Here is a 114,081-nt window from a genome sequence, read left to right as displayed (position 1 = left end):
TCCGCTTCGGGGTGGTGGAGATGATCGGCGGCGGCTAGCGTCCCGGCTCATATCCGTCATCATCGGCGACCGGTGATTCTGCGCGATCGTGCTGGTGGCGGGTGGTCTGATGGTCGTTCGTGGGCTGTCCTCCATCGGCCCGTTGCGGGTCGTTCATATAACGCACGGCGGTACGGGCGGGATGGGTGACCATCCCGCCCGTACCGTCTGCCCACCCCGGGCCGGACGGATGAAAAGGGTCCCGCATGCTGGCGTGCGTGATCGACCTTCGATAGCGTCCGCTCGTTCCGCAACCATTCTTGCCTTCCCTACCCCCCGGGGGATCGATGACAGCGTTCCACCGCTCGGCTCTGGCCCGCGCCGGCGTTGTGGCCCTGCTCGCGGCCGGTGGCCTGGCCACCGTGGCCGCCCCGGCGCAGGCCGCCGACCAGGCCGATCTGGCTCTGACGCCGCTCAGCTTCGAGCTGGCCAAGGGCGTCAAGGCGGCCAAGGCCAAGCCGTTCAAGTTCCTGGTCGACAACACCCGGAGCACGGTCGCCGCCAAGGGCGTCAGCTACACCGTGGACACCAGCAGGTTGCTGAAGAGCGTGGTCGGGGTCGTCGTGCCCAAGGATTGCCAGGTGAAGGGCAAGACGTTCACCTGCCCGCTCGGCGACGTGCCGGCCGGCACCAGCGAGGACTTCGGTATTCCGCTGTTCTCCACGGGTGCGCGCGGCGAGGCCGGCACGCTGGTGGTCACCATCACCTCGGCCACCGCCGACCCCAAGAAGAAGGACAACAGGGTCGAGCACGACATCATCGTCGGCAAGCGCGGCTACGACCTGACCAGCTGGGTGCAGGACGTCTACGCGAACGTCGTGGTGAACGGCGTCCAGGGCGACGACCCCAACCTCCGGCCGGTCAAGCGCGGCGAGACGGTGCCGCTGGACTGGGCGGTCTACAACGACGGCAGCCGCAAGGCCACCGGCCTGTCCTACGTGCTCACGCTCCCGGTCGGGGTCACCTTCGCCACGCTTCCGGACACCTGCGTGTCGCAGACCTTCGCCAACGTCGCCCAGGCGCTCTGTCAGGACGACGGCGCGGTGATCAAGCCCGGTGAGTACTACACGGCGGACGTCAAGGTGACGGTCGGCGCGAACGTCACCGAGCCGGTGCTGCGGGTCGGTGAGCTCGTCGCGCAGGGTCTCGACGCCGCGACGGGTCAGGCCGAGGAGCAGCCCGAGGTGGCGACCAGCGCCCAGCGGAAGGCCTTCACCGAGGTCGACGAGAGCGACAACCAGGCGATCTTCGATGTCTTCGTCGACCTGAGTGCCCAGCCGACCCCGAGCCCCACCGTCACCCCGACGCCCACGGCCACGGCCACGCCGACCCCGGGTGGGACGGCCACCCCGACGCCGAGCGGCACGCCCACCCCGGGCGGTACGACGACGCCGGGCACGACCACGTCGCCGACCGCCGGTGGTGGCTCCGGTGGTGGCGGACTGCCGGTCACCGGTGTGCAGGTCGGCCTGATCGGCGGCATCGGTGGTCTCATCCTGCTGGTGGGCGGTGCGCTGCTGGTGCTCTCCCGTCGGCGCAAGGTCGTCCTGGTCGCCCCGAGCGACGAGAAGTCGACCGACTGACAGGTGACACGCTGACGAGGCGTTCGCGACAACCGGTACGACGTGCGGGCGGGGTGGGTCACCACCCCGCCCGATCGCGTCACCCCATGAGTGCCGGTTTGCGGGCGGCTGGCAGAGTGGAGGGGGTGAGCCGTTCCCCGCAGGGCCAGCGCGCCAGTCTGGACAAGCAGCCGCACGAGGTCGCCGCGATGTTCGATGGCGTGGCGGAGCGCTACGACCTGACCAACACCGTGATCTCCTTCGGCCAGGACCGGTCCTGGCGTCGGGCCACCCGGTCGGCGCTCGGGCTGCGGCCGGGCGAGCGGGTGCTGGACGTGGGCGCGGGCACCGGCATCTCGACCCGGGAGCTGGCGCAGTCCGGGGCGTACGCGGTGGGGGCTGACCTGTCGCTGGGCATGCTGTACGCCGGCAAGCGGGTCCGTCCCGAGGTGCCGCTGCTGGCCGGCGACGCGTTGCGGTTGCCGTTCGCCGACGCCAGCTTCGACGCGGTGACCATCTCCTTCGCGCTGCGCAACGTGAGCGACACCGACGCGGCCCTGCGGGAGTTGGCGCGGGTGACCCGGCCGGGTGGGCGGCTGGTGGTGTGCGAGTTCAGCACCCCGGTCAACCCGGTCTTCCGGACGGTCTACCTGTCGTACCTGATGCGGTCGCTGCCGGTGGTCGCCCGCTCGGTGTCGAGCAACCCCGACGCGTACGTCTACCTCGCCGAGTCGGTTCGGGCCTGGCCGGCGCAGGAGGCGCTGGCCGGACGGGTCGCCGCGGCCGGGTGGGGCCGGGTGGCGTGGCGCAACCTGACAGGTGGCGTGGTGGCCCTGCACCGGGGGATCCGCGAGTAGTCGGAGCGACCGACGCGGACATTGTTCAGGTTTCGTGAATATCGGTCTTTAGTCCACTTTGCGCCGTACGCTCGTTCGCATGACCGGAGTAGAGCCGGCGGACCCGGTGGCCGCCACCGACGACGACGCGGCCGAACTCATCGCCCAGTTGCGCGCGTTGGCCGGAGCCGACCCGGTGGAGGTCCGGCAGGTGGTCGCCGAGGTGTTGGCGGCGCTGGACCGGGCGGCGGGCGGGGCGCTCCGGGAGCATCTGCCGGAGACCATCCGGGTCGATGCGGGCCTGGACGCACCCAGCCCGGCCTGACACTCGGCCGCTGTGGACGATCATCGGCTGTCACATCGGCGAGTTAGGTACCCCTGATCCTGCGCAGGTATGACGCCGGTCATACACTCGTCCCGTCTGGCTTGTGAAGCATTTCACGAGCGTGCGGGAGGAGGCGCGAATGACCGCGGTGGAACACGACGCCGACGTCATTGTCGTGGGCGCCGGTCCCGGTGGGTCAGCGACCGCGTACCACCTGGCCCGGCACGGCGTACGGGTGCTGTTGTTGGAGAAGACCGAGTTCCCCCGGGAGAAGGTCTGCGGCGACGGGTTGACCCCGCGCGCGGTGCGCCAGCTCATCCGGATGGGTGTGGACACCTCGCCCGAGGCCGGCTGGCTGCACAACCGGGGCCTGCGGGTCATCGGCGGCGGGGTCCGCCTGGAGCTGGACTGGCCCGAGCTGGCCAGCTTCCCCAACTACGGTCTGGTCCGCACGCGGCTGGACTTCGACGACCTGCTCGCGCAGCGGGCGGTGGCCGCCGGTGCCAAACTGCGCACCAACGTCAACGTGTTGGGCCCGGTGCTCGACGGTGACGGCCGGGTCACCGGCGTCGAGGCGGAGGTCGGCCCGGGTAAGGAGCCGACCACCTTCCACGCCCCGCTCGTCGTCGCGGCCGACGGGGTCTCCGGCCGGTTCCCGCTCGCGCTCGGGCTGGCCAAGCGGGAGGACCGGCCGATCGGCGTGGCCGTCCGCCGCTACTACCGCTCGCCGGCCAAGCACGAGGACAACTACCTGGAGTCCTGGCTGGAGCTGCGCAGCAAGGACAGCGGCGACAACCTGCTGCCCGGGTACGGCTGGATCTTCGGTCTCGGTGACGGGCGGGTCAACGTCGGCCTCGGCGTGCTCAACTCGTCCTCGGCGTTCGGCAAGACCAACTACCGCCGGCTGCTCACCGACTGGCTCGCCAACACCCCGGAAGACTGGGGGATGACCGACGAGACCAACGCCGACGGTCCGATCCTCGGCGCCGCGCTGCCGATGGGCTTCAACCGGGTGCCGCACTACACCCGGGGTGTGCTGCTGGTCGGCGACTCGGGTGGCATGGTCAACCCGTTCAACGGTGAGGGCATCGCGTACGCGATGGAGTCCGGTGAGCTGGCCGCGGAGGTCGCGGTCCAGGCGCTCGCCCGGCCCGCCGGCCCGGAACGCGAGCGCGCGCTGCTGGCGTACCCGAACGAGCTGAAGGCCCGGCTCGGCGGCTACTACCGGTTGGGCGGCATCTTCGTGAAACTGATCGGCCGCCCCGAGATCATGCGGATCGCCACCAAACACGGCATGCCGCATCCGACGCTGATGCGTTTCGTGCTCAAGTTGTTGGCCAACCTGACCGACCCACGCGGTGGGGATGCGATGGACCGGGTCATCAACGCGATGACGAAGGCCGCGCCAGCTGTCTGAGTAGGACGGCATCGGTGCTGGTCACGGCCCCGACGCTGACAAAGATCGACCCCCGCCGACTGCCACTGCGAGGGACGTGAATAGTGTGATTTTCGTCAAGCACCGAGGGCAGGGAAGGACGAGCAGGAGAAAACGATGTCGCTCTCGCCTTACGCACCGATCATCGGGCTGTTCGCCCTCGCCGCGGCGTTCTCGCTGTTTTCCGTCGGCGCCGCCCGCTTCGCCGGGCCCCGTCGCTACAACAAGGCCAAACTCGAGGCTTACGAGTGCGGCATCGAGCCCAGCCCGCAGCCGGTCGGCGGCGGCCGGTTCCCGATCAAGTTCTACCTGACGGCGATGCTCTTCATCGTCTTCGACATCGAGATCATCTTCCTCTACCCCTGGGCGGTCACGTTCGACGCTCTGCCGATCTTCGGCTTCGTGGAGATGGTCCTGTTCATCGTCGCGGTCTTCGTTGCGTACGCCTACGTGTGGCGGCGCGGCGGCCTGGACTGGGACTGAGGAAGGAACGTCAGATGGGCATCGAGGAGAAGCTTCCCGCCGGCGTCCTGCTCACCTCGGTGGAGAAGCTGGTCAACTGGTCCCGGAAGTCGTCCGTGTGGGGCGCGACCTTCGGCCTGGCCTGCTGCGCCATCGAGATGATGGCCGCCGGTGGTCCGCACTACGACATGGGCCGCTGGGGCATGGAGGTCTTCCGGGCGTCCCCCCGGCAGGCGGACCTGATGATCGTGGCCGGCCGGGTGAGCCAGAAGATGGCTCCGGTGCTGCGCCAGATCTACGACCAGATGGCCGAGCCCCGCTGGGTGCTCTCCATGGGCGTCTGCGCCAGCAGCGGCGGCATGTTCAACAACTACGCGATCGTGCAGGGCGTCGACCACGTCGTGCCGGTCGACATGTACCTGCCCGGCTGCCCGCCCCGGCCGGAGATGCTCATCGACGCGATCCTCAAGCTCCGCGAGAAGATCATGTATGAGCCGCTGGGTCCGAACGGCCGCAAGATGCTGGCTGCCCGTCAGGAGCGCGGCGACGTTCCGGTCGTGCCCTACGGCTCCATGCCCTCGTCGTACCGCAGCGACAAGGCCCGGCGTGCCGAGTGGACCCGGGCGGTCCGCGAGGGCCGCGAGGAGCAGCTGCGCATCGAGAACTGGATGAACGCTCAGAACCACCTCCACCCGCAGGCAGGCCCCAAATGACGTCACCCACGGACAAGCCCAACGACGGCGGCGTACCGCTGCCGGTGGTGCCAGCCGGCGCCACCAGTGGTGCCCCCGCCGAGTTGCCGCCGTCCAGCCCGGCCGGGCGCGGGATGTTCGGCAACCACGGCACCGGCGACGTGTCCGGCTACGGCGGCCTGGTCCGCCAGCGCCAACCCATCGAGGAGGCGCCCCGACCGTACGGGGGCTACTTCGACGAGGTCCGCGACGCGCTGGAGGAGGCGTACCCGGCCTTCGGTGACGCGATCGAGAAGGTCGTGGTCGACCGGGGCGAGCTGACCCTGCACGTCCGGCCGGAGCGGATCGCCGAGGTCTGCCAGGTGCTGCGCGACGACCTGGCGCTGCGGTTCGAGCTGTGCTCCTCGGTGTCCGGCGTGGACTACCTGGGTGCCGACGAGCGCCGGCTGCACGTGGTCTACCTGCTCACCTCGATGACGTACCGGCGGCGGATCCGGCTGGAGGCCGCGGTCTCCGTGGCGGCCCCGCACCTGCCCAGCGTGACGGCCGTCTACCCGACCGCCGACTGGCAGGAGCGGGAGGCGTACGACATGTTCGGCATCGTCTTCGACGGTCACCCCAACCTGACCCGGATCCTCATGCCGGACGACTGGGAGGGCCACCCGCAGCGCAAGGACTACCCGCTCGGCGGTGTCCCCGTCGAGTACAAGGGCGCGGAGATCCAGCCGCCGAACGAGCGGAGGTCGTACCAGTGAGCGCGAGGAGTGCAGTCGCGATCGGAGGGCGGGCGCTGTGACGACGTCGAACTACGCCAGCGAGCGCGAGACCGAAGAGGGCCGGGTCTTCACCGTCACCGGTGGGGACTGGGACACCATCGTCTCGGGCACCGACCCGATCAACGACGAGCGGATCGTCGTCAACATGGGTCCGCAGCACCCGTCCACGCACGGGGTGTTGCGGCTGATCCTGGAGCTGGAGGGCGAGACGGTCCGCGAGGCCCGGTCCGTCATCGGCTACCTGCACACCGGCATCGAGAAGAACCTCGAATACCGCAACTGGGTCCAGGGCTCGACGTTCGTGACCCGGATGGACTACCTCGCCCCGATCTTCAACGAGACGGCGTACGCCCTCGCCGTCGAGAAGCTGCTCGGCATCACCGACGACATCACCGAGCGGGCCACCACCATCCGCGTGCTGATGATGGAGCTCAACCGGATCTCGTCGCACCTGGTCTGGCTGGCCACCACCGGCATGGAGCTGGGCGCGATCTCGATCATGCTGTACGGCTTCCGCGAGCGGGAGTACATCCTCGACATCTTCGAGACCATCACCGGCCTGCGGATGAACCACGCGTACGTGCGGCCGGGCGGTGTGGCACAGGACGTGCCGGACGACGCCATCGTCAAGATCCGCGAGTTCCTCAAGATGATGCCGAAGAAGCTCAAGGAGTACGAGGACCTGCTCTCCGGTCAGCCGATCTGGACCGAGCGGACGAAGAACGTCGCGGTGCTGGACGTCACCGGCTGTGTGGCGCTCGGCATCACCGGGCCGGTGCTGCGTTCCGCCGGCCTCGCCTGGGACCTGCGCAAGACCATGCCGTACTGCGGTTATGAGAACTACGAGTTCGACGTGCCGACCCACCCCGACGGTGACGTGTGGGGCCGCTACCAGGTCCGGCTCGCCGAGATCCGGGAGTCGATGAAGCTCGTCGAGCAGGCCCTGGACCGGCTTCGTCCGGGCCCGGTCATGGTCGCCGACCGCAAGATCGCCTGGCCGGCGCAGCTCGCCATCGGCGTGGACGGCATGGGCAACTCGCTGGAGCACGTCGCGAAGATCATGGGTCAGTCGATGGAGTCGCTGATCCACCACTTCAAGCTGGTGACCGAGGGCTTCCGGGTGCCGCCCGGACAGGTGTACGTCGCCATCGAGGCGCCCCGCGGCGAGTTGGGCGTGCACGCGGTCTCCGACGGTGGCACCCGGCCGTACCGGGTGCACTACCGGGAGCCGAGCTTCGTCAACCTCCAGGCCCTCCCGGCGATGGCCGAGGGTGGCCTGATCGCCGACGTGATCGCCGGCGGCGCCTCTCTGGACCCGGTGATGGGTGGGTGTGACCGATGACGACGACTTTCACTGACGAGACCCGGGATCGGGCGCGCGAGATCATCGCCCGTTACCCGGCGGACCGGTCCCGCTCGGCGTTGCTGCCGCTGCTGCACCTGGTGCAGGCCGAGGAGGGGTACGTGTCCCCGGCCGGGGTCGCGTTCTGCGCCGAGGTGCTGGGGCTGAACAAGGCCCAGGTCGGCGCGGTGGCCACCTTCTACACGATGTACAAGCGCAAGCCGACTGGTGACTTCCTGGTCAGCGTCTGCACCAACACCATGTGCAACGTGCTCGGTGGCCAGGAGGTCTACGACACCCTGTCCGAGCACCTGGGCGTCGGGCACGACGAGACGACCGGCGACGGCACCATCACGCTGGAGCACGCCGAGTGCCTGGCGGCGTGCGACTACGGCCCGGTGATGACAGTCAACTACGACTTCTTCGACGGCGTGGACCCGTCGACGGCGGTCGGTGTGGTCGACGAGCTGCGCGCGGGCGGGCGGCCGATGCCGACCCGGGGCGCCCGGCTCTGCACGCTCAAGGAGATGGCGGTGCAGCTCGCCGGTTTCGCCGACGAGCGCGACGGCGCGGTCGCCGACGGCGACCCGGGTGAGCCGACCCTGCGCGGGCTGCGGCTGGCCCAGCAGCACGGCGTCTCGGTGCCGGGCTTCGACCCGAACACCCCGATCCGGAGCAAGGCGGAGGCGGACAAGGCCGCCGCCGAGGCGAAGGCGAAGGCGGAGGCCGCCAAGCCGGCGCCCGTCGAGGCCAGCGCGGCCCCGGTCAAGGGTGGCGACGGGGCGTCCGCCCCGACGCCCGGCAACGCCGGTGCCGGCGAGCCGGCTCCCGCCGCCGCCGCGAGCGGCAGCACCACGCGGGACGTCAAGGCACCGGACGACAAGTCGCCGGAGGTGCGCGCCGCCGAGACCCGGCAGCCGGACGCGGGCACGGCGGTGCCGGACGCGCCGGGGACCAAGGTCCCGACGGACGGCACCGCGCCCGAGCCGCGCGACGCGCGGTCGGCCGAGGCCGCCGGCGTGGCGGCCAACGCGCCGGCCGGCGACGGCAAGCCCGCCGGCGACGAGGCCGGGGCGCAGGAGCGCAACCTCACCGAAGCGAAGGCTGGTACGGACGCCGACGGCGCCGGTCCGGCGGACGCGAACGAAACGGGGGCCCAGAAGTGACCACTCCCCGCCCGGAGACCGTGGCCAAGCTGACGCCGGTGCTGACCAAGCGCTGGCTGTCGCCGGACGCCTGGCGCATCGGCACGTACGAGCAGCTCGACGGCTACGCCGCCCTGCGCAAGGCACTGAAGGCCCACCCGGACGACCTGATCCAGCTGATCAAGGACTCCGGGCTGCGGGGTCGGGGTGGCGCGGGCTTCCCGACCGGTCTCAAGTGGGGCTTCATCCCGCAGGGTGACGGCAAGCCGCACTACCTGGTGGTCAACGCCGACGAGGGTGAGCCGGGCACCTGCAAGGACCTGCCGCTGATGACCCACGACCCGCACGCGCTGGTCGAGGGCGTGATCATCGCGTCGTACGCGATCCGGGCCAGCCGCGCCTACATCTACATCCGGGGCGAGGCGGTGCACGCCGCGCGTCGGCTGCGCAACGCCGTCCAGGAGGCGTACGACAAGGGCTACCTGGGTCGGAACATCCTGCGCAGCGGCTACGACCTGGAGCTGGTGGTGCACTCCGGCGCCGGGGCGTACATCTGCGGCGAGGAGACGGCACTGCTGGACTCGCTGGAGGGGTTCCGGGGTCAGCCTCGGCTGCGCCCGCCGTTCCCGGCCACCCACGGCCTGTACGCGAGCCCGACGGTGGTCAACAACGTCGGCACCATCGCCAGTGTCCCGCCGATCGTGCTCGGTGGCGCCGACTGGTGGAAGAGCATGGGCACCGAGAAGTCCTCCGGGCCGATGATCTACTCGCTGTCCGGTCGGATCGTCAACCCGGGCCAGTACGAGTGCTCGATGGGCGTCACACTGCGCGAGCTGCTGGAGCTGGCCGGTGGGATGCAGCCCGGTCACAACCTGCGGTTCTGGACCCCGGGCGGCTCGTCGACCCCGCTGCTCGCCGCCGAGCACCTGGACGTGCCACTGGACTTCGAGGGGGTGGCGGCGGCCGGCTCGATCCTCGGCACCACGGCCACCCAGATCTTCTCCGACCAGGACTGCCCGGTCTACGCGACGTACCGGTGGTTGGAGTTCTACCACCACGAGTCGTGCGGCAAGTGCACCCCGTGCCGCGAGGGCAACTACTGGATGGTCCGGGTCTACCGGCGGATCCTCGCCGGCCAGGGCACCCACGAGGACCTGGACACCCTGCTGGACACCTGCGACAACATCCTGGGCCGCTCGTTCTGCGGCCTCGGTGACGGCGCGACCAGCTCGGTGACCTCCTCGCTGCAGTACTTCAAGCAGGACTACCTCGACTACATCGAGGGTCGGACCGCACCCAAGCTGTCGGAGAAGACCCTGGTAGGGGCGCACTGATGACCGACGTAGCCAAGCAGACCGAGACCGTCACGCTCACCATCGACGGCGTCGAGGTCACCGCCCCCAAGGGGACGCTGCTGATCCGGGTCGCCGAGCAGATGGGCACCGAGATCCCCAGGTTCTGCGACCACCCGCTGCTGGCCCCGGCCGGCGCGTGCCGGCAGTGCCTGGTCGAGGTGGAGGGCCAGCGCAAGCCGGTGGCCTCCTGCACCCAGACCGTCGCCGACGGCATGGTGGTCCGCACCCAGCTCACCTCGCCGGTCGCCAAGAAGGCGCAGGAGGGGGTGATGGAGCTGCTGCTGCTCAACCACCCACTGGACTGCCCGATGTGTGACAAGGGCGGCGAGTGCCCCCTGCAGAACCAGGCGATGTCCACCGGCCGCACCGACTCGCGCTTCCACGAGCACAAGCGGGAGTACGAGAAGCCGATGGCGATCAGCAGCCAGGTGCTGCTGGACCGCGAGCGCTGCGTGCTCTGCCAGCGGTGCACCCGGTTCTCCGAGGAGATCGCCGGCGACAAGTTCATCGACCTGATGGGCCGGTCGTCCGCCGAGGAGATCAACATCTACCGGGACGACGCGTACGGCGAGGAGGGCGACGCCGGCGACGTGCCGTTCAACTCCTACTTCTCCGGCAACACCGTGCAGATCTGCCCGGTGGGTGCGCTGACCGGTGCGCAGTACCGCTTCCGGGCCCGCCCGTTCGACCTGGTCTCCAGCCCGAGCGTCTGCGAGCACTGCTCGGCCGGCTGCGGGCAGCGCACCGACTGGCGACGCGGCAAGGTGCTGCGCCGGTTGGCCGGTGACGAGCCGCAGGTCAACGAGGAGTGGAACTGCGACAAGGGCCGGTGGGGCTTCCAGTACACCCGGGCCACCGACCGGCTGACCACTCCGCTGGTGCGCGACGAGCGCACCGGTGAGCTGCGCGAGGCGTCCTGGAGCGAGGCGCTGACCGTGGCCGCCGAGGGGCTGCACGCCGCTCGGGAGGGCGGGCAGGGCACGGCGGTGCTCACCGGCGGTCGGCTGACCGTCGAGGACGCGTACGCGTACGCGAAGTTCGCCCGGGTCGCACTGAACACCAACGACATCGACTTCCGGGCCCGGCCGGTCTCCCGCGAGGAGGCCGACTTCCTGGCCAGCTCGGTCGCCGGAGTCACCGACGTCACCTACACCGACGTGGAGAACGCGCCGGCGGTGGTGCTGGTCGGCCTGGAGCCGGAGGAGGAGTGCCCGATCCTCTTCCTGCGGCTGCGCAAGGCGTACCTGAAGAAGACCCTGACGGTGTACGCGCTGGCGCCGTTCGCCACCCGCGGTCTGGAGAAGCTCGGTGCCAAGCTGGCCCGGGTCGTGCCGGGCGAGGAGGCCAGCGTGCTCGCCGAGCACGCCACGGTCGCCGAGGCGCTGAGCGCACCGGGCGCGATCCTGATCGTCGGCGAGCGGTTGGCGAGTGTGCCGGGCGGGCTCTCCGCCGCGGCGGACGTGGCCCGGCGTACCGGCGCGAAGCTGGCCTGGGTGCCGCGGCGCGCGGGTGACCGCGGCGCGGTCGACGCGGGCTGCCTGCCCAACCTGCTCCCCGGTGGCCGGCTGGTCACCGAGCCGGCCGCGCGGGCCGAGCTGGGTGAGGCGTGGGACATCCCGGCCGGGGTGATCCCGAGCCAGGCCGGTCGGGACACCGACGGCATCCTGACCGCCGCTGCCAACGGGCAGCTCGGCGCGCTTGTCGTCGGCGGTGTCGACCCGGCCGACCTGGCCGACCCGCGACTGGCCGAGTCCGCCCTGGACGCGGTGCCGTTCCTGGTCAGCCTGGAGCTGCGCCCCACTGCGGTGACCCGGCGGGCGAACGTGGTGCTGCCGATCGCCCCGGTGGCCGAGAAGGCCGGCAGCTTCCTGGACTGGGAGGGTCGGCTGCGCCCGTTCGAGGCGGTGCTGACCACCGCCGCGATGACCGACGGCCGGGTGCTCGACGCGCTGGCCGCGCTGCTCGACGTGCGGCTCGGCACCGCGGATGTGCCGAGCGTGCGGCGCGAGCTGGGCGGGTTGCCGGCGACGCGTACGACTCGGCCGTCCACGCCGTCGGTGGCGCCGGGCCGGGTGCCGCACCCGGGCGCCGGGGAGGCCGTGTTGGCGACCTGGCACCAGCTGGTGGACCTCGGCAGCCTGACCGAGGGTGACGAGAACCTGGCCGGCACCGCTCGCCCGCCGGTGGTCCGGCTGGGCAAGGGCACCGCCGACGCACTCGGTGTCGCCGACGGCGACGCGGTCACGGTCGGCACCGACCGGGGGGCGCTGACCCTGCCGGCCGAGCTGACCGAAATGCCGGACGGCGTCGTCTGGCTGCCGACCAACTCACCCGGTTCGACCGTGCGACGCAGCCTCGGGGCGACGTCCGGCGCGGTCGTCCGGATCTCCGTCCCCGCGGCGAGCCCGGCCATCCCGGCCGGGCGTGCGGCGGCCGACGAGACCGGTCTCCCGGGTCCGCTCCTTGGTTCCGGGGGTAACAAGTGAGCGCGAGGAGTGAACGAGCGCACGCGAGGGAGACCCTCCGCGAGCGCGAGGAGCGAGCGCAGCGAGCCCCGCAGTCGCGAGCAGTCAGTCTCGCAGTCGCGAACGAAAGGTGGGCACGGTGACTTCGTCAATCCTGGCCCAGGATCCGACGCTTGCCGACTTCGGTCGGGATCCGTGGTGGCTGGTTCTCGGCAAGATTGTCTTCGCGTTCGCCTTCGGTCTGCTGGCCACCCTGCTCGGCGTCTGGTTCGAGCGGCGTGTGGTCGGCTACATGCAGGTGCGGCCCGGCCCCAACCAGGTCGGCCCGTTCGGTCTGCTGCAGACCCTCGCCGACGGCCTGAAGATGGCCTTCAAGGAGGACATCCTGCCGAAGGCGGCCGACAAGGTCGTCTACTTCTTCGCACCGACCATCTCGGTGATCTGCGCGGTCACCGCCCTGTCGGTGGTGCCGTTCGGCCCGATGGTGAGCATCTTCGGCCACCACACGCCGTTGCAGGTCACCGACGTGCCGGTGGCGGTGCTGCTGCTGCTGGCCTGCTCCTCGATGGGCGTCTACGGCATCGTGCTGGGTGGTTGGGCCTCCGGCTCGACGTACCCGCTCCTCGGTGGGCTGCGGTCCAGCGCCCAGATGATCTCCTACGAGGTCGCCATGGGCCTGAGCATCGTGGCGGTCTTCATGACCGCCGGCACGATGAGCACCAGCGGGATCGTCGCCGCTCAGGGCGACGCCACCCGGCTGACCATCTTCGGCACCGAGATCCCGGCACCCGGCTGGTACGCGATCCTGCTGCTGCCCAGCTTCGTCATCTTCTTCATCGCCACCGTGGGTGAGACCAACCGGGCGCCGTTCGACCTGCCCGAGGCCGAGTCCGAGCTGGTCGCGGGCTTCATGACGGAATACAGCTCGCTGAAGTTCGCGCTCTTCATGCTCAGCGAGTACGTCGCCATGGTGACCATGTCCGCGGTCACCACCACGCTGTTCCTCGGCGGTTGGCGCGCACCGTGGCCGATCACCCTGTGGGAGGGCGCCAACTCCGGTTGGTGGCCGATGCTCTGGTTCTTCGGCAAGGTGATCGCGCTGGTCTTCGTCTTCGTGTGGCTGCGCGGCACGCTGCCCCGGCTGCGCTATGACCAGTTCATGCGCCTCGGTTGGAAGGTGCTGCTGCCGATCAACCTGGTCTGGATCCTGGTCCTGTCGGGCCTGCGGTCCATCGAGGACTGGGACTCGCGCGGCAAGGTCATCGCCGTCGGTATTCCGGCCGGCATCCTGCTGCTCGTCACGATCTTCTGGCCCAGCCGGAAGCCGAAGACGACGCCGACGACCCAGGAACAGGTCGACAACCGGCCGTACGGGAGCTTCCCGCTGCCGCCGATGGATCTTCAGGTACCACCGAGCCCGCGCATCACGCGCGTGGTCGCCGAGCGGGAGCCGGCCAACATCGTTGCCGGCTCGGACTCCAGGGAGGTGTGACGTGGGCGCGATCACCGGAACGTTCAAGGGATTCGGTGTCACCTTCTCGCACATGTTCAGGAAGGTCGTCACGACCGACTACCCGTTCAAGCCGCCGGTGTCGGCGCCGCGCTACCACGGGCGGCACATCCTCAACCGGCACCCGGACGGCCTGGAGAAGTGCATCGGCTGCGAGCTGTGCGCGTGGGCCTGCCCGGCGGACGCGATCTACGTCGAGGGTGGCGACAACACCGACGAGCAGCGCTTCTCGCCGGGTGAGCGGTACGCCAGCATCTACCAGATCAACTACGCCCGGTGCATCTTCTGTGGGCTGTGCATCGAGGCCTGCCCGACCCGTTCGCTCACCATGAGCAACGAGTACGAGCTGGCCCGGGACAACCGGCAGGACCTGATCTTCACCAAGGAGCAGCTGCTCGCGCCCCTGCTGGAGGGCATGGAGCAGCCGCCGCACCCGATGCGGCTGGGTGACAGCGAGAAGGACTACTACGTCGGCGCGTTGGACAACCCGGGCACCTCCGCCGGTGCGGAGAAGTCCCCGATGGGCCCCGGCCGCTACCAGGTCGAGGAGCACCCCGGCGTGACGTTCCCGGGCGCCGAGCAGGCCGCCCAGCGCGTCGCGACCGGCAAGGGAGAGGGAGCATGACCACGTCTTCGGTGCTCGCCGCCGCCGGTTCGGTCTCCGGCGGCGAGGCGGTCACCTTCTGGATCCTCGCCCCGCTCGCGCTGATCGGCGGGATCGGGATGGTGGCCGCGCGCAACGCCGTGCACTCGGCGCTGTGGCTGGTGCTGACCATGCTCTGCCTGGGCGTGTTCTACGTGCTCCAGGCCGGTCCGTTCATCGGCATGGTGCAGATCATCGTCTACACCGGCGCGATCATGATGCTCTTCCTGTTCGTGCTGATGCTCGTCGGTCGGGACTCCACCGACTCGTTGATCGAGACGCTGCGCGGCCAGCGGGTCGCCGCGATCGTGCTCGGCCTGGGCTTCGCCGGCCTGGTCGGCACCGGTCTCTACCAGGCACTGGACCGGACCACCGCGGTCGGCCTGGAGCAGGCCAACACCGAGGGCAACGTGCAGGGCATCGCCCGGCTGCTGTTCACCAAGTACGTCTTCGCGTTCGAGCTGACCTCGGCACTGCTGATCACCGCGGCGGTCGGTGCCATGGTGCTGGCCCACGTCGAGCGGCGTAAGCAGGACAAGGTCGACCAGGTGTCGACCATGAAGGCGCGCTTCGCCCCGGGCAACTACCCCGGTCCGAAGCCGGGGCCGGGCGTCTTCGCGACCTCCTCCTCGGTGGCCACCCCCGCGCGGTTGCCCGACGGCCGCCTGACCGACCGCAGCACCCCGGCGATCCTTCCGCAGCGTGAGCTGACCGCCGAGGAGACCTCGCTGAAGGGTACGGACAAGTAATGGGATCGTTCTTCTCGGTCGAGCCGACCTACTACCTCGTGCTCGCCGTGGTGCTGTTCACCATCGGCGCCGCCGGGGTGCTGATCCGGCGCAACGCGATCGTGCTGTTCATGTGCGTGGAGCTGATGCTCAACGCGGCCAACCTGACGCTGGTCACCTTCAGCCGGATCAACGGTGACCTCAACGGCCAGATCATGGCGTTCTTCGTGATGGTGGTGGCGGCGGCCGAGGTCGTGGTCGGGCTCGCGATCATCATGTCCATCTTCCGGACGCGACGCTCGGCGAGTGTCGACGACGCCAACCTGCTCAAGTACTAGAGGGGTCCACCGGTGGAAGAGACTGTGGAATACGCCCAGGCCACGGGGCTGCTCGGGGGCGTCTGGCTGCTGGTGGCGATCCCGCTGCTCAGCGCGGCCATCCTGCTGCTGCTCGGCCGCCGGGCCGACCGCTGGGGGCACTGGTTGGGCGTCGCCGCCATCGGCGCCGCGTTCGTGCTCGGCCTGAGCTTCTTCTTCCAGCTGCGTGGCCTGGAGAACAAGTCGGTCGAGCTGAGCCTCTGGGACTTCATCGCGGTCGGTGACCTGCGGGTCGACTTCGGCCTGCTGTTCGACCCGCTGGCCGCGGTCTTCGTACTGCTGATCACCGGGGTGGGTTTCCTGATCCACCTGTACGCGGTGGAGTACATGGCGCACGACGCGGGTCGTCGCCGGTTCTTCGCGTACTTCAACCTGTTCGTCGCGGCGATGCTGCTGCTGGTGCTCGGCAACAACTACGTGATGCTGTACTTCGGCTGGGAGGGCGTCGGTCTGGCGTCGTACCTGCTGATCTCCTTCTGGACCGAGCGGCCGAGCGCGGCCACCGCCGGCAAGAAGGCGTTCCTGATGAACCGGGTCGGCGACGCCGGCCTGGCCATCGGCATCTTCATCATGTTCGCCACCCTGGGCACCACCCAGTACGACGAGGTGTTCAACGGTGTCGGTTCGCTGACCGGCACCACGGTGCTGGTCCTCGGTCTGTTGCTGCTGCTCGGCGCGGCCGGCAAGTCCGGTCAGTTCCCCCTCCAGGCGTGGCTGCCGGACGCGATGGAGGGCCCCACCCCGGTGTCGGCGCTCATCCACGCGGCCACCATGGTCACCGCGGGCGTCTACCTGATCGCCCGCTCCAACCCGGTCTTCTCCGCCAACTCGACGCTGCAACTCGTGGTGGTCAGCGTCGGCGCGCTCACCCTGCTGATGGGCTGCGTCATCGGCGCGGCCAAGGACGACATCAAGCGGGTGCTCGCCTGGTCGACGGTGAGCCAGATCGGCTACATGTTCCTCGGTGTCGGCCTCGGCGGCGGGGCGTACGCGCTGGCCATCGTGCACCTGCTGGCGCACGGGTTCTTCAAGGCCAACATGTTCCTGGGCGCCGGTTCGGTGATGCACGGGATGAAGGACCAGGTCGACATCCGCCGCTTCGGCGGCCTGTCGACGTACATGAAGGTCACCTGGTTGACCTTCATGATGGGCTGGCTGGCCATCATCGGCATGTTCCCGTTCTCCGGCTTCTTCTCCAAGGAGCCGATCATCGTGGCCGCCTTCGAGCGGGAGGACTGGACCGCCTGGCTCTTCGGCGGGGCGGCGCTGCTCGGCGCGGGGCTCACCGCGTTCTACATGACCCGGCTGTTCGTGCTCACCTTCCACGGCCCGAAGCGCTGGACCGAGGACATCGAGCACCCGCACGAGTCGCCGAAGCTGATGACCATTCCGCTGATCCTGCTGGGGGCCGGTTCCGTCGGCGCCGGTTTCCTGCTCTCCACCTCGGTGCCGGACTGGCTGACGGCGACCGCCGGGCTGGGTGGCGAGCACGCGGAGCACGAGGCGGTCCTCTCGCACGCCGTGATCACCACGCTCTCGCTGCTGGTGACGGTGCTCGGCGCGGGGCTGGCCTGGTTCCTGTTCCGGGCCGGCACGGCCACCGCACCGCAGCCGGCCGGGGTCCTGGTCACCGCCGCCCGGCGCAACCTGTACGCGGACGCGGTCAACGAGGCGATCTTCGAGAAGCCGGGCATCTTCCTCACCCGGGCGCTTGTCTACCTCGACAACCGGGGCATCGACGGGCTGGTCAACGGGCTCGCCGCCGCGGTCGGCGGTGGCTCGGGTCGGCTCCGGCGGATGCAGACCGGCTTCGTCCGCTCGTACGCCACCTCGATCCTCGCCGGTGCGCTGCTGGTGATGGCGGCGTTCCTGGCGGTGCAGGCGGGGTGGTTGGCGTGATCGACCGCAATACGCCCGCCCCCGCCGGCGGACCACGCATCCACGACGGAGGTAAGGCCGCATAATGTCCAACTTCCCGTTCCTCTCGGTGCTCACCGTGGCGCCACTGGTGGGCGCCCTGGTGGTGGCCTTCCTGCCGCGCCATCGGCCGGAGCTGGCCAAGCAGGTGGCGTTCGTCTGGTCGCTGCTGGTGCTGGTGCTCTCGGTGGTGATGTGGGTCAGCTTCAAGGCCGGCGGTGACCGGTTCCAGTTCCGCGAGTCGTACTCGTGGATCCCGGACTGGGGTGTCAGCTTCACCTTCGCCGCCGACGGCATCGCGCTGGTCATGCTGATGCTGATCGCGGTGCTGGTGCCGCTGGTGATCCTGGCGTCCTGGCACGACGCCGAGTCGTCGAAGCGGTCGGTGCCTGTCTACTTCGCGCTGCTGCTGGTCCTCGAGTGCACGATGATCGGTGTCTTCGCGGCCGCCGACGTCTTCCTGTTCTACGTGTTCTTCGAGGTCATGCTGGTCCCGATGTACTTCCTGATCGGCAGCTACGGCGGCCACCAGCGGCAGTACGCGGCGGTGAAGTTCTTCCTCTACTCGCTCGTCGGCGGTCTGTTCATGCTGGCCGCTGTGATCGGGCTGTGGGTGGTCGGTGGCAAGACCTTCGACTGGCAGGCGCTGTCGCAGGTCGACATCAGCACCGGCACCGAGCGGTGGCTGTTCCTCGGCTTCTTCCTGGCGTTCGCCATCAAGGCGCCGTTCTTCCCGTTCCACACCTGGCTGCCGGACGCCGGTGGCGCGGCCCCGGCGGGCGCCGCGGCGCTGCTGGTCGGTGTGCTGGACAAGGTCGGCACGTTCGGCATCCTGCGCTACTGCCTGCCGCTGTTCCCCGAGGCGTCGAAGTGGTTCGCGCCGTGGGCGCTGGCGCTGGGCGTGATCGGCATCGTCTACGCCGCGCTGCTGGCGGTCGGTCAGAACGACCTCAAGCGGCTGGTGTCGTACACCTCGATCGCGCACTTCGGTTTCATCGGGGTGGGCATCTTCGCCTTCACCACCCAGGCCGGCACCGGCGCGGTGCTCTACATGCTCAACCACGGTCTGGCGACCGGCCTGCTGTTCCTGGTCGTGGGCATGCTGATCTCCCGGCGTGGTTCCGCGCTGATCAGCGACTTCGGTGGGGCGGGCAAGCTGGTCCCGGTGCTCGCCGGGGTGCTCTTCTTCGCCGGTCTCGCGTCGCTCGCGCTGCCCGGTACGGCACCGTTCATCTCCGAGTTCCTGGTGCTGATCGGCACCTTCACGGTGAACAAGCCGGTCGCGATCATCGCCACGCTCGGCATCATCCTGGCCGCCGCGTACGTGCTGTGGATGGTGCAGCGCACCACCCAGGGCACCCTCAACCCGACGCTCACCGAGGTCGACGGCATGCGCCGGGACCTCAACCTGCGCGAGAAGGTCGTCGTCGCTCCACTGATCGCACTGATCCTGCTGCTCGGCTTCTTCCCCAAGCCGGTCACTGACGTGATCAACCCGGCCGTCCAGGCGACCATGGACGACATCGGCAGAACCGACCCGGCCCCGTCGGTGGGCACCGTCCAGGAGGCGGCAAAGTGACCGATTTCGAACTGCCGTCGCTCGACTACGCGGCACTCTCCCCGATCCTGATCATGCTGGGCACCGCACTGCTCGGCGTGCTGGTCGAGGCCTTCGTGCCCCGGCGCTCGCGGCACGTGGTGCAGTTGACGCTCGCGCTGGTGGCGGTGCTCGCGGCGTTGACCATGGTGGTGCTCAACGCCGACGAGCGGATGATCACCGCGGGCCAGGCCATCGCGGTGGACGGTCCGACGCTGTTCCTCCAGGGCGCGATCCTGGTGCTGGCCGCGATGGCGCTGCTGCTGATCGGCGACCGCTCGGTCGAGCTGGGCGGGGCGTTCGTCGCCCAGGCCGCGGTGACCGCCGAGTCGGCCGACGACCGGCGGCAGGCCGAGGGGCGCAACGGCCTCACCGAGATCTACCCGCTCACCACGTTCGCCATCGGCGGCATGCTGATTTTCGTGGCGGCGAACGACCTGCTGACCATGTTCATCGCGCTGGAAGTCTTCTCCCTGCCGCTCTACCTGCTCTGCGCGCTGGCCCGTCGCCGTCGCCTGCTGAGCCAGGAGGCGGCGATGAAGTACTTCCTGCTCGGCGCGTACGCCTCCGCCTTCTTCCTGTTCGGCGTGGCCCTGATCTACGGCTTCACCGCCGGCATGCCGGGTCGGGTGGCCGGCGTGGACTTCGCCACCATCAACGCGGCGGTGAGCGAGTCGCCGGCCAGCCAGGTGCTGCTCTTCGCCGGCATGGCGCTGCTCGCCATCGGCCTGCTCTTCAAGGCCGCGGCGGCACCGTTCCACGTCTGGACCCCGGACGTCTACCAGGGTGCGCCGACCCCGGTCACCGGCTTCATGGCGGCCTGCACCAAGGTCGCCGCGTTCGGTGCCCTGCTGCGTGTCTTCCACGTCGCGTTCGCCGACGCCACCTGGGACTTCACCCCGGTCCTCGGCGTGGTGGCGGTGCTGACCATGCTGATCGGCGCCGTGCTCGCGGTCACCCAGACCGACATCAAGCGGCTGCTCGCGTACTCCTCGATCGCCAACGCCGGCTACCTGCTCGTCGGTGTGCTGGCGCCGAGCCGCGAGGGGCTCGCCGGCACGATGTTCTACCTGGTCGCGTACGGCTTCTCGGTGCTTGCCGCGTTCGCGGTGGTGACCCTGGTGCGCGACGCCGACGGGGAGGCCACCCACCTGTCCCGCTGGGCCGGGTTGGGTCGCCGCTCGCCGTTCTTCGCCGCCCTGTTTACCTTCATCCTGCTGGCCTTCGCCGGTATCCCACTGACCAGCGGCTTCATGAGCAAGTTCGCGGTCTTCGGGCCGGCGCTGGAGGGTGGTCAGACCTGGCTGGTGATCGCCGGTGTGCTGACCAGCATGGTGCTGGCGTTCCCGTACCTGCGGGTCGTGGTGATGATGTGGCTCTCCGAGCCGGGCGAGTCCACCCCGACGGTCACGGTGCCCGGTGGGCTCACCTCCGCGGCGCTGATGATCGGTGTGCTGGCGACCCTGGTGCTGGGCATCGCCCCGGCGCCGCTGCTTCGTCTGGCCACTGGAGCTGCCGAATTCGTTCGATGATCGAAGGATCGACTACCGGGGGTTGGCACGTGTTCACGTGTCGGCCCCCGGTGCGTATCCCCGGCCCGGAGCAGGTAGAACGGGTGTGGCATGGTTGATAGCGTGGTGAATCCGGCGGGCGAGCGTTCAGGTTCCTCCGGCTCCGGCGGTCGGCGGGGTCGGGCGAGCACGAGTCAGTTCGGTGCGCTCGGCCTCCACCTCGCCGATCCCCGCGTCGAGGCTTCCGTGCTCGGCGTGCTGGACACGGTCGAGGTCGAGCTGCGGGCCAGTGTGTCCAGTGCCGACCCGTTCGTCAGCGAGGCGGCCCGGCACCTCCTGGAGGCCGGCGGGAAGCGTTTCCGGCCGCTGCTGGTGGCGCTCGGCGCACAGTTCGGTGACCCGGACGCCGCGCAGGTGGTCCCGGCCGCCGTGGTGATGGAGCTCACGCACCTCGCCACCCTCTACCACGACGACGTGATGGACGAGGCCGCCGTGCGCCGGGGTGCGCCCAGCGCCAACTCCCGCTGGACCAACTCGGTCGCGATCCTGGTCGGCGACTACCTCTTCGCCCGGGCGGCGGACATCGCCGCCGATCTGGGCCCCGAGGCGGTCCGGTTGCAGGCACGTACCTTCGCCCGGCTGGTGCACGGTCAGATCGCGGAGACCGTCGGTCCGCGCGCCGACGACGACCCGGTGGCCCACTACCTGCACGTGATCGCCGAGAAGACCGGCTCGCTCATCGCGACGTCGGCCCGGTTCGGCGGGATGTTCGGTGGCGCACCGGCGGAGCACGTCGAGGCCCTCGCCGGGTACGGCGAGACGATCGGTGTCGCCTTCCAGCTCTCCGACGACCTGCTGGACATCGCCTCCGAGTCGGGGCAGTCGGGCAAGACCCCCGGCACGGATCTGCGCGAGGGTGTCCCGACGCTGCCGGTGCTCTACGCGCGCGCGGCGGACGACGCCGACGCGTCCTCGGTGCGTCTGCGGGAGATCCTGGCGACCGGCCCGCTGACCGACGACGCGCTGCACACGGAGGCGTTGGGGCTGCTGCGGGAGAGCCCGGCCCTCAAGCGGGCCCGGGAGACCGTCCGCAGTTACGCCGAGGACGCCCGAGCGCGGCTGGCCCCGCTCCCGCAGAGCCCGTCCCGCCAGGCCCTCGAATCCCTCTGCGACTACATAGCCGACCGCACCGGCTAACCCCGCTGCCCTCCCGGCCCCCCGGCCCCCGGCCCTCCCGGCCCCCGGCGGTGATCATGAGGTTATTGCCACGACACGCCGTGGGATCGGGCAATAACGTCATGATCAACGGAGGTCGGGGCGGGCTGCGGGTGGGGCGGGGGTGGGGTGCGGGTGGGGTGGGGTCAGGAGGCGACCGCCGACGAGCATGAGGGCGGCGGCGAGCAGCATCGCCACCGCCGCCGCGGTCCACATGGCGGGGTAGCCGAAGTGGGCGGCGAGGGGTCCGAGGCTCAGCGGGCCGAGGCAGCCGCCCGCGTACACCCCGGTCTGGGTGATCGAGGTGGCGGTGGCCGGCGACTGCGGGTGGAGTCGGACCACCGCGAAGTTCACCAGGCCCGGCCAGGCCCAACCCAGGCCGAAGCCGAGCACCACGCCGGCCACCAGCGGCACCGTGCCGGTCAGCGCGAGCAGGGCCAGCCCGGCCGCGCCGACGACGAGCATCGCGGCGATGACGGCGATGTGACCGGTGTCGCGACGGTCGGCCAACCAGCCCGCACCCACCCGGGCCGTCATGCAGACCGCGCCGCCCAGGGTCAGGGTGAGGCCGGCGAGGCCGGGCGAGAGGCCCCGAGCCGCGGCGGAGTCCACCAGGAAGGTGCCCAGTGCGTTGGCCGCCGCCGCGGCCAACGTCGCCGCCGCGCCGATCACCACGAGCGCCGCCGTGGCCCGATCGGTGCGCGAAGCACCGGCCGGCCGCGCCGGGCCGGGCAACTGCCGGGGTACGGCGGGCAGCGCCGTCAACGCGGCCACGGCGGCGGCCACGAACGCCCAGCGCCAGCCGACGGTGAGCGCGAAGGTGGGCACCGCCAGACCGGCCAGCAGGGTGGAGGCGGGGATGGCGGCCTGCTTGACGCCGAACGACAGGCCCTGCCGGCGGGCGGGCACGTGCTGGGCCAGCGCCGCGTTGCTGGCCAACTGGCCGAGCGCGTTCGCGGCGGCGCTGAGCGCCAGCAGGCCGACGAGCATCGGGTACGACCTGGCGAAGGCGGCCACGGCCAGCGTCGACCCGGCGGCCAGCAGGATGCCGCAGCGGGCCACCAGGGCCGGCCCGTACCGCTCGACAAGTCGGCCCGAGGGCACCGAGGCGAGCGCGCTGACCCCGAAGTAGACGGCCACGGCCAGACCGAGGCCGGCCGGGGAGAAGCCGAGGTCGGTGCCCATCTGCACGGCGAGACCGCCGAGCAGGAAGACGGGCAGTACGCAGGCCACGGTGGTGACGACCGCGCCGGCACTGGCCCGGACCGGGTGGGGTCGGGCGGTGATCGGGGCGGAGGCGGAGACGGTGTTGGTCATCGTCCGGCAAAGCTACGTGAACCCTGCTCGAACCACTCATGGTGACGGGCGGGGTACACGCTGTGGGTGATGATCTGGCATCCTCCACCCGAACAGGCATTTCGCAGTGGGCCTGTTTTTCATATGGTGTAAGTCCCCGGCGGCGGAGGTGGTTGTGCGCGACCCCTTGGCAGAACCTTCGGACCTGATCCGCAGCGTGTCCCGAGCGCTGCGGGTGTTGGAGTCGGTCGGTCGTGCCCCGAAAGGCCTGACGGTCAAGCAGATCGCCCGGCGGTGTGAGTTGACCGTGGCCACCACCTACCACCTGGTCCGCACGCTCGCCTACGAGGGCTACGTGATTCGTCGCGAGGACGGCACGTACATCGTGGGGTTGGAGGTGGCCGACCGCTACCGGGAGTTGGTGACCGCCTTCCGGGGCCCGCCGGTGGTGGGTGAGACGTTGCGGCGGGCCGCTCTGGACACCGGCTACAGCCACTACCTGGGTCGCTTCGTCGGCGGGCAGGTGGCCATCACGGCGGTCGCCGAGGGGCACCGCTCGCCCTACCTGGAGGATCTGGTCCCCGGCTTCGACGAGGGGGCGCACGCGACGGCTCTCGGTAAGTCGCTGCTCGCCACCCTCACCGCCGACCAGCGCTACCGCTATCTGCGGGAGTACGGCATGCGCCCGTTCACCAGCGCCACGCTGACCACCATCGAGGCGTTCGAGGCCGACCTGGCCGCCGGCGACCGGCGCGGCATGCAGTTGGAGATGGGGCAGTTCCGTCAGGGGGTGGCCTGTGCGGCGGTGCTCGTCGCCCCGGACAAGGACATGGAACGCCGCGTCGTGTTGGCCTGCGCGTTGCCGGCCAGCGAGATGATGACCTCCGCCCGGGTGGTCCGCGCCAAACTGCTCACGGTGGCCCGTAGCGTCGCGGACGGCATCGCCGCCGACTCCTGACCCCAACGGATGCCGAGAGGCCCTCTCCCGGGCTGGGAGAGGGCCTCTCGTGGCGGTCCAGCGCCGGACCCGCCGTGAGTGACGTTCAGCGACCCGCCGGCCGCGGTGGCGCCGTCAGCTGCCCACCGGGCCGCCGTCGAGGCGCCAGGTGACCACCACGCCCGGCTTGGCGTAGTCGCCGTCGGGCCAGTTCGAGGCCGGGTTCTCCACCGAGGCGCCGGTGATCTCACCGGGGTGCTGCACGGCGACGAAGACCGAGCGGTTGTCGCCGGTGATGAACGGGCCGCAGGTCTCCGCGCCGAGTGGCACGGTCAGGAACTGCTTGAGGTGACCCCGCTCCGGGCCCTCCACGGCGGTGGCGAACAGGCCGTCGTTGCTGCCCAGCGCGTTGCCGTCGGTGGAGATCCACAGGTTGCCGGTGGCGTCGAAGGCGACGTTGTCCGGGCAGGAGATCGGGGAGACCCTGGTCCTGTCGTACCCGGCGAAGTAGGTCGACGGGTCGGTCGGGTCGCCGCAGACGATCGGCAGTGACCAGGCGAAGGTCTCGGCCGTGTTGTCGTTGCGGTCCTCGACCAGCTCCAGGATCTGCCCGTGCTTGTTGGCGTTGCGCGGGTTGGCCTCGTCGGCCGGGGCCTTGCCGGCCTTACCGCGGTCGGTGTTGTTGGTCAGCGCCACGTACACCTTGCCGGTGAGCTGGCTCGGCTCGACGTCCTCGGGGCGGTCCATCTTGGTCGCGCCGACCTTGTCGCCGGCGAGCCGGGTGAAGGTGAGCACGTCCGCGGCGGTCATCCCGTCGACGAACGACCGGTTGCCGCTGACCAGCCTGATCCAGCGGCCCCGGCCGTTGAACGCGCCATCGGTGGGGAGTTGGCCCGAGCCGTCGATCTCGGCGGCGCTTGTCTCGTCGAGCTTCGCCACGTAGAGCGTGCCGGACTCCAACAGGGTCAGGTTGTGCTTGCGGGCAGCCCAGGAGTTGCCCTTCAGGAACTTCTTGTCCGAGACGAACTTGTAGAGGTAGTCGAACCGCTCGTCGTCGCCCATGTACGCGACCACGTGACCGTCCTTCGCGACGATCACGTTCGCGCCCTCGTGCTTGAACCGGCCCATCGCGGTGTGCTTGCGCGGGCGGCTCTCCGGGTCGAACGGGTCGATCTCGACGACCCACCCGAACCGGTGCGCCTCGTTGGGGTGCTTGGCCAGGTCGAAACGCTCGTCGGCGCGCTCCCACTTGCGGCTGCCGCTGGGGTAGCGGCTAGCGGTGCCGATGCCGTAACGGTCCAGCTTCGGCTTCAGCTCGGCCGGGGCGGCGTCGGCGCCCACGAAGTACTGGTTGAAGTTCTCCTCACCGGAGAGCACCGTGCCCCACGGGGTCACGCCACCGGCGCAGTTGTTCAGCGTGCCGACGACCGTACGACCCTTGGGATCGGCGGCGGTCTTCAGCCAGGCCGAGCCGGCGGCCGGGCCGGTCAGGTCGAACTTGGTGCTCAGCGCGGTGACCCGCCGGTTGTACGGCCGGCGACCGTTGTCGACGGGCTTCCACTGCCCGGTGCCCGCGACCCGTTCCAGCTCCACCACCGACATGCCGTGGGCGGCCATGGCGGTGCGCAGCTGCTCGACGGAGAGCCCGTCCAGGCCGGGGAAGCCCGGGAACATCAGGTCCTCGTTCGTGTACTCGTGGTTGACCACGAGCAGTGCCCGCTTGCCCTGCTTGTCCAGCGGCAGCACGCCCACGAAGTCGTTGTTGTAACCGAACTGCCTGGACTGCGCGGCGGCGCTCTGGTGGTGCAGGTCGAACTCCGGCGCGCCCGGCAGCACCGGGTCACCCCACTTGATCACCACGGCGTGGTCGTAGCCGTTCGGGACGACAAGGGTGTCCAGCTTGTTCGGTGGGATCGGCTTGAAGGTCAGCGCGCCGTTGCCGACGCCGGTGCTGGGACGGCCGAAACCGAAGGCCTCCGGGACGTCCGGGGTGGTGGGGGCCGCCATGGCCGGGGCCGCGCCGGCGAGCGCACCGGCAGCCGCGCCGCCGAAGCCCAGGACCAGCGCGCCGACCGCGCCGGCCCGGACCACGCCGCGCCGCGAGACCTCCGCGTTCACCACGTCTCCGAAGTACGCGTTGTCGGAGGTGTTCGGCACCGGGTGGTCACAGGCGTTTCCGCAGCGGTACAGGCAGGTCATGGCGTCACGGCTGCCGTGGCGGGTGCCGGTCAGCAGGGGGAGCAGCCGGGGGCGGTCGCTCATGGGGGAAGCCTCCAGAAAAGTCGGTGGCACGACAGGCGGCGTACCAGGCGGACGCTAGGAGGACGTGGTGAGCGCTCGTCGGCCACGATGTGAACCGGGCGTGAACACCTTCGTGGACGCAGCCGGTCTGACCTCGGGCTGAACCGATCGGCGTGACCGCACGTATTTCCGAGCGGACGCACCGCCGGACGCGCGCCGGAAGCGAGGAGACCGCCATCAGCGACCACGACGCCCAACTGCTGCGCGCGCTGCACGACGAGCACGCGGAGGCGCTGTACGCCCACGCCCTGCGGTTGGTCAACGGTGACCGGCAGCGCGCCGAGGATCTGGTGCAGGAGACGCTGCTGCGGGCCTGGCGCCACCCGGAATCCCTCGACCCGCGGCGCGGTTCGGTGCGGTCCTGGCTCTTCACCACCGCCCGTAACCTGGCGATCGACGCCTGGCGGCGGCGCTCCACCCGGGTCGGCGAGGTCTTCACCGACGATCTTCCCGAACCGCCCGAGGCGGTCGACGAGGCCGAACGGGCAGTGGAGGCGTGGACCGTCGCCGAGGCACTCAACCGGCTCAGCCCGACCCACCGCGAGGTGCTGATCGAGTGCTTCTACCAGGGACGATCGGTGGCCGAGGCAGCGTCGCGTCTGGGCGTACCGCCGGGGACCGTGAAGTCCCGCACCCACTACGCGCTGCGGTCTCTACGGTTGGTGCTGGCCGAGATGGGGGTGACGGGATGACGCAGTGCGAGTTCGCGTACGACGACGGCGCGTACGTGCTGGGCGCCCTCGCCCCCGCCGAACGGGCGGCCTACGAGCGGCACCTGGGCGGCTGCGCCTCCTGCCGGGAGGCGGTCGCCGAGATCGCCGTCCTGCCCGGGTTGCTCGGGCGCCTCGACCCGGCGGGGTTGGAGCAGATCCTGCCGCCGCCGGCCCCGCCCCGGGCGCCCGCGCTGCTCGAGGAGGCCCGGCGCCGCCGGCGTCGGGAACGCGCCTCGGACCGCCGACGGTACGCGCTGACCACGCTCGCCGCCGCCGGGCTGGCCCTGCTGGTGGGTGTGGGCACCGCCGTGGTGTTGCCCCGGCCCGCCGGCCCGTCCGGCCCTCCGGTGGCGCAGGGCAGCACGCCCGCACCGCAGGTGTCGATGGTCCCGATGCGACCGGTGGCCAACACCGGGCCGGTGCACGCCGACATCGGGCTCACCGGCACCAAGTGGGGCACCGAGGTGACCATGCGCTGCGGCTACGACACGCGGACGAGCTACGGCAAGGCGTACCCGTTTCGGCTGGTGGCGCGCGGCCCGAACGGTGCCAGCGAACAGATCGGGTCCTGGCTGGCGGCGCCGGGCGACGCCCTCCAGCTCAACGGTGCCACCAGGTTCACCGCTGCCGAGCTGGTAAGCGTGGAACTCCAACGAATCGACGGCACACCAATCCTCACCTACGCAGTCCCCTAACCCGCGACCCCGTGCCCTCGGCGATCTTGCACTTGCTGTCCTCCCGTAAGGGGGCATGGTGGGCATTTCGGCGACAGAAACTGCAAGATCGCGGGGAGGGGGTCGGCGGGGCCGGGTTACGGGGTGGGGATGGGGGTTTGGGGTTGGGGTTGGGGTCGGCGGTTTTGGCGGGCCTTGCCGACTGCGTCGGCGGTGAAGACGATGAGGGCGAGCCAGACCAGCGCGAAGCCGACGAGGCGGGCCGGAGGCATCGGCTCATGGAAGATCAACACGCCGCAGCCGAGCTGGAGGATGGGCGCCAGATACTGGATCATGCCGAGGCCGCTCAGGGGCAGCCGGTTGGTCGCCCCGGCGAACAGGAGCAGCGGGATCGCCGTGGCCGCACCGGCCAGCACCAGCAGTGCGGTGTGCCCGGCCGAGACGTGCCCGAAGGTCGACTCGGCACGACTCGTGAGCCACCCCAGGTAGCCCAGCGCCGGCAGTGCCAGCACCGCCGACTCGACGAACAGGCCCTCGGCCGGTGGCAGCCCGAGGCGCTTCTTGACCAGCCCGTAGCCGGCGAAACTGAACGCCAGGGTCAACGCCAACCAGGGCAGTCGACCGTAGTCCACGGTGAGCACCGCGACCGCCGACGCGCCGATCCCGAGCGCCACCCACTGTGCCGGGCGTAGCCGCTCCCGCAGCACCGTCACCCCGAGAAGCACCACGACCAGCGGATTGATGAAGTAGCCGAGCGCGGTCTCCACCACCCGGTCGGAGTTGACCCCGTAGATGTAGGCGCCCCAGTTGACGGCGATCAGCGCGGCGGCGGCGACGACCCCGGCCACCGCCCAGGGGCGTCGCAGCAGCGCCCGCAGGAAGCCGACGTTGCGCAGCGCCGCCAACAGCAGGGCCACGAAGACCACCGACCAGACGATCCGGTGGGCCAGGATCTCCAGTGGACCAGCAGGTCGCAGGAGCCTGAGATAGAGCGGAAAGAAACCCCAGATCAGGTACGCGCCGAAGCCGTAGAGGTATCCCAGGCGGAGTGGCGTCACCCCTCCACCGTAAGGGGTGTAACGGCGCTTTGCTCCTTTCCCGTGATCGGGGTCACCGGTACCCGTCGGTCGAGCTGCATCCACCGCTCCGGCATGTCCAGCGGCGTGAAGCCCACCCGCGCGTACACCTGGTGGGCGTCGTTGGTGGCCAGCAGGATTCGGCGTACGCCGAGGTCGTCCAGGTGGTCGCGGATCGCGGCGACCAGCCAGCCGCCCAACCCGCGGCCCCGGGCGGCCCGGTCGACGTACACGTCGCAGAGCCAGGCGAAGGTGGCGCCGTCGGTGACCACCCGGGCCACCGCCACCTGCCGGTCGTCCTCGGGTCGGTAGACGCCGAACGGCAGCGAGCCGGCGAACGCCCGCGCTGTGGTCTCCCGGTCCCGGCCGAGCGCCCAGTACGCGTCGGTGGACAACCAGAGATGGACCAGGGCCAGATCGAGCCGGGTGGGGTCGGTGCTGAGCAGATGGCCGTCGGTGCGGGTCAGCGAGAACACGCTGCGACGCTAGCCGCCGCGGTGGGCGACCCGACCGGCCAATTCCCAAATTCTGGTCATCGGCCGGCCGTGGTCGCAGCCCCGAGGGGGCGGGTCGGTGTTGGCCCGCGGACGGTCAGTCCCGGTCGAGGACGGCGCCGAGGATCCAGGTCACGATGCTCACGAACAGCGCACCGAGCACGGCGGCCGGCCAGAAACCGTCCACCGTGAACGGCAGCCCAGCCTGGTCGGCGATCCAACTGGTGAGCAGGAACAGCAGCCCGTTCACCACCAGCGCGATGAGACCCAGGGTCAGCAGGTAGAAGCCGCAACCGACGGTCTTGATGACCGGCTGGAGGACCGCGTTGACCACGCCGAAGATCACCGCCACCAGGAGCAGCGTGGTGACCGTCTCGACGGCGGAGTCCGACTCCAGTGAGATGCCGGGGATGAGGAGTGTGGCCAGCCAGAAAGCCAGCGCTGTGCTGGCCAGCCGAATCAGCAGACCTTTCAGAAAACACATGGCGGGGATCGTGCCACGGACCTCGTACCGGCGTAACCCGGCGGTTGATCATCGGTGTGGATCAGCCGCGCGCCGGTCGCCCGATCAGTTGCGCCTCGATCGGCGTGGGGGAGAGCAGCGCCCAGCGCAACGCCCTCCGGTTGACCACGGCGACCATGTCGTCCCGGATCCGGGTCAACCACTCGGCCGAGCCGCCCAGCCCCAGGGCGGCACCGGCCAACGCGGCCTCGGCGGCGTCCAGCGGTTGCAGCAACGCGAGGTCGGCCCGGCTCAACGCGTCGACGTCCGCGGGGGTCAGCTCGTCCCGTACGACCAGGGTGGCCCGCCACGGCGGACCCGGCTCGGCCTCGGCCGGCACCGGGCCGACGTCGACGACGAGCAGCAACGGACGCAGGGCGGTGCCCACCCCGTCGGCGACCGGTCGACCGGGCGGCAGCAACGGGATCGTCCCGCCCGGCGCGCCCACCCCCCGGACGAACGGCTCCCAGGCGCGCGGCCGGGTGGTCTGCACCACCACCAGGGCACCGAGGGCCAGTGCGCGCAGGGCCACCAACTGGGCGGCACGCACCCCCCCGACCAGCAGCACCCGGGTGCTCTCCGGCCGGAAGAGTCGCACGGTGACGGCTCGGCCGTGCCGGTTCGTGCCGACCATCATCCCCGCGTCGCCCAGGGTCAGCTCCCAGTCGTCCATCGCGGAGCGTTGCTGCGGCCCGGGGGTGGTCAACGCCAGTGGCAGCGTGGCGGCCAACCCGTGCAGGTGCGCGCCGTCGAGACGTCGCAGCTCCCCGCCCAGGTCGGTCACCAGGCGCTCCAGCGCCTCGGTGGCCGCGGTCAACTCGGTCGCCGTCGCGGCGGCCAGGCGTACGGTCAGCTCGGTCGGCGCCGGCCCGACACCGCTGGTCGGCGACGGACCCGCGGTGATCGACACCGTCGTCGCGGTCGCCGGCAGCGCGAGCATCCGGGGCACCAGACGCCGCCCACCCGCACCGCCCGCCTCTGGCCACCGGACCAGCCGGAACGTGGCCTGGACCAGGGCACCGGACCGGAGTGTCGGCCAGGACTCCCGTACCGGATGGCCGTCGTGGTGGGCCAGCTCGGCCAGGACCCGCAGCGCGGCCGGTACGCCGAGCGGCCGCGCCGTCAGCGATCCGAACCGGCGGACGATGCGGCGGACCGTCCCGGCGAGCACCCGGCGCAGGTCCGCCGCGGACCACCCGTCCACCCGCAGCACCCGGACCGCCACCACCGCCCGCTCCCGCCCGGCCAGCCGCCCGTCGGTGAGCTGCCGGTACGACGTGCCGGCCGTGCCGGCCGCCGGGACCGGTGCGGGTGCCCCGGCGAGCAGCAGCTGGACCCGCAGCGGGGGCATGTCCGGCCCGGCCGTGGGCAGCAACGCCGATGGCGGGGGAATCGCCTGGGACACGTCGCCGAGCAGGTCACCGGGGTCGCCGAGCTCCAGGAGCGCCACCATGCCGGTGGTGTCCTCCAGCACGGCGGCCGGACCGCCGGTCAGCTCCGTGGAGCGGACGACGGTGCCGGGAGCGACCAGGTCGAGCAGGTCGGCCGCGCCGGCCGGCCCGGCGAGCGCCCGACGTCGGGTCAGGTGCCCGACGGCGGTGCCCAGCCACTGGAACAGCCACCGGCCCCGGAACCGGACCCCGACGGTCGCCACCAGCAGCACGGCCACCAGTGCGGCCGCGACGATGACCGGCGCGGGTCGGCCGAGGGCGGCGAGGACGAGCGCCGCCGCGACCTGCGCGGTCACCAGTTGCCCGGCCCACACCCCGGCGCCGGACCGCCGATCGGACCAGGCACGGCGGTCGGACCAGGCACGACGGTCGAGGGGGGATCGGCGACCCGGTGTGCGCGGACCGGCGGAGCCTGGGCTGCCCTCGGCGGGTCGGTCCGACCCGGCCGGCTCACCCGGCCCGACTGCTCGTGCCGCGGGGCTCGGCCCGGACCCGACCGGGGTCGCCGGGTGCGGCCCTCCGGTGGTGATCGCCGGCACCGTGCCTCCTCGACCAGTGGGAACCCGGGTCGGGCGTCCGGCCGCCCTGCGGCGGCCCGTCACGCGCCGCGACGTGGCTGCGGCACATCGTAAGCGACCGATGGCTCTCGCGGTTGTCCACAGGGGAGAAGCGTGGGGTAGCCGAACCGCTACGAGACCGCTACCGTCAGCCACGAAGTCATCGCTGACCCGCGTCTCAGTGCTCGACGACCGGGCCAAGCGAACGACGCGTTCCCAGGGCGGGCGCGTCGAGGGCCAAGGTGCGATCAGGGAGACGAGGTGACGTCCGGGTGTCCCAGACCCAGGCAGAAGCCGCGGTGATGCAGCAGACCGCCGCGAAGTTCGAGCAGGTTGACCAGTCGTTGCAGTCCATGCTGACCGGCCTGCTGGCCGAGCTGCAGGTGTTGCAGCAGGCCTGGCGTGGTGCTGGTGGCCGGTCCTTCGAGCAGGTCAAGCAGCAGTGGTCAGAGGACCAGGCGGCGCTGCACCGAGCGCTGCGGGAGACCGCCGGGGCGATCCGCACCGCCGGCCGACAGTACGACGTCTCGGACGACGAGGTGGCCAGCCGGGTTGCCGGCACCAATCGCGGCGGCATCCAGTTGCCGCTCTGATCCCGCTCGGGAGGGAAATCCGATGGACCATGGTGTGCTGGTCGTCAACTTCGCCGCGCTTCAGCAGGCCGGCGCGGACATTCAGAAGGCGCTGAACACGCTCGACTCGCAGCTCGGCCAACTCGAACGAGACGCTGCCCCGCTGGTGGCGAGTTGGACGGGCGAGGCCCGCCAGGCCTACGAGCAGCGGCAGGCGCGGTGGCGGTCCGCCTCGCAGGATCTCCAGGCGATGCTGCGGGACATCAGGTTGGCGGTGCACGACTCGGCCACCGACTACCTGGACACCGAAAAGAAGAACACCGGGCTGTTCCAGTGACCGCGGTCGGCCGGGAGAGCTGACCGTGTTCCGGTCCGCTGCCCGGCCGCCGCAGGTCCTCGGTCCGGGCAGTCAGCTTCCGAGGTCAGGCCGGGTCGGCCGGGCGCCAGCGTCGGCGTGCGCCACGGGGCAACACCAGGGCGAGCAGCGCCACGGTGACTGCGGTCGTGCCGACCGCCGCACCGACCAGCAGGGCCCGCTCCCGCGCGGTCGACCGGCGGGCCTGGCGGGCGAGCAGCGCCGGGTCGGCCCGGTCGTCGGCGAGCACGGCGACCGGACGAGGATCGGCCGCGCGGCCGACGCTGGTCTCGGTGACCGCCCGGTACGGGTTCAGCACGCCGGCACCGTACCCGCCGCCGTGGCCCGTTCCGGGAGCTGGATCGGCGGTGGCGATGATTCGTGCCACCACCTGGGCAGCTGTCAACTCGGGCCGGTACTCGCGCAGCAACGCGGCGGTGGCGGCCACGAACGGTGCCGCGTAGCTGGTGCCCTCGACCTGACGATGGCCCGACCCGGGGGCGGCGGTCAGCACCTCGCTGCCCGGCGCGACCAGGTCGACGTACGATCCGGTCTGCGAGAAGGTCGCCCGCCCGCCGTCGGCGCCGATCGCCCCCACGCCGAGCACCCCGTCGTAGGCGGCGGGGAACGGCCGGGGATCCCCGCCGTCGTGCAGGTTGCCAGCGGCGGCCACCAGCACCACGTCCCGGTCCAGGGCGTACCGCACGGCAGCACGGACTTCCGGATCGTCGGCATACAACACCACCGACAGGTTCACCACGTCCGCGTCATGGTCGACGGCCCACCGGATGGCCTGGGCGAATTCGTCGGCGCCGACCGTACGCCCCGACTCCCGCCCCTGCACCACCTGCTGCTCACTCACCCGCACCGGCATGATCCGGGCATTCGGTGCCAGACCGCGGAAGGCGACTCCGGGTTGGGGTGCCGCCGCGATGATGCTCGCCACGCCGGTGCCGTGCCCGGCGCAGTCGCGACCGCCGTCGCCGCCGGGGTCGAGCAGGTCGGTGCCGGCCAGCACGCGCCCGGTCAGTTGGGGGTGCGCCCGATCCACCCCGGAGTCGACCACCGCGACGGTCACCCCGGCGCCGGTGGCCAGTGGCGCGAGGCGGGCCGGGTCGTACCGTTGCTGTGGCCACGGCGCGGCCGTGACCGGCCGGACGGGGGCGAGGGGGGTCGCGCACGCCGGTGCCGTCCGGAGCCTGGCGGTGGCGGTGGCGGTCGGGAGGGCCGGCACGGTCAGCACGCTCGCGGCCAGACCTGCGAGGACCGGGCGCATGATCGATCGGGACATCGACAGCCTCCGTATCGTGTCGGCTCCGGGACGGGATGTTATCGCCTTGCCCGCGCCCCGGCAGACCGCCGACGGCCAGCCATTGTGATCTTGATACCACCTTGTAGGTTGTACGCGATACCTGTGGCCTGTTCTCGGAAGGGGAGGTGGCCGTGACCGAATGGGAGCCGGCCACGGAGGCCGAGGTGGCGATGCGCGACGCGCTGCGCGCCAACGACCAGGAGCTCTACTTCCGGCTCCTGTCCCGCACCGATCTGCTGCTGCCGGTCTCCGCGCCGGCGCAACCCGGCCAGGCACCCCCCGGCTGGGGCACCTGGACCACCGGTGGCCGGACACACGTGCTGGCCTTCACGTCGGCCGGCGCACTGCGGGCCTGCCTCGGTGAGCACCCCGGCAGCAACCGACGCGTGCCCTTCGCCGACCTCGCGGTCGGCTGGCCCAACCAGGAGTGGTGGCTCGCCGTCAACCCAGGTCTGCCGGTCGAGGGCTACCTGCCAGCGTGGTTCGTGTCGCAACTCTCCCGGGGCGACGTGCGCCTGCCCGGCCGCACCATGGGTGCCCGCGCTCGCCTGGAGCGGGCGGAGACCCTGGCCCGCACCCGCACCGGTGCACCGGGCCGGGACGCCACAGCAGCTGCTGGAGCACCTCCCGCGATGGGCGCGACGCCGTCCGGGCCAGCCCCGGTCCCGTCTGCACCGGTTCCGCCTGACGCGGTCCCCCCGGCTGCGGTCCCGCCTCCGCCGTTCCCCCCGGCTGCGGTCCCGCCGGCTGCGGTCCCCCCAGCCGCGTTCCCCCCTGCTGCGGTCCCGCCTCCGCCGTTCCCCTCTGCCGCGGTCCCGCCCCGCCGGGGCGCGTGGGGTCCGACGCCCCGGGCGGCGGGCACCCCGCCGATGCCCGGCCCGGCGTCGCGGACGCCCGGCCCCGTCGAGCCGTCGCGCCGACCCGGCCAGGATGACCTGCCCGCCGCCGGTCACCGGCACCCGAGCGGCCCGCCGCAACCAGGCGCGGCCGGCCCCCTGCCCCGCACCGGTCGGTCGTCCCGGTTCGCACCGTTGGCGCCCGCCGACCGTCCCGGTGTCGGTCCGGCCGAATCCCCCAGTCCCGGTCGGCCGGCCGAGTCCTCCGGCCCGGGTTGGCAGGCCGAGTCTCCCGGCCCGGGTTGGCCGGCCGAGTCTCCCGGCCCGGGTTGGCCGGCCGAGTCTCCCGGCACTGGCTGGCCGGCTGCGAACCGGCCGAGCGACGTCGACGGTCCGGCCGCCGGTAACGGCAACGGCAACGGCGGCCCCCAACCCGCTCGGCGTTCCTTCTTCGAACCCACCACCGCCCGGGACCGGGCGTCCGACCCCACGCCGGGCGGGGGTCGGCCCGCCGACCGCGCGGCCCCACCGAGTCGATTCGGGCGGGGCAGCCAGCCCTTCCCACGTCGCCGCCCGGCCGACGCGTCGGCCGGGGAGGCCGCGACACGCGCCTTTCCAATGCCGGACCCGGACACCACCCGGCCGCTGCGGCGGCCGACCGGCGACCTCGGTGCGTCCCGCGGGGTCCGCGCGCCGGCACCGGCTGAGGAGATCACCCAGCCCCTGCCACCGCGCCGACCCGACCCGATGGCGGAGGAGCCCACGCGCGCCTTTCGGCTGACCGGCCAGCCGCCGCCGAGCGCAGCGGCGGAGCGACTCGGCCCGGCCGCAGAGCAGACCCAGGCGATCCCGCGCGACCGGCCGAGCCGATTCGGGCCGGTGGAAGAGCTGTCGGTGTCTGCCGCGGAACCGGTCTCCAGCCCGCCCGCGCCGCGTCGCGGCTTCACGCCCATCGTCATCGAGGGCACCATCATCGAGTCCCGCGACCTCACCGACCCGGTCGAGGCCAACGGCCTGTTCGACGCGGCCCGGCAGCCCCGCCCCGCCGAGCCCGCCCCGCGACCGTTCGACTCGGCGCCCTCCGGTCCGGACCTGTTCAGTCCGTCGTCGTCCAGTGTGAGCCGGTCCGGTCCCGCGTCGTTCAACCCCGGTCCGAGCCCGTCGGTGCCACCCACCAGTGGTGGGCCTGCCGCGGACGGTCTGGTCGGTGCCGGCACGGGCGGCGGGCCCAGCGCTGACCGCAGTGGCGTCCCGGTCAGCGGCGAACGCACCGACACCGACGGCTCGTCGGTCGACGCGACCGACGCGGATCGGTACGGCAGCGGCGCGACCGACGCGGATCGGTACGGCAGTGGCGCGACTGCCGCGGATTGGGTCGGCAGCGGCGCGACCAGCGCGGATCGGCCCAGCGGCGCGACCGGCGCGGATCGGGTCGGCAGTGGCGTGACCGCGACCGGGGACGGCGCCGGGCAGCCGCCGCCCGTCGACGAGCCGGCCCCGGTCGAGTTCGAGCCGGCCAACACCGTCGAGGAGGACCTGCTCGGTGCCGCCGGTGCCGGCAGCACCGACACGTTCCTGTCCACCCTGCTGCTGGCCCGGGTGCTGCTGCCGGCGGCACCGGATTCGGTGCCGGGCAGCCGGCCCGGTGACGCGGGCTTCGTCTGGCGTACGGCGCAGCTCGACGGCGAGACGTACGTGGTGGTCTACACGTCGCCGGAGCGCCTCGCCGACCACGTCGAGGGCGACGTCACCACCGTCGGTGTGAAGTTCGCCCAACTGATCCGGCGCTGGCCGGACGAGGACTGGTCGTTCGCCGTCAACCCGGGCACCCCGGTCGGTGCCAAGCTGCCCGGGGAACAGATCGTCGCGTTGGCCAACTGGGCCGCCGAGGTGGGGCTCGGTGACGACCTGGAGGTGGACCCGGAGGAAGCGCCGGCCGTGGCGGAGCCCACCGCCCGCCCCCGGTACGCTCCGGCGGCGGTCGACCCGGCCCGACCGACTGTCATGCAGAAGGCGGTCGCGCCCAGCCAACTCGCGTACTACCTGGATCGGGGGTACGACCGGGTCTCCGGCTTCGTGCACCGGGCCGGTGAGCTGGCCCACCTGACCACGCCCGCGCAGGTGCACGACGCGCTCGGCCTCAGCTACCCCGGATCGCCGTTCGCCAGGGATGCCGAGGAGATCTACGTGTTGCGCTGGCCGGCGCACCGGCCGAGTCTCTACCGGATCCCGTACGGCGGTCAGAACGAACCGGCGATGCGGGCCATGGAGGGCTGGGTCATCGAACGCCCGCCGTTCCGGGGCAACGGCTTCGCCCCGGGGGAGAGCAGCGACGTGGTCGCGGAGTTCAAGGTGGACAGCGCGCGCCTCCCGCACGGCACGCAACTCTGGCGGATCGGCGCGGACGGCACCGAGCGGGTGGTCGCGGAGCTCGACACCGACACGGTGGTCTGGCGACGGGTCGGTGAGGCGTGATGCGCGACGGTTACGTGGCCCGGTGGCAGGGCCGGGAATACCAGGCCAGCCCGGACGGCGACAACATCCGCCTGTACCAACCCGAGCCGGGCGAGGGCTTCGAGGAGGTCCGCGCGGGCCGGTACGTCCGGGTGCTGCCGGCGACCGAGATCGAGGACCTGGCGTACGTGCGGACCACCTGCACCTGGCAGGGCCAGCCGTTCATCGTGCTGGGCGAGCATGACGCCTGGTTGCGGGTGGAATACACAGGTGGCCGCTGGCCGGTGGCCGAGGCGATGCGGCTGGAGGTCTTCGACTTCGGCGTCTACCAGGGTTGGGCTCCGGCCTCCGAGGTCACCGACCTGCGGGAGCAGCGGGTCTGAGCGGTCAGCTCTTGGCCCAGCGCAGGATCTCGCCGAGCACCAACTCCGGCGCCTCCAGGTGCGGGAAGTGCCCCACCCCGTCGAGCAGTCGCCACTCGTACGGGGCGACGACGTAGCGCCCGGAGCCCAGGGCGGTGCGCGGCAGGGAGGCGGGGTCCAGCGCGCCGTGCAGTTGCAGGGTCGGGGTGGCCAGTGGTTTCTGCATCAGGCGGACGAACCGGTAGCCGTGCAGCCGCAGCAGTGAGCGGAACGCCCAGCGGTAGCCTTCCAACGCGCAGAACGCGGCCTGCGGGATGCACATCGCCTCCCGACACCGCTCGGCGTACGCGTCGAAGTCCGGCCCGGCGACCCAGTGTGGTCCGCCCCAGCGGCGCAGGATCTCCGCGATGGCAGCCGCGCCGTCGCGGGTCAGGACGTGTTCGTAGCGGGGGAGTTGGAACTTCAACGCGGGGGTGGAGGCGGCGAACTGCCCGCGTGGGTCGGCGAAGATGCCGGCGCGCAGGCGCAGCGGGTGTGGTGCCCCCAACACCACGAGCCGGCGGACCAGGGGCGGGTGGAAGGACGCCACCGTCCAGCCCACCATGCCGCCGACGCCGCTGCCCACGATCGTCGTCGACCGTTCACCGAGCGCGCGGATCAACCCGGCGATGTCGGCCGCGAGGGTGTAACCGTCGTACCCCCGGGGTGGTTTGTCGCTGGCGCCGTAGCCGCGCAGGTCGACGGCGACCGCCCGGAAGCCGGCGTCGGCGACCGCCGGGAGCATCCGGTGCCACGCCCACCAGTGTTCTGGGAAGCCGTGCAGGAAGAGCACCATCGGCCCGGTGCCGGCCTCGACCACATGGAAGCGGGTGCCGTTGGCGCCGACGAAACGGTGCGTCCACGGCCCCTCGGTGAGGACACAGGACTCGTCGACGACTCCGCCGCGCTGGTCGGTCATGGCAGACAGCCTAGGACCCGGTCACCGGCGACGGCCCTGGTGGTCGCGTTGAACAGGGAGAAGCCCGGGATGTCCCCTAGCGACACGCTGGCGCGGGTCGGCCGCGTCAACGGGTGCCGATGCCGGCGCGAACCCCGGTCGGCGCGACGAGCACGGCGAATCCGGCCGGCTGGACGAAGGGCGGCGCCCGGGCAGACAAGCTGCCCGGGCGCCGCTGGGTGGTGCGGGATCGTCGGTCAGAAGATCCGGATCTTCATCGAGGTGCCGTCCTGCTCCAGAACCTTGATCTTGACACCGGTCGCGGGGAGCTTGACGCCGTGGTTCGGCAGCTCCTCGTAGAAGTACTTCTTGGTGTCGTCGAACAGGGGCTGGGCAGCCTGACCGCGGATGTACTGCGGCTGGCTGTTGAGGCGCAGGGTGAACGAGTCGGCCTTCTTGAGGCTGAACGGCGCGTCGTAGACCTGGACCCGGGCCCGCCACGGAGCACCGGTCAGGTTGTAGATCGGCTCCGGGTGCGCGTCGATGTACAGGTTGCGACCCTCACCCGGGTGACCACCCGGGTTGGCCTCCGACGCCGGCATGGTGTTGTTGTCGGAGAACCGGGTGTTCCAGTACGAGATGAGCAGGCCCTCCTGGTACGCGTAGTGGTCCACCCAGTCCGGGCGGGTGTTCGCGTAGCCGAAGAAGTACGGGCCGGTCTTCAGGTACTTGTCGTACGAGACGTACGACCGGTTGCCGGCGATGTAGAAGTTGTCGAACAGCCGGGTGTAGGTCGCACCGACCACCTGGAAGTCCTCCAGGGCCCAGCCGGCGTCGGTCTCGGCGCCGTCGCTGAACACGGTCTGCCCGTCGGCGGTCACGGTGATCGCGTCACCGAAGAAACCGCCCTCGGAGACACCACCGTCGGTGACGTAGTGCAGGCGAACCTGCGTCGCCTTGCCGGCGACCGCCGTCAGCGGGATGTTGATGTCGACCCAGGTGCCCTTGCTGCTGCCGGAGAGGGCCGGGCGGCCGGCGCCATCGACGCCGATCGGCTGGCCGTTGGCCGTGCCGTTCAGGTCGATCCAGGTCTGGCCACCGTCCGTCGACGCCTCGAAGTAGAGGTAGTCGTAGTTGGATTCGATGCTGTACTTGCCCTTGAGCGACAGCGCCGCGGAAGACTTGCCGGTGAGGTCGAACGTCCTCGTCATCGAGCTGTCGAGGTCGTCCTCGTTACCGGAGAAATACTGCTTGGAGCCTTCGACAGGTGCGCCGTAGTTGAAGGTGTACTCCCGCTTGGGCAGCACCACCACGACAGCCTGTGCTTCCTTCGAGTTGTACTCCTGTGGACCGAGCTCCAGCTTCTTGTCCTGGCCCGCGACGACCACCTCGTAGTCGAGCCAGCCGAGCTGGAACTTGTTCCACGCGCCGAGGTCGCCGCCCCGGTCGCCGATGCCGGCGTCGTTCTTGGCACCGAGCCGGCTCTGGGCCATCAGGGTCCAGTGCTCGTTGTTGTTGTCCCCGGGTCCGTAGTCGTCCGGCAGGCCCAGGTCGTGGGCGTACTCGTGGTAGAAGACGCTGCGGCCGCCGTTTTCCGGCTGGATCGTGTAGTCGCGGATCCAGATGCCAGTGTTGCCGATCTGGGTGCCACCAGCCCGGTTGTTCGCCGGGCCGACGGGCGAGCTGTTGAACGCCGACCAACGGTGGCTCCAGATGGCGTCCTCACCCTGCTGCGGGTCACCGTCGGCCTGGTCGCCGCCAGAGTGGACGATCTGGAAGTGGTCGATGTAACCGTCGGACTCGTTGAAGTTGCCGTCGTGGTCGAAGTCGAATCGGTCCCACTGGTCGAAGGACTTCATCTCCTCGGCGATCTGCGCGTCCGTCCGGCCCTTGGCCTTCTGGTCGACGACCCACTGGTTGGCGGCGTCGCGGACCAGGTCCCAGGTGTTCGAGCAGACGTTGTCGGCGCAGACGGCCCGGTCGTCCCGCGGGTCGATCGGCTGGCCGGGCAGCGGGTCCGGGATCGGGTCGTCGGAGCGCCCGTAACGGGCCTCGTTGTACCGGACCTTGACCCAGTCGGTCACCTCACCCTCGACGGTGTAGCGACCCGAGGACTGCGCCTCGTAGTACTGCTTGAGCGACTCGTCGCCCGGGTTGGTGCCGAAGTAGACCTGGCGGAAGTGCTCCGGGCTGAAGTCCGGCTGCCAGATGGTGGAGTTGTCCACGGCCCGGTTGGGCTCGGGGATCTTGTTGTGCAGCGGCCCCTGGAACGTCGTCGGCCCGGCGATGTCCGGGGCCATGTCCTTGTCCGGGAAGGACGGGTGCCGCTCGTCACCGAACTCGGCCAGGATCACGAAGATCTTGTCGGTCCGCTCACGCTCAAGCTCGACGTACTGATCCTGGGTGGGCGGATCGGTGGCGGCGGTGCGGGCGTTGGCCTTGTTGGTGGCCTGCTTCCCGACCTCGCCGACCTTGACGACGGTGCTGCCGTTGCGCTCGATCGGCTTGCTGCGGCCGCTCAGCACGTCGCTGAGACCCTGCTCGCGCAGGGCGCGCCGCTTGTCCTCGAGCGTGTCGGGAAGCTCATCCTTCAGCGCCTGCGGTTCGGCAGCGGCAGGTGCTGCTACCGGCAGTTTGGGCTGAGGCGCCGCCGAGGCGGACGGGCCGAAAGCCAGGCCTGTCGCCGTCAGTGAGAGCCCGAGCAGACCCACTGCGACTTTGCGCACGTGGTACCTCCGGTGTGAGGGAACCGGCCCAACGGGGGTAGAGGCCGGTGGGAGATCGATCCCACGAGTGGGACCATTGGTGAACATAGTTACTGCCGGGACGGGTGGGAAGACGAACGCGTCGATTTGTTGCAAGATTTTGTTGGGAATGCTTTCCACCGTCACACCCCAACGCTTCATCAGCCACGTTGACCAGCGGAGGCTCGGCCGCCCCGGGTTGCAACGACACATTTCGATCAATGTGATCGATGTACGACAGTGGGGCCGGAGGCGTCTCCGCCACCGGCCCCACCAACACCGCTGAAATCAGTTACCGCTCAACCGAACGACTACTTCTTCGCCGGGGTGACGAAGATCGTCGCGGACGAGTTGTCCTTCGCGGCCTTCTTGACGGTGAGCGACACGCCGTAGTTCACGCCCGCGTCACCGGGGTTGCCGGTGCCCAGCACGATCGCGCCACCGCCCAGGGTCACGCCGTAGAACTCCGGCGCCGGGCTACCGTCCGGGTGGGTGACCCGGGTGGTGTACGGCGCGTTGTTCCGCGACGGGACGACCACCGACGCGTCGTTGTCCCGCGCGTACGGAGACCCGTCCCGCATCTCGATGCCCGGGTACCAGGTCTTGGCATCGGTGAAGGACTTCACCGGCGCCTGCGCCTTGAACTTCGTGCAGTACGCGCTGTACGGCTCGCCCGCCGCCTCCAGGCACTCCGTGAAGGGGTACGTCTTCTGGAGACCGAAGGCCGCGTTGGCCGACTGCGGACGGCTGGGCAGGTTGTCCGTCACCGACGGGTCCTTCTCGGCCGCCACGCCCGTGCGGCGGTACGGGTCGAAGTGCGAGTCGACGATGAGCAACCCGCCCTTCGCGCCGTAGCTGGGCAGGGCGGTCATCTGCCCGGTGACGTGGTTGACGTCGCCGAGCGCGCTGTCCCGGTACCACACGAGCATGCCCGGCGCGTTGTACGAGATCCGGTCGACCTTCCACGCCTCGTGCGAGTAGATCGTGTCGTACGCGTACTTCAGGCCCTTGTCGAAGCCGTCGAAGTTGCGCCACTCGGCCAGGTAGAACTGCGCGTGCACCTCGGTGCCGCTGGAGACCTTCCAGCCCCCGCCGTTGGTGTCGACGAAGGTGCCGCCGGTGGCCGTCCAGCCGTTGGCGCCGCCCTCGACGTCGTCGCTCCACGTGGTGGCGCCGCCGCCGGTGACCGAGAAGTCGTCGGCGAACCAGTTGCGCTCCTCGAACGCCTCGTCGGTGGCCTGGCGCAGTCGCAGCTGCACGGTCGTCCCCGCGTACGCCGACAGGTCGACGTAGTCGTGGCGCCAGCCGTTGGTGCTGCCGGTCAGGCCGTACTTCTTGCCGCCGAAGTCGTTCATCCGGCCGTTCGGGTCCGGGTAACCGTCGGGCGTGGTGACCACGGTGCCACCCTCGGCGTACACCTTCTGCTCGGTCCAGGTCGCGCCGCCGTCGGTGGAGAGCTCGACGAAGCCGTAGTCCCAGTCCTCTTCGATGATGTAGTTGTTCCACATCCAGAACTTGGCGTCCGCCGCCGACGGCACCTCGACCGACCGGCTCAGCTTGACGTCGGCCCAGCTCTGGTCGTTGTTGCTGTGCCACATCTTGGTGCCGCTGTGCGGCGTGGCCAGCGTCGTGACCTTGTCCGGCAGGTCGACCTTGATGCCGTCCTCGGAGTCGATAGGCGTACGCGAGGTCTGCCCGAGCTTCACCTCACGCGGGTTGGACCCGGGGCGGATGGTCAGCGGGTCGGCCCAGCCGAGCACCCACTTGTCCCAGATGCCCATGTGCGTGGGCAACGCCTGGAAGATCTCACCCGAGTGTGAGCCCGAGGCCATCAGGTCCCAGAAGTCCACGTCGGAGTCGGCGTTGCCGGACGTGTCGTAGAGGTCCGGCAGGCCCAGGTCGTGGCCGAACTCGTGGGCGAAGACGCCGACGCCCGCGTCCTCCGGCTGCACGATGTAGTTCGACGCCTTGAGGTTGGTGCCCGGGATGGTGTAACCACCGGCGACCGTGGAGGAGTGCGCCCAGACGGCGTACACGCCCTCGGCGCCACCGCCACGCGACTTGCCCTGACCGGCGTGCACCAGCACGAGGTGGTCGATCACGCCGTCCGGCTCGTAGACGTTGCCGTCACCGTCGCGGTCGGCCTGGTCCTCGATGTCGTAGTCGGCCCACGGGAAGGTCGGGTCCTTGGCGACGAGCGCGTCGATCGCGTCGGTCGCCAGGCGGCCCGCGCCGGCCGGGTTGTCCGGGTGGCCGTTCATCGACTGCTCGCGGCCGGGAACCCAGGCGCCGGTCTCGTCCTGGAAGCAGCGGTTGGCCGCGTACCAGCCCTCCGAGTGCGGCACGGTGATCCACGGGCTGGCCTGCCCGTCCACCGTGTACGCGTTCTTGGACATCTCCAGGTACATGTTGTGCATCGTGCGACCGGAGAGGTCGATGCCCTTCTTGCCGTCCGGGCCCTTCAGGTCCTTGCGGACCCGCTCGGTGATGCCCTTCTTGCTGTACAGCATCTTGTTGTAGTGCGACGGCGAGAAGTCCGGCACCCACATCGAGTTGTTGTCCTCGTGCGGCAGCCGCGACGGGTCCGGGATCTTGTTGTGCTTCGGCCCGTTCTGCACGGTGCCGGGCACGCAGGTGCGGTCCTCAAACACCGTCTTCGGGACCATCACGCCGGTGAAGTCGTCGTTGGCCTTGTCGTTGAACTCGACGAGCAACGTCAGCAGCTTCGCCGTCTGCGTGGTCGGCGCCTTCTTGAACTTGCGGGGGTTCTGACCGGTCTTCAGCGACTTGGCCTCGTCCTTGGCCAGCTGCCGGGCGGTCACCGGGTTGCCCGGAGCGTGCTTCTGGTCGAACTCGCGCGCGGACTCCACGGCAGGGGTGTAGACGCCGCCCTTGCCCTTCACCTCGCGGCCTGTGGTGTCCGGCTGCACCTCGGGCTCGGCGTAGTTGATGTAGTGCTCATCGGCGCCGATCACCGCCCGGGGCGTCGGCGACGCCGACTGGGCGGCCGCGCTGCCGGTCACGGTCAGTGACGTGGCCGCGAGGGCGATGGCGGGCAGCGCGACGAGTAGCCGTCGGCGCGACCCGGACTGGGGTTTGTGGTTCATGCCGCTCCGTTTCTCGGGCATGGGGAGGAGGACGTGGGGTCGTTCGACGATCGATGTGACGAGTGTCGAACTCTTCCAACCTGCGTGAACCTAAGTCACAAGCAACCGAAAGGACAGAGGTGGCCCACCGGCTGTGGCCGTTTAGCCGCTGTCGGGTCGGCCGACCGACCGATGTGACACCGGCGCGCCGGTGTGAGTCGTACCCGTAAGACATGACGGAGGGTGGCGGTCCGCACGGACCGCCACCCTCCGGTGTGTACGCCTGCCGTCAGTCCTCGTCGGACTTCGCGCCGCTCATCCCCGAGGAGATCAAATCCATCACCGAGGAGTCCTGCAACGTGGTCACGTCACCGAGCGACCGGTTCTCCGCGACATCGCGCAGCAACCGACGCATGATCTTGCCCGAGCGGGTCTTCGGCAGCTCCGCCACCAGCATGATCTGCCGCGGCTTGGCGATCGGCCCGAGCGTCTTCGACACGTGGTTGCGCAACTCGGCGATGAGCTGCTCACCCGCGTCGCCGGCGATGTCGGTGCTGCCGCGCGGAATGGCGAACGCGACGATGGCCTGCCCGGTGGTCGGGTCGGTCGCACCCACCACCGCCGCCTCGGCCACCGACGGGTGCGACACCAGCGCCGACTCCACCTCCGTGGTGGAGATGTTGTGCCCGGACACCAGCATCACGTCGTCGACCCGGCCGAGCAGCCAGATGTGCCCGTCGTCGTCCTTCTTCGCCCCGTCACCGGCGAAGTACATGCCCTCGAACCGGCTCCAGTAGGTCTCGATGAACCGGTCGTCGTCGCCCCAGATGGTGCGCAGCATCGACGGCCACGGCTCGCGCAGCACCAGGTAACCGCCACCGCCGTTCGGCACCGACTGGCCCTGGTCGTCCACCACGTCGGCCACGATGCCCGGCAGCGGGGCCATCGCCGACCCCGGCTTCGTCGCGGTCACCCCCGGCAACGGGGAGATCATCATGGCGCCCGTCTCGGTCTGCCACCAGGTGTCGACGATGGGCAGCGCTCCGCCGCCGATGAACTCCCTGTACCACATCCAGGCCTCGGGGTTGATCGGCTCGCCGACGCTGCCGAGCAGCCGCAGCGACGACAGGTCGTGGCCGGCCGGAATGTCCTCGCCCCACTTCATCATCGTGCGGATCAGCGTCGGCGCGGTGTAGAGGATGCTGACCTTGTACTTCTCGACGATGTCCCAGAAGCGGCCCTTGTGCGGGGTGTCCGGGGTGCCCTCGTACATCACCTGGGTCGCGCCGTTGGAGAGCGGGCCGTACACGATGTAGGTGTGGCCGGTGACCCAGCCGATGTCGGCGGTGCACCAGTAGACGTCCGTCTCCGGCTTGAGGTCGAAGACCGCGTGTGTCGTGTACGACGCCTGGGTCAGGTAGCCGCCGGTGGTGTGCAGGATGCCCTTCGGGCGGGCCGTGGTGCCGCTGGTGTAGAGGATGAACAGCGGGTGCTCCGCGTCGAACGGCTGCGCGGTGTGCTCGGCCGACGCGGTCTCCACCGTCTCGTGCCACCAGTGGTCCTTCGCCGACCAGGCCACCTCCTCGCCGGTGCGGCGGACCACCAGCACGTGCTCCACCGACGGGCAACTCGCCACCGCCTCGTCCACCGTCGGCTTCAGCGCCGACGGCTTGCCCCGCCGGTAGCCACCATCCGCGGTGATCACCACCTTGGCGCTGGCGTCCTGGATGCGGTTGCTCAGCGAGTCGGCGGAGAAGCCGCCGAAGACCACACTGTGCGCCGCGCCGATCCGGGCGCAGGCCAGCATCGCGACCGCCGCCTCCGGAATCATCGGCAGGTAGATCGCCACCCGGTCGCCGGCCGTGACACCCAGCTCGGTGAGCGTGTTCGCCGCCCGGCAGGTCAACTCGTGCAGGTCGGCGTACGTGATGGTCCGGGTGTCGCCCGGCTCGCCCTCCCAGTGGATGGCGACCTTGTCGCCCCGGCCCGCCTCGACGTGCCGGTCCAGGCAGTTGTACGCGACGTTGAGCTGCCCACCGACGAACCACTTCGCGAACGGCGGGTTCGACCAGTCGAGCACCTCGTCCCACGTCTTCGACCAGGCCAGCCGGTCGGCCTGCTTCGCCCAGAAGGCGAGCCGGTCGGCCTCGGCCTCGGCGTAGGCGTCGATGGTGACGTTGGCGTGCGCGGCGAGTTCGGCCGGCGGGGGGAACTGGCGCGTCTCGTTCAGCAGATTGGCCAATGCCTCGCTCATGCCGTGACTCCTCGTCCTCGGGTGACCTGCGTCTCGCTGGGCACGAGGGTAGTCGCGGGTCCTCCGGGCGGCGACCGCTGCCCGCCCCGTCGCGCCGAGCGGCCCCCGCCGCGCGCCCGACGGCCCTCCCCACCTGGGTCGCCGCACGTGGCACCTTGCCCGCAAGGGGTGTCGGCGTTGAACGGGGTGCCGGGGCGGGTGGTCCGGGTCGCGCTGCGGCCGGGTGCGCCCCGCCGGGCCGGGCCGGGTCGTTAGCGTGACGGGGTGACCTCCGACCCGCTCGCGCCCCTGCTCGCGCTCGCCGACGTCCCCGCCGCCGTCGAACGGGCCCGGGAACGATTCGACCAGGCGCTCGGGCACCGGGCGCTGCGCCGGCACGGCGGGCAGGTCGCCGCCGAGGTCAGCCTCCGCTCCGCGGTGGCCAGCGCCGCCCTTGAGGGGGCCGGGCACGAACGCGAGGCGGTCCGGGCCGGCACCGTGACCGATCCCGTGCTCCAGGGAGCCCTGCGGGTCGCCGGGGCACTGCCCAGCCTGAGTGACCTGTGGCCGAAGGCACCCCGCCAGGCTCTCGCGAAACTGCACGTGCTCGCCGCGCGCGACATCGTGCCGGAGGCCGAGCTGGGCCGCCCGGTGGCCGACCCGGTGGTCGCCACCCGACTGGACGGGCTCGCCGGGCTGGTCGCCGGTGGCACGAAGGTCTCTCCGCTGGTGCTTGCCGCGGTCGTACACGGAGAGCTGCTGAACCTGCGCCCGTTCGCCGGGCCGTCCGGCGTGGTGGCCCGGGGCGCCGCCCGGCTGGTGCTGCTCGCCAGCGGCCTCGACCCGCGCGGCCTACTCGCCGTCGATGTCGGGCACCGCGAGCGCGAGCCCGAGTACGTCGGTTCGGCAGGTGCCTTCGCCACCGGCACTCCGGACGGACTGCGTTCCTGGCTACGCCACTACATGTCGGCTGTCGAGGTCGGCGCCGACCAACTCACCGCCATCGGCGACGAGATCCTCGCCGCCACCTGAGCGGACCCACTGCGCTGTCGCCCCTGTGCCCCGCCCCTTGCCGCGTCGATCATGCAGTTATGGTGGGCCGCAAAAGGTGCCAATCGGTTGAAGATGCCCACCACGACTCCATGATCGACCCGAGAGTGGGTGGCGCGGGGGTGGGGTGGGGTGGGTGGGGGGTTAGGCGGTGGTGGCGGCGCGGGTGCGACGGTGGCGGCCGTACCAAGCGATCCCGATCGCAACGCCCACCCCGACGCCCAGGGCCGCAGCGGCCACCGGGACGGCGGGTCGTTCCCGCAGGCGGCGGCCCAGTGGGATCGGGTGCCGGAACTCCAGGACCGGCCAGGCGTTCTCCGAGGCCAGCTTGCGCAGCTGCCGGTCCGGGTTGACCACACTCGGGTGTCCGACGCACTCCAGCAGAGGACGATCGCTGTACGAGTCCGAGTAGGCGTACGAGTCGGCCAGGTCGTAACCCCGGGCGGCGGCCAGCTCGCCGACCGCCTCGACCTTGCTCGGGCCGGCCGCGTAGAACTCGACCTCGCCGCTGTACCGGCCGTCCCGGACCGTCATCCGGGTGGCGATCACGTCGGTGACCCCGAGCAACTCGCCGATCGGGCGGACCATCTCCTCGCCCGACGCCGACACCAGCACCACGTCTCGCCCGGCCGCCTGGTGCTCCGCGATCAGCACGGCGGCTTCGGCGTACACATAGGGGTTGATCAGCTCGTGCAGTGTCTCCGCGACGATCTGGCGGACCTGCTCCACCTGCCAGCCCTTGCAGAGCGCGGCCAGGTAGTCCCGTGTTCGGGCCATGGTCTGCTCGTCGGTGCCGCCCAGCCGGAACATCAGCTGCGCGTACGCCGACTTGACCACATCACGCCGGGTGATCAGCCCGTCCCGGTAGAACGGCCGACCGAACGCCAGGGCGCTCGACTTGGCGATGACGGTCTTGTCCAGATCGAAGAAAGCGGCACTTCGGCCCACGGCGCGAAAGTCTAGCCGGATGGTCTATCGTCGGCGGGTGCCCGGGGGCAGGCCACCCGTCCAGACCTGCCGGCTGGCACCATTAATCCCGCTCTGCGTGATCACGATCACAGCCTGCGAGGAGAATTTCGCACTGAGTGGGGTCGGCACCACTCGACGTGACGGGTCCGCTCAGGCAGACTTGTCCGTACGACGAGCTTTCACATCCTCGAAACCGACAAGACCCTCAGCGGTTGCACCCCCCGTGGCCGCTGAGTGGTTCGGCTCGACCCCCCCGGAGCCGAACCTTCGACGACCCCCGTCTCCCCCCGGCGGGGGTCGTCCCTTTCCCGTGGGAGCGTGCCACCGTGGTCCCCCGGCCCGTCCAGATCTTCCGGGATGCCGTTGCATGGTCGGAGGCGGCAAGGCCGTCGGGGGTATGGGCGTGCTGGTCGGGGCTTTCATGTGCAGAGCCTCGGTCGCGGCTCTCGCCGACGTGGGTGGCCAAGCCGGACGCGCCACTGGGGATTGGGATCGCGTGCCACGGGAGAGCCGTCGGTGTGGGCTGTTCCGGTGGGCGGTGCGCTGCAAGCGGGAGGTCGATACGCCATGGGCCTCCACCGCCGCGGCGCGCCCATGCTCGTTGACCGGTCGACGTCGGCCACAGCTACCGGACCGTCGACCCCATTCGTGAGCCGAAGGTGCAACCGCTGTCACGTACCGCGACGTGTCGTTGCTGGCTGGCACACTCCGGCGCATGAGTTATGACCTGGCGGTGTGGGAGGGCGACAGGCCGGCCGACAACGCCGAAGCGCTGACTGCCTTCCAGGCTCTCTACGAGAGGTGTGTCAGTGCAGGCCAGATCCCGCCGACGCCGCGCATCCGAGCCTATGTCGAAGCCCTACTTGAGCGGTGGATCGACCTCACCGAGGACGACGACGAAGAGCGGAGCCCGTGGTCGACGGGGCCACTGATCGCGGAGGCATCGGGACCGTTCATCTACTTCCCGATGGTGTACAGCCGTTGTGCGGAGGTCTCGGCTGGTGCCGCACGAATCGCGGCGGAACACGGCCTGGTCTGCTTCGATCCGCAGTTGGGTCTGCTTCGGCCCGCCCCTGAAGAGCTGTAGGAGCCGTCGACCGCCCCAGGATGCGGGGGTGGCGTTGGGTGGCTGTAGTGCGCGCACAGCCGAGAAGTCCGTAGCGCGGAAGGGTCTCAGCGTCAGCCCACCCATGGCGAACGCGGTCAGTGCACCGCCAGACCAGTGTCGGTCGGTCTTCAGCGGATGCCGCACCGCCGCGTCACTGAGAGGTGCGGCGGCTCGACGCGTACCGGTGGCTATGAACAGCAACGCCACGGCGACCGCGACTGTCGCCCCACTGTGGTCGCTCGTAATGACGCTCCGGGGGGCGTGCGCCCGGTCGCGGGTCTACCGCGGTGCCGGCGCATCCGGATTGCCACCAGCACTGCTGCGGAAATGCTGACGCCCTGCGAGGCGATCACGGTTGAGGTGTGGTCGACGTCTGGCCCCGCGTGCCTCGCCACAAGCGGAGCGACCAGCTTGGTGCTGATTCACCGCCGAACTGCGAGTCCTTTGGATAAGCGGTTTCGGGTTGCCGCTCCGAACTGCGGTGGGCACGCCAGATTGTGACTAATATCCACTTTGACCTAAAAAGCGGGCACCTCTTGCTAAACCACCTTCAGAGGATGAGTCAGTCCAATACGCTGCAACTCGCCTGATAGGTGACGTTAAGTCATCGCAAAGTAGCTCTGGGTATGTCCGGGGTGGCTCTCTGGAGGGGTCATGAGCAACGACCGACGGCTGCAGCGCGCGCTGAAGCATGGCCGCGCCGCTTCAGGGCTGGGCTCTGCCCTGCTGGTAGTCGGAATGACGGGCGGGCCTGCGGCCGCAGCGCCACCCGAGGAAGCGACTTCCTCTGCCCGGGGCGTGCACGTAGGCACTCCGGGTCCGCTTGGGCAGTACGGCGGGTGGCCGTCGTCTTGGTCGACAGTCCGCCAGGACGGCGGCGATCTTGATTCGTCGGACCAGTTCCCGGGCACGTCAACGGACTGTGGCCCCCAGGGCTGGCAGGGCCCGTGGGCTAAACACGACGAGGGTAAGAAGCCGTACCCCCGCGATTCGCATGGCCCCAAGGGCACTCAAGGCCCCCAGGGCGACACAGGCGCTCAGGGTGCGCAGGGCGATGCGGGCGCTCAGGGCGCACGGGGCGCGCAAGGCTTCCAGGGTGCCCGAGGCGACAGCGGCGCTCAAGGCGACACCGGCGCCCAGGGTCCTCAAGGAATCGAGGGTGCCCAGGGGGACTCGGGCGCTCAAGGTGTTCAGGGCGCGCAGGGTGAGGCCGGCACGCAGGGAGCACAAGGTGCGCAGGGCAACGTGGGTGCTCAAGGTGCGCAGGGTGCGACGGGCTCGCAGGGTGCTCAGGGCTTCCAAGGTGCGCAGGGCGATGCAGGCGTTCAGGGTGCGACCGGAGCTCAGGGCGCACAGGGTAACGCAGGCGTTCAGGGCTCCCAAGGTTTCCAAGGTCTCCAGGGCGAGACGGGTGCTCAAGGTGCGCAGGGCGACGCCGGTGTGCAGGGCACGCAGGGTGTTCAGGGCACGCAGGGTGTTCAGGGCACGCAGGGTGTTCAGGGTGCGCAGGGCGAGGCTGGTGCTCAGGGCGCGGTGGGCGCGCAGGGCGCTCAGGGTTTCCAGGGCGAGACGGGCGCGCAGGGCGACGTCGGGGTCCAGGGCACACAGGGTGCTCAAGGTGCGCAGGGCGGTGCGGGCGTTCAGGGTGCTCAAGGTTTCCAGGGCGTCCAGGGCGACGCTGGTGCTCAGGGCGCCCTGGGCGCTCAGGGCGTCCAAGGTGTGCAGGGTGAGACCGGTACGCAGGGCGCTCAGGGCGTCCAAGGTGCGCAGGGCGAGGCCGGTACGCAGGGCGCTCAGGGTGAGGCCGGTGCTCAGGGCGCGCAGGGCGGTGCGGGCGTTCAGGGTGCTCAAGGTTTCCAGGGTGCCCAGGGCGATGCCGGGGTTCAGGGTGCTCAAGGTGCGGCGGGCGACGCCGGTGCTCAGGGCGCGCAGGGTGCGCAGGGCGACGTCGGAGTTCAGGGGACGCAGGGCTTCCAGGGTGCGCAGGGCGAGGCGGGCCTTCAGGGCGCTCAGGGTGCGCAAGGTAACGCCGGTACGCAGGGCGCTCAGGGCGCTCAGGGTGACGCGGGTGTTCAGGGTGCGCAGGGCGAGGCCGGTACGCAAGGCGCGCAGGGCGAGGCCGGTGTTCAGGGTGCGCAAGGTTTCCAAGGCTTTCAGGGCCCCGTGGGCGCGCAGGGTGTTCAGGGGGATGCCGGCGTTCAGGGTCCGCAGGGTGCTCAGGGCAACGTCGGTGCGCAGGGTGACGTAGGGGTTCAGGGGGCGCAAGGCTTCCAAGGTGCTCAGGGCGAGGCGGGCCTTCAGGGCGCTCAGGGTGCGCAAGGTGACGCCGGTACGCAGGGCGCTCAGGGCGCTCAGGGTGACGCCGGTGTTCAGGGTGCGCAAGGTTTCCAAGGCTTTCAGGGCGACGTGGGCGCGCAGGGTGTTCAGGGGGATGCCGGCGTTCAGGGTCCGCAGGGTGCTCAGGGCAACGTCGGTGCGCAGGGCGACGTCGGGGTTCAGGGGGCGCAAGGCTTCCAGGGCGACGTGGGTGCGCAGGGTGCGCAGGGCGTGGCCGGTACGCAAGGCGCGCAGGGTGGGCAGGGCGACACCGGTGCACAGGGCGCGCAGGGCGAGGCCGGCGCTCAGGGCGCTCAGGGCGCTGAGGGTGCGCAAGGTGGGCAAGGTGAGGTCGGTGCGCAGGGACCTCAGGGAGCGCAGGGTGACGCCGGTGTTCAGGGTGCTCAGGGAAACGTCGGAGCGCAGGGCGACGTCGGTGTTCAGGGTACTCAAGGTTCCCAAGGTTTCCAGGGCGACACGGGCGCTCAAGGTGCTCAGGGCGACAGCGGCGTCCAGGGGGCGCAAGGCGCTCAGGGCTTGCAGGGCATACAAGGACCCCAGGGCGACACTGGTGCACAAGGCGACGTAGGTGCCCAGGGTTTTCAAGGTGTCCAAGGCGCCCAGGGGGAGGCGGGCGCTCAGGGTGCGACAGGGGCTCAGGGGATCCAGGGCCCCCAGGGCGACGCGGGTGCTCAGGGCCTGCAGGGCGCACCAGGACCGCAGGGCGCCCAAGGTGCACAGGGAGTCGCGGGCAACGGGATCCAAGCGGCCTATATTCAGGGCCCGCTGACCGTGATTGCGGATACCCCCGTCAATTTCGGCTGCCAACCCGGAGACATTGCCGTCGGAACCGGTTATCAGCTCTCGGGCGCGGGTGTGAACCCGGTGCTTATCCAGCCACTCTCGACCAGCGGCTACCAGTTCACCTTCACCGGCGGAGGCGCCGACATCTGGGTGTCCTGCATCTCGTTGTCCGCGCCGCTGGCGTTTGCGCCCGCATCCAGCACGTCGGGTCGGGCGACGGCCGACAGTAGCAATGCCATCCGGCCGAACAGCGGGTCGGGCCGCCCCGTTAGCGTCCAGGAGGAAGAATGAGCACACGTCAGATATTCGGGTCACTCGCCTGTGGTGCGGTCCTGTTGACCGGAGTCGCGGGATGCAGCGACAAGCCTGCCGAGAAACCGCAGACGAGCAGCTCCGGCGACAGCGACAAGGCGAACGGCGACACCAGTGCCGCAACCGCCCCGGCCGATCTGCTGAAGCTCGGTGTCGAACAGGGCCAAGCCGGCAACTTCGACGCCGCGAAGAGCACGTTCGAGAAGGTGGTGGCGGCGGAGGCCGACAACAAGTTCGCCTGGTTCAACCTGGGCTTCATCGCTCAGTCGCGCAACCAGCCCGACGAGGCGGTCAACAACTACGACAAGGCGTTGGCGACCGACGGCAACTACAAGCCGGCCCTTTTCAACAAGGCGATTGCACTGGAGGGTAAGGCCCCGACGACGTCGATGGACATCTACCGAAAGGTCGTGTCGATCGACAACAAGTCGTCAACCGCCTACCTGCGACTGGGCATGCTGCTGTCCCAGTCCGGTGACGACTCCGCGGCGCGGGACGCCTTCAAGGCCGCGATCCGGCTGGACAAGGAGCTCACCTCGGCTGTTCCAGCGAAGTACCGCCCGGCTCCGGCCGCTCGATCCTCGGCTCCGGCAGGTAGGTGACCGGCCCAATGCACACGCCACGCGTAACGGTCTTCACGGGAAGCAACCGTACCCGTTTCATCGACGAATGTTTCCGCTCGCTTGTCGCGCAGACTTTCACCGACTGGGAGTGGGTGGTCGTCCTCAACCAAGGGTCTCGTTGGCGGCCGGAGAGGCACGACGACCGAATCCGGCTCATTGTTCAGGACAACCTGAACGGCGTCGGAGCCGTGAAGGGACACGCCTGCGCCGAGGCTGCCGGGGACATCCTGGTCGAACTTGACGACGACGATCTACTCAGCAGCGACTGTCTGCAACAGATCGTCGACGCCTTCGACGCCAACCCGGAGGTGGGGTTCGTCTACAGCGACACCGCGCAGATCCAGGAGGACGGTGGCCGTTGTGAGGACCGTTTCGCGAGTTCGTTCGGCTGGCGGCACTACGACGAGAAGGTGGACGGCCGCGAGGTGCTGGTCTGTCGGGCGTTGCCGCCGACACCGCACAACGTGAGCTATATCTGGTACGCACCGAACCACGTGCGAGCCTTCCGTCGGGACATCTATGAGAAGGTCGGCGGATACGACGAGTCGCTCGACGTCGCGGACGACGCCGACCTCATGGCTCGGATGTACCAGGTGAGCGATTTCCACCATATCCAAAAATGCCTCTACCTGCAGCGCATGCATGCCAAGAACACGCAGCGCATTCCCGATGTCAACGCCCGCATCCAGCAACGCACGGTGGAGATCTACGACCGGAACATTCAACAGAACGCGCTGGCCTGGTCGCGGCGGCAGGGGCTCCTGGCGCTGGACCTGGGTGCGGCCCACAACAAGCCGGAAGGCTATCTCGGCCTGGATTACCATGACGGGTCTGGCGTCGACATGGTGTGCGACATAACCAAGGGCGTCGACCTGCCGGACAGTAGTGTCGGGGTCATCCGGGCCGCCGACTTCCTGGAACACATTGTGGACAAAATTGGACTCTTCAACGAGTTGTACCGACTGCTCGCCCCGAACGGGATGTTGTTGTCGCTGACGCCGAGCACCGACGGTCGGGGTGCCTACCAGGATCCGACGCATGTGGCGTTCTACAACGAAAACTCGTTCTGGTATTTTACGGACGCCAACTATTCTCGATTCGTGCCCGAGATCAAATGTCGCTTCCAGGCGTCGCGCCTGGTCACGTACTTTCCGAGCGAATGGCACCAGGCGCACAACATCCCGTACGTGTCCGCGAATCTCATCGCGATCAAGGATGACGCCCTACGCAACGGCGGGCCGCTGAACATCTGACGATCGGCGGGGCGGCGGCCGTCCCGCCTGAACTTGGTGCCTAGCCGCCAAAGGCTTCGGCCAGCAGGGCCAACTGGCCTGGGGTTGCTCCCAGATGACGTGGACTGTGTATGCCGAGGCAGACGGGCAGGTCGCCTCGTTCGCCCCAGGCGCAGTCGCCCCAGAACCGATGGCTTGCTCTCAACAGTTCCCGTGCGACGTCGTCCGGTCGGTGCTTGGCTCCGACGGCGACGACGGCCGATGTCACCACATCCAGGGCCTCGGGTGGGATACCGGAATCGCCGACGCCGGGAAGGAGGAGGAGAAGACGCTCAGCCGGGCTGCGCATCGAGTCTGGTTGGCTCGCTGTCCTGACCAACTCGGCCCAGGAAAGCGCCGGGCCCTGGAAACCACCCTCCAGAGCGGCAGCGGTGATCGCCGCGTCGGAGCCGACCGGCTGAACCAGGTAGTCCCATCCCGAGTCGCCATCGAAGTTGCGAAAGAGGATGTGCAGGCGGTGGCCCCGGGCGAGGTCCAGGGAGATGACCGGCCAGGTGTCGTGCTGATGCAACGCCGACACGTAGTCCGCGACATCCGCCGGGTCGGTGCCGAAGGCCGCCGCCGCGGTCGTGGAGCCGCCCGGCGCGAGGAGGAAGGCCGGCCAGAACAAGGGGTCGTCCAGCCACGGTGTGGCGTCCACGAGGACTGACGCGGCAACCGGCGGTTGGAAGCCATCGAGGTAGCCACGCAGCGGCATCCGACCATCCTCGCAGACCGTGGACCGACAGTCCTCGGGCGCCGTCGTCGCCGTGGGCGCTGCCTGCCGGGAGCGGCCCGCTGTGTCCTCCCAGCAATTCGCGCGGTGGCGGACAGGGCGCGCGCGTAGCAGATCAACTGGCTCGGCGGGCGTTGTCCACAACCCACGTGGTTGTCCACAGGCGGCGCGATCGGGGCGGCTTGCCGTGCGATTTCCGAGCAGGGTCGGCGGCATACCAGAGCCCGACCGCTGGAGGCCGCGATGCCATCCCGTACCTCGGTTCCACCGATCCGCCGGCTTCCGCTGGTCGTCACCGGCGACGATGATCTGCTCGACGACCTGCTCCGGCTCGCCGCCGCTGGCGGGGCCGAGGTGGAGCTTGCCCGCGACCCGGCGGCCGCCCGCACTCGCTGGCAGCCCGCTCCGCTGGTGCTGCTCGGCGCCGACCAGGCGCAGTCGTGTCTGCGTGCCCGGATGCCGCAGCGACCCCGGCTGGTGCTGGTCGGCCGAGCCGGACAGTTGGACCCCGGCTGGCAGATCGCCGAGCTGATCGGGGCCGAGCACGTCGCCATGTTGCCCATCGCCGAGCCGTGGCTGGTGGACCGGTTCGCCGAGCAGGGCCCGGACCGCTCGGACGGCGTAGGCGCCCGGATCGTCGCGGTGCTCGGCGGCCGGGGCGGTGCCGGGGCGAGTGTGCTCGCCGGTGGCCTCGCCGTGACCGCCGCTCGGGCCCGGTTGCGCACCCTGCTGGTGGACGCCGACCCACTCGGCGGTGGCCTCGACCTCGTGTTGGGCTGGGAGCAGTTGGAGGGGCTGCGCTGGCCGTCACTCACCACCGCCGACGGGCGGGTGGACGCCCCTGCGCTGGTGCGGGCCCTACCCAACCGGGGTGACCTGGTGGTGCTCTCCTGGGACCGCGGCGAGATGCTGGCGCTGCCAGCGGCGGCGATGGCGGCGACCGTGGACGCTGCTCGGCGTGGTCGGGACTTCGTGGTGGTCGATGTGCCCCGACAGTTGGACGACGCCGCGGTGGTGGCGTTGCAGGCGGCCGACCAGGCGTTCGTCGTCGTCCCCGCCGAGCTGCGTGCCACCGCTGCGGCCGCTCGGGTGGTGGCCGCCGCCGCCCCACACTGCGCTGCGCTCTCGGTGGTGGTGCGTGGGCCCGCGCCAGGCCGACTTCGGGCGACCGAGGTGGCCCGGGCACTTGGGCTCCAACTGGCTGGCACGCTGCGCCCCGAGCCCGGGTTGTGCCGAGGGCTGGAACGAGGCGAGGCGCCGGCCGCCGCGGGTAAAGGCCCGCTGGCCGCACTGTGCCAACGGATCGTCACCGACCTGACCGGTGTGCCGGCGACGGGTGCGGCATGACCGGCCGGCCGCAGGACAGCACCCTCGCTGCTCGGGTACGGCAGCGGATCGCCGCCGCCACCACGCCGGTCACCGCGGCGGCGATCGTCTCCGCCGTACGGGCCGAGCCAACCGCTGCGGTGCTCGGCGACAACGCCCTGCTGCGGATAGCCGACCGAGTGCACGACGATCTGGTCGGTGCCGGGCCGCTGGCCCCACTGCTCGCCGACCCGGAGGTCACCGACGTCCTCGTCAACGGGACCCGGGTCTGGGTCGACCGTGGTTCCGGGCTGCAGCAGGTCGCGGTCCCGTTGGGCTCGATCGAGGACGTCCGCCGGTTGGCACAGCGGCTGATCGCCAGCGCCGGCCGGCGGCTTGACGACGGCTCCCCGTACGCGGACGCCCGGCTCTCCGACGGCACGCGTCTGCACGCCGTGCTGCCGCCGGTGGCGACCGAGGGTCCCTACCTGTCCCTGCGGACCTTCCGACATCGACCGTTCACGCTCGATGAGTTGGTCCGCCACGGGACCGTGCCGCGCCCGGTGGCGCCGCTGCTCGCAGCCGTCGTGGCTGCCCGCCTGGCGTACCTGGTAACCGGGGGAACGGGATCGGGCAAGACGACTCTGCTCAACACACTCTTGGGGTTGGTGCCGGCCACCGAGCGGATCGTGCTGGTGGAGGACGCCGCCGAGCTGCGTCCGGGGCACCCGCACGTGGTGGGGCTTCAGGTGCGTACCGCCAATGTGGAGGGCACGGGCGTGGTCGGCCTCGGCGACCTGGTCCGGCAGGCGTTGCGGATGCGTCCGGACCGCCTGGTGGTCGGGGAGTGCCGGGGCGGTGAGGTGGTCGACCTGCTCGCAGCGCTCAATACCGGCCACGACGGAGGCGCCGGCACGTTGCACGCCAACACCCCCTCCGACGTGCCGGCCCGACTGGAGGCGCTGGGCATGTTGGGTGGGCTGCCGCGCGCCGCGCTACACGCCCAGGTGGCCGCCGCGCTGCAGGTGCTGTTTCAGGTACGGCGCGGCGACCGGGGACGCATCCTGGAGTCGGTCTGCCTTCTCCTGCCCGAGGGGCCGGAACGGTTGGTGACCGTGGTGCCCGCCTGGGTACGCGGCAGCGGGCTCGGATTGGCCGCCCGCGCACTTGGCGCGCTGCTCCGGGAGCGTGGCGTGGCGGTGCCGCCGATCCTGAGTGAGCCGTGGCCCGGATCGGCGGGCCCGGCATGAGCGGCGCGACCATGCTGGTGGCGGCGCTGCTGCTCGTCGTAGCCGCTCTGCTGGCGTGGCCCGTGCACACCATCCGGGCCCGCCGACGTCGGGTGCTGACGACGGGACGCGGGGCCGGCGGAGCTGATCCCAACGACGCACTCGTGGAGTGGATCCGGGAACTCGGCCGCACGCCGGACGGTCTGGCCGACGGGCCCGGCGACTCGCCGACCCCGGACGGCCCGGTAGGCATCCCGTATCGCTCGCGGTCCACCGTGGCTCTGGGCGGGAAACCATCCGCACTCGGCTGGCCCAGCCGGGACGTCGCCGGCAGCCCGGCACGCTGGCCCGGGGCGACGGGCGGGTCGGTGGGGTTCGCCCGTCCCGTAGGCCCGAACCGTCCGCCGACCCGCCGGGATCCCCGACGTCCGGCCGGCACCGTCGGGCCCGAGGCCACGATCCGGGATGCGGAACGACGAGGCGGCGCCTCCCTGGCCGCGACGACGATCGTCGGCGGCGATGCAGGTGTGGGCCATCGGGACGACGTCTCGCACGCGGTGACGGCCTCCGGGCGCGGCGATGTGGCGGACAGCCGGGGTGACACCGCCGGTGCGGCAACGGCCGAGGGACGCCCGGGCAACCGGTTCATCGGCTCGGCCGATGGGCCGAGTGGGGTGGTGCGGCTGCGCGCACCGCGCTCGTCGAGGCGTGTGCTGCCGCTGGTCGGGGTGCTGGGAGGTGGTGTCGGCGCCGTGGTCGGCGGCCCGGTGGCAGCGGTCGTGGTGGGCGGGTACGCCACACTGGCCGTGCGTGCCGTGCTGCGCTGGCGAGTGAACCGCGGCGCCGAGCGAAGGCGGCGACGTGGGCTCGACCAACTGTGTGGCCTCGCGGCGGACCTTCGGGCCGGCCTGCCCGTCCAGCGCGCGATCGAGGCCGCCACCGATGGGCGGGATAACTCGGACCGGCTGCGTCAGCTGACCGCGGCGGCGGTGCGACTGGCCGACCGGACCGGAGCGCCGCTGGCGGACCTCGTCGAGCGGATCGAGGCCGACGCTCGGGCGGCCGACCGGGGTCTGGCTGCCGCGGCGGCCCAGGCAGCCGGCGCCCGGGCCACGGCCTGGTTGCTGGCGGCGTTGCCGGTGGGTGGGATCGGGCTCGGGTACGGGATAGGCGTCGACCCGTTGGCGGTGCTGCTGCACAACAGCGTCGGCGGGTCCTGTGCGGTCCTCGCGGTGGTCCTGCAGGTCGTGGGCCTCCTCTGGGCGGAACGGCTGGGCGCGGCGCCGGGGCGGGCCGGATGAGGTCGCGAAGTCCGGCGAGCCAACGCAGCGTGGTCGGCGGGCGGCGGCCGGACGCGATCCGCCTCGCCGCAGGGCTGGGTGGGCTCGCCGTAGCCGTGGTCGTCGAGGGCTGGCTGGGGCTGCTCGGTGCGGTGCCGACCGCGTTCGTGCTGGATCTCCTGCTGCGGCGGATCGAGTCGCCGGGCGTGCGCAAACGGCGGCTGCAGGAGGCCGTCGAGCTGCCGCTCGCGGTCGACCTGCTGGCCGCCGCGATGCGGGCGGGCGCACCTGTGGATCGCTCGGTGCTTGCCGTCGCCGAGGCTCTGGACGGACCACTCGCCGCGCGGTTGGCGCGGACCGGCCGCACGCTGCTGCTCGGCGGTGGGCCGGCGGAAGCGTGGTCCGCGCTGGACGGAGTGCCCGGTGCGGAGCGGTTGACCGCTGCGGCGTTGCGTTCGGCCAACAGCGGCGCCGCCCTGGCCGGCGCGCTGACCCGGCTCGCCGACGACCTACGCGCCGACCGGGCCACCGCCGCCGAGGCGTCAGCCCGTCGGGCGGGCGTGCTCATCGTCCTGCCGCTGGGGCTCTGCTTCCTGCCGGCGTTCATTCTCGCCGGCCTGGTGCCGGTGATCGTCGCCGTACTCGGCGACGTGCTCTGACCCATCGAGAAGGGAAACAGCCATGCGCAAACTCATCGCCCGCCTGCGCGGCGATGCCGGCATGAACACCGCTGAGTACGCCGTCGGCACGCTCGCCGCAGTCGCCTTCGCCGGGATCCTGTTGAAGGTGCTGACCTCCGGCAACGTCCAGTCGGCGCTGACCGCCGTCATCGACCGGGCGCTGAAGTGATCGGGCGCCGGCAGGCCGGCCGCGATCGGAGGCCCGAGCATCCCGAGCGAGCGGCCGGCGGACGGAAGACCGGTGCTGTCGAGCTGGCCGCCGGCGGGGACCGAGGGTCGTTCACCGCCGAACTGGCGGCCGGCCTGCCGGCGCTGCTTCTGCTCCTGCTGACCGGACTCACCGCCGTCAACGCCGTCAGCGCCCAGGCGAGCTGCCTGCACGCGGCTCGGGAAGCGGCGCTGGCTGCCGCCCGCGGCGCGGACGGCAGCGCGGAAGGCGGACGCGCGGCACCGCCGGGGGCGCAGGTCTCGGTGTCCGTCGACGGCAACCGGGTGCAGACGACGGTACGAGTGCCCGTCCGGACGCTGGGTGGCCGGCTGCCGCGGATCACCGTGGTCGCCACCGCGGTCGCCGCCGTGGAACCCGGCGCTGGCGAGTGGGATCGGTAGTGCGACCGACTCACGGCCCAGATGCCGAGGGACTCGATGGTGACCCGCTGGACGCGCAGCGCGGTGGCGCGACAGTCCTGCTGCTGGCCACGGGGCTGGTCTTCGTGCTGGTCGGGACGTTCGGCGCCGCGGTCGCCGCAGCGCAGATCGCGGCTCAGCGAGCGGCGGTGGCAGCCGATCTCGGTGCACTGGCCGGCGCCGCCCGGCCGCTCGACGGCGAGGCCGTGGCCTGCGCGTCCGCTGCCGACATCGTCGGGCGCAATGCCGCTCGGACGGCCAGGTGTCGCCTCGACGGGCTCGACGTGCTGGTGACCGTCGAGGTGACGTTCACGCCACTTCCCGGCCTGACCCGGGTCGCCACGTCGACGGCCCGCGCCGGCCCGGTGCGCGGTTGAACGACATGGGGCTGGGCGGCGGCCCTCCATCCACGGCGGCTACCCGGTCCAAGGCGGCACCGTCTGTCGCGGTGGCGGCCCGGTTCGCGGCGAAATGGTTCGCAGCGACAGCCTGGTTCGCGGCGACAGCCTGGTTCGCGGCGACAGCCTGGTTCGCGGCGGCAACCTGGTTCGCGGGGACGCCGGCGGACTTCCTGTATCTGGAGACGGCCCGCTGGCCGGGATCAGGGCCGAGGGTCTTGTCCCGGCCAGCGGCCGAAGAGCGGGGGCCGGGATTGTCAGCGGGCCTGGAGCGCGTCGAGGGCGACGGCCATGGCGATGACCAGGCGGCGGTCGATCTGCGGGTGCTGCACCTCGACGACGTACTTGTCGCGCAGGCCCCACTTCTTGACCACGGTGAAGACCGGCTGCCCACCGGCGGTGAAGTCGAAGTGGTAGGGCAGCCAGGACAGCGAGTCGACGAACCGGCGCAGCAGTGCGACCGGCAGGCTGCGCTCCTGGCCCGTCACCTGCGGCAGGCCGGCCTGCTCGACGTGCCACGTGGACCGGAGCAGCGACTGGGCGAAGTCCTTCCGGAACAAGCCGATCGGGTTGCCGGCCGCGTCGGTCACGTCGTACGTGGCGCCGAGGTCGATGCGCTGGCGGGCCTTGAAGCCGAGCAGGGGCTGCTGCTTCGAGTCGTCCGTGTAGATCGTCACCTGTTCCTTGAAGGCGAGCCGCTTCTGCTGCGCGAACGCCAGCAGCTCACCCTCGGTGCCGTCCGGGGAGACCGCACGGACCTCGTACTGGTTGACCATCATGCGCAGGCGCTGGCGGACGTGGAACTGGTGCTGGCTCTGCAAATTGTCGAGCTGCATGTGAACTCCTCAGGGGGTTGGTCCGCCGGAGTCTCGCACAGCCGGACGACCATCGCCCTCTCCGCCACCGACGATCGCATGCTGCTGGGCAGCCGTCGGAGACCGTCGGACGACCAGCCCAGCATGCCGTTGCCCGTGCCGGTGAGAGGCGGATCAGCGCCCGTCAGGAGTGGTCGCGGCGCGCATTGCCCAGGTGTTGAAAACCTGGTGGATGACGCGCAGCCGTTCGTTGATCTGCTCCAGGCGCTCGGCCTGAGCCAGGTTGGCCAGCGCCGACCCGAGCGCGATCTGCTGGTCGAGGGTGAGTTGATCCTGGTCAATGCTGTAGAGCAGGTCGACGGTCTCGGCGATGGTGTCGGCCACGGCTCCTCCTCGGACACGGGGGGCGATCGGCAGTATGGGCATCTGGCGATCGGCAGTATGGGCATCTATGGAAGCGCTCCCACATCATTGTGCCCAGTGGCATGCCGATTCATGCAACCCGCTCAGTCGGGCAGGTTCGCCAGCACCACGTCGAGCACCCGGATCGCGTCGGGCTTGGAGAGCGGGTTGTTGCCGTTGCCGCACTTCGGCGACTGCACGCAGGACGGGCAGCCGGTCTCGCAGCCGCACTCGGCGATCGCGTCCCGGGTGGCCCGCAGCCAGGCCGACGCCGTTCCGTACGCCCGTTCGGCGAAACCCGCGCCACCCGGTTGCCCGTCGTAGACGAAGACCGTCGGTGCCTCGGTGTCCGGGTGGACCGCGGTGGAAAGCCCGCCGATGTCCCACCTGTCGCAGGTGGCCATCAGCGGGAGCAGGCCGATCGCGGCGTGTTCGGCGGCGTGCAGCGCACCCGGCACGTCGGCCGGCTGGACCCCGGCAAGAGCCAACGACTGCGGCGACAGGGTGAACCAGACCGCCACCGTGCGCAGCTCCCGGGTGGGCAGGTCGAGCGGCCGGGTGTCGATCACCTCGCCGGTGGCGATCCGCCGCCGCTGGTACGACACGACCTGACTTGTCACGTCGACCTCGCCGAGGAACATGCCGACCGGCCCGGCATCCACGTAGGAGCGCACCGACACGACGGACAGGTCGGTGACGTCGCGGGCGTGGGTGGACCAGTCCGGCTCCTCGGCGTGCACAAGCGCGCAGCCGTCCGCGAGGTCGAGGTCGTCGACCACGTACGAGACGCCTTGGTGCAGGTGGACGGCACCGGGGTGGAGCAGGAAGTGCGAGGAACCGCCGTCGACAGTGCCGAGCAGCCGGCCGGTCGACGACTCCACCACACAGACCGGGGCGCCGCCCTCGCCACGCAGGTCCACCTCGGGCCGCTCCCGGTGCCGCCAGTACCAGCCGGTGGGCCGCTGCCGCAGGGCGCCGGCCGCCACCAGCTCGTCGACCGCCTCCTTCGCCCCGTCGCCGAAGAGTGCCAGGTCGGCCGGGGTGAGCGGCGCCTCGACCGCGGCGCAGGCGAGTTGCGGTGCCAGCACGTACGGGTTGGCCGGGTCGAGCACCGTCGCCTCCACCGGAGCACCGAAGATCGCCTCCGGGTGGTGCACCAGATAGGTGTCCAGTGGGTCGTCCCGGGCCACCAGCACCGCGAGGGCCTCCTGCCCGGAACGCCCGGCCCGGCCCGCCTGCTGCCACAGCGACGCCCGGGTGCCCGGGTAGCCGCAGATCAGCACCGCGTCCAGCCCGACCAGGTCCACGCCCAGCTCCAACGCGTTGGTGGAGGCCAGGCCGAGCAGGTCGCCGTGCAGCAGCGCCCGCTCCAACTCGCGCCGCTCCTCGCGCAGGTAGCCGCCCCGGTAGGCGGCCACCCGGTCGCCGAGCCCCGGCACCGCCTCGTCCAGCGACCGGCGCGCGTTGGCGGCCACGACCTCGGCGCCCTTGCGGGAACGGACGAACGCGAGGGTGCGTACCCCCTCGGCGACCGTGTCGGCGAGCAGGTCCGCGGTCTCGCGCAGCGCCGACCGGCGGACCTGCCGAAGGTCGTCGTGCTCACCGATCGCCTGCGGCGGTACCGAGGGGGAGCCGATCGCCTGCGGCGGCACCGGGGCAGCGGAGCCCGCCTCGGGTGGCAGCAGCGGCGGCTCCCAGAGCGCGAAGGTCACCCCGCCGCGCGGCGACGCGTCCTCGGTGACGGCCGTCACCGGCAGGCCGGTCAGCCGTCCGCCCGTGGTCGCCGGGTCACCGGAGGTCGCCGAGGCGAGGACGAAGACCGGGGTGGCCCCGAACCGGGCGCACTGCCGGCGCAGTCGGCGCAGCACGTGCGCCACGTGCGAGCCGAACACGCCCCGGTAGGTGTGGCACTCGTCGATCACCACGTACGCGAGTCGGCGCAGGAAACCGGACCACTGGGCGTGGCCGGGCAGGATGCCGTGGTGCAGCATGTCGGGGTTGGTCAGCACGAACCGGGAGTGCTTGCGGATCCACTCCCGTTCGGCGCGCGGAGTGTCCCCGTCGTAGCAGGCGGGGCGTACCCCCTCCAGTTCCAGCGCGGCGACGGCCCGCAGCTGGTCGGCGGCGAGCGCCTTGGTCGGCGCGAGGTAGAGCACGGTGGCCCGGGGGTCGGCGAGCAGGGTGGCCAGCGCCGGGAGCTGGTACGCCAGTGATTTGCCGGACGCGGTGCCGGTGGCGACGACCACGTGCTGACCCTCGTACGCCAGGTTGGCCGCCTCCGCCTGGTGCTGCCAGGGCGCGACGACGCCGCGTCTGGCGAACGCCGCGCGCAGCTCCGCCGGCGCCCACGGCGGCCAGGGCGCGGGCACCCCGGCGCGGGCCGGCACCCGCTCGACGTGGGTGACCGGGTCGGCGGCGCCCCGGTCACGTAGCCGGCGCAGCAGGTCCTCCGGCGCTGGCCCGGAGCCGGGACCAGCGGATACGGTGGCCGCGGGCGACGACTCCAGGTCATGGCGCGGCGTGCCCTGCGCCGAGCTGAAGTCGTTGGAGGTCACGCCCTGCACTCTCGCACTGGTGTTCGGAGATGAAAAGTCGGGCCGGGGGGTAAGGGGAAGCCTCCGCTGGCGTCCGCAGGCCGCACCGGCGGTAGTGGTTAGATGCCCACGAGAGTTTACGGCTCTGGCGAGGAGGACCGATGGAGCTGTCGCTGGCGACCCGCACCGTGGGCGAGCACACGGTGCTCGAGGTCGGTGGTGAGGTGGACGTCTACACCGCGCCCCGGCTCCGCGAACGACTCCTTGAATTGATCGACGGTGGCGCCCGTCACGTGGTGGTCGACCTCGATCGGGTGGACTTCCTCGACTCCACCGGGTTGGGCGTGCTGGTTGGCGCGCTCAAGCGGCTGCGCTCGGCAGGTGGTTCGTTCGCCCTGGTCTGTGACAAGGAGCCCCTGCTCAAGATCTTCCGGATCACCGCACTGGACCAGGTGTTCCCGTTGCACCCGACGGTCGACGCGGCGATCAGCGCCGACCCGGCGGGCGCCGGCGCGTGATGGCGACCGTCAAGCTCTCGTTCTCCCCCGCCCCGGTGCACGTGCGCACCGCCCGGCTGGTCGGCGTTGCCGTCGCGCGGCGTGCCGGGGTCCGGGAGGACCTGCTGGACGAGGTGCGCCTGGCCATCGGTGAGGCGTGCACCCGCGCGGTGGCCCTGCACCGGCAGTACGGCCTGGCCGACCCGGTGCTGGTGGAGATGTCCGACGGTGGCTCGTACGCGGTGCGGGTGGTGGACCGGGCGCCGATCGAGGCCGGCATCGGTCTGACCGCACTGCCCCCGGACGAGCTGGCCAACGAGTCGCTCACCGACGAGGCGTTGACCACCGGCGTCGGGTTCGCGCTGCTCGCCGGCTTCGTCGAGGACCTGCAGGTGCGCCCGGTCGACGAGGGCATCGGCACCGAGGTGCGGATGGTGTGGCCGGTCGGCCGCTGACCGAAAACCGTTTCGCAGGCCGCATCCCAGCAGGGGTGCGGCCCTTTCTTTCATGGACCAGTCCCTATATCAGATTTCGTTTCATAACACAGCGACGGAGATCATCGCGACACGGTGCCACCTGCGTGTGACCTCTGACACTGAGGAGGGCTACAGTACCCGGGTTGTCAGCAAGTGATCCATCCCGCAGCCAGCGGGTATGGGTGGTCATCGCTGGTCCGCTGGGGTTGGCGCGCGCTTGCGAAATCCGCATCCAGGCGTCGGTCGGTGCGTCTCCACTCACCGGCGCGAGTGTTCGGTAACAGGAGGACACAGATGTCCGAGACCTTGGCCGTCGACGGCGGCGGGCTTTCCCTTACCGGAAGCAATGTCATCTACGTCGTCATCGCCGCGGTGATCGCGCTGGTGGCGCTCGGCTTCGCCGCCGCCCTGACAAAGACGGTGCTGGCCGCCGGTAAGGGCACCAACAAAATGCAGGAGATCGCGGTGGCGGTCCAGGAGGGCGCCTCGGCCTACCTGCTCCGCCAGTTCCGTACCCTGGCGATCTTCGTCGTCATTGCCGTGGTGCTGCTCTTCCTGCTGCCGGTGCACGACACCGACGGCAGCGAGAACGCGGTGAAGCTCGGCCGTTCGCTCTTCTTCGTGGTGGGCGCCCTGTTCAGCGCGTTCATCGGCGGCGCGGGCATGTGGTTGGCCACCCGCGCCAACCTGCGTGTCGCCGCCGCCGCGAGAGAACGGGAGGGTGGTCGCGAGGCGGCCATGAAGATCGCCTTCCGGACCGGCGGTGTGGTCGGCTTCCTCACCGTCGGCCTCGGCCTCTTCGGTGCCGCGCTCGTCGTCCTGGTCTACCGGGGTGACGCGCCGACCGTGCTGGAGGGCTTCGGCTTCGGCGCCGCGCTGCTCGCGATGTTCATGCGGGTCGGCGGCGGCATCTTCACCAAGGCCGCCGACGTCGGCGCCGACCTGGTCGGCAAGGTCGAGCAGGGCATCCCCGAGGACGACCCGCGTAACGCCGCGACCATCGCCGACAACGTGGGCGACAACGTCGGTGACTGCGCCGGCATGGCCGCCGACCTGTTCGAGTCGTACGCGGTGACGCTCGTCGCCGCGCTGATCCTCGGCCGGGCCGCGTTCGGCGAGGAGGGCCTGGTCTTCCCGCTGATCATCTCCACCATCGGCGTCCTGGTCGCGATCGTCGGCGTCTTCATCACCCGGCTGCGCGCCTCCGACCGCAACGCCCTGACCGCGATCAACCGGGCCTTCTACATCTCGGCGGTGCTCTCCGCGGTGCTGGTGGCGATCGCCGCCTTCGCCTACCTGCCGGCGACCTTCGGTGAGTTCGACGACGGCCTCACCGGCGTCGACGGCAACCCGCGGTTCGTGGCCATCGGCGCCGTGGTGATCGGCATCGTGCTGGCCGCCGCGATCCAGGCGCTGACCGGCTACTTCACCGAGACCAACCGGCGGCCGGTGCAGGACATCGGCAAGAGCTCGCAGACCGGCGCGGCAACCGTCATCCTGGCCGGCATCAGCATCGGCCTGGAATCGGCCGTCTACTCGGCGCTGCTCATCGGTGCCGGCGTCTTCGGCGCGTTCCTGCTCGGCGGCAGCTCCATCACGCTGTCGCTGTTCGCGGTGGCGCTGGCCGGCACCGGCCTGCTCACCACGGTCGGCGTCATCGTCGCGATGGACACCTTCGGGCCGATCTCCGACAACGCCCAGGGCATCGCCGAGATGTCCGGCGACATCGACGAGCACGGCGCCCGGACGCTCACCGAGCTGGACGCGGTCGGCAACACCACCAAGGCGATCACCAAGGGCATCGCGATCGCCACGGCGGTGCTCGCCGCGACCGCGCTGTTCGGGTCGTACACCGACTCGCTGCAGGCCGCGTACGAGGACGCTGGCGTGGCCAACGTCGGCGGCGAGATCCTCAACTCGCTGAACGTGGCGAACCCGCGCAACCTGGTCGGCCTGATCATCGGCGCGGCGGTGGTGTTCCTCTTCTCCGGGCTGGCCATCAACGCGGTGTCCCGCTCGGCCGGCGCCGTCGTGATGGAGGTCCGCCGGCAGTTCCGTGAGCTGCCCGGCATCATGGACGGCACCCAGCGCCCGGAGTACGGCAAGGTCGTCGACATCTGCACCCGGGACGCGCAGCGCGAGCTGATGACCCCCGGTCTGCTGGCCATCCTGGCGCCGATCGCGGTCGGCTTCGGCCTCGGGCCCGGCGCGCTCGCCGCGTACCTGGCCGGGGCGATCGGGGCGGGCACCCTGATGGCGGTCTTCCTGGCCAACTCCGGTGGCGCGTGGGACAACGCCAAGAAGCTGGTCGAGGACGGCGCGTACGGCGGCAAGGGCTCCGAGGCCCACGCCGCGACGGTCATCGGCGACACCGTCGGTGACCCGTTCAAGGACACCGCCGGTCCGGCGATCAACCCGCTGATCAAGGTGATGAACCTGGTCTCGCTGCTGATCGCACCCGCCGTGGTGGCGTACAGCGTCGGCGACGACCGCAACGTCGGCCTGCGGGTCGGCATCGCGCTGGTGGCGACGCTGATCATCGTGGCGTCGGTGGTGTTCAGCAAGCGCAAGGGCATCGCGATGGACTCCGACGCCGACGGCAACACCGGCGCGGGCAGCAGTGACCACCGGCCGGAGGCGGTCAACGCCTGACCCGGCACGGGGTCCCCGGTCGACGTCCGCGTCGACCGGGGACCCCGGCCGTCCGGCCCGGTGCCACACCTGGCCAAAGGCCGTACGCTGCAACGCATGCGTAGGTGCCGGGCGTCTGCCGCCGGAAAGCTCACGGTGGTCCTGGCCACGATCGTCCTCGTCCTGGCCGGCTGCGGCGGAGGCCCCAGCCCACGGGCCTGGGCGGCGTCGGTGTGCACCGCGCTGACCCCGTGGCGCTCCGAGATCAGCAAGTTGACAAGCAGCACTGACGAACAGATGACCGCGCAAACCACTCCGGCGCAGGCCAAGGAGAACCTGGTGCGGCTCTTCGGTGGGGCGGAGCAGGCCAGCGAGGCCGCGCGCCGCAAGGTGGAGCAGGCGGGCGTCCCGGAGACCGAGAACGGCGACGCCATCTCCGCCGGTTTCCGCAGCTCGCTGGAGAAGATGCGGGACGCCTACGGCCGCGCCCGGGACACCATCGACGGGTTGGGCACCGGCGAGGCGACCGCCTTCTACGACGGCGTGCGGGCCGCGGTGGACACTCTCAACACGGAGTACGACGCCAGTGCGCTGGACACCAGCAAGCTCAACTCCGAGGAGCTGAAAAAAGCCTTCGACGAGGTGCCGGAGTGTCATTGAGTGGGCTCGACGACACTCCGGCGGCGCAGCCACCGGCGCTGTTCCCCGCCCCCGAGTCCGACGCGCCCGCACCCGCGCGACGGCGGCGTGGGCCGCCCCACAACGGCCCCACCGCAGGTGACGACGCGGGGCGGCAACTCGTCTTCTTCGGCGCGGAGGCGGCCGAGCCGGCGGTCGCCGACCTGGCCGGGCTGCTCGCCGGGCCGGGTGAGGTGGTCCGCATGGGTGGCACCGCCCGTCTCTCGGTGCAGGTGGACGCCGCGTGGCGGGTGCACGTGCTCGTCGCGGAACTGGCGTCGCGTGGGCTGGCGGCGAGCTGGGAGCCGGCCGAGGGCGAGCGACACGCCGTGCGTACGTCGTACACCCGGGTCCTGAAGCCGCTCGCGGCGGCCTGGCTGCACGGTACGGCGAAACGCCCGCCGGCCACCTTTCACCTGACCGGCCGGCGGCTGCGGTTGTGGCTCGCCGCCGCCGGGACGCCGGAGCCACCCGGTGGGTTCCTGTTGCGGCTGGGCGCGGACGACCGGGAGTGCTGGGAGCCGATCGGGGTAGCGCTCGCCGCGGCCGGGCTGGCTGGCACGCTACTCAGCCCCGATGAGGGCGGCCCGGCGTATCGGATCACCGGCCGGCGACGGCTGGGCCGGCTCGCCGAGCTGGTCGGCGCACCACCGAGCACAGCACCCCCAGAAGCCTGGCCAACCTGACCCACCCCCGATCGGCCCCCACCCCACCCCCACCCCCCCGGGTCGATCATGGAGTTGTGGTGGTGGAGATACTGCTCGTCCGGGATGAAAACGCCCACCACAACTCCATGATCGACGGGATTGGGCGGTGGGGCGGGGTGTCCGGTGCCGGACAGCGGACAGGTCGTTCCGGGTGGAAAACGGGCGGGTCGGAGCCTGGTCGTTGGCCCGCCATCGTCACAGTGACCCTCTTCGAGCCCTACCCACGGTGTACGGTGGCGCCGTCCGGCAGTGCCGAGCGCGGCGGGGCGAGAGTTGACCGTCGCGCGGTGGCGGTTTGCCGCCCGCGAAACCCGAAACGCGGGCGGCGCGTTACGTTGGACATCCGGACCGCCGGTGCGACGGCGGGGTCGAAAGCGGTCGCTGTCCGGGCGCCGGAAGGCCACGAGCAGGAGTGAGGTCGGGGAGAGACGTGCCGAGCAACGCTGGAACCACCCGTCTGGTCATCGTCGAGTCACCGGCGAAGGCCAAGACGATCTCGGGCTACCTCGGCCCGGGGTACGTCGTGGAGGCCAGCTTCGGTCACGTCCGCGACCTGCCGCGCAACGCCGCCGATGTGCCGGCCAAATACAAGAAGGAGCCCTGGGCCCGTCTCGGGGTGGACGTGGACAACGGCTTCCAGGCGCTCTACGTCGTCTCCGCCGACCGCAGGCAGCAGATCAGCAAGCTGGTGAAGCTGGCCAAGGAGGTCGACGAGATCTTCCTGGCGACGGATGAGGACCGCGAGGGCGAGGCCATCGCCTGGCACCTGGTCGAGACGCTCAAGCCCAAGGTCCCGGTCAAGCGGATGGTCTTCCACGAGATCACCAAGCCGGCGATCCAGGCGGCCGTGGCCAACCCCCGGGAGATCGACCGTGACCTGGTCGACGCCCAGGAGGCCCGGCGGATCCTCGACCGCCTCTACGGCTACGAGGTCTCCCCGGTGCTGTGGAAGAAGGTCATGCCGAGGCTCTCGGCCGGCCGGGTGCAGTCCGTGGCGACCCGCATCGTGGTCGAGCGGGAGCGGCAGCGGATGGCCTTCCGCACCGCCGAATACTGGGACATCCTGGCCACCCTCGCCGTGACCAACGCCGGCGAGGGCCCGCGCACGTTCAACGCGACCCTGATCGCCCTCAACGGCGACCGGATCGCCACCGGTAAGGACTTCGAGCCGACCACCGGCCGGGTGAAGCCCGGCGCCGGTGTCGTCCACCTGGACGAGGGTGGCGCCCGAGGTCTCGCGGCCCGACTCGACGGGCGCCCGTTCACGGTCACCCGGGTCGAGGAGAAGCCCTACCGTCGCCGCCCGTACGCGCCGTTCATCACCTCGACCCTGCAGCAGGAGGCGGCCCGCAAGCTGCGCCTGTCGTCGCAGCAGACGATGCGCACCGCGCAACGGCTCTACGAGAACGGCTACATCACCTATATGCGTACCGACTCGGTCAACCTGTCGGAGACCGCCATCTCGGCGGCCCGCCGGCAGATCGTCGAGCTGTACGGCGAGCGCAGCGTCCCGCCGGAGCCGCGCCGCTACACCGGCAAGGTGAAGAACGCCCAGGAGGCCCACGAGGCGATCCGCCCGGCGGGGGACAACTTCCGCACCCCGGGTGAGGTGGCCAAGGAGCTCTCCGCCGAGGAGTTCAAGCTCTACGAGCTGATCTGGCGGCGCACCATCGCCTCGCAGATGACCGACGCGGTCGGCTCCAGCGTCTCGGTGCGCATCCGCGCCGTCTCCACCTCGCAGGAGGAGGCCGACTTCGGCGCGACCGGCAAGACCATCACGGACCCGGGCTTCCTGCGCGCGTACGTCGAGTCCAGCGACGACGAGAACGCCGAGGCCGAGGACGCCGAGCGCCGGCTGCCCACCCTGGTCAAGGACCAGCCGCTGACCGCCGACGAGTTGGCCGCGCAGGGCCACCACACCCAGCCGCCGTCGCGCTACACCGAAGCGTCGCTGGTCAAGGCCCTGGAAGAGCTGGGCATCGGCCGCCCGTCCACCTACGCGTCGATCATGCAGACGATCCAGGACCGGGGGTACGTCACCAAGCGCGGCCAGGCGATGATCCCGACCTTCCTGGCGTTCGCGGTGATCGGGTTGATGGAGCGGCACTACCCCCGCCTGATCGACTACGACTTCACCGCCACCATGGAAAACGAGCTGGACGAGATCGCCGGCGGTGACCACGCCGCTGTCGACTTCCTCACCGCCTTCTACTTCGGCAGCTCCAACGGTGCCGGCGACCAGGACATCGCCCGTTCCGGCGGGCTCAAGAAGCTGGTCACCGAGAACCTGAGCGACATCGACGCGCGCAGTGTCAACTCCATCCCGCTCTTCACCGACGACGACGGCCGTGAGGTCGTCGTGCGGGTTGGCCGGTACGGGCCGTACCTGCAGCGGGAGCTGCCCGGCGGCGAGCAGCCGGCCGCTTCGGGGGCGCCTTCGGCCTCGGGTGAGGGTGAGGAGGGCGGCACCCAGGGCGGTGACCGGGCGCCGATCCCCGAGGGTCTGGCCCCGGACGAGCTGACCCCGGAGAAGGTGCACGAGCTGTTCCTCGGCGGCAGCGGCGAGCGCAAGCTCGGCGACGACCCGGCGACCGGCGAGCCGATCGTGCTCAAGTCCGGCCGGTTCGGCCCGTACGTGTCTAGCGGTGAGCGGAAGTCGTCGCTGCTGCGGACGCAGACCCCGGACTCGCTCACCCTGGAAGAAGCGCTCAAGCTGCTCAGCCTGCCCCGGCTGATCGGTGTCGCACCGGACGGTGTCGAGGTCTTCGCCAACAACGGCCGCTACGGTCCGTACGTGAAGCAGGGCGAGGAGTTCCGCTCGCTCGAGTCCGAGGACCAGATGTTCACTGTCGGTCTGGACGCGGCGCTGGCGTTGCTGGCCGCTCCGAAGACCCGTGGCCGGCGTGCCGCCGCGCCCCCGTTGCGGGAGATGGGTGTCGACCCGGCCACCGAGAAGCCGCTGGTGATCAAGGACGGCCGGTTCGGCCCGTACGTCACCGACGGGGAGTTCAACGCGTCGCTGCGGCGTGGGCAGACCCCGGAGGAGCTGACCCTCCAGGAAGCCTCCGAGATGCTGGCCGAGAAGCGGGCGAAGGGTCCGGCGCCGCGGAAGAAGGCGGCGGCGAAGAAGGCTCCCGCCAAGAAGGCCACGGCGGCGAAGAAGACGGCAGCGGCCAGCAAGTCCACGGCCGCGAAGAAGGCCACCACGGCCAAGGCCAGCACCGCGGCGAAGAAGGCCCCGGCGAAGAAGGCAGCCCCCCGCAAGGCCGCGTCCAGCACGGAGTAAGCCTGGAGCCGCGAGATCTTGGAAGGAAAGTGCCCCTCCAGGGGCGATTTCCTTCCAAGATCTCGTCGTTGTCCACAGGGGCTGCCGGCGGGGGTGGTGATCTGAAGACTGCTTGTCATGAGTCTTCGGAGGACTTCGTCGCCCGCTGCCTGGGCTCGGCGGCTGCCGCATGACGACGCGGACGAGCTGAGCTGGCTGCTCTTCCATCAGGAGGACGTGTTGAGCCTCGCCCAGGCGAGGCGGCACCTGTCGCCCAAGGCCATCCGGCACCGGCTGGCCACCGGCAGGTGGCGACAGGTCCATCGCGCCGTGCTGGTCGCGCACAACGGACCGGTCGGCGCCGGCCAACTCCGCTGGGTGGCCGTCCTCGCCGCGGGCCCGCAGGCGATCCTCGGTGGTCTGACCGCCGCACAGGCCGGAGGGCTCCGGGGGTTCCCGGGTCGACCGGTTCACGTGCTACTTCCCGCCGCCTGCCGGCGCGGGATCGCTGCCACCGGGCGTGCTGGCGCACCGGACAGCCACGTTGACCGACCGGGACGTCCTGGCCGTCGGGCAACCCCGCAGGACCATGCCGGCCCGTTCGATCGTGGACGCAGCACAGTGGGCCGGTGCAGACCAGGAGGCGCGGGCGATCGTCGCCGCCGCATTTCAACAACGGCTCGTGGCTGCCGACGACCTGCACCGGATCGTCGACCGGCTGCCCCGGGTTCGCCGTCGCCAACTGATTCTGGGCACGGCGGCGGACGCGGCCGGTGGGTCTCACTCGTTGCCGGAGTTGGACTTCCTGCGCCTGACTCGTCGCGCGGGGCTACCCGAACCGACGCGCCAGAAGATCCGTTGTGACTCGGACGGGCGACGGCGCTACCTGGATGCCTACTTCGAGCAGTGGCGGGTGCACGTCGAGATCGACGGCGGACAACACGTCGATCCGCGCGCCTGGTGGGCGGACATGCGCCGGCAGAACGATCTGTGGATCGAAGGCGACCGCCTGCTGCGCTTCCCGGCCTGGGCCATCCGCACCAAACCGGACGAGGTCATCGCCCAACTACAGGCCGCCCTGCGGGCGGCCGGCTGGCCGGGCTGACATTCAGAGATCTTGGAAGCAAACCGCCCCTCGGCGGGCACTTTCCTTCCAAGATCTCCAGGGCGGGGGCGGGGGCGGGGGGGCGGGGGCGGGGGCGGGGCGGGGGGCGGGGCGGGGTTAGGCGCCGAGGACTTGGGTCAGGTGGGGGCTGGTGAAGACCCGGTTCGGGTCGAGGCGGTTGCGGACGGTTTGGAAGTCTGCGAAGCGGGGGTACGCGTCGGCCAGCGAGGCGACGTCGCGATAGTGCAGTTTGCCCCAGTGTGGGCGGCCGCCCAGGCCGGCGGCCACCTGCTCGAAGGCCCGGAAGTACGGCTCGTACGGCATGCCGACGTACTGGTGCACGGCGATGTAGGCGTTGTCCCGACCGTAGCCGTGCGACAGCCAGATGTCGTCGGCGGCGGTGAACCGCACCTCCGCCGGGAAGAGCACCTTGAACGGCAGCCCGTCCACGATCCGCTGGAGCGCGGCGAGCGCCTCGGGCAGCGCCTCGCGGGGCAGGCCGTACTCCATCTCGACGAAGCGGACCCGGCGCGGGGTGCAGAAGACCCGGTCCGAGCGGCCCGTGTACCGGCGTTCGGTGAGGGCGCGGGCGGAGACCGCGCTGATGCCCGGGGCCAGCGCGGGCACGGCCCGGCCGAGTCGGCAGGCACCGGCGAAGACCCGGTTGGCCAGGAAGTCGTCGTCCAGCCAGCCGCGCCAGCGGGGCAGTGGCCGGTCGTTGGCCGGTACCCGGTTGTTGGTCTTGACCTGCACCCGCTGGGTGTAGGGAAACCAGTAGAACTCGACGTGGTCGTGCGAGCCGATCAGGGAGGGCAGGTCACCGAGCACGTCGGCCAGCTCGGCGGGGCGTTCGTGGGCGTGCAGCACGAAGGCTTCCACGCAGCGCAGGGTCACCTCGACCAGGACGCCGAGCGCGCCCAGTGACACCCGGGCGGCGGCGAGCACGTCGGGGTGTTCGTCGGCGGAGCAGCGCAGCACCTCTCCGGTGCCGGTGACCAGGGTGATCGCCTCGACGAAGGTGGACAGGCACCCGTAGCCGGCTCCGGTGCCGTGGGTGCCCGTGGAGATGGCCCCGGCCACCGTCTGCGCGTCGATGTCGCCGAGGTTGGGCAGCGCGAGGCCGTGCCGGGCCAGCAGGCCGTTGAGCGCGTGCAGGGTCATTCCCGCAGGTACGGTGACCAGCCGGCGCGGGACGTCGATGCTGACCACGGTGTCCAGCTCGGACAGTTCCATCCGCCGGTCGTCGGCGAGCGCGACGGCGGTGAACGAGTGCCCGCTGCCGGTCACGCGGATCCGGGCACCGTCGGCGACGGCGGATCGGACGGCTTCTACGACATCCGTCGGCGAGCCGGGGCGCAGGATCGCGGTGGCGCTGCCACGCTGGTTGCCGGCCCAGTTGGACCATCCAGCGGTGAGCGATGCGGTGCCGACCATGCGGGCTCCTCATTCATGAATATGAAGTGCCTTCATATCAGGAACGTTGTGCCTGGTAAATACCGCAATTGCGATCCGCTCGTTGTACCGGTAGTCACGGACTCGTGACGTGGAGATATGTTCATCCGTCGAAGGGGGGTGGCGCCGAGTGTCCACACCAGCCGCCACGACCGGGCCGCTGCGCCGCGTTCCGGTGCAGGGTCGAAGTGTCGCGCGGGTACAGCGCATGTTGGATGCCTGCGCCGAACTCGTCGACGAGGTGGGGTACGAGGGGCTGACCACCACCCTGCTCGCCGAGCGCGCCGAAGTGGCGATCGGGTCGGTCTACCAGTTCTTCCCGGACAAGCGGGCGATCGTGCAGGCGCTGACCCTGCGGACGATGGAGTCCTACCTCCAGCGTCTCGACGAGCGGTTCGCCTCCGACGAGATGACCCACTGGTGGGACGGCGTCGACGCAGGAATCGACGAATACATCACGATGCACCGCACCGTCCCCGGCTTCCGCACCCTGCACTTCGGCGACGTGGTCGACCTGCACCTGCTCGACGAGCAACGGGACAACAACGGCGTGATCGCCGACCAGTTGGCCCAGGTGCTCACCGAGCGTTTCGGGCTCACCGACGTGCCGAAGCTCCGTTTCGTCCTGGAGATCGCCGTCGAGGCGGCGGACGCGCTGATCAAGCTCGCGTTCCGGCGGAAGTCCGACGGTGACGAACGGGTGCTGCTCGAGGCGAAGGCACTGATCCGGGAGTACCTGCACCGTCAGGTCGACGGCCCGGACAGCGACCTGTCCTCCGTGCGGCAGACCGAGGCGGCCCAGCCGGCCTGAGCTGGCGCGGGGTGCGGGCGCTTCAGAGGAAGGCCTGCCCCTCGCCCCGGTAGGTGGGGACGGTCGCCACGACCGCGTCCCCCTCGACCAGATGCAGCTCGTTGACACGTTCACACAGCTCACCGGCCTTGGCGTGCCGGAACCACACCCGGTCGCCGACCCGGAGGGTGGCCGCCGCCGCGCCGGCCAGCGGGGTCTGCACCTCACCGGCACCCTCGGTGCCGACCAGCTTGAGCCCGGCCGGCAGCCACGGTCGGGGCAGTCGGCTGTCGGCCGCCGGACCGGAGGCGATCCAGCCGCCGCCGAGCACCGTGGCCAGCTCCGGTGTCGGCCGGCGGACCACCGCGCAGGCGAAGAACGCGGCCGGGGTCGGTCGCCAGGCGCGGTACGCGTCGAACAACGTCGGCCCGTACAGGCCCGATCCCGCGGTGACCTCGGTGACCGCGGGATCAGCGCTGGTGGCGGCCACGCTGCCGGTGCCGCCGCCGTTGACGAACTCCAGATCGGCGTGCTCGCGTACCGCGGCCACCGCCGCACCCCGGCGGGCCAGCAACTCGCGGTACGACCCACGCTGGGCCAGCCTGATCGCGCCCGCCAGCAGCGTCTGCCCCGGCGGGGCGTCGCCCAGGCCGGCGATCTGGGCCTCGTACGACATGAGCCCGACCAGCCGGAAGCCGGCCCGGCCGGCGACGGTGGCGGCGAGCGCGCCGGCCGCCCGTGCGCTGTGCACCGGTGAGCGGCGGACGCCGACGTGCACCCCGCGCAGCGGTCGCCAGGAGGCGTCCAGGTCCAGGCAGAGTCGCAGCTCGGCACGTTGCCCGGGGGCGCTGACGCCGTCGATCAGGTCGAGTTGGCCGGTGCCGTCGATCATCAGCGTGATCGCGGCGGCGAGCGCCGGGTCGGCGGCCAGCTCGGCGAGCGCCGCGCGGTCCACGCTCGGGTACGCGACAAGCACGTCGTCGCTCATTCCGGCCCGGACCAGCCAGATCGCCTCGGGCAGGGTGAACGCCATCACGCCCTGCCAGCCCGGTCGGGCGAGGGCTCGGCTGATCAACTCGCGGGCGCGGACCGACTTGCTGGCCAGTCGGACCGGTTTGCCGGCGGCGCGATCGGCCAGGGCGGCCGAGTTGGCGTCGAATGCGGTGAGGTCGACCACGGCGTAGGGCGGGTCGAGGTGGGCGGTCGCCCGATCCAGGCGCTTGCGCAGTTTGTCGCTTTCGATGGCCACGTGTGCACGCTAACTGTCCGACGGTAAATGCGAAACACCCTCGCGTACGTCCGGGCTGCGGTCGGTGCCTTCGGCGGCCTAGGCTCAGCGAGCAGGAGAATGTCGTCGGTGGGCCGCCCCCCACCAGGTCTAGAGTGTTCCACCGGAGGCGCCCAGCGATGGGCCGGCACGTGGAGGTACGGCCATCGAAAGCCAGAACAGCGGCGAGTCGCCCGGCGTGTCGCGCTCCGGCGGTCAGTCGGGCAACGCCGCCGACCAGCCCAGCGGCGGTCAGGTTGATCCGTCCGGTTATGCCGCCATCCGATCGGTCCTGCGCATCCGGCCGTTCCGCCGGCTCTGGATCGTGCTCGGCGCGGCCTCCTTCGGCGACTGGCTCGGCCTGCTGGCCACCTCCGTCTTCGCCGCGTCCCAGGTCCAGGGCAGCACCGCCAAGGGTGCGGCCTTCGGTGGCGTCATCGCGATCCGGCTGCTGCCCGCGCTGGTGCTCGGGCCGATCGCCGGTGTGCTGGCCGACCGGTTCGACAGACGCTGGACGATGGTCATCTGCGACCTGCTCCGGTTCGTGCTCTTCGCCTCGATCCCGATCGTGGCGCTGGCCGGCGCCAACGGCGGGCTCGTGGTCCTGTGGGCGACAGTCGCCACCTTCCTGATCGAGTCGATCACCCTGATCTGGATCCCGGCCAAGGAGGCCGCGGTCCCCAACCTGATCCCGCACGCCCGGCTGGAGGCGGCCAACCAGCTCACGCTGATCACCACGTACGGCCTCACCCCGATCCTCGCGGCGCTGGTGGCCGCGGCGCTCGACCGCAGCGTCCGGGCCCTCGTCCCCGGCGGCGACCTCGGCTGGGCGGAGCCCGCCCAGCTCGCGCTCTGGGTCAACTCCTTCTCCCGGCTGGCCACCGCCCTCGTGGTGGCGTTCGGGATCAAGGAGATCAGCCAGGCGCAGACCGGCGAACGGCAGCGCACCGAGCAGGGCATGCGGCGCCAGTTCGCCGAGGGCTGGAAGTACATCGGCCAGACCCGGCTCGTCCGCGGCCTGGTGCTCGGCATCTTCGGCGCGTTCGCCGGCGGCGGCATCGTGATCGGCACGGCCAAGTTCTTCGCCGCCTCGCTCGGTGCCGGCGACGCCGCCTTCTTCCTGCTCTTCGGCGCCATCTTCATCGGCCTGGCCCTCGGCATCGGCCTCGGCCCGATGGTCGTCAAGGAGATGTCCCGACGCCGGTGGTTCGGCATGAGCATCGTGCTGGCCAGCGCCGCGGTGATGACCCTCGCCTTCGCCATCCACCTGTCCATGGCGATCGTCGGTGCGGTGCTTGTCGGTGCCGGTGCCGGGATGGCCTTCCTGGCCGGCACCACCCTGCTCGGCGGCGAGATCAAGGACGAGGTGCGCGGTCGGGTCTTCGCGGTGGTGCAGATCGGCACCCGGCTGGTGCTGATCCTGGCCATCGGGCTGAGCAGCCTGCTGGTCGGCGTCGGCGGCTCCCGCAAGCTGACAATCGCCGACCTGGGCATCTCCGTCTCCTCCACCCGGCTGCTGCTGCTCGCCGCCGGTGCCGCCGGCATCTTCGCCGGCATCAGCGCCTTCGGTCAGATGGACGACAAGAAGGGCGTCCCCGTCCTCGCCGACCTGTGGGGCTCGATCCGGGGCCGGCCGCTGATGCCGGCCGAGCCGTTCGTCTCCGCCGGGCTGTTCGTGGTGTTCGAGGGCGGCGAAGGCGCCGGCAAGTCCACCCAGCTCGCCGCGCTCGCCGACCGGCTGCGCGGCCAGGGTCGCGAGGTCGTGGTCACCCGGGAGCCGGGCGCCACCGCGGTCGGTCAGCGGATCCGGTCGATGGTGCTGGACACGTCCGGCGACGAGGCGCCCTCGCCACGGGCCGAGGCGCTGCTGTACGCCGCCGACCGGGCGCACCACGTGGCCGCCGTGGTCCGGCCCGCGCTGGTCCGGGGCGGTGTCGTGATCAGCGACCGGTACGTCGACTCGTCCCTGGCGTACCAGGGCGCCGGCCGGACGCTGCCCGTCGACGAGGTCTCCTGGCTCTCCTCCTGGGCCACCGGTGGGCTCAAGCCCGACCTGGTGGTGCTGCTGGACGTCGAGCCGCATACCGGGCTGTCCCGGGTGGCCTCGCGCAACACCGGCACCGACCGGCTGGAGGCCGAGTCGGTCGCCTTCCACGAGCGCGTCCGGTACGCCTTCCTCGACCTCGCCGCCGCCGACCCGAAGCGTTACCTCGTCCTCGACGCGTCCCGACCGGCCGACCAGATCACCGGCCAGGTGGTCCGGCGGGTCGAGGAGATGCTCGGCAGCCCTGGCGGCATCGTGCACCCTCGGCCGGCGCAGGGCCCGGACACCTCGGTGCAGCCTGAGTTATCGGACTCGGAGTTGGTGACGATGGAGCACAAGACCTGATGTCGGACGTCTTCGCCGACCTGGTCGGTCAGGACGAGGCGGTCGTCGAGCTGCGCCGGGCCGCCGCCGCGGCGGCCGCCGTGCTGCGCGCTGGCGCGGCCGACCGGGCACCCGCGCTGATCACCGCCGGCCCGGCCAGCGGTGCCGAGTTCGCCGGCCCGGCCGGCGGTGCCGAGTTCGCCGGCCCGGCCGGCGGTGCCGAGTTCGCCGAGGTGGACGGCGGTGCCGCCGTCGACGGGGTGGACCCGGCCGCCGGCATGACGCACGCCTGGATCTTCACCGGCCCGCCCGGCTCCGGTCGCTCGGTCGCCGCGCGGGCGTTCGCCGCCGCCCTGCAGTGCGTGCACGGCACCGGTTGCGGCGAGTGCCCCGGCTGCCGCACCACGATGGGCGGCACCCACGCCGACGTCCGACTGGTGGTGCCGGAAGGGCTGTCCATCGGTGTCGGTGAGATGCGCGCGCTGGTGCTGCGGGCGGCCAGCACCCCGTCCGGTGGGCGCTGGCAGGTGGTCGTCATCGAGGACGCCGACCGGCTCACCGAGGCCGCCGGCAACGCGCTGCTCAAGGCCATCGAGGAGCCTCCGCCGCGGACGGTCTTCCTGCTCTGCGCCCCCTCCACCCACCCGGACGACATCTCGGTGACCATCCGGTCCCGCTGTCGGGTCGTACCTTTGCGGCAGCCGCCGGCCGACGCGGTGGCCGAGGTGCTGGTCCGTCGGGACGGGATCGCACCCGACGTGGCGCAGTGGGCGGCGGCTGCCGCCCAGGGGCACGTGGGTCGGGCCCGCCGGCTGGCCCGTGACCCGGAGGCCCGCAAGCGACGCGAGGCGGTGCTCGCGGTGCCGCGCCGGTTGACCGGCGTCGGCGCGGCGTTCGACGCGGCGTCGGCGCTGATCGAGGCGGCCGAGGCGGAGGCCGAGGCGTCGGTCACCGAGGCCGACACGACCGAGCGGGCGGCACTGGAGACCGCGCTCGGCGCGGGTGGCACCGGCCGGGGCGCGGCCGGCGCGATGCGCGGCGCTGCCGGGCAGCTCAAGGAGCTGGAGAAGCGGCAGAAGTCCCGCGCCACCCGCGCCCAGCGAGACGCACTGGACCGGGCGCTTGTCGACCTGGCGGGCTTCTACCGGGACGCGCTCACCATGGCGCTGCGCGCCCCCGTCGCCCCGGTGCACACCGACACCGCCGCACTGGCCGGCGCCGGCGCGCAGAAGTGGGACGCCGAAGGATCGCTGCGCCGGTTGGAGGCCGTGCTCGCCTGCCGGGCGGCGATCGAGGCGAACGTCAAGCCGCGGATCGCGGTCGAGGCGATGATGCTCGCCCTCTGGAAGGGCTGACCCGCAGCTTTCGGCGTTATCCACAGGCATCGACAGGCCCGATTGCGGTGCGGTACGGTCCGGTGTGCCGTGGTGACGGTGGGGGCACGCTCAGTTATGGCTCATCCGGGAGGAGTCGGCCAATGCCGCGGGGGGAGATCGACGAAGCCTGGATCGAGGAAGCGGTGCGGCGATACCGCCGGATCGAGTCGCTCCAGGCCGAGTTCGACCAGGCGGTGTCCACCGTCGAGGTGACCGTCCGGTCGCCGGACGGTCTGGTCGAGGTCGTCGTCACCGCCGGGGGGCGGATCACCGACGTCCGGTTCCTCGGCCCGCTGCACACCCGCAGCCCACGGGACGTCGCCGGCTCCGTGCAGGCCGCGGTCACCGCGGCGGCCGACGCCGCCGAGTGGGCGCGGGAAAAGCTGCACAACGAGACGTTCGCCGCCTACCGACCGCTCGCGGGGGCCTGAGATGGACACACTGCGCGCGCTCTCCGCCCGACTCGACGAGGCGAGTGCCACGCTCACCGCACTCGCGCACAGCGTCACCGCCAGCGACCCGGCCCAGGCCGCGTTCGGCGCCGACGCCCCGGGGCGCCCCGGCGAGATCGGGCGCGCGCTGCACCGGCAGTGGGCCACCGCCACCGACGACCGGGCCCGGGAGGCCCGCACCGCCGCCGGTCGGCTGGCCGCAGCCGCCTCGGCGGTCCAGGAGGCCGCCGACCGCTACGCCGAGGTCGACCGGGCAGCCCGCCGCCGGCTCGCCGGGGAGCCCTGATGGACGCACTGGACCGGCTCGCCGAGCCCGGCCTCGACCTGCTGCGCCGGGTGGACCGGCTGATCGCCGCCGGCGTCCCGGAGGGGCACCGGGTCTGGCCGCTGCTGCGCCGGATGCAGGTGCTGCCGGGCGACGCGGTCCGCGGCTTCCTCGACCTGCACCCCGCGCCGCTCGCCGGCGCCGGGCACGCGGTGCGCCGGCTCATCCGGGGGTACGACGACGTCTCCGCCGCGCTCACCGATTCGGTGCTCTGGTCCGGTCCGGCTGCCACGGCGTACGGGCAACAGCGGGCAGCACTGCTGCGCCACCTCGACGAGGGCCCGGAGAGCCTGGTCGGGCGACTCGAATCCACCGCCGGTTACGCGGACGCGCTCGCCGACTGGGTCGAGGGCAGCCGCCTCGCACTGGCCCGGACGCTGGCCGACGTGCTCCGCTCGGCCGAGGCGGTCGCCGTCGTCGCCGCCGCCACCGCCACCGGCCCGCCGACCCGGTTGACGCCGGTCGGGCCGGGCGTCGCCGACGCCGCCGAGATCGCCGCGCGGGTGCTGGCGGTGCTCTGCGTCGCGTACGACGGTGCGGAGACGCTGCTGCGTCAGTGGGCGCCGAGCCTCGCCGAGACCGCGTGGCGACCACCGCTGGACGGCCGGCCCCACTACGACCAGCCCACCCGCGTCGGCTGGTAGCCGCCCGGAGCACGCGGCTGCCGCTCGAACGGGCCACGGCGTCGCTCGCGGACACCGGACCGGAGCCGGCGCCCACGGCGACGCCGTGGTCTTTCCCCTGCACCCCCCGCAGGTCTGTCTTCACTCAACGCCGCTCGAACCCGTTTGTCCCCTCCCCGGGCGTGGAATCAACCGTCCGGGCGAGGGGCAACGGCACGACGGGTGACCATGCCATCGGTCAAGTCGACGGCCATGAATGGCATTGGGGTATCGGCCGGTGCGTCCTTTGCGGTTATCCGTCGTAGGGTGGGGGGATGGGCATGCTCTGCGCGGTCAGCTTCAACCGGTACGGGCGCCTCTACTACCTGGATCCCGGCGAGTTGCGTCCGCAGGTGGGAGACAAGGTGCTGGTGCCCACCGACGATGGGCCCGAGGTGGCGGAATGCGTGTGGGCCGCGCAGTGGGTCACCGAGGAGACCGACGGCTTTCCCCGCCTGGTGGGGCTCGCCGGTGACGACGACCTGCGCCGAGACGAGGCGCTGCGGCGGCGCAAGGCCGAGGCCAAGGTGGCCGCGAAACGGTTGATCCGTTCACACGGCCTGCCGATGAAGGTGGTGGCCGTCGACCACGTGCTCGGCACCGCCGAGAGCGGCGGTGAGCGCAGCACCGTCTACTTCACCGCCCCGCACCGGGTGGACTTCCGCTCCCTGGTCCGTGACCTGGGCGCCACCCTGCACTGCCGGGTCGAGCTGCGCCAGCTCTCCGCACGCGACTCGGCGCGGGTGCAGGGCGGCATCGGCTCCTGCGGTCGCGACCTGTGCTGCGCGACGTTCCTCACCGACTTCGAGCCGGTGACCATCCGGATGGCGAAGGACCAGGATCTCCCCCTGAACCCGCTGCGCATCTCCGGGGCGTGCGGCCGGTTGATGTGCTGCCTCAAATACGAGCATCCCCTGTACGCCAGATTCCAGGAGACCGCCCCGGCGGTCGGCAGCCGGGTCTCCACCCCCGAGGGCGATGGCCGGGTCGTCGGCCACAGCGTTCCCCGCGACGCGGTGACGGTCCGGCTCGACGCCGACGGCTCCCGCTGCTCCTGCTCCCGCGCCTCCGTCTGCGCCCCCCGCCAAGCCCACGACCAGCACTACACCCCCTAACCCCAACCGGCCCCCGCCTCTTGATCAGCCGGTGGGTGGTCACGGTCAGGGCAGGACAATCGGGGATTCGGTCAGGCGGGGGGTCAGGGAATCCTTCGGGGTCAGCCAGCTTGCCGTGGCGGACTGGTCGGGGTTGACCTGCCAGTCGCGGGACACCCGGTCCACCCCGATCGGGTAGATGGTCAGCGTGCCGTCCGGGTCGATGCGCATCCGCAGGAACGACTTGGAGTCCTCGATGCCCTGCCCGGCGAACAGTTCGTTGACGTTCACCCCGAGCGAACCCGCCACCAGCAGGTACGCCGCCACCAGTTGGCTGGCCACCAGACCGATGACCGGGCCGTACAGCACCAGCGCGGCGACCGCCGGCAGCGGCCACGGCCATCCGTAGAACGGCAGCGCCAACCAGACCCAGGTGCCGCCGGCGGCCAGCGCCACCTGGGCCACGCCGTGCCCGACGCCGAGAAGCCAGTGCCGGGCGTGCCGCTTGCCGCTGGCGTTGGGCGGCTTGGCGAACAGCACCGCCGCCATCACCGTCACGAGCACCATCAGCACCAGTGGGACGCTGAACAGTCGCTGGTCGGTGCTGTCGGCCCAGTTTGCCGTCGCGCCAGCCATGGCCAGCATCAGCAGGGTGTGCAGGATGCCGAGCAGCGTGGTGAAGCCGGGGTTGCGGAACGGCAGCCGGGCGAAGATGCCCCAGCCGTAACGGCGGGAGCGGGCCGCGTCCGGATAGCGGGCCACCAGATCGTACGGCTGCGACACGCTGGCCCGCCGAGCCAGCGTGTCGCGTGGTGGCACCTCGATGCGCTCCGGCAGCTTGTGGGTGGGGTACAGGTAAGCCCCGCCACCACCACAGGTGATCAACTGCCGGTCCGGGCCGGCGTACCGGGCGTAGTGGTGCAGGTCGCCGGAGAGCAGCAGCCGCACCTGTGCCCCGGTCGGGTCGATGATCGTCCGGATGAAGTAGTCGATCGAGTCGTACGCCATCGGGCTGTCGGCCGCCTTCACCCAGGTCGGCGACGGCGCGGCCAGGATCACTTTCGACTCCGGGCCGAGCCGGCGGGCCACCTCGTCGAAGTAGGCCAACTGCGGGTCGTCCAGGTACGAGCCGGACTGGTCGTCCACCCCGAGCAGCCACCAGCCGGCCGGCAACTCCACCGCGAAGTACGACCGCGACTGCCCGGTACGCCAGCCGGCGAAGTTACGGTCCCGGGAGCGGACGAACAGCCGCAGGAACGCCGTCAGGCCGTCGTACCAGTCGTGGTTTCCCGGCACCGCGAACAGCGTGGGACGCTCGGGCGGGGTCGCCGGCAGCGCGGCCTGGTAGGGGCCCTTGCACCGGTTCTCGTACTCCTCGTAGGCCGCCGACGGGTACACCTGATCCCCGCCCATCACCAGGGTCTGCGCCCGGGGCAGCCGGTGCCCGTCCACGGTCAACGCCGGCTGGGCCAGCAGGTACGCCACGGAGTAGGTGGCGTGGAACCCGTCACCGAGGTCGGCCACGTAGTCGAGCCAGAGCCCACCGTCCGGCCCCGCCTGGTGGAAGACGCCGTCGCCGAAGGCGTTCTGCAACTCGCGCTTGTCCAGGTACGCGCCGAAGAGGACCGCCAACAGCGTCCGGATGCCGGTGCTGATCAGCAGGAACGGTGCCAGCCACGGCACCGGCTTGCGCGGGGTGAAGCCCAGCTCCAGCGGATCGGTGGAACGTGGTCGAGGCCGAGCCCGCTCGCCGTCGGGGTGATCGTCGGCCGCCGGAGCCGGGTGGTCGTCGCGATCGTCGCTCACCCGCCGCAGCGTAGTACCGGATCCGGCCAGACGCCGTCCGGTAACGGGTCAGTTGGCAGCCGTTGTCCGGTTGGCGGTGGCGGGAGGGGTGCGGGTATCCCGTTCGGTGCCGGGCAACCGGGTGCCGTACACTTGCTGATCGTTGCCGCCTTAGCTCAGTCGGCTAGAGCGACGCACTCGTAATGCGTAGGTCGACGGTTCGATTCCGTCAGGCGGCTCGGTATGGAAGCCCAGGTCATTGGCCTGGGCTTCGCCGTTTCTCAAGGGTTTACGACAGCGCCGTTGGCCGCGCCGGCATCGGAGCGGCCCCGCTGGCGCTGTAAGCAGCACACGTCACAGCGGCGCGAGGATCATGAGGATCTCGTCCCGGTCATCGCCCGCGCCGAACCGCAGCGCCCCGGGCCACCGGCCGATTTCCTTCCAGCCGAGCCGACCGTAGAAGTCCTCCAGGCCGGCTCCGCCTCGCGCGCAGAGGCGAAGCTGTTCGAGCCCCATCTCGTCACGGCCGATCTGCCGAACCCGATGCATCATCGCTGCGCCGATCCGGCGACCTCGGTGGTCGGGATGTGTTTGGACGCGGCTGACGGTGCCCCAGTGCGCCACGAGCGGATCCACGTGACGGGACAGGTGCAGCCAACCCGCCAGTGCCCCGTCGACCACCGCCAGCAGGAGCCTGCTGCGCTGCGGGCCGAGGTCGGCGATGAGGCGCTCGGCCACGGGAGCGACCTGTTCGGAGTCGACGGGTGGGAACGCGAAGCCCACCGCACCACCCATGTTCGCCACCGCGACCCAGCATTCGACCAACTCGCGTGTCTGGCGGGCACTGATCTCGGACGGGTGGGAGATCTGCCGGAGCTCCACACGATCAAGGCGGATCATGACGGGAAGTATCGCGTATGGGCAGAGACGCCCGCTGGCCCTGAGCGCGCCCGGCTCGACGAAGCATCGAGCCGGGCGCGTCGCGCGAGCTAGGCCACGAAGCGGGACCGGCGTCGGCGTCCGATCAGGTAACCCGCGCCGCCGAGGAGCAGAAGCGCACCGCCGATGCTGGCCACGGTCACGGTGACGGGCAGCCCACCGCCCGCACCGCCGGAGGCGCCCAGGCTAGCGGAGGACGTAGGGGCCCGGTGCAACGGTCGTCGTGGCGCTGGGCGTCGAAGGGGGCTGCGACGCGCAGTCAAGCTCACGCGCGACGTACAGGCCGTCGTTCAGGTACGCCAGGTAGGCGTCGACGGACGTGACAGCGAGCGTCTCCTGCGCGGCCTCGTTCACGTTGGCACCAGCACCCGGCAGCGTCCGGTACACCGAGATCCGCAAAGCCACTGACCAGGCACTCTGCATATCCGCCTTGAGGAATGCGCGGAGTTCTTCAGTGGTGCCGTTCAGTCGCTCCGCAATGGCTTTCGGCAGAACGGGCAACTGCTCTTCGGTTGCCCTGTCCAGGATCCGATAGGCCAACAGCCGCAGCTGGGCGGTGTTGGCGGTGTCCAGGTCGATGGTGACGAGCGTGCGAATGTCCGTGTACACCTTGCGCTCGACCGTCTGGCAGGCCTCGTTCAGCCCGGGCGATCCGGCTTGCGCCACCGCCGGTGCCGCCGGAACCAGAAAAGCCAGCGCTATCAGGGCGCCGGCCGGAAACTTCCATCGCATGTGGGTCTTCCTCCCCGTTGTAGATCAAAACATGGAGATCTTAGCGTCGGCCGGCGGGAGAGAAGGGGCGGGCGAAGGGCCGTAAGCCGCAATTCAGATCTGTGCTACGCGGAAGAAGCGGGGACTTCCTGGGAGCTGCGCAGCGCACCGACGGCCGTCAGCCCTGCACCGGCCAGCGCGATCGCCCTCTCCACGGCCGACGACACCTCAAGCGAGTCTCCCGCTGACGTACTCACGGTCATTCCTAGTTGCAGGAAGGCGACGTTCTGGTCCGGATTGACCATGTCCCACCAGCCCGACCACAGTCCGGCGAGGTTCGAGTACACGTCGGCCGTTGCGAGTGACAGCAGGAACAACCCCACCGGGAGCAGCCAACGGCGGTCGGCCCGCCACCCGGACAGCGCGAGTGCCCCCATGGTCACGAGGGCAGCGAGCAGCGCCGGCCACACCGTTGCGAGCAGGTCCGGCAGCGGGTAGTCGACGAACTCCCGGCTGGAGTCCTGCCCGAACCAGGCGAGCAGCGGCAGCGCGAGGACCGCCGTCGCCGCCCCCCGCCGCCTGCCGCGGGCCGGTAGTGCCAGCACGCCGGCGGCGAGACAGACGACGCCAAGCGCCAGACCCAGGGCGGCGAGCCGTTGCCTGTCGATCGAGTCCCGCCATCCTTCCACTATGGACGTCTCCGCTGTCGCTGGCCCGTAGGCCGTCCAGCCCACCTCGACGGCCTGCTCCTGGTGCCAGAACAGCCTCATGGCCGCCACCACGGCAAGGAGGCCGATGCCGGCGGCGACGGCCCACCGCACACGGCGCGCACCGCGACCCAGCACGACGTGGCCGAGCAGTGCGAGCAGCATGACCAGGCCGAACTGCAACGAAGCGGCCGTCATGGCGAGCAGCGCCGCCGCAGCCGAGAGCACTCCGGCCGCGACGGATGCGACGAGCAGGCCGAACGGAAGACGCATGGCCGAGATCGTGACACGCGGGTCCGAATCGCGTGGTCCCGGCCGAGCGGGGTGGGACGGGCGTTGGATCGGCGGAGTGGCCGTCGCCGGCCGCCGACCCGGACCGGGGCCGGTCAGGGCTCGCCGGCCGGCGAGCCGGACCGCGGCCGGTCAGTTCGAGGTGGGGGAAGGATCGCCGCCGCGCCGGCTTCGGCAGTACTCGCCCGGCGTGATCCCGAAGTAGGCCCGAAACGCCTGGATGAACGCACTGGGACCGCTGTAACCGCTGGCCGCGGCGGTCGTGGTGACCGACTCACCCTCGGCGATCAACCGCAGCGAGTGGTGCAGCCGCAGTTGGGTCCGCCAGTGCGGGAACGACATTCCGGTCTGCTCCCGGAACAGTCGGCTGAGGGTACGCGCGCCGGCGCCCACGGCTCTGCCCAACTCGCCGAGGGTGCGGCGGTCGGTGGGGTCGTCGAGCAGGATCTCGGCAAGGTCCCGCAACCGGGGGTCGGCCGGGTACGGCAGGCGCAGCCGCAACGTGGCCACCCGTCGTAGCTGGTCAAGCGCCACGCGTTCGAGGTTGTCCCGTTCGTCGTCGGTCCGCTCCTCGCCGTCGGTGAGGCTGACGATCACCTCGCGTAGCAGCGGCGAGACGGCCAGGGCGGTCGGCTGATCCACGCCCAACGGGTTCAGCGGGCGGTCGAACATGATCGCGCGCATGTCGGTGGGCCCGTACGCCCGATGAGCGTGGGCGACGCCGGCCGGAATCCACACCGCCCGGTCCGGTGGCACGGTCCACCTCCCCGTCGGTGTCGACACCCCCAACACCCCGTTGCGGGGGCAGACAAGCTGGTGGCGCGGGTGGCTGTGCCAGTCGATCCGATCGCGGTCGGCCAGGGGCACCCGGGCGGGGCCATCGACATCTTGGCTGCTTGGCGACACAAGTCGGCAGGATATCGATAGTCCGCATCCGGGGCGACCGGGCATCCTTCCTGCGACACCCGAACGAGAGAGCTGATGGTGACGGAGACAGGCAGCCGAGTGAACCCGGCCAACCCTGGGACGGTGCTGGCGCCTGACGAGCAACCGTCGGCGTGGCGGCGGATGCGACTGTGGAGCGCCGCCCACGCGGTCGACGACCTCTATCAGGGTCTGGTGCCAGCCTGCGTTCCGTACTTCGTGCTGGACCGTCACTACGGCTACGTGGCCGCCGGCGGTCTCACGCTCGCCGCAACCATGGGCAGCGCCATTCCGCAACCATTCATCGGCGTCGCCGTCGACCGGTACCGGCTCGACTGGCTCGCCGGTGCGGGAGTGACGCTCGCCGGAATCGGGCTCGGCCTCTCCGGTCTCGTGCACAGCTACGTGGCGGTCTGGCTCCTGCTCTGCGCGTCGGGAATCGGCGTGGCGATGTTCCATCCGGCCGCGGGAAAGTCGGCCCGGGTGGCGGCAGGTGACAGCGCCACGGCGATGAGCATCTTCGCCGCCGGTGGCAGTGTCGGGTTCTTCCTGGCACCGGTGCTGGCGACTCCGGCACTCATCGCGATGGGCGTCGGGGCGACGGCGCTCTTCATTCCGCCGGCCGTACTCATGGGTTTCCTGCTCCACCGCAATCGGCTACGGCGGCCGGCCGCGCGCCTCGTCGCGCACGACGGCCGGGACCGCTGGGTTCCCTTCCTGGTGCTGACCTGCATCGAGACCGTCAGATCTGTCGCCTTCTTCGGTGCGATCACCTTCATCGAGTTGTTCTGGATACGCCATCTGGGCGCGGGCAGGAGCCTCGCCGGAGCCGCGCTGGCCTGCTTCCTGGTCGGTGGGGTGGTCGGAACGCTGCTGGGTGGCCGGATCGCCGACCGGGTCGGGATGGTCCGCACCGTGCAACTCGGCGCGATCGTCGCCGTCCCCGCGCTCGTCGGCCTGCGGCTCACCCCCGGGGAGTACCCGCCGCTCCTGTTCGCCGTGCTCGCCGGCATCGCCCTGAACATCCCGTTCGCCGTGCTGGTCAAGCTGGGCCAGGACTATCTGCCCACGCGGCCCGGCACCGCGGCCGGTGTGACGCTCGGGCTCGCCGTGAGCATCGGCGGCCTCCTCGCGCCCGTCCTCGGTCTGGCGGCGGAAACCTGGGGCCCGCAGGGGGTGTTCACCATCATCTGCCTGATTCCGCTGGTGGCGCTGGCTCTCGGCGTGTTCCTCAGCGAGCCGGGCAGGTGAGCCGCCACGCCGGCCCGGGCGACACGGTGATCGAGGCTCGGGACGTCGATGTCGTACGGGAGGCCCGCCTGCTGCTCGCGGGAATCAGCGTCACCATCCGCGCCGGAGAGCACTGGGCACTGATCGGGCCCAACGGTGCGGGCAAGAGCACCCTGCTCAGCGTCCTCGGCGCCCACCAGCATCCCACCCGGGGGCAGGTGGACATCCTCGGTCAGCGCCTCGGGCGTACCGACGTCTTCCAGTTGCGTCGCTCGATCGGCCGGGTCAACCCGCAGCACCCGCTGCGCTCGGCGTTGACCGCCCGCGAGGTGGTGCTCACCGGAGCGACCGGCACGATCGACCTGATGCCCCGGTGGACGCCGCGCCCGGACGAGCTGGAGCGGGCGGACCACCTCCTGCACCTGCTGGGGCTGGGCGGAAGCGCGGAGGCCCGCTGGCACCTGCTGTCCCACGGCGAGCGGGGGCGCGTGCTGCTCGCGCGGGCAGTGCTGGCGCGCCCGCGACTGCTGTTGCTCGACGAGCCAGCCACCGGTCTGGACCTGCGGGCCCGTGAGCAGTTGTTGACGAGCCTGGACCGCATTCGGGACGCGGCGCCGGAGGCGACAAGCATCCTGGTCACCCATCACCTCGAAGAGTTGCCCACGACCACCACGCACGCGCTGCTGTTGCGCGAGGGCCGTGCGGTCTCGTGCGGGCGGGTCGAGAGGGTGCTGACGACCGAGCTGATGAGCGACTGCTTCGACCATCCCGTCACCATCCTGCGACACCAGGGACGGTGGGCTGCGGTCGCCGCCCCCGACCCCGCCACGCCGCACTTCCTCACGAGGTGACCGACCCTGTCGGCTGGCCGGAACTGGCGGACCGGAGCGCCCAGGAGCAAGCTCAGCTGTAGATGTTCTTGGCGTACTCCGGGCCGTAGTGCCGCTCCAGGTCCTCCAGGCTCACCACCGGCGCCTCGACCTCCTTGATCAGGCGGGGGCGGGACGGCAGCACGTCGGGTTGCCAGGTCTCCGGCTGCCACAGCGCGGACCGCAGGAACGCCTTCGCGCAGTGGTAGAAGATCTGCTCGATCTCCACCACCACGGCGAGCACCGGCCGGTGCCCCTTGACCACCATGTCGTCGAACCAGGGCGCGTCGCTGACCAGGCGGGCCCGCCCGTTGATCCGCAGCGTGTCGGTGCGCCCCGGGATCAGGAAGAGCAACCCGACGTGTGGGTTGTCCAGGATGTTGCGGTAACCGTCGGCCCGCCTGTTGCCCGGCCGCTCGGGCAGCGCGATGGTCGTGTCGTCCAGCACCATGGCGAACCCGGCCGGGTCGCCCTTGGGGGAGACGTCGCAGCTGCCGTCCGCACCGGCGGTGGCCAGCAGGCAGAACGGCGATGCGGCGAGCCACTCACGGTCCCGCTCGTGCAGGCGTTGGCGTTCCTTGTTGGCCGCCCGCGCCGTTGGTTCGCCGAGCAGCTCGCGCAGTTCCTCGTGCGAAGTGATCTCCACCGTCACGTGATCCTCCCTCAGGCGTTGACCCGTTGGCGGGCACCGCCATTCGTCAGCCTAGGCCGCCGTGACCAGGGTGAGGTTTGTGCACGGTCGCCGGGGGTACGGCCTCACCCGACGCGCCCGCCGCACGAGACCGTTCCGCAGGACGCCGACAAGTGGAGGCCGGGAGATGGAGAGCCGACTCAAGGTACTGGGTCATCCAGTCCATCCGATGCTCGTCATGTTCCCGGTCGCGCTGCTGGCCACGGCGGTGCTGTTCGACGTGATCGACACCGTCGGGGGCCCCGACCTGCTCGGCGAGGTCGCGTACTGGAACATCACCGTCGGCCTGATCGGCGGTCTCCTCGCGGCGGCGGCCGGCTCGTTCGACCTGCTGGCCATCCCGACCGGCACCCGCGCCAAGCGGGTGGGTCTGCTGCACGCCGCCGCCAACGTCGCGGTGATCCTGCTCTTCGCCGCGGTGTGGGCCGTGCGGCTCAACGCCGACTCCCGGGCCGCGGGCGGCGCCCTGGTCGCCATCGAGGTGGTCGCGGTGGGGATCCTCGGCATCAGCGCCTGGCTGGGTGGCGAGTTGGTCGACCGGCTGGGTGTGGGCGTCGACCGCGACGCCGGCCTGGACGCGCCCAGCTCACTGCGGCCGCAAACTTCCACCCAGCGGATCGGAGAGGTGTGATGAGCGAACAGCAGGCCGGCGGATTCGGTCGGGGCTGGCGGGGCGGCCGGCAGCAGGGCTGGGACCCGATGGGGGAGTTGCAGTCGCTGCGCGCCGAGCTGAGTCGCCTGGTCGGTGGCCGGGCCGGCGCGTCCGACGTCGACTTGGCCGAGACCGCGGACGGCTGGGAGGTCGTCGTCCGGCTGCCCGGGGTGGCACCGGAGGAGGTGGCTGTCGAGTTGGACGACCTCGAGTTGTGCGTACGGGCCCGCTCCGAGGCCGAGGTCAACGCCGACCAGGGCATCCCCGGCGGCTTCGAGACCCGCGGCTTCGAGTACCGCGTCAACCTGCCGTCGCGGGTCGACCCGGAGGCCATCGACGCGGTCATGGACCACGGCCTGCTCCGGGTCCGGTTGCCCAGGGCGACCCGGCCCACGCCGCGCACCATCACCGTCGGTCGCACCGGGCCGCGCTCCGGCGCCCCCTCCACGGGTACGCCGATGCCTGCCGACCCCGCCGCGGACCGGGAGCTGCACCGCCCGGACACCTTCGGCGAAGTGGACCGGACATAGCGGGTTGCGTGGTCACTCCGTCCCTGCTCGGCCCGACCGGCGAGCGGGTCGAAGACGTGCGGCGGATCGCGGTGCTGCGCGCCAACGCACTCGGCGACTTCATCTTCGCCCTGCCGGCGCTTGACGCGTTGCGTGCCGCGTACCCGGCGGCGGAGATCGTGCTGCTCGGAGCGCCGTGGCACGCGAAGCTCTGGCGCGACCGGCCCGGCCCGGTGGACCGGGTGCTGGTGGTGCCGCCGGCTCCCGGCATCCGTGCGCCGGACCCGGGCGAGGCGGAGTCGTCGATGGACGACTTCGTGGCCGCCGCCACGGGTGCGGGTTTCGACCTGGCGGTGCAGATCCACGGTGGCGGCGCGAACTCCAACCCGCTGATGGGTCGGCTCGGGGCCCGGGTGACGGTTGGTCTGCGCGCCGACGACGCGCCGCCACTGGACCGGTGGCTGCGGTACGTCTACTACCAGCACGAGGTGATCCGCTACCTGGAGGTGGTGGCGCTGGTCGGAGCACCGGCGACCACCATCACGCCGACGCTCGCGGTGACCGACGCCGATCGCGCCGAGGCCGCCCGGGTGCTCGGCCCGGCGCAGCGGCCCCGGGTGGCGTTGCATCCGGGCGCCACCGACACCCGCCGCCGCTGGCCTGCCGAGCGCTTCGCCGAGGTGGCCGGTGCGCTGTACGAGGACGGCTACGAGGTGCTGGTCACCGGTACGCCCGCCGAGCGGGAGGTGGTGGACCGGGTGGTCGATGCGGCACCGGTGCCGGTGCGTCCGCAGGTGGGCACGCTCAGCCTGGGCGGGCTGGTGGGCTGCTACGCCGACTGCGCGTTGGTCGTCTCGAACGACACCGGCCCGCTGCACCTGGCCGCCGCGGTCGGTGCGCCCACGGTGGGGATCTTCTGGGTCGGCAACCTGATCAACGGGGCCAGCCCGCTGCGGGGCCGGCATCGGCCGATCAGCTCGTGGACTGTGCACTGCCCGGTGTGCGGGGTGGACTGCACGCCGGGCATCTATCCGCACCGGCCCGGCGACGGTGAGTGCCCGCACCGGGATTCCTTCGTCACCGACGTCCCGGTGATCGAGGTGGTGGAAGCTGCCCGGGAGCTGCTCACCCCGTAGTTCAGGCCGGCTGCGGGGTGTCCTCGTCGGCGAGGACGACCTCCCACGCCTCCACGTCCCGGTCGGTGACAGTGGTGGGAGATTCCAGGTGGTAGGCGCCGCTGGGCAGGATGCCCGCACCACCATCGCGGGCCAACACCGCGAGCTGCGCGGCCACGTCCTCGCCCTGGTGCTTCTCCTGCACCCGACGCCAGAAGTCGAAGCCACCGGCGGCGACGAGCTTGGCCCGGTCGTACAGCACGCACCCGCCGATCCAGGACACCTTGTACGCCCGCCAGGCACCCGGCGGCAGCGCCAGGTGTTCGGTGATGTGCAGCAGGTTGGCCGCCGAGTGGATCCGGGCCCGGTTCCACTGCGGGGTGTCGGGTCGGATCCGCTCCGGCGTGGGCGAGCCGGTCCACTCCTCGTAGTGCCCGTGCGAGTCCGGCCGCACGTCGTCGGCGTACGAGAGGCCGTGCACCCCGTTGCCGACGAAGCCGCAGCCCAACTCGCCGATCGCCGTCACCAGCCGGCGCAGTGTCCCCGGTTCCAGCCAGATGTCGTCGTCGAGGCTGAGGACGTACCGGGCGGTCGAGGCGGCGAGCAGGTACGCCCGGTGCTCGGCCAACCCCCGGCGGGGCAGCCGGCGGGTCAGCAGCACCGGGTGACCGCGATGCCGCAGCGCCCGGACCATGGTGGCCGCGGCGGGATGCGCGTACGCCGGGTCCCCGTCGGACTGGTCGCTGACCACCACCCCGAAGCCGGGTACGCCGTCCTGGGCGGCGAGCCCGCCCAGGGTGACCGCCAACTCGGCGGGCCGGTTCCGGGTCGGTATCAACACGTCGACCAACCGGTCGGCGCGAAACTCCGCCGGGGTGCCGAGGTCGAGGGGGCGGTTCACGACGCCTGGGTGCGGGAGCTGAGTGACGGGTCGGGCTCCCGGTCCGGGGTCTGCGGCGACGGGTCCTGGCTGTGTGACCGGATCCGCTCGATGATCGCCGACGTGGACCGGTCCGGCACGTACCCCAGGGTGTGCACCTGGCCACCCAGCCGGCGCACCAGCGGCGCCTCCGGCACCAGCTCCGGCGGGTAGTCCCCGCCCTTGACGTAGATGTCCGGCCGGACCGCCTCGATCAGCGCGGCGGGCGAGTCCTCCTCGAAGACCACCACATGGTCCACACAGGCGAGCGCGGCGAGCAGGGCTCCCCGGTCCTCGACCGGGTTGACCGGCCGGTCCGGGCCCTTCAGGCGGCGTACGCTGCCGTCCGAGTTGACCGCCACGATCAGCAGGTCACCCAACGCGCGGGCCTGCTCCAGGTAGCGCACGTGCCCCCGGTGCAGCACGTCGAAGCAGCCGTTGGTGAACACCACCGACCGTCCCGCCTCGCGGTACTCGGCGACGATCGCGTCCAACTCGTCGCTGCCCACCAACGCGGGATGGCTCACGGTCTCGGTTGGTTGGTCGAGTGCGGCGAGCAGATCCTCCCGCCGGCACACGCAGGTGCCGGTGTCGGAGACGGTGATGGTGGCCGCCAACTGGGCGAGCTGCGCGGCGGTGGGCAGCGGCGCGTCGGCGGCCAGGGCCAACGTCATCGCCGCCAGGTACGCGTCACCGGCACCCACGGCGTGGCTCGCCGGGACCGGGGTGCTGTGGCTGCGCCGTGGCTCCCCGTCGGCGCCACCGACCACCGCCCCCTCGGTGTCCAGGGTTACCGCGACCACGTCGGCGCCGGTGTGCGCGCGCAGCTCCGCGAGGCGCGACTCCGCCAGGACCGCCCGGTCGACGCCCTCACCGGCCCGGGTGTTCACGGTGACGCCGGTGCCGGTGACGCTGAGCCCGTCGCCGGTGAGAGCCACCCGGCCCTCGCCCGGGGTGGGCTCACCGACCGGCCCCGGGTGGTTCTCGGTGACCTCGTCGGTGCGTACCCCGCCGGGTGCCGCGCCCACGCTCAGTTCGGACGGGCCGTCGGACGGGTCGCCGTGCGGGTGTTCCAGGTGCAGGTCGATGCCGGTGGTCGGTCGGGTCGCGCCGCCGGCTCGGGCCAGCAGCCGGGTCGCCTCGGCGAAGCTCGGCGTGACCACCGTCGGCGCGAGGCCCCGCCAGTCGGCCAGGTCGTGGGCGTCCAGCGCGACAGTGGCGTACCGCTCGCGTTGCTCGACCAGCCACGCGCGCACCGGGGCGGGCAGCGCCCCCAGGCCGTAGTCGCAGACCACCAGGGTGGGCGCCTCCCCACCGGCGGCGGCGCGCAGCTCCTCGGTGGCGCAGCTCAGGGCGGTGAGCAGCCGGGTCACGCCCTCCGGGTCGAGCGCGTCGTCCGCGTCGCCGGAGTCCTCCCGCAACAGGATCTGGTTGCCGGCCAACATCCGCCGCTTCACCGGGGTGGGCCGCCCGGGCTGGTTCACGGTCCGGTCCCAGACGCCCGCGCGGTCCAGACAGTCGTGCAGCTCGTCGCCGGCCACGTCCGCGCCCACCGGTGCCACCAGCACCGCCCGGCCGCCGAGAGCGGCGACGTTGACCGCGGTGTTCGCGGCCCCACCGGCGGCGGAGATCCGTCGGCGCAGGGTGAGGACCGGTGCGGGCGCCTCCCGGCAGAGCCGCTCGGAGTCGGCGAAGCGCCACTCGTCCAACATGGCGTCACCGACGATCAGGACTGGGCGTTCCAGCCAGCTCTCCACGACGGTGGCGAGCCGGCGCTGTTCCGCTGCTGCTCCTGCCATGCCTCCCCGGGTCCCCAGCGCCCCCCGGGCCAAACCTGGCCCGTGCCTGACCTGCGGCTGTGTCACCACCGTGCCGTTGCTGCCCGGCTGGGTCGTTTCGGACGTGCGGAGCCGGGAAGGAAATTGCGGTATCCCCGGAAAGGAGACGTACCGAGATGGCAACGACACTGCAGGGCAAGCGGATCGCCTTCCTGGCCGCCGACGGCGTCGAGGAGGTCGAGTACGTCCAGCCGCGTGCGGCGGTCGAGGACGCCGGCGCGACAGTCGAGTTGGTCTCGCTCAAGCCCGGGTCCATCCAGTCCTTCAACCACCTGGACCAGTCGAAGACGTACGACGTGGAGGTGACCGCGGACAAGGCGGACGCCGCCGGCTACGACGCGCTGGTGCTCCCCGGCGGCGTCGCGAACCCGGACTTCCTGCGCGGCGACCCGGACGCGGTGCGCTTCGTGAAGGCGTTCTTCGACGCGGGCAAGCCGGTCGGGGTGATCTGTCACGGTCCGTGGACGCTGATCGAGGCGGACGTGGTGCGCGGCCGACGAATCACGTCCTGGCCGACCCTTCGTACCGACCTGACCAACGCCGGCGCCACCTGGGTCGACGAGGAGTGCGTAACCGACGGCAACCTGACCAGCAGCCGCAACCCCGACGACCTCCCCGCCTTCTGCGCCCAGATCACCAAAACCTTCGCCGCCTAACAGCGCCCCCACCCCACCCCCCACCCCACCCCCCCCGCCCCGTTGATCATGGGGTTATTGCCCTCCAGCTCGGCGTGTCGTGGCAATAACTCCATGATCAACGCCGCGTGGGGTGGGGGTGGGGGTGGGGGTGGGGGTGGGGTGGGGTTTTTTGGGGGTTGGGTGCATGTTTTGCGGCTTGCGGGATAGACGGGCACATGACCAGCGATGCCTCCGCCGCGCCGGTGCTGAATCGTCAGCAGATCCGGCTGCTCATGTTCGGCCTGATGACCGGCATGCTGTTGGCCGCACTCGACCAGACCATCGTCGGTACGGCCCTGCCCACCATCGTCGGGGAGTTGGGCGGGATCAACCACTACTCGTGGGTGGTCACCGCGTACCTGCTCGCGTCGACGGCGTCGACACCGCTGTACGGCAAGATGGCCGACCTGTACGGGCGTCGTCCGGTCTTCCTCTTCTCGATCGGCACGTTCCTGGTCGGGTCGCTGCTGGCCGGGCTGTCGCAGAACATGACCCAGCTGATCGTCACCCGGGGCATCCAGGGTCTCGGCGCCGGTGGTCTGCTGACCCTCGCGTTCACCATCATCTCGGACGTGGTGTCACCCCGGGAGCGTGGCCGCTACCAGGGGCTCTTCGGTGCGGTCTTCGGGATCTCGTCGGTGGCGGGGCCGCTTGTCGGTGGGTACTTCGCGGAGACCGACTGGCGGTGGATCTTCTACATCAACGTGCCGCTGGCGGTCCTGGCGATCGTGGTCTGCTACCACGTGATGCGGCTGATCCCGTTCGAACGCCGGGACCACTCGATCGACTGGCTCGGTGCCGGTCTGCTGGTCGCTGGGGTGAGCTCCCTGCTGTTGGCGTTGAGCTGGGGTGGCAACGAGTACGCCTGGGGCTCAGGTGTGATCATCACGCTCTTCGTCGTCGGTGCGGTGCTGGGGGTGCTGTTCGTCCTGCAGGAGGCCCGGGTGGCGGAGCCGATCCTGCCGCTGCGGCTGTTCCGCAGCGCCACCTTCGCCCTGGCCAACGCGGCACTGCTCGTCATCGGTCTGGTGATGTTCGGTTCGATCATCTTCATCCCGCTCTACCTGCAGATCGTCAAGGGCGCCTCGCCGACCCGCAGCGGTCTGCTGATGCTGCCGATGATGGCCGGCATCATCATCACCTCGATCCTGACCGGTCGCGCGATGACCCGGATCGGCAGGTACAAGTGGTTCCCGGTGGCCGGCTCGGTGACCCTGCTGGTCGGCATGTTCCTGTTCACCCAGCTGGAGGTGGGCACCTCCCTCTGGGTCGCGTTCGGGTACATGGTGGTGATCGGCATCGGGCTGGGCCTGTGCATGCAGTCGCTGATCCTGGCGGTGCAGAACGCGGTCTCCGTCCGCGACCTGGGTGCCGGCACCTCCTCGGCGACCTTCTTCCGGTCACTGGGCGGGTCGTTCGGGGTGGCGATCCTCGGCACGGTGCTCTCGTCCCGGCTGACCAGCGGGTTGGGTGACCGGCTGCCCGGCGCGATCGCGCAGCTGCCGCCGCAGGAGCAGGCCGCCGTGGCGGCCAGTGGCGGCACCAACATCTCGATCAACGATCCGGCCACCATCCTGGCCCTGCCGGGGCCGGTACGCGCGGCCATCCAGGGTGCCTTCGTCGACGCGCTGGACATGGTCTTCCTGACCGCCGGCCTGATCGCGATCGTGGCGGTGGTGGTCACCCTGACGCTGCCGAACACGCAACTGCGGGGTGCCGGCCCGCAGGGTGCCACCGGCGGCGCCGACCCGCTCGGCGGTGAGGCTCCGGCCCCGGGCGGCAAGCCGTTGACCCGCGAGTCCAAGGAGGAGGCCGCCGCCGACATGGAGGCCAAGTCCCAGACGATGATCTGAGTGTCTCGACACCGACCGCCCCGGACTGCTCCGGGGCGGTCGACGTCATCCGGCCACGAGGCGGAGCGGCTGCGGGTGTTGACTGTTGAGGCGGTCGAGCGCGTCGGAGGTCGCCGCATCGGCGGGCAGGTACACGATCAGACGTTGGTCGTCGTCCGCCGGAAGTTCGAGGGTCTCGTACGCGAGCCGGAGCAGACCCGCCTCGGGATGGGCCAGCCGGAAGATGCCGCTGGCCTTCGGCAGGCTGGGCACGGTGTCGACGCGCCGGGTGAAGGCGTCGCCCGCCGTGATGGTCAGCTCGTCGGCCAGGGCGGCCATCGGCGGGTAGGCCCGGAACGGACCTTGTTTGAGGGCGGCGACCTGCTCGTCGGCCAGGTGGTCCCAGTCGGGGTACGCGCTGCGAGCCCGGGCGTCGGTGAGGATGAACCGGGCGAGGTTGGCCGTCGTCGCGTCCAGCAGACCGATCGGACCGACCAGCCGCACGTACCCGGCGGTGTGGGCGAGGACGTCGCTGAGCCGGTTGAGCAGCACCGCCGGTGCGGGTTCGAGACGGTCGAGCAGCGCCCGCACGGTCGGACGTACCTCGCCGCTCGGGGGGATGCGGCCCCGGCAGTTGTAACTGGGATCGGCCGCCTTGGTGAGGTGGTGCAGGTGGGCGCGTTCGTGCCAGTTCAACCGGAGTGCGCTGGCGAGCGCGGCGAGCACCTGCGGGGACGGTCGACGGTCGCGGCCCTGTTCGAGTCTCGTGACGTACTCGACGCTCACGTCGGCGAGGGCCGCCACCTCGGATCGGCGTAGTCCCGGGGCGCGGCGGCGCGGCCCGGCGGGGAGCCCCACCTCGGCCGGTGTCACCGCTTCCCGGTGGAGGCGCAGGAACAAGCCAAGCTCGTTGTCGCTCACCATCCGAACGTAGCAACGCCGGCCGATCGGATGGTGTCCCTGCCACTACCAGCCTCGGTCCGGTCTCCCTGGGCTGCTGCCAACTGACGACCGTGAGGGGAGGCGCTCGACAGCTGTCGAGCGGAGGTTCTGGTCGGTTGGAGTTGAGTCATGAGTCGTACGGTTGTGGTCGTCGGCGGCGGTTACGGGGGTACGGCGGTCGCCAAGGCGCTGGAGTTGGTGGCCGATGTCGTCCTCATCGATCCTCGGGACGCGTTCGTCAACGTCGCCGGGGCGCTGCGGGCGCTGGTCCGGCCCGAGTGGGCAGGCAATATCTTCTTTCCCTTCGACACGGTGCTCACCCGGGGCACGGTGATCCGGGATCGAGTGGTCTCGGTGGATTCCGGTGGTGTCACGCTGGCCTCGGGTCAGCGTGTCGCGGCGGACTATCTGGTGCTGGCCACCGGTTCCAGTTACGCCTACCCGGCCAGGCTCAACGCCGACTCCATCGACGCGGCGCTCGACGACCTGCGTCAGACCAACAAGGAGTTGGCCAGCGCCGGGCGGGTCCTGATCCTCGGCGCCGGGCCGGTCGGATTGGAACTGGCCGGTGAGATCAAGGAGGTCTGGCCGGACAAGCTCGTCACCCTCGTCGATCCGGCCGAGCAGCTGCTGCCCGGCTTCACGCCCGAGATGCGCGATGACCTGCACCGGCAGCTCGACGAGCTGGGCATCCAGGTGCGGCTGGGCACCAGCCTGGCCGCACCGTTGACGACCGACGCCAATCGGGCCGCGACCGTCACGGCCACCACCACCGACGGCGACGAGATCACCGCCGACATCTGGTTCCGTGCCTTTGGTCTGCGGACCAACAGTGCCTACCTCGGCGACGGCCGACTGACGACGCTCACCCCGCGGGGGCAGGTAGCGGTCACGGAAACTCTCAACGTGCGCGGGTCCGGCGACATCCTCGAGCACGTCTACGCGATCGGCGACCTCACCGATGTCACAGAGGACAAGATGGCCGCGTACGCGTTGCAGCACGCCGAGGTCGTGGCGCGGAACATCACCGCGCAGCTGGGTGGCGGACAGCCGACGGCCACCTACCAACCGATGCCCCATCCCATGATCCTGATCCCGCTCGGGTCGCGACACGGTGTCGGCCAGCTGCCCACGCCCGACGGCCCGGCCGTCGTCCCTGCCGCGACGGTCGCCGAGTACAAGGGCGTGGACCTGTTCACCGGTCGCTTCACCGAACAGTTCGGCCCCACCGCGGCCTGAGTCGACCGCGGTGGTCAGGCGGGGCGGCGGTAGACGCCGTACCACCAGGTCGCGGCCAACTCCCGGGCGGCCGCCGCGTCGGTCTCGGGGTCGGCCGAGGTCGTGCTGACGTGGTCGGCCAGGAAGCGGTCGCCGCCGACCACGATCAGCCGGCTGGCCGTCGTCACGTCCAGGTCGGCGGGGGTACGCCCGGCCTGCTGTTCGATCCGGAGCACGTCGACGGTACGGGTGACGAACTGCTCCAACCCCGCCGCCCAGTACTCCCGGACCACCTCGTCGTACGCGGCGACCTCGTTGATCGCCGCCAGCACCGGGGCGTATGTCCGGTAGATCCGGATCACGTCGGCGAAGATCTCGGTCAGCACCGCCAGCGGATCGCCAGGTGCGCTGGGGCTCCACTCGCCGGTACGGCCGAAGGAGCTCTCCCGCATGGTCCCGGCGAGGCGCATGAGCAGCTCGCTCTTGTCCCGGAAGTGGGTGTAGAAGGTCGACCTCGCCACCCCGGCCTCGGCGGCGATCCGCTGGACGCCGAGGTCGGTGAAGCGAGCCCCCTGCTGGAGTAGCCGCTCGGTGGCCGCCAACACCCGTGCTTCGACGGCGGCACGCCCGTCGGGGTTGCTCGGACGGCGGCGGGTGATCGAGGGCATAGCCGGAATCCTAGGTGGCCAGGTGCTCGACGGGCGACGTACGCTCGTTGCCGGACACAGTGTCCGACATAGTGACCAGGGAGCGCCCGCTCGCGGCCTCCGAACCGCGCACCACGAGGAGCGACACACGTGAAGTACCGACTGCTGGGCACCACCGGGGTGTACGTCTCGGAGATCTCGCTCGGCGCGATGACCTTCGGTGGCAGCGGCCACCCGCTCTGGGGCACCCTCGGCGGGCTGTCCCTGCCCGACGCCCAGCGGCTGGTGGACACCGCGCTGGACGCTGGGGTCAACTTCGTCGACACCGCCGACGGCTACAGCGATGGCGAGAGCGAGGAACTGCTCGGCCAGGCGCTCGGCAAGCGGCGTCGCGACGTGGTGCTGGCCACCAAGGTGCACTCCCGCACGGGGCCCGGCCCGAACGACGTCGGCACCTCCCGGCTGCACATCATGCAGAACCTGGAGGACAGCCTGCGTCGGCTGGGCACCGATCACATCGACCTCTACCAGATCCACAACTTCGACCAGATCACTCCCATGGAGGAGATGCTGCGCGCGCTGGACGACGCGGTCCGGCAGGGCAAGGTCCGCTACATCGGCGCCGCCAACTTCGCCGCCTGGCAGATCTCCAAGGCGCTCGGCATCTCCGCCCGCGAGAAGCTGGCCGGCTTCGTCTCGGTGCAGGAGTACTACTCGCTGCTGGGCCGGGACGTGGAACGCGACGTGGTGCCGATGGCGCTCAACGAGGGTGTCGGGCTGACCGTCTGGAGCCCGCTCGCCGGTGGCTTCCTCTCCGGCAAGGTCAGCCGGGACGGCGCCGTCGCCGACAGTGGCGCGCGCAGCGCCCAGCCCGGTTACTCCAGCTTCACGCCGTTCGACCCCGAGCACGCCTTCGGCGTCGTCGACGTGCTCAGGGGCGTCGCCGAGCGGCACGGGGTCAGCCCGGCCCGGGTGGCGGTCGCCTGGCTGCTGTCGCGGCCCGCCGTGACCAGCGTGATCGTCGGTGCCCGCAAGCAGGAGCAGTTGGTGGACAACATCGCCGCCTCGGATCTCACCCTGACCGAGCAGGACCTCGGCGAGCTGGACGAGGCCACCAAGCTGCCGGTCGCGTACCCGAACTGGATCCAGGAGGGGTTCTTCGCCGGGACGCGCCTGCCGCAGTAACGCACGGCCCGGGGCCGAGTCTCGGTGAGGCACGGCCCCGGGGCCGCCCCTACTTCAGGATGAGCCGGTTGGTCTGCTCGAAGACGTCCAGGTCGGCCAGGGTCTCGGTGACCGAGGCGGAGAGCGGGGCGGGGAACCGGTCGCGGGGGAAGAAGCCGGCGTCGGTGGTCTCGTCGGTGACCCGGGCCAGTTGCCCGTCCCACTCCTCCACCTTGAACGCCGTGGTGAAGACCTGGTAGGTGTGCCCGTACATGTTGGTGCTCGTCCGGTCCGGGCCGGTGTAGAGGGCGAACGCGCAGACCCGCAGCGCCCGCAACCCGGTCTCCTCGCGGACCTCGCGGACCGCGCAGTCGGCTATCGACTCGCCCAACTCCATCGCCCCGGCCGGCATGGCCCACTGGCCGTTGTCCGAGCGTTGGATCAGCAGGATGCGTCCGGCGTTGTCGCTGACCACGGCGCGGGCACCGACGAACATCAGCGTCCGGTCCCCGGCTAGCGCGCGCAACTGCCCAACGTACGAGTCGGCCCAGGAGATGCTCACCTGCGCCAATTTACGGGGGTTCCCAACGTGTGACCGCCGACACTAGCTTGTTACCCATGCGTAGCACGATGATGGACGCCCCTCTGCAGGTCTCCCGGATCCTCGAGCACGGCGCAGGAGTGCACGGCACCGCCGAGGTGGTCACCTGGACGGGCGCCGAGCCCCGCCGGATGACGTACGCCGAGGTGGGCCGCACGGCCGCCCGGCTGGCCCATGCGCTGCGCGACGAGTGTGGGGTGACCGGCGACGAGCGGGTCGCCACCTTCATGTGGAACAACAGCGAGCACCTGGTCGCCTACTTCGCGGTGCCGAGCATGGGTGCGGTGCTGCACACGCTCAACATCCGACTCTTTCCCGACCAGGTCGTCTACATCGCCAACCACGCCGAGGACCGGGTGGTGCTCGTCGACAGCACGCTCATCCCGCTGTTGGCCCGGGTGATCGGTGAGCTGGCCACGGTGCGGCACGTGGTGGTGGTCGGTGGCGGTGACCCGGCGCCGCTGGTGGCGGCCGCCGGTGACCGGATCACCGTGCACCACTGGGACGCGCTGCTCGCCGACCGGCCGGACGTCTTCGACTGGCCCGAGGTGGACGAGCACGACGCCGCGGCGCTCTGCTACACCTCGGGCACCACGGGCAACCCGAAGGGTGTGGCCTACTCGCACCGGTCCATCTACCTGCACTCGTTGCAGGTCTGCCTGCCGGAGGGCTTCGGTCTCGGGCCGACCGATCGGGAGTTGGCCATCGTGCCGATGTTCCACGCCATGTCGTGGGGTCTGCCGTACGCGGCCTTCCTCTCCGGCTCTTCGCTGATCATGCCGGACCGGTTCCTCCAGGCCGCGCCGATCGCCGAGATGATCGCCGCCGAGCGGCCCACCCTGGCCGGGGCGGTGCCGACCATCTGGACCGACCTGCTGGCCTACCTGGACAGCCACGACGTGGACACGTCCTCGCTCACCGAGGTGATCGTCGGTGGCTCGGCCTGCCCGCCGGCGCTGATGCACGCGTTCGACGAGCGGCACGGGATCGACGTCATCCACGCCTGGGGGATGACCGAGATGTCCCCACTGGGGTCGATCTCGCGTCCGCCCGCCGGTGCGACGGGCGAGCAGGCGTGGCGCTACCGCTACACGCAGGGGCGGGTGCCGGCGGGTGTGCGGGCGCGGATCGTTGGGCCGGCCGGCGAGCAGTTGCCCGCCGACGGCGAGGCCGTGGGTGAGCTGGAGGTCCGTGGGCCGTGGGTGACCGCACGGTACGTCGGCGACGACACCCCGGACGAGGAGAAGTTCCGGGACGGCTGGCTGCGTACCGGCGACGTGGGCACCCTCTCGCCGGACGGGTACATCACGCTGACCGACCGCGCCAAGGACGTGATCAAGTCCGGTGGTGAGTGGATCTCGTCGGTGGAGCTGGAGAACGCGCTGATGGGTCACCCGGCGGTGCTGGAGGCGTGCGTGGTGGGTGTGCCGGACGAGCGGTGGGACGAGCGACCGCTGGCCACCGTGGTGGTCCGGGAAGGTGCCTCGGTGACGGCCGAGGAGCTGCGCGACTTCCTGGCCGGCTCGGTGGCGCGCTGGCAGTTGCCGGAGCGCTGGGCGTTCATCGACTCGGTGCCGAAGACGAGCGTGGGCAAGTTCGACAAGAAGGTCGTCCGTTCGCGGTACGCCGAGGGCGAGCTGACCGTCCGGGAGTTGGCAGCGCCGTAACGTCTTGCCCGGCACTGTCGCCGCTGGCGGTGGAGTGCTGCTGGACATTCCTCCGCAGGGGCGGCCCCGGCGTTCGCACCGCGCCGGGGCCGCCCGTTCCACGCGGGGCGACCCGCACAGTCATTGTTGCGAAACTTATTCGCTTCTGTCCTGATGATGGGGAAATCAGATGGTCGGCGACCCGATCAGGCGTCGCTGGTGGTGACCAGCACCTTGCCCACCGCCGAGTCCTCCACCGCCTGGTGCGCCGCGGCCGTCTCGGCCAGGGAGTAGCGGTGCAGCGGCAGGCCGGCATCGGCACCGACCCGGATGCCGCCCTGGGTGGCCGCCGCGGCCACGTCCTTGACCCCCTGCGCCTTGGCCGCCTTCGGCTCGGTGTAGACGAGCACGAACTGCCAGCGCGCGTTCGGCACCATCATCGCCCGGATCGGGATGGTCACCTCGTCGCCGCCGTCGTCGGCGTACATGCAGACCGCGCCGCCGTGCCGCAGCACCTGCACGTCCATCGCCGCGTTCGTCGCCGGAGCGACCTCCACGATCGTGTGGACCCCGTCGGGGGCGATCTTGCGGACCTCCGCGACCACGTCCTGCTCGCGGTAGTTCACCACGTACGAAGCACCGGCCGCCGCCGCGAGCTGGGCCTTCTCGGCGCTGCTCACCGTGGCGACCACCGTGGCGTCGGCCCACCGGGCGAGCTGGATCGCCGCATTGCCGACCGCACCCGCCCCGCCCTGCACCAGCACGGTGTGGTCGGCCAACGCACCGGCGCGCAGCGTGTCCGGCATGAACTCGCCGGCGGTCAGGCAGCGGTGCGCGGTGAGGAACGGGATGCCCAGGGCGGCCCCCACCTCGAACGAGGCGGCACCGAGACGGACCGCCTGACGCACCGGCACCAGCGTGTATTCCGCCGCCGTGCCCCACGGCCGCTGCCAGGCGGCCTCCCAGATCCAGACACGCTCACCGATCAGGTCCGGGTCGACCCCCTCGCCGACCGCCTCCACCACGCCCGCGCCGTCCTGCCCGGGAATCTGCCAGCCCTGCGGCGCGGAGGAGCGGCGGGACTTCCAGTCGGTCGGGTTGACCCCCGACACCGCCACCCGCACCAGAACCTCACCCGCCCCGGGTGTCGGCACCGGCCGGTCGACCAGTTTCAGCACCGAAGGGTCGCCGGTGTGCTCGTACACGATGGCTCTCATGCGTGGTCTCTACCCCCCTCGGCTGGCGTCAACCCAGGCTGTCCACCAGCTCCGGGGTCAGCTCACCGATCGACCCCACCGTCACCACGGCCAGCCGGGCGGCATCCGGGTCCAGGGGATACGAGCCGTGTGGCACGGCCACCACCCGCATCCCCGCCGCGGCGGCCGACCGCACCCCGTTCGACGAGTCCTCCACTGCCACACAGCGGGCCGGGTCGACGCCGAGGCGCTCGGCGACGTTCAGGTAGACGTCGGGTGCGGGCTTGCCCCGCTCGGTCTGCTCGGTGGACAGGGTCGCGCCGAACGCGTCGGTCAGGCCGGTGGCGGCCAGCGCCGCCTCGATCAGCCGGGTCGGCGACGAACTGGCCAACCCCAGCGGCCACCGCCCGGCCAGCCGGCGGACGACCTCATCGGCGCCGGCGATCAGGGGTACGTGGGCCCGGTAGCGTCGAGTCATCTCCTCGACCACCTCGACGGCGACCTGCTCGGCGGTGCGCCCGACGCCCAGCTCGCCGCTGAGATAGTGGGCCCACTCGCCGGTGCTCATCCCCATCAGCCGTTTTTGGGTGTCCGGCTGCCACGTCCCGCCGTGCGTCGCCACGTACGCCCGGCGGACCTCCTCCCACACCGGCTCGGAATCCACGATCACGCCGTCCAGGTCGAAGACCACCGCATCTGTCACGGGCCCATCCTGCCTGACCGGTGGGCGCCGGGTCAGCCGGGCAGCGCGGGCAGGCCGAGCGGGCTGCTCTCGGGCAGCAGGGTGTGGCCGGACCGGGCGATCGGCTCCAGCAGCTCCCGGAGCCGGTCCGTGCCGGGGGCGCCGAGCGCCTGCCACGGGTGCGCGGCGGCCCGGTCGGTGGCGTCCTCGACGGCCTGGAACTCGGCCCGGCCGTGCTCGGCGGGCGCGCCGTCGCCGGTCAGCCAGCCCCGCCGCGTCAGCCGCTCGCGGGCGGCCTGCCACTGCTCCTCGGACCAGCCCCGGCCCAGCAGGTACTGCGGCGAAGAACCGTCCAACGCGACCCGCCAGGTCAACGTCTCCACCGGGTCCAACCCGGCGGCCACCAGCGCCGCCACGTGCCCGTCGCCCCGGTGTTCGCGCAGCGTGGTGGCGGCCTGCCAGAGCCGCGCCAGCGGATATTCCCCGACCGGCAGCGCCGCGTTGGCCGCGCCGAGCACCCGGCCGGCGGTCTGCGCCGCCGAGGCGGCCCGTTCCAGCAGGTCGGCGGCCTCCGCCAGGTGCGACTCCGGCAGCTCGTAGGTCAGCTCGGCGAGCGCCTGCACGGCACCTGTCAGTCGGACGCGCAAAGCCTCCGGCGGGGTGGCCAACCGCCACACCGCCGGCAGCGCACGGGCCACCATCGGCGGCGCGAAGTTGAAGAAGGCGGCGATCACCGGGGCCGCCTCGGTGGCGCCCAGCGGCGCGGCCCGGCCGGCGAAGTAACCACGCCAGTAGCCGCGCAAGCCGACCGCCTCGTACGCGGCGCGGGCCCGGGGGTGCAGGTAGGTGACCGCGTGCACCGGCTCGAAGTACGCCCACATCGACCGGGCGGTCCGCCCAGGCTCGTCCAGCGCCGTCATCTGCACCTCCGCGTCGGAGTCCCCGATCTCACCCCGGGCGGCGAACCGCCCGGGGTGACGCCGAACCTACTGCCGCTGGGTGACGGGCCGGAAGCCCCATGTGAACAACTCCATCGCGCCCCGTCGACAACCGGGGCGATCCGGACGGGATCACTGGGCGGCGATCACGTCCACCACGAAGCGCAGCGGGCCGGTCGGGCGCCCACCGGCGGCGGCCGGGTCGTTGCCGTAGCCCAGCTCGCCCGGGATGTCGAGCTGCACCCGGCTGCCCACCGTCACGCCGACCAGGCCCTGGTCCCAGCCGGGAATGACCTGGCCGACGCCGATCGGGAAAGTCACCGGCTGCCCGCCCTTCCAGGAGGAGTCGAACTCCTTGCCGTCCTTGAAGAACACCCCCACGTAGTTGGTGGTGATGTTCTGGCCCTTCTTGACGGCCGGGCCGGTCCCCTTGATCAACGGGGTGACCGCGAGCTTTTTGAGCTCGCCCGTGCCCGGCTTCACCGTCGGCTTGGTCTTCAGCGCCGGATCGGCGTCCGCGGGCAGCTGCGGGGCGGGCGGCGCGGCGGGCTCGTCGGGGGCCGGGACGGTCGCGGACGGGGTCGCGTCGGCCTGGTTCTTGGGCTTGTCGTCGCCCCCGCCACCGATCGTCACGAAGACGCCGATCAGCACCCCGGCAACGGCGACGGCGGCGAGGCCGCTGATCACCGCGTTGCGCTTACGCTTCCGGTCGGCGGCCTTCTTCGCCGCCAACTGGGCGGCCAGCCGGCGCCCCGACTTGGTTGCCGGGCTCTGGTCCGGGCCCGTCTGCTGCGTCCGCTCGCTCACGTCGTCGACTCCCTGCTGCGAAGTGTGGCCGGCACCCGGTGCCGGGGGGAAAGCCGACGCACACGGTACCCGCACCACGGCCCACCGTGCCCGCCGCGGACGTGGCGGATCGCCCAGCGCGTCAGTTCCGGTCTGTTCCCGGTCGGTTATTCCGGGACGACCATGAAGTCGGTCACGAACGAGGTGACCCGGCCGTCGACGGCACGGCCGATCCAGGTGCCGTAGCAGCCGTCGCCCCAACCGGTGGCCACGGTGACGACGTTGGCGCCGCTGGCCTCGTCCAGGACAGCGGTGATCAGCCCCGGGACCGGGGACGACGGCAGCCTGTCGGGGATGAAGACCTGCTCGACCTGGTCGTAGTCCCAGCCTTCCAGGACACTGAGCGCGGTCGGGTCGGCGAGGGTGCCGGCACCGGCGTCCACCCCGTACCCGAAGTAGTCGTCCGCACCGAGGGTGGCGACGTCCTGGTCGCCTGCCACGGCCAACTCCCAGCGGGTGGTCGGCTCGTCGGAGACCAGCAACTGGAACGCGGCCACCCGCCGGTCCACCTCGGCGTCCTCCCGGAGCACCACGGCCACCCAGGCGCGGGCGGCATACCGCCCCGGCGGCACGGTCACCGTGAACGGCTCGGCCTCCGGGCAGACCAGCGGGTCGCACCCGACCACCTGGCCGGTGGGCAGCACGACGTCGCCCGCCGGGTGGACCTCGATCAGGTACGCGCCGTGCTGGTCGGTGAAACGGGCGCCGGACGTCAACAACCGGTCCAGGTCAGGGGTGTACATGAGGGCTCCTCCGGTGGCCAGCGGCCGGCGGAGCGTACCCAACCGGGCGGACACCGCCGTCGCTGCCGTACCCGGTCAGGCGCTCTTGCGGGGTGCGGCCTTGCGGGCGGCCGTCTTCTTCGCCGGCTCCGCCTTCTTCGCGGTGGTCTTCTTGGCGGCGGTCTTCTTCGCCGGCTCGGCGGCCTTCTTCTCGGCCGTCTTCTTCGTCGCGGTCTTCTTCGCCGGGGCCTTGGCCGCCTTCTTCTCCGCCGCCTTCTGTGCCGACCGGGCCGACGAGATGGGTGTCGGCTCGCCACCGCCGCCACCGCCGCCACCACGGGCGGCTGGCTCGCCGCGGGCCGCCTTGGCCCGCTCCACCGAGGCCTTCAACGCGGCCATCAGGTCCACCGCCGCGGCCGGGGCCTCCTCGGCCTCCTCCGGCTGGACGACCTCCCGACCCTCCACCTTGGCGTCGATGACCTCCTGCAACGCGGCCCGGTAGTCGTCGGTGAAGACGTCCGGCTCGAACTCGCCGGTCATCGAGTCGATCAGGGAACTGGCCATCGCCAACTCCGGCGGGCGCACCTTGAGATCCTCGTCGAGGAAACCAAAATCGGGGGTACGGATCTCGTCCGGCCAGAGCATGGTGTTGAGCAGCAGTACACCCTCGCGGACCCGCAGCGTGGCGAGCTGCTCCCGCTGGCGCAACGCCACCTTGACGATGGCCACCCGCTCCGAGTCGATGAGCGCGTCGCGCAGCAGCACGTAAGGCTTGGTGGCCGTGCCCTCCGGCTCGAGAAAATACGCCTTGTTGTAAAGGATCGGGTCGACCTGCTCGGCCGGCACGAACTCCAGCACGTCGATCGCGCGGGAGCTGGTCAACGGCAGGTCGGCGAAGTCCTCGTCGGTGAGGATCACCATCTCGCCGCCGCCGATGTCGTAGCCCTTGGCGATGTCGTCGTAGGTGACCTCCTCGCCGCAGACCGAGCAGGTGCGCTTGTAGCGGATCCGGCCACCGTCCGCACGGTGCACCTGGTGGAACCGAATGTCCTTCTCCTCGGTCGCGGAGTAGAGCTTCACCCCGATCGAGACGAGCCCGAACGACACGGCTCCCTTCCAGATGGCACGCATCCTGCGCTCCCTTCCCCGGTATCGACCATGCTCGCATCCGAAAGAACATGACGCGAGGTGTTCGGCCTGCTACTACAGTCGGGTCGTGCCCGGCGCGCCGCTCAAGCCGATGCTCGCGATGACCGGGCCGCTCCCGGCGGGTGCCGGCTGGGCGTACGAGTTCAAGTGGGACGGGGTTCGCGCGCTGGCCGACATCCGCGGCGGCGACCAGCACCTGTACGCCCGCTCCGGCGTGGAGATCACCGCCGCGTACCCCGAGTTGGCCACCCTGCCCGAGCAGGTCGACGACGCCCTGCTCGACGGCGAGGTGGTGCTGCTCGGCCAGGGCGGGCAGCCGTCGTTCACCGCGTTGGCCGAGCGGATGCACGTACGGGACCGGGCCAAGGCGGCCCGGCTGGCCGCGGTCATGCCGGTGACGTACATGATCTTCGACGTGCTCCGCCTCAACGGCGACGACCTGACCGGCTGGCCGTACGAGCGCCGCCGGGAGGCCCTGGACACGCTCGCCCTCGGTGGTCTCCGCTGGGCGGTGCCGCCGGTCTTCGCCGACGGCCCGGCCACCTACGAGGCCGCCGGGGAGCACGGTCTGGAGGGCGTCATGGCCAAGCGGGTCGGTGCCGTCTACCGCCCGGGGGTGCGCTCGCCGGACTGGGTGAAGGTCAAGCTGGAGGTGACCGGCGACTTCGTCATCGGCGGTTGGCGACCGGGCGCGCGTCGGATCGGCGGGCTGCTGGTCGGCGTGCCCGGCCCGGACGGCCGGTTGGTCTACCGGGGGCGGGTCGGCGGTGGGATCGGCGCGGCCATCGAACGGCAGCTCCTCGCCGAGCTGGAGCCGCTGCGCTCCGGCGTGTCACCGTTCGCGCCGGGTGTGCCGCGCGAGGATGCGCGGGGTGCCATCTGGGCAAGCCCCCGGGTGGTGGTGGAGGTGAAGTACGGCCAGCGCACCCCGGACGGCCGACTGCGCTTCCCCCGGGTGCTGCGGTTGCGCCCGGACAAGCCTCCCGAGGAGGTCGACGATGCCAGCTGAGCGGCTACGGGTGGACGTCGAGGGTCGCCCGCTGGAGCTTTCCAACCTGGACAAGGTGCTCTACCCGGCGGCCGGCTTCACCAAGGGCGAGGTCATCGACTACTACACCCGGATCTCGCCGGTGCTGCTGCCGCACCTGCGGGACCGGCCGGTGACCCGGATCCGCTTCCCCAACGGGGTCGACGACAAGTCGTTCTTCGAGAAGAACACGCCGGCCGCGACCCCGGACTGGGTGCGGGTGGAGAACCTGCCCGCGCCGGGGTCGACGAAGGGTCGGGAGACGATCGACTACGTGGTGGCCGACGACCTGCCCACCCTGGTCTGGCTGGCCAACCTGGCCGCGTTGGAGCTGCACACGCCGCAGTGGAAGGTCGGCCAACACCCGGACATGATGGTCGTCGACCTGGACCCGGGGCCACCGGCCGGGCTCGCCGAGTGCTGCCCGGTGGCGGTGCTGATGCGCGATCGGCTCGCCGACGACGGCATCGACTCGTACCCGAAGACGTCCGGCAAGAAGGGCATGCAACTCTGCTGCCCGATCGCCGGCACCCAGTCCTCCGACGACGTCTCCGCGTACGCCCGGCGGATCGCCCAGGAGTTGGAGCAGGAGCACCCGAAGCTGATCGTGTCGAAGATGGCGAAGAACCTGCGCCCCGGCAAGGTCTTCATCGACTGGAGTCAGAACAACGCGGCGAAGACCACGGTCGCTCCGTACTCGCTGCGGGCCCAGTCGGTGCCGTCGGTGTCGACGCCGCTGACCTGGGACGAGGTCGAGGCCGGCGCCCGCGGCCGGAAACCGGCCGTCCGCCAGTTCACCGCCGCCGAGGTGCTGACCCGGGTCGAGGAGTACGGGGACCTGCTGGCCGCCCTGCTCGACGGCGGCCCGGAGTTGCCAGGCTGACAGTAGGTGACGATGGATGCCCAGATGGCCCATGGGTGATACCAGTAACAGGGCGTTACGGGCCGCAGTGTCCCGCCCGGGCCACTCACCGCCTTTGCTCTGCTTGCCTATATGCGCCACGGCGTTGAACTGGGACTTCATGGCGACCGCGCAGTCGAGGGGTGGAAACCCTCCTCGCGGAGCGTGCGCGTCGCATATAGGTAAGCAGAGCAAAGACATCCCAGGTGCTTAGGTGTCAAGCAGTGGCGGTGTTGGGGTGATGTGTCCAGGCGGTGGTCTCGTTGTAGGTGGTGCCGGTCTTGA

At 71.1% G+C, this 114,081-nt stretch carries 98 protein-coding genes, 1 tRNA gene and 2 pseudogenes; 65 read left to right on the top strand and 36 right to left on the bottom strand.

Features of this window, described 5'->3' with window-relative positions; translation table 11 throughout:
• Positions 1–326: 326 nt before the first annotated feature.
• From AB0B57_RS13370 to AB0B57_RS13280, 19 genes and pseudogenes are all read left to right on the top strand, one after another.
• Positions 327–1,622 (top strand): LPXTG cell wall anchor domain-containing protein, encoded by a 1,296-nt coding sequence (locus tag AB0B57_RS13370; protein WP_357068643.1) that lies wholly within the window; start codon positions 327–329, stop codon positions 1,620–1,622.
• A gap of 125 nt (positions 1,623–1,747) precedes the next feature.
• A complete protein-coding gene (locus AB0B57_RS13365) occupies positions 1,748–2,458 on the top strand; it encodes a demethylmenaquinone methyltransferase (protein ID WP_357068641.1) in 711 nt (236 codons plus the stop codon).
• A gap of 79 nt (positions 2,459–2,537) precedes the next feature.
• Entirely contained in the window at positions 2,538–2,762 is a 225-nt protein-coding gene (locus AB0B57_RS13360) for a hypothetical protein (protein ID WP_357068639.1), read from the top strand.
• 139 nt (positions 2,763–2,901) lie between these two features.
• Positions 2,902–4,179, top strand: coding sequence for a geranylgeranyl reductase family protein (locus AB0B57_RS13355; RefSeq protein WP_357068637.1), 1,278 nt, complete (start codon positions 2,902–2,904; stop codon positions 4,177–4,179).
• Positions 4,180–4,314: 135 nt separating this feature from the next.
• Complete coding sequence (locus AB0B57_RS13350) at positions 4,315–4,680, top strand: NADH-quinone oxidoreductase subunit A (protein ID WP_110565037.1); 366 nt, start codon at positions 4,315–4,317, stop codon at positions 4,678–4,680.
• A gap of 14 nt (positions 4,681–4,694) precedes the next feature.
• Positions 4,695–5,372, top strand: a complete 678-nt coding sequence (locus AB0B57_RS13345; protein WP_030486262.1) for an NADH-quinone oxidoreductase subunit B — start codon at positions 4,695–4,697, stop codon at positions 5,370–5,372.
• Complete coding sequence (locus AB0B57_RS13340) at positions 5,369–6,106, top strand: NADH-quinone oxidoreductase subunit C (protein WP_357068634.1); 738 nt, start codon at positions 5,369–5,371, stop codon at positions 6,104–6,106. Before AB0B57_RS13345 ends, AB0B57_RS13340 begins: the two co-directional genes overlap by 4 nt.
• A gap of 37 nt (positions 6,107–6,143) precedes the next feature.
• Entirely contained in the window at positions 6,144–7,469 is a 1,326-nt protein-coding gene (locus AB0B57_RS13335) for an NADH-quinone oxidoreductase subunit D (protein WP_357068632.1), read from the top strand.
• Positions 7,466–8,230 (top strand): annotated as a pseudogene (gene nuoE / locus AB0B57_RS13330) (NADH-quinone oxidoreductase subunit NuoE); the annotation flags it as partial. The gene AB0B57_RS13335 and the pseudogene nuoE, both read left to right, overlap by 4 nt.
• A gap of 401 nt (positions 8,231–8,631) precedes the next feature.
• The gene (nuoF, locus tag AB0B57_RS13325) at positions 8,632–9,948 is read left to right on the top strand and encodes an NADH-quinone oxidoreductase subunit NuoF (protein WP_357068630.1); all 1,317 of its coding nucleotides are present in this window, start codon (positions 8,632–8,634) and stop codon (positions 9,946–9,948) included.
• Entirely contained in the window at positions 9,948–12,455 is a 2,508-nt protein-coding gene (locus tag AB0B57_RS13320; RefSeq protein WP_357068628.1) for an NADH-quinone oxidoreductase subunit G, read from the top strand. Before nuoF ends, AB0B57_RS13320 begins: the two co-directional genes overlap by 1 nt.
• A gap of 118 nt (positions 12,456–12,573) precedes the next feature.
• A complete protein-coding gene (nuoH, locus tag AB0B57_RS13315) occupies positions 12,574–13,926 on the top strand; it encodes an NADH-quinone oxidoreductase subunit NuoH (RefSeq protein ID WP_357068626.1) in 1,353 nt (450 codons plus the stop codon).
• A 1-nt stretch (position 13,927) separates the two neighbouring features.
• Positions 13,928–14,569 carry an NADH-quinone oxidoreductase subunit NuoI gene (gene nuoI / locus AB0B57_RS13310; protein WP_357068624.1) on the top strand — a complete coding sequence of 214 codons (642 nt, stop codon included), beginning with the start codon at positions 13,928–13,930 and terminating at the stop codon, positions 14,567–14,569.
• Complete coding sequence (locus tag AB0B57_RS13305; protein ID WP_357068622.1) at positions 14,566–15,336, top strand: NADH-quinone oxidoreductase subunit J; 771 nt, start codon at positions 14,566–14,568, stop codon at positions 15,334–15,336. Before nuoI ends, AB0B57_RS13305 begins: the two co-directional genes overlap by 4 nt.
• Positions 15,336–15,653, top strand: a complete 318-nt coding sequence (gene nuoK / locus AB0B57_RS13300; protein ID WP_357068620.1) for an NADH-quinone oxidoreductase subunit NuoK — start codon at positions 15,336–15,338, stop codon at positions 15,651–15,653. The genes AB0B57_RS13305 and nuoK overlap by 1 nt, the downstream gene beginning before the upstream one ends.
• Positions 15,654–15,665: 12 nt before the next feature.
• A complete protein-coding gene (gene nuoL, locus AB0B57_RS13295) occupies positions 15,666–17,591 on the top strand; it encodes an NADH-quinone oxidoreductase subunit L (protein WP_357068618.1) in 1,926 nt (641 codons plus the stop codon).
• Positions 17,592–17,655: 64 nt separating this feature from the next.
• Positions 17,656–19,188: an NADH-quinone oxidoreductase subunit M gene (locus AB0B57_RS13290; protein WP_357068616.1), complete on the top strand. Its 1,533-nt coding sequence runs from the start codon at positions 17,656–17,658 to the stop codon at positions 19,186–19,188.
• Entirely contained in the window at positions 19,185–20,738 is a 1,554-nt protein-coding gene (nuoN, locus tag AB0B57_RS13285) for an NADH-quinone oxidoreductase subunit NuoN (RefSeq protein WP_357068614.1), read from the top strand. Before AB0B57_RS13290 ends, nuoN begins: the two co-directional genes overlap by 4 nt.
• A gap of 90 nt (positions 20,739–20,828) precedes the next feature.
• The gene (locus tag AB0B57_RS13280; protein WP_357068612.1) at positions 20,829–21,914 is read left to right on the top strand and encodes a polyprenyl synthetase family protein; all 1,086 of its coding nucleotides are present in this window, start codon (positions 20,829–20,831) and stop codon (positions 21,912–21,914) included.
• A 105-nt stretch (positions 21,915–22,019) separates the two neighbouring features.
• Here the strand turns inward: AB0B57_RS13280 and AB0B57_RS13275 are convergent, their stop codons facing one another.
• Positions 22,020–23,249, bottom strand: a complete 1,230-nt coding sequence (locus tag AB0B57_RS13275; RefSeq protein ID WP_357068610.1) for an MFS transporter — start codon at positions 23,247–23,249, stop codon at positions 22,020–22,022.
• A gap of 154 nt (positions 23,250–23,403) precedes the next feature.
• Between AB0B57_RS13275 and AB0B57_RS13270 the strand changes: the two genes are divergently transcribed.
• Positions 23,404–24,186 (top strand): IclR family transcriptional regulator C-terminal domain-containing protein, encoded by a 783-nt coding sequence (locus tag AB0B57_RS13270; protein WP_357068608.1) that lies wholly within the window; start codon positions 23,404–23,406, stop codon positions 24,184–24,186.
• Between the two features lie 114 nt (positions 24,187–24,300).
• Here the strand turns inward: AB0B57_RS13270 and AB0B57_RS13265 are convergent, their stop codons facing one another.
• A complete protein-coding gene (locus AB0B57_RS13265) occupies positions 24,301–26,427 on the bottom strand; it encodes a PhoX family phosphatase (RefSeq protein WP_357068606.1) in 2,127 nt (708 codons plus the stop codon).
• Between the two features lie 215 nt (positions 26,428–26,642).
• On the opposite strand from AB0B57_RS13265, the gene AB0B57_RS13260 reads away from it, so the two are divergent.
• Both AB0B57_RS13260 and AB0B57_RS13255 read left to right on the top strand, forming a co-directional pair.
• On the top strand, positions 26,643–27,158 hold the full coding sequence (locus tag AB0B57_RS13260) for a sigma-70 family RNA polymerase sigma factor (RefSeq protein WP_357068953.1): 516 nt from the start codon (positions 26,643–26,645) through the stop codon (positions 27,156–27,158).
• Positions 27,155–27,874: a zf-HC2 domain-containing protein gene (locus AB0B57_RS13255; protein WP_357068604.1), complete on the top strand. Its 720-nt coding sequence runs from the start codon at positions 27,155–27,157 to the stop codon at positions 27,872–27,874. The genes AB0B57_RS13260 and AB0B57_RS13255 overlap by 4 nt, the downstream gene beginning before the upstream one ends.
• 116 nt (positions 27,875–27,990) lie before the next feature.
• On the opposite strand, the gene rarD is transcribed toward AB0B57_RS13255, so the two are convergent.
• From rarD to eccE, 4 genes are all read right to left on the bottom strand, one after another.
• The gene (gene rarD, locus AB0B57_RS13250; protein ID WP_357068602.1) at positions 27,991–28,911 is read right to left on the bottom strand and encodes an EamA family transporter RarD; all 921 of its coding nucleotides are present in this window, start codon (positions 28,909–28,911) and stop codon (positions 27,991–27,993) included.
• Positions 28,908–29,405 (bottom strand): GNAT family N-acetyltransferase, encoded by a 498-nt coding sequence (locus AB0B57_RS13245; RefSeq protein ID WP_357068600.1) that lies wholly within the window; start codon positions 29,403–29,405, stop codon positions 28,908–28,910. Before AB0B57_RS13245 ends, rarD begins: the two co-directional genes overlap by 4 nt.
• A gap of 115 nt (positions 29,406–29,520) precedes the next feature.
• Positions 29,521–29,907 carry a phage holin family protein gene (locus tag AB0B57_RS13240; protein WP_357068598.1) on the bottom strand — a complete coding sequence of 129 codons (387 nt, stop codon included), beginning with the start codon at positions 29,905–29,907 and terminating at the stop codon, positions 29,521–29,523.
• A 61-nt stretch (positions 29,908–29,968) separates the two neighbouring features.
• Positions 29,969–31,690 (bottom strand): type VII secretion protein EccE, encoded by a 1,722-nt coding sequence (gene eccE / locus AB0B57_RS13235; protein WP_357068951.1) that lies wholly within the window; start codon positions 31,688–31,690, stop codon positions 29,969–29,971.
• A gap of 515 nt (positions 31,691–32,205) precedes the next feature.
• Between eccE and AB0B57_RS13230 the strand changes: the two genes are divergently transcribed.
• Both AB0B57_RS13230 and AB0B57_RS13225 read left to right on the top strand, forming a co-directional pair.
• The gene (locus AB0B57_RS13230; RefSeq protein WP_357068596.1) at positions 32,206–32,526 is read left to right on the top strand and encodes a WXG100 family type VII secretion target; all 321 of its coding nucleotides are present in this window, start codon (positions 32,206–32,208) and stop codon (positions 32,524–32,526) included.
• Between the two features lie 22 nt (positions 32,527–32,548).
• The gene (locus AB0B57_RS13225; RefSeq protein WP_357068594.1) at positions 32,549–32,842 is read left to right on the top strand and encodes a WXG100 family type VII secretion target; all 294 of its coding nucleotides are present in this window, start codon (positions 32,549–32,551) and stop codon (positions 32,840–32,842) included.
• A gap of 85 nt (positions 32,843–32,927) precedes the next feature.
• On the opposite strand, the gene mycP is transcribed toward AB0B57_RS13225, so the two are convergent.
• Positions 32,928–34,151 carry a type VII secretion-associated serine protease mycosin gene (mycP, locus tag AB0B57_RS13220; protein WP_357068592.1) on the bottom strand — a complete coding sequence of 408 codons (1,224 nt, stop codon included), beginning with the start codon at positions 34,149–34,151 and terminating at the stop codon, positions 32,928–32,930.
• Between the two features lie 152 nt (positions 34,152–34,303).
• On the opposite strand from mycP, the gene AB0B57_RS13215 reads away from it, so the two are divergent.
• Both AB0B57_RS13215 and AB0B57_RS13210 read left to right on the top strand, forming a co-directional pair.
• A complete protein-coding gene (locus AB0B57_RS13215; RefSeq protein ID WP_357068590.1) occupies positions 34,304–37,483 on the top strand; it encodes an SseB family protein in 3,180 nt (1,059 codons plus the stop codon).
• Positions 37,480–37,845 carry a hypothetical protein gene (locus tag AB0B57_RS13210; RefSeq protein WP_357068588.1) on the top strand — a complete coding sequence of 122 codons (366 nt, stop codon included), beginning with the start codon at positions 37,480–37,482 and terminating at the stop codon, positions 37,843–37,845. The genes AB0B57_RS13215 and AB0B57_RS13210 overlap by 4 nt, the downstream gene beginning before the upstream one ends.
• Positions 37,846–37,849: 4 nt before the next feature.
• On the opposite strand, the gene AB0B57_RS13205 is transcribed toward AB0B57_RS13210, so the two are convergent.
• The 4 genes from AB0B57_RS13205 to acs all read right to left on the bottom strand — a co-directional run bounded on the left by AB0B57_RS13205 (position 37,850) and on the right by acs (position 46,845).
• Complete coding sequence (locus AB0B57_RS13205; RefSeq protein ID WP_357068586.1) at positions 37,850–38,782, bottom strand: alpha/beta hydrolase; 933 nt, start codon at positions 38,780–38,782, stop codon at positions 37,850–37,852.
• Positions 38,783–39,018: 236 nt separating this feature from the next.
• Positions 39,019–41,472, bottom strand: a complete 2,454-nt coding sequence (locus AB0B57_RS13200; protein WP_357068949.1) for an immune inhibitor A domain-containing protein — start codon at positions 41,470–41,472, stop codon at positions 39,019–39,021.
• 344 nt (positions 41,473–41,816) lie between these two features.
• Positions 41,817–44,612, bottom strand: a complete 2,796-nt coding sequence (locus AB0B57_RS13195) for an immune inhibitor A domain-containing protein (RefSeq protein WP_357068584.1) — start codon at positions 44,610–44,612, stop codon at positions 41,817–41,819.
• A 268-nt stretch (positions 44,613–44,880) separates the two neighbouring features.
• Positions 44,881–46,845 (bottom strand): acetate--CoA ligase, encoded by a 1,965-nt coding sequence (acs, locus tag AB0B57_RS13190; protein ID WP_357068582.1) that lies wholly within the window; start codon positions 46,843–46,845, stop codon positions 44,881–44,883.
• Between the two features lie 264 nt (positions 46,846–47,109).
• Here acs and AB0B57_RS13185 point away from each other — a divergent pair, with 264 nt between their 5' ends.
• Positions 47,110–47,856, top strand: a complete 747-nt coding sequence (locus tag AB0B57_RS13185; protein WP_357068580.1) for an oxidoreductase — start codon at positions 47,110–47,112, stop codon at positions 47,854–47,856.
• Between the two features lie 162 nt (positions 47,857–48,018).
• Here the strand turns inward: AB0B57_RS13185 and AB0B57_RS13180 are convergent, their stop codons facing one another.
• The gene (locus tag AB0B57_RS13180; protein WP_357068578.1) at positions 48,019–48,822 is read right to left on the bottom strand and encodes an HAD-IB family hydrolase; all 804 of its coding nucleotides are present in this window, start codon (positions 48,820–48,822) and stop codon (positions 48,019–48,021) included.
• Positions 48,823–49,558: 736 nt separating this feature from the next.
• Here AB0B57_RS13180 and AB0B57_RS13175 point away from each other — a divergent pair.
• Positions 49,559–49,930, top strand: coding sequence for a hypothetical protein (locus tag AB0B57_RS13175; protein WP_357068576.1), 372 nt, complete (start codon positions 49,559–49,561; stop codon positions 49,928–49,930).
• 933 nt (positions 49,931–50,863) lie between these two features.
• Here the strand turns inward: AB0B57_RS13175 and AB0B57_RS13170 are convergent.
• The gene (locus AB0B57_RS13170; RefSeq protein ID WP_357068573.1) at positions 50,864–52,882 is read right to left on the bottom strand and encodes a hypothetical protein; all 2,019 of its coding nucleotides are present in this window, start codon (positions 52,880–52,882) and stop codon (positions 50,864–50,866) included.
• Positions 52,883–53,059: 177 nt separating this feature from the next.
• On the opposite strand from AB0B57_RS13170, the gene AB0B57_RS13165 reads away from it, so the two are divergent.
• Genes AB0B57_RS13165 through AB0B57_RS13155 form a run of 3 tightly spaced genes read left to right on the top strand, consistent with a single transcriptional unit; the run spans position 53,060 to position 55,259 of the window.
• Complete coding sequence (locus AB0B57_RS13165; protein ID WP_357068571.1) at positions 53,060–53,362, top strand: hypothetical protein; 303 nt, start codon at positions 53,060–53,062, stop codon at positions 53,360–53,362.
• The gene (locus AB0B57_RS13160; RefSeq protein ID WP_357068570.1) at positions 53,359–53,985 is read left to right on the top strand and encodes a tetratricopeptide repeat protein; all 627 of its coding nucleotides are present in this window, start codon (positions 53,359–53,361) and stop codon (positions 53,983–53,985) included. Before AB0B57_RS13165 ends, AB0B57_RS13160 begins: the two co-directional genes overlap by 4 nt.
• A gap of 8 nt (positions 53,986–53,993) precedes the next feature.
• The gene (locus tag AB0B57_RS13155; RefSeq protein WP_357068569.1) at positions 53,994–55,259 is read left to right on the top strand and encodes a glycosyltransferase; all 1,266 of its coding nucleotides are present in this window, start codon (positions 53,994–53,996) and stop codon (positions 55,257–55,259) included.
• Between the two features lie 40 nt (positions 55,260–55,299).
• On the opposite strand, the gene AB0B57_RS13150 is transcribed toward AB0B57_RS13155, so the two are convergent.
• Positions 55,300–55,995 (bottom strand): hypothetical protein, encoded by a 696-nt coding sequence (locus AB0B57_RS13150; RefSeq protein ID WP_357068567.1) that lies wholly within the window; start codon positions 55,993–55,995, stop codon positions 55,300–55,302.
• A 261-nt stretch (positions 55,996–56,256) separates the two neighbouring features.
• On the opposite strand from AB0B57_RS13150, the gene ssd reads away from it, so the two are divergent.
• From ssd to AB0B57_RS13115, 7 genes are all read left to right on the top strand, one after another.
• On the top strand, positions 56,257–57,360 hold the full coding sequence (gene ssd, locus AB0B57_RS13145; RefSeq protein ID WP_357068565.1) for a septum site-determining protein Ssd: 1,104 nt from the start codon (positions 56,257–56,259) through the stop codon (positions 57,358–57,360).
• Positions 57,357–58,568 carry a TadA family conjugal transfer-associated ATPase gene (locus AB0B57_RS13140; protein WP_357068563.1) on the top strand — a complete coding sequence of 404 codons (1,212 nt, stop codon included), beginning with the start codon at positions 57,357–57,359 and terminating at the stop codon, positions 58,566–58,568. Before ssd ends, AB0B57_RS13140 begins: the two co-directional genes overlap by 4 nt.
• A complete protein-coding gene (locus AB0B57_RS13135; protein ID WP_357068561.1) occupies positions 58,565–59,848 on the top strand; it encodes a hypothetical protein in 1,284 nt (427 codons plus the stop codon). Before AB0B57_RS13140 ends, AB0B57_RS13135 begins: the two co-directional genes overlap by 4 nt.
• A complete protein-coding gene (locus AB0B57_RS13130; RefSeq protein WP_357068559.1) occupies positions 59,845–60,486 on the top strand; it encodes a type II secretion system F family protein in 642 nt (213 codons plus the stop codon). Before AB0B57_RS13135 ends, AB0B57_RS13130 begins: the two co-directional genes overlap by 4 nt.
• A 22-nt stretch (positions 60,487–60,508) precedes the next feature.
• Positions 60,509–60,676 (top strand): DUF4244 domain-containing protein, encoded by a 168-nt coding sequence (locus tag AB0B57_RS13125; protein ID WP_081883916.1) that lies wholly within the window; start codon positions 60,509–60,511, stop codon positions 60,674–60,676.
• 83 nt (positions 60,677–60,759) lie between these two features.
• Positions 60,760–61,116, top strand: coding sequence for a TadE family type IV pilus minor pilin (locus tag AB0B57_RS13120; protein ID WP_357068947.1), 357 nt, complete (start codon positions 60,760–60,762; stop codon positions 61,114–61,116).
• Positions 61,116–61,511: an Rv3654c family TadE-like protein gene (locus AB0B57_RS13115; RefSeq protein WP_357068557.1), complete on the top strand. Its 396-nt coding sequence runs from the start codon at positions 61,116–61,118 to the stop codon at positions 61,509–61,511. The genes AB0B57_RS13120 and AB0B57_RS13115 overlap by 1 nt, the downstream gene beginning before the upstream one ends.
• Before the next feature lie 278 nt (positions 61,512–61,789).
• Here the strand turns inward: AB0B57_RS13115 and AB0B57_RS13110 are convergent, their stop codons facing one another.
• The 3 genes from AB0B57_RS13110 to AB0B57_RS13100 form a co-directional block, all read right to left on the bottom strand.
• Positions 61,790–62,368, bottom strand: a complete 579-nt coding sequence (locus AB0B57_RS13110) for a hypothetical protein (RefSeq protein ID WP_357068555.1) — start codon at positions 62,366–62,368, stop codon at positions 61,790–61,792.
• Between the two features lie 153 nt (positions 62,369–62,521).
• Positions 62,522–62,731, bottom strand: a complete 210-nt coding sequence (locus AB0B57_RS13105; RefSeq protein ID WP_357068553.1) for a hypothetical protein — start codon at positions 62,729–62,731, stop codon at positions 62,522–62,524.
• A 122-nt stretch (positions 62,732–62,853) separates the two neighbouring features.
• The gene (locus tag AB0B57_RS13100) at positions 62,854–65,304 is read right to left on the bottom strand and encodes a DEAD/DEAH box helicase (RefSeq protein ID WP_357068550.1); all 2,451 of its coding nucleotides are present in this window, start codon (positions 65,302–65,304) and stop codon (positions 62,854–62,856) included.
• Positions 65,305–65,444: 140 nt separating this feature from the next.
• Here AB0B57_RS13100 and AB0B57_RS13095 point away from each other — a divergent pair, with 140 nt between their 5' ends.
• From AB0B57_RS13095 to AB0B57_RS13065, 7 genes are all read left to right on the top strand, one after another.
• A complete protein-coding gene (locus AB0B57_RS13095; protein ID WP_357068548.1) occupies positions 65,445–65,801 on the top strand; it encodes an STAS domain-containing protein in 357 nt (118 codons plus the stop codon).
• A complete protein-coding gene (locus tag AB0B57_RS13090) occupies positions 65,798–66,235 on the top strand; it encodes an ATP-binding protein (protein ID WP_030334228.1) in 438 nt (145 codons plus the stop codon). Before AB0B57_RS13095 ends, AB0B57_RS13090 begins: the two co-directional genes overlap by 4 nt.
• Positions 66,236–66,550: 315 nt before the next feature.
• The gene (locus AB0B57_RS13085; protein WP_357068545.1) at positions 66,551–68,908 is read left to right on the top strand and encodes a sodium-translocating pyrophosphatase; all 2,358 of its coding nucleotides are present in this window, start codon (positions 66,551–66,553) and stop codon (positions 68,906–68,908) included.
• Positions 68,909–69,004: 96 nt separating this feature from the next.
• Positions 69,005–69,547, top strand: coding sequence for a hypothetical protein (locus AB0B57_RS13080; protein ID WP_357068543.1), 543 nt, complete (start codon positions 69,005–69,007; stop codon positions 69,545–69,547).
• The gene (locus tag AB0B57_RS13075) at positions 69,538–70,251 is read left to right on the top strand and encodes a hypothetical protein (protein ID WP_357068541.1); all 714 of its coding nucleotides are present in this window, start codon (positions 69,538–69,540) and stop codon (positions 70,249–70,251) included. The genes AB0B57_RS13080 and AB0B57_RS13075 overlap by 10 nt, the downstream gene beginning before the upstream one ends.
• A gap of 451 nt (positions 70,252–70,702) precedes the next feature.
• Entirely contained in the window at positions 70,703–73,558 is a 2,856-nt protein-coding gene (gene topA / locus AB0B57_RS13070; protein WP_357068539.1) for a type I DNA topoisomerase, read from the top strand.
• A 523-nt stretch (positions 73,559–74,081) separates the two neighbouring features.
• Complete coding sequence (locus tag AB0B57_RS13065) at positions 74,082–74,642, top strand: DUF559 domain-containing protein (RefSeq protein WP_357068537.1); 561 nt, start codon at positions 74,082–74,084, stop codon at positions 74,640–74,642.
• Between the two features lie 117 nt (positions 74,643–74,759).
• Here AB0B57_RS13065 and AB0B57_RS13060 read toward each other — a convergent pair whose 3' ends face one another.
• Entirely contained in the window at positions 74,760–76,076 is a 1,317-nt protein-coding gene (locus AB0B57_RS13060; protein WP_357068535.1) for a D-arabinono-1,4-lactone oxidase, read from the bottom strand.
• A 226-nt stretch (positions 76,077–76,302) separates the two neighbouring features.
• Here AB0B57_RS13060 and AB0B57_RS13055 point away from each other — a divergent pair, with 226 nt between their 5' ends.
• Positions 76,303–76,905 carry a TetR/AcrR family transcriptional regulator gene (locus AB0B57_RS13055; RefSeq protein WP_357068945.1) on the top strand — a complete coding sequence of 201 codons (603 nt, stop codon included), beginning with the start codon at positions 76,303–76,305 and terminating at the stop codon, positions 76,903–76,905.
• Positions 76,906–76,927: 22 nt separating this feature from the next.
• Here the strand turns inward: AB0B57_RS13055 and AB0B57_RS13050 are convergent, their stop codons facing one another.
• Positions 76,928–78,133 carry an amino acid deaminase/aldolase gene (locus tag AB0B57_RS13050; protein WP_357068533.1) on the bottom strand — a complete coding sequence of 402 codons (1,206 nt, stop codon included), beginning with the start codon at positions 78,131–78,133 and terminating at the stop codon, positions 76,928–76,930.
• Between the two features lie 316 nt (positions 78,134–78,449).
• On the opposite strand from AB0B57_RS13050, the gene tmk reads away from it, so the two are divergent.
• The 6 genes from tmk (at position 78,450) to ricT (ending at position 84,449) form a co-directional block, all read left to right on the top strand.
• Positions 78,450–80,540 (top strand): dTMP kinase, encoded by a 2,091-nt coding sequence (tmk, locus tag AB0B57_RS13045; RefSeq protein WP_357068943.1) that lies wholly within the window; start codon positions 78,450–78,452, stop codon positions 80,538–80,540.
• Positions 80,540–81,874 (top strand): DNA polymerase III subunit delta', encoded by a 1,335-nt coding sequence (locus AB0B57_RS13040; protein WP_357068531.1) that lies wholly within the window; start codon positions 80,540–80,542, stop codon positions 81,872–81,874. Before tmk ends, AB0B57_RS13040 begins: the two co-directional genes overlap by 1 nt.
• Before the next feature lie 122 nt (positions 81,875–81,996).
• Positions 81,997–82,326 (top strand): YbaB/EbfC family nucleoid-associated protein, encoded by a 330-nt coding sequence (locus AB0B57_RS13035; protein ID WP_007454690.1) that lies wholly within the window; start codon positions 81,997–81,999, stop codon positions 82,324–82,326.
• A 1-nt stretch (position 82,327) separates the two neighbouring features.
• The gene (locus AB0B57_RS13030; RefSeq protein WP_357068528.1) at positions 82,328–82,633 is read left to right on the top strand and encodes a hypothetical protein; all 306 of its coding nucleotides are present in this window, start codon (positions 82,328–82,330) and stop codon (positions 82,631–82,633) included.
• Positions 82,633–83,316: a hypothetical protein gene (locus tag AB0B57_RS13025; protein WP_357068526.1), complete on the top strand. Its 684-nt coding sequence runs from the start codon at positions 82,633–82,635 to the stop codon at positions 83,314–83,316. The genes AB0B57_RS13030 and AB0B57_RS13025 overlap by 1 nt, the downstream gene beginning before the upstream one ends.
• A 293-nt stretch (positions 83,317–83,609) precedes the next feature.
• Positions 83,610–84,449, top strand: coding sequence for a regulatory iron-sulfur-containing complex subunit RicT (gene ricT / locus AB0B57_RS13020; protein ID WP_357068524.1), 840 nt, complete (start codon positions 83,610–83,612; stop codon positions 84,447–84,449).
• A 45-nt stretch (positions 84,450–84,494) separates the two neighbouring features.
• On the opposite strand, the gene AB0B57_RS13015 is transcribed toward ricT, so the two are convergent.
• Positions 84,495–86,264 (bottom strand): metallophosphoesterase, encoded by a 1,770-nt coding sequence (locus AB0B57_RS13015; protein ID WP_357068941.1) that lies wholly within the window; start codon positions 86,262–86,264, stop codon positions 84,495–84,497.
• Positions 86,265–86,378: 114 nt separating this feature from the next.
• Between AB0B57_RS13015 and AB0B57_RS13010 the strand changes: the two genes are divergently transcribed.
• Positions 86,379–86,452, top strand: a tRNA-Thr gene (locus tag AB0B57_RS13010).
• 115 nt (positions 86,453–86,567) lie between these two features.
• Here the strand turns inward: AB0B57_RS13010 and AB0B57_RS13005 are convergent.
• From AB0B57_RS13005 to AB0B57_RS12990, 4 genes and pseudogenes are all read right to left on the bottom strand, one after another.
• Complete coding sequence (locus AB0B57_RS13005; protein WP_357068522.1) at positions 86,568–87,113, bottom strand: GNAT family N-acetyltransferase; 546 nt, start codon at positions 87,111–87,113, stop codon at positions 86,568–86,570.
• An 89-nt stretch (positions 87,114–87,202) separates the two neighbouring features.
• Positions 87,203–87,884 (bottom strand): annotated as a pseudogene (locus AB0B57_RS13000) (cell wall anchor protein).
• Between the two features lie 104 nt (positions 87,885–87,988).
• Positions 87,989–88,843 carry an aminopeptidase gene (locus tag AB0B57_RS12995; RefSeq protein WP_357068520.1) on the bottom strand — a complete coding sequence of 285 codons (855 nt, stop codon included), beginning with the start codon at positions 88,841–88,843 and terminating at the stop codon, positions 87,989–87,991.
• A 150-nt stretch (positions 88,844–88,993) separates the two neighbouring features.
• On the bottom strand, positions 88,994–89,644 hold the full coding sequence (locus AB0B57_RS12990; RefSeq protein ID WP_357068518.1) for a helix-turn-helix transcriptional regulator: 651 nt from the start codon (positions 89,642–89,644) through the stop codon (positions 88,994–88,996).
• A 246-nt stretch (positions 89,645–89,890) separates the two neighbouring features.
• Here AB0B57_RS12990 and AB0B57_RS12985 point away from each other — a divergent pair, with 246 nt between their 5' ends.
• Positions 89,891–91,036 carry an MFS transporter gene (locus AB0B57_RS12985; RefSeq protein WP_357068516.1) on the top strand — a complete coding sequence of 382 codons (1,146 nt, stop codon included), beginning with the start codon at positions 89,891–89,893 and terminating at the stop codon, positions 91,034–91,036.
• Positions 91,033–91,866, top strand: coding sequence for an ATP-binding cassette domain-containing protein (locus tag AB0B57_RS12980; RefSeq protein ID WP_357068514.1), 834 nt, complete (start codon positions 91,033–91,035; stop codon positions 91,864–91,866). The genes AB0B57_RS12985 and AB0B57_RS12980 overlap by 4 nt, the downstream gene beginning before the upstream one ends.
• A 52-nt stretch (positions 91,867–91,918) precedes the next feature.
• Here AB0B57_RS12980 and AB0B57_RS12975 read toward each other — a convergent pair whose 3' ends face one another.
• On the bottom strand, positions 91,919–92,536 hold the full coding sequence (locus AB0B57_RS12975; protein ID WP_357068512.1) for a pyridoxamine 5'-phosphate oxidase family protein: 618 nt from the start codon (positions 92,534–92,536) through the stop codon (positions 91,919–91,921).
• Between the two features lie 166 nt (positions 92,537–92,702).
• On the opposite strand from AB0B57_RS12975, the gene AB0B57_RS12970 reads away from it, so the two are divergent.
• Genes AB0B57_RS12970 through AB0B57_RS12960 form a run of 3 tightly spaced genes read left to right on the top strand, consistent with a single transcriptional unit; the run spans position 92,703 to position 94,872 of the window.
• On the top strand, positions 92,703–93,206 hold the full coding sequence (locus AB0B57_RS12970) for a DUF2231 domain-containing protein (RefSeq protein ID WP_357068510.1): 504 nt from the start codon (positions 92,703–92,705) through the stop codon (positions 93,204–93,206).
• Positions 93,206–93,757 (top strand): Hsp20/alpha crystallin family protein, encoded by a 552-nt coding sequence (locus AB0B57_RS12965; RefSeq protein ID WP_357068508.1) that lies wholly within the window; start codon positions 93,206–93,208, stop codon positions 93,755–93,757. The genes AB0B57_RS12970 and AB0B57_RS12965 overlap by 1 nt, the downstream gene beginning before the upstream one ends.
• 8 nt (positions 93,758–93,765) lie before the next feature.
• Positions 93,766–94,872 carry a glycosyltransferase family 9 protein gene (locus tag AB0B57_RS12960; protein WP_357068506.1) on the top strand — a complete coding sequence of 369 codons (1,107 nt, stop codon included), beginning with the start codon at positions 93,766–93,768 and terminating at the stop codon, positions 94,870–94,872.
• A 1-nt stretch (position 94,873) separates the two neighbouring features.
• On the opposite strand, the gene AB0B57_RS12955 is transcribed toward AB0B57_RS12960, so the two are convergent.
• Both AB0B57_RS12955 and rfaE2 read right to left on the bottom strand, forming a co-directional pair.
• Positions 94,874–95,752 carry a glycosyltransferase family A protein gene (locus AB0B57_RS12955; RefSeq protein WP_357068504.1) on the bottom strand — a complete coding sequence of 293 codons (879 nt, stop codon included), beginning with the start codon at positions 95,750–95,752 and terminating at the stop codon, positions 94,874–94,876.
• The gene (rfaE2, locus tag AB0B57_RS12950) at positions 95,749–97,569 is read right to left on the bottom strand and encodes a D-glycero-beta-D-manno-heptose 1-phosphate adenylyltransferase (RefSeq protein ID WP_357068502.1); all 1,821 of its coding nucleotides are present in this window, start codon (positions 97,567–97,569) and stop codon (positions 95,749–95,751) included. The genes AB0B57_RS12955 and rfaE2 overlap by 4 nt, the downstream gene beginning before the upstream one ends.
• Before the next feature lie 155 nt (positions 97,570–97,724).
• Between rfaE2 and AB0B57_RS12945 the strand changes: the two genes are divergently transcribed.
• Positions 97,725–98,264 (top strand): type 1 glutamine amidotransferase domain-containing protein, encoded by a 540-nt coding sequence (locus tag AB0B57_RS12945; protein WP_357068500.1) that lies wholly within the window; start codon positions 97,725–97,727, stop codon positions 98,262–98,264.
• 197 nt (positions 98,265–98,461) lie between these two features.
• The gene (locus AB0B57_RS12940) at positions 98,462–100,138 is read left to right on the top strand and encodes an MDR family MFS transporter (RefSeq protein ID WP_357068498.1); all 1,677 of its coding nucleotides are present in this window, start codon (positions 98,462–98,464) and stop codon (positions 100,136–100,138) included.
• 45 nt (positions 100,139–100,183) lie between these two features.
• Here AB0B57_RS12940 and AB0B57_RS12935 read toward each other — a convergent pair whose 3' ends face one another.
• The gene (locus AB0B57_RS12935) at positions 100,184–101,041 is read right to left on the bottom strand and encodes a helix-turn-helix transcriptional regulator (RefSeq protein WP_357068496.1); all 858 of its coding nucleotides are present in this window, start codon (positions 101,039–101,041) and stop codon (positions 100,184–100,186) included.
• Between the two features lie 147 nt (positions 101,042–101,188).
• On the opposite strand from AB0B57_RS12935, the gene AB0B57_RS12930 reads away from it, so the two are divergent.
• Positions 101,189–102,298, top strand: coding sequence for an FAD-dependent oxidoreductase (locus AB0B57_RS12930; RefSeq protein ID WP_357068494.1), 1,110 nt, complete (start codon positions 101,189–101,191; stop codon positions 102,296–102,298).
• Between the two features lie 14 nt (positions 102,299–102,312).
• On the opposite strand, the gene AB0B57_RS12925 is transcribed toward AB0B57_RS12930, so the two are convergent.
• On the bottom strand, positions 102,313–102,945 hold the full coding sequence (locus AB0B57_RS12925; protein ID WP_357068492.1) for a TetR/AcrR family transcriptional regulator: 633 nt from the start codon (positions 102,943–102,945) through the stop codon (positions 102,313–102,315).
• Positions 102,946–103,074: 129 nt separating this feature from the next.
• Here AB0B57_RS12925 and AB0B57_RS12920 point away from each other — a divergent pair, with 129 nt between their 5' ends.
• Positions 103,075–104,109, top strand: coding sequence for an aldo/keto reductase (locus AB0B57_RS12920; RefSeq protein ID WP_357068490.1), 1,035 nt, complete (start codon positions 103,075–103,077; stop codon positions 104,107–104,109).
• A gap of 49 nt (positions 104,110–104,158) precedes the next feature.
• On the opposite strand, the gene AB0B57_RS12915 is transcribed toward AB0B57_RS12920, so the two are convergent.
• A complete protein-coding gene (locus AB0B57_RS12915; protein ID WP_357068488.1) occupies positions 104,159–104,650 on the bottom strand; it encodes an NUDIX domain-containing protein in 492 nt (163 codons plus the stop codon).
• A 56-nt stretch (positions 104,651–104,706) separates the two neighbouring features.
• Between AB0B57_RS12915 and AB0B57_RS12910 the strand changes: the two genes are divergently transcribed.
• On the top strand, positions 104,707–106,356 hold the full coding sequence (locus AB0B57_RS12910) for a fatty acid--CoA ligase (RefSeq protein ID WP_357068486.1): 1,650 nt from the start codon (positions 104,707–104,709) through the stop codon (positions 106,354–106,356).
• 185 nt (positions 106,357–106,541) lie between these two features.
• Here the strand turns inward: AB0B57_RS12910 and AB0B57_RS12905 are convergent, their stop codons facing one another.
• The 6 genes from AB0B57_RS12905 to AB0B57_RS12880 form a co-directional block, all read right to left on the bottom strand.
• Complete coding sequence (locus AB0B57_RS12905) at positions 106,542–107,552, bottom strand: NADPH:quinone reductase (protein WP_357068484.1); 1,011 nt, start codon at positions 107,550–107,552, stop codon at positions 106,542–106,544.
• 28 nt (positions 107,553–107,580) lie between these two features.
• Positions 107,581–108,234, bottom strand: coding sequence for an HAD family phosphatase (locus tag AB0B57_RS12900; RefSeq protein ID WP_357068482.1), 654 nt, complete (start codon positions 108,232–108,234; stop codon positions 107,581–107,583).
• A 32-nt stretch (positions 108,235–108,266) separates the two neighbouring features.
• Entirely contained in the window at positions 108,267–109,094 is an 828-nt protein-coding gene (locus tag AB0B57_RS12895) for a hypothetical protein (protein ID WP_357068939.1), read from the bottom strand.
• Between the two features lie 189 nt (positions 109,095–109,283).
• Positions 109,284–109,958 (bottom strand): FKBP-type peptidyl-prolyl cis-trans isomerase, encoded by a 675-nt coding sequence (locus tag AB0B57_RS12890; protein ID WP_357068480.1) that lies wholly within the window; start codon positions 109,956–109,958, stop codon positions 109,284–109,286.
• A gap of 146 nt (positions 109,959–110,104) precedes the next feature.
• The gene (locus tag AB0B57_RS12885; protein WP_357068478.1) at positions 110,105–110,740 is read right to left on the bottom strand and encodes a DUF4241 domain-containing protein; all 636 of its coding nucleotides are present in this window, start codon (positions 110,738–110,740) and stop codon (positions 110,105–110,107) included.
• A 75-nt stretch (positions 110,741–110,815) separates the two neighbouring features.
• A complete protein-coding gene (locus AB0B57_RS12880; RefSeq protein ID WP_357068476.1) occupies positions 110,816–111,850 on the bottom strand; it encodes a Ku protein in 1,035 nt (344 codons plus the stop codon).
• An 85-nt stretch (positions 111,851–111,935) separates the two neighbouring features.
• Between AB0B57_RS12880 and ligD (AB0B57_RS12875) the strand changes: the two genes are divergently transcribed.
• Together ligD (AB0B57_RS12875) and ligD (AB0B57_RS12870) are read left to right on the top strand one after the other, a co-directional pair.
• Complete coding sequence (gene ligD, locus AB0B57_RS12875; RefSeq protein WP_357068474.1) at positions 111,936–112,877, top strand: non-homologous end-joining DNA ligase; 942 nt, start codon at positions 111,936–111,938, stop codon at positions 112,875–112,877.
• Entirely contained in the window at positions 112,867–113,778 is a 912-nt protein-coding gene (gene ligD, locus AB0B57_RS12870) for a non-homologous end-joining DNA ligase (RefSeq protein ID WP_357068472.1), read from the top strand. The genes ligD (AB0B57_RS12875) and ligD (AB0B57_RS12870) overlap by 11 nt, the downstream gene beginning before the upstream one ends.
• The last annotated feature ends 303 nt before the right edge of the window (positions 113,779–114,081 follow it).

The organism is Micromonospora sp. NPDC049101, assembly GCF_040648675.1.
GTDB lineage: Bacteria > Actinomycetota > Actinomycetes > Mycobacteriales > Micromonosporaceae > Micromonospora.
The sequence above is the reverse complement of the archived record's forward strand: the minus strand, read 5'-3'. Positions and strand labels throughout refer to the sequence as shown.

What these genes read in the sequence shown, in the direction of transcription:
- AB0B57_RS13265 (WP_357068606.1), bottom strand. Translation starts at nt 26,427, where the DNA reads ATGAGCGACCGCCCCCGGCTGCTCCCCCTGCTGACCGGCACCCGCCAC.
- AB0B57_RS13080 (WP_357068543.1), top strand. Translation starts at nt 69,005, where the DNA reads ATGCGTAGGTGCCGGGCGTCTGCCGCCGGAAAGCTCACGGTGGTCCTG.
- AB0B57_RS13150 (WP_357068567.1), bottom strand. Translation starts at nt 55,995, where the DNA reads ATGCCGCTGCGTGGCTACCTCGATGGCTTCCAACCGCCGGTTGCCGCG.
- AB0B57_RS13240 (WP_357068598.1), bottom strand. Translation starts at nt 29,907, where the DNA reads ATGTGTTTTCTGAAAGGTCTGCTGATTCGGCTGGCCAGCACAGCGCTG.
- AB0B57_RS13205 (WP_357068586.1), bottom strand. Translation starts at nt 38,782, where the DNA reads ATGACCGACCAGCGCGGCGGAGTCGTCGACGAGTCCTGTGTCCTCACC.
- AB0B57_RS13355 (WP_357068637.1), top strand. Translation starts at nt 2,902, where the DNA reads ATGACCGCGGTGGAACACGACGCCGACGTCATTGTCGTGGGCGCCGGT.
- AB0B57_RS12895 (WP_357068939.1), bottom strand. Translation starts at nt 109,094, where the DNA reads ATGTGGGCGTACTTCGAGCCGGTGCACGCGGTCACCTACCTGCACCCC.
- AB0B57_RS13160 (WP_357068570.1), top strand. Translation starts at nt 53,359, where the DNA reads ATGAGCACACGTCAGATATTCGGGTCACTCGCCTGTGGTGCGGTCCTG.
- AB0B57_RS13110 (WP_357068555.1), bottom strand. Translation starts at nt 62,368, where the DNA reads ATGCAGCTCGACAATTTGCAGAGCCAGCACCAGTTCCACGTCCGCCAG.
- AB0B57_RS13025 (WP_357068526.1), top strand. Translation starts at nt 82,633, where the DNA reads ATGGACGCACTGGACCGGCTCGCCGAGCCCGGCCTCGACCTGCTGCGC.
- AB0B57_RS13005 (WP_357068522.1), bottom strand. Translation starts at nt 87,113, where the DNA reads ATGATCCGCCTTGATCGTGTGGAGCTCCGGCAGATCTCCCACCCGTCC.
- AB0B57_RS13055 (WP_357068945.1), top strand. Translation starts at nt 76,303, where the DNA reads ATGTTGGATGCCTGCGCCGAACTCGTCGACGAGGTGGGGTACGAGGGG.
- AB0B57_RS13135 (WP_357068561.1), top strand. Translation starts at nt 58,565, where the DNA reads ATGAGCGGCGCGACCATGCTGGTGGCGGCGCTGCTGCTCGTCGTAGCC.
- AB0B57_RS13085 (WP_357068545.1), top strand. Translation starts at nt 66,551, where the DNA reads ATGTCCGAGACCTTGGCCGTCGACGGCGGCGGGCTTTCCCTTACCGGA.
- AB0B57_RS13290 (WP_357068616.1), top strand. Translation starts at nt 17,656, where the DNA reads ATGTCCAACTTCCCGTTCCTCTCGGTGCTCACCGTGGCGCCACTGGTG.
- AB0B57_RS12970 (WP_357068510.1), top strand. Translation starts at nt 92,703, where the DNA reads ATGGAGAGCCGACTCAAGGTACTGGGTCATCCAGTCCATCCGATGCTC.
- ssd (WP_357068565.1), top strand. Translation starts at nt 56,257, where the DNA reads ATGCCATCCCGTACCTCGGTTCCACCGATCCGCCGGCTTCCGCTGGTC.
- AB0B57_RS13275 (WP_357068610.1), bottom strand. Translation starts at nt 23,249, where the DNA reads ATGACCAACACCGTCTCCGCCTCCGCCCCGATCACCGCCCGACCCCAC.
- AB0B57_RS13225 (WP_357068594.1), top strand. Translation starts at nt 32,549, where the DNA reads ATGGACCATGGTGTGCTGGTCGTCAACTTCGCCGCGCTTCAGCAGGCC.
- AB0B57_RS13280 (WP_357068612.1), top strand. Translation starts at nt 20,829, where the DNA reads ATGGTTGATAGCGTGGTGAATCCGGCGGGCGAGCGTTCAGGTTCCTCC.
- AB0B57_RS13040 (WP_357068531.1), top strand. Translation starts at nt 80,540, where the DNA reads ATGTCGGACGTCTTCGCCGACCTGGTCGGTCAGGACGAGGCGGTCGTC.
- AB0B57_RS13155 (WP_357068569.1), top strand. Translation starts at nt 53,994, where the DNA reads ATGCACACGCCACGCGTAACGGTCTTCACGGGAAGCAACCGTACCCGT.
- AB0B57_RS13140 (WP_357068563.1), top strand. Translation starts at nt 57,357, where the DNA reads ATGACCGGCCGGCCGCAGGACAGCACCCTCGCTGCTCGGGTACGGCAG.
- AB0B57_RS12910 (WP_357068486.1), top strand. Translation starts at nt 104,707, where the DNA reads ATGCGTAGCACGATGATGGACGCCCCTCTGCAGGTCTCCCGGATCCTC.
- rfaE2 (WP_357068502.1), bottom strand. Translation starts at nt 97,569, where the DNA reads ATGGCAGGAGCAGCAGCGGAACAGCGCCGGCTCGCCACCGTCGTGGAG.
- AB0B57_RS12925 (WP_357068492.1), bottom strand. Translation starts at nt 102,945, where the DNA reads ATGCCCTCGATCACCCGCCGCCGTCCGAGCAACCCCGACGGGCGTGCC.
- AB0B57_RS13030 (WP_357068528.1), top strand. Translation starts at nt 82,328, where the DNA reads ATGGACACACTGCGCGCGCTCTCCGCCCGACTCGACGAGGCGAGTGCC.
- AB0B57_RS13130 (WP_357068559.1), top strand. Translation starts at nt 59,845, where the DNA reads ATGAGGTCGCGAAGTCCGGCGAGCCAACGCAGCGTGGTCGGCGGGCGG.
- AB0B57_RS12880 (WP_357068476.1), bottom strand. Translation starts at nt 111,850, where the DNA reads ATGCGTGCCATCTGGAAGGGAGCCGTGTCGTTCGGGCTCGTCTCGATC.
- AB0B57_RS12930 (WP_357068494.1), top strand. Translation starts at nt 101,189, where the DNA reads ATGAGTCGTACGGTTGTGGTCGTCGGCGGCGGTTACGGGGGTACGGCG.
- AB0B57_RS13060 (WP_357068535.1), bottom strand. Translation starts at nt 76,076, where the DNA reads ATGGTCGGCACCGCATCGCTCACCGCTGGATGGTCCAACTGGGCCGGC.
- AB0B57_RS12940 (WP_357068498.1), top strand. Translation starts at nt 98,462, where the DNA reads ATGACCAGCGATGCCTCCGCCGCGCCGGTGCTGAATCGTCAGCAGATC.
- acs (WP_357068582.1), bottom strand. Translation starts at nt 46,845, where the DNA reads ATGAGCGAGGCATTGGCCAATCTGCTGAACGAGACGCGCCAGTTCCCC.
- ricT (WP_357068524.1), top strand. Translation starts at nt 83,610, where the DNA reads ATGGGCATGCTCTGCGCGGTCAGCTTCAACCGGTACGGGCGCCTCTAC.
- ligD (WP_357068472.1), top strand. Translation starts at nt 112,867, where the DNA reads ATGCCAGCTGAGCGGCTACGGGTGGACGTCGAGGGTCGCCCGCTGGAG.
- AB0B57_RS12945 (WP_357068500.1), top strand. Translation starts at nt 97,725, where the DNA reads ATGGCAACGACACTGCAGGGCAAGCGGATCGCCTTCCTGGCCGCCGAC.
- AB0B57_RS12995 (WP_357068520.1), bottom strand. Translation starts at nt 88,843, where the DNA reads ATGCGTCTTCCGTTCGGCCTGCTCGTCGCATCCGTCGCGGCCGGAGTG.
- AB0B57_RS13255 (WP_357068604.1), top strand. Translation starts at nt 27,155, where the DNA reads ATGACGCAGTGCGAGTTCGCGTACGACGACGGCGCGTACGTGCTGGGC.
- AB0B57_RS12935 (WP_357068496.1), bottom strand. Translation starts at nt 101,041, where the DNA reads ATGGTGAGCGACAACGAGCTTGGCTTGTTCCTGCGCCTCCACCGGGAA.
- AB0B57_RS13345 (WP_030486262.1), top strand. Translation starts at nt 4,695, where the DNA reads ATGGGCATCGAGGAGAAGCTTCCCGCCGGCGTCCTGCTCACCTCGGTG.
- AB0B57_RS13320 (WP_357068628.1), top strand. Translation starts at nt 9,948, where the DNA reads ATGACCGACGTAGCCAAGCAGACCGAGACCGTCACGCTCACCATCGAC.
- AB0B57_RS13035 (WP_007454690.1), top strand. Translation starts at nt 81,997, where the DNA reads ATGCCGCGGGGGGAGATCGACGAAGCCTGGATCGAGGAAGCGGTGCGG.
- AB0B57_RS13175 (WP_357068576.1), top strand. Translation starts at nt 49,559, where the DNA reads ATGAGTTATGACCTGGCGGTGTGGGAGGGCGACAGGCCGGCCGACAAC.
- AB0B57_RS13350 (WP_110565037.1), top strand. Translation starts at nt 4,315, where the DNA reads ATGTCGCTCTCGCCTTACGCACCGATCATCGGGCTGTTCGCCCTCGCC.
- AB0B57_RS12885 (WP_357068478.1), bottom strand. Translation starts at nt 110,740, where the DNA reads ATGTACACCCCTGACCTGGACCGGTTGTTGACGTCCGGCGCCCGTTTC.
- AB0B57_RS13125 (WP_081883916.1), top strand. Translation starts at nt 60,509, where the DNA reads ATGCGCAAACTCATCGCCCGCCTGCGCGGCGATGCCGGCATGAACACC.
- AB0B57_RS12965 (WP_357068508.1), top strand. Translation starts at nt 93,206, where the DNA reads ATGAGCGAACAGCAGGCCGGCGGATTCGGTCGGGGCTGGCGGGGCGGC.
- mycP (WP_357068592.1), bottom strand. Translation starts at nt 34,151, where the DNA reads ATGTCCCGATCGATCATGCGCCCGGTCCTCGCAGGTCTGGCCGCGAGC.
- AB0B57_RS13360 (WP_357068639.1), top strand. Translation starts at nt 2,538, where the DNA reads ATGACCGGAGTAGAGCCGGCGGACCCGGTGGCCGCCACCGACGACGAC.
- AB0B57_RS13370 (WP_357068643.1), top strand. Translation starts at nt 327, where the DNA reads ATGACAGCGTTCCACCGCTCGGCTCTGGCCCGCGCCGGCGTTGTGGCC.
- nuoK (WP_357068620.1), top strand. Translation starts at nt 15,336, where the DNA reads ATGGGATCGTTCTTCTCGGTCGAGCCGACCTACTACCTCGTGCTCGCC.
- AB0B57_RS13340 (WP_357068634.1), top strand. Translation starts at nt 5,369, where the DNA reads ATGACGTCACCCACGGACAAGCCCAACGACGGCGGCGTACCGCTGCCG.
- AB0B57_RS13195 (WP_357068584.1), bottom strand. Translation starts at nt 44,612, where the DNA reads ATGAACCACAAACCCCAGTCCGGGTCGCGCCGACGGCTACTCGTCGCG.
- AB0B57_RS13305 (WP_357068622.1), top strand. Translation starts at nt 14,566, where the DNA reads ATGACCACGTCTTCGGTGCTCGCCGCCGCCGGTTCGGTCTCCGGCGGC.
- AB0B57_RS13095 (WP_357068548.1), top strand. Translation starts at nt 65,445, where the DNA reads ATGGAGCTGTCGCTGGCGACCCGCACCGTGGGCGAGCACACGGTGCTC.
- AB0B57_RS12905 (WP_357068484.1), bottom strand. Translation starts at nt 107,552, where the DNA reads ATGAGAGCCATCGTGTACGAGCACACCGGCGACCCTTCGGTGCTGAAA.